The 107,330-nt window shown below is 59.4% G+C and carries 102 protein-coding genes, 1 tRNA gene, 1 other RNA gene and 1 riboswitch (1 of these 105 only partly in view); of the genes, 54 read left to right on the forward strand and 50 right to left on the reverse strand.

Going from position 1 to position 107,330, the window contains the following annotated elements; all coding sequences use genetic code 11:
* On the reverse strand, positions 1 to 1,377 hold the 5' portion of the coding sequence (locus D3P04_RS15170) for a hypothetical protein (RefSeq protein ID WP_119750359.1). Its footprint begins 1,638 nt before the window's first position; only the first 1,377 of its 3,015 coding nucleotides appear in the window; the start codon lies at positions 1,375 to 1,377; the stop codon falls past the left edge of the window.
* 191 nt (positions 1,378 to 1,568) lie between these two features.
* Between D3P04_RS15170 and D3P04_RS15175 the strand changes: the two genes are divergently transcribed.
* The gene (locus D3P04_RS15175; RefSeq protein WP_119750361.1) at positions 1,569 to 2,462 is read left to right on the forward strand and encodes an SIMPL domain-containing protein; all 894 of its coding nucleotides are present in this window, start codon (positions 1,569 to 1,571) and stop codon (positions 2,460 to 2,462) included.
* Between the two features lie 97 nt (positions 2,463 to 2,559).
* Here D3P04_RS15175 and D3P04_RS15180 read toward each other — a convergent pair whose 3' ends face one another.
* A complete protein-coding gene (locus D3P04_RS15180; protein ID WP_119750363.1) occupies positions 2,560 to 3,399 on the reverse strand; it encodes an AAA family ATPase in 840 nt (279 codons plus the stop codon).
* Positions 3,400 to 3,583: 184 nt separating this feature from the next.
* On the opposite strand from D3P04_RS15180, the gene dksA reads away from it, so the two are divergent.
* Positions 3,584 to 4,006: an RNA polymerase-binding protein DksA gene (gene dksA, locus D3P04_RS15185; RefSeq protein ID WP_119750365.1), complete on the forward strand. Its 423-nt coding sequence runs from the start codon at positions 3,584 to 3,586 to the stop codon at positions 4,004 to 4,006.
* A gap of 86 nt (positions 4,007 to 4,092) precedes the next feature.
* Complete coding sequence (locus D3P04_RS15190; protein ID WP_119750367.1) at positions 4,093 to 5,229, forward strand: FAD-dependent monooxygenase; 1,137 nt, start codon at positions 4,093 to 4,095, stop codon at positions 5,227 to 5,229.
* A gap of 261 nt (positions 5,230 to 5,490) precedes the next feature.
* Here the strand turns inward: D3P04_RS15190 and glmM are convergent, their stop codons facing one another.
* The 6 genes from glmM to D3P04_RS15220 form a co-directional block, all read right to left on the reverse strand.
* Positions 5,491 to 6,834, reverse strand: a complete 1,344-nt coding sequence (gene glmM / locus D3P04_RS15195) for a phosphoglucosamine mutase (RefSeq protein WP_119750369.1) — start codon at positions 6,832 to 6,834, stop codon at positions 5,491 to 5,493.
* Between the two features lie 2 nt (positions 6,835 to 6,836).
* On the reverse strand, positions 6,837 to 7,823 hold the full coding sequence (folP, locus tag D3P04_RS15200) for a dihydropteroate synthase (RefSeq protein WP_119750371.1): 987 nt from the start codon (positions 7,821 to 7,823) through the stop codon (positions 6,837 to 6,839).
* A gap of 5 nt (positions 7,824 to 7,828) precedes the next feature.
* Positions 7,829 to 8,641: a dihydroneopterin aldolase gene (locus tag D3P04_RS15205; RefSeq protein WP_232845026.1), complete on the reverse strand. Its 813-nt coding sequence runs from the start codon at positions 8,639 to 8,641 to the stop codon at positions 7,829 to 7,831.
* A gap of 45 nt (positions 8,642 to 8,686) precedes the next feature.
* Entirely contained in the window at positions 8,687 to 9,379 is a 693-nt protein-coding gene (locus tag D3P04_RS15210; protein ID WP_232845027.1) for a cell wall hydrolase, read from the reverse strand.
* A gap of 237 nt (positions 9,380 to 9,616) precedes the next feature.
* Positions 9,617 to 12,205, reverse strand: a complete 2,589-nt coding sequence (locus tag D3P04_RS15215) for a putative PEP-binding protein (RefSeq protein WP_119750373.1) — start codon at positions 12,203 to 12,205, stop codon at positions 9,617 to 9,619.
* A gap of 144 nt (positions 12,206 to 12,349) precedes the next feature.
* Complete coding sequence (locus D3P04_RS15220) at positions 12,350 to 13,552, reverse strand: phosphoglycerate kinase (RefSeq protein WP_119750375.1); 1,203 nt, start codon at positions 13,550 to 13,552, stop codon at positions 12,350 to 12,352.
* A gap of 162 nt (positions 13,553 to 13,714) precedes the next feature.
* On the opposite strand from D3P04_RS15220, the gene D3P04_RS15225 reads away from it, so the two are divergent.
* From D3P04_RS15225 to D3P04_RS15235, 3 genes are all read left to right on the forward strand, one after another.
* Positions 13,715 to 14,221, forward strand: a complete 507-nt coding sequence (locus D3P04_RS15225; protein ID WP_119750377.1) for a peptidylprolyl isomerase — start codon at positions 13,715 to 13,717, stop codon at positions 14,219 to 14,221.
* The gene (locus tag D3P04_RS15230; RefSeq protein ID WP_119750379.1) at positions 14,214 to 14,810 is read left to right on the forward strand and encodes a peptidylprolyl isomerase; all 597 of its coding nucleotides are present in this window, start codon (positions 14,214 to 14,216) and stop codon (positions 14,808 to 14,810) included. The genes D3P04_RS15225 and D3P04_RS15230 overlap by 8 nt, the downstream gene beginning before the upstream one ends.
* 172 nt (positions 14,811 to 14,982) lie before the next feature.
* Positions 14,983 to 15,906, forward strand: coding sequence for a class I fructose-bisphosphate aldolase (locus D3P04_RS15235; protein WP_119750381.1), 924 nt, complete (start codon positions 14,983 to 14,985; stop codon positions 15,904 to 15,906).
* A gap of 140 nt (positions 15,907 to 16,046) precedes the next feature.
* Here D3P04_RS15235 and D3P04_RS15240 read toward each other — a convergent pair whose 3' ends face one another.
* From D3P04_RS15240 to mdh, 11 genes are all read right to left on the reverse strand, one after another.
* The gene (locus D3P04_RS15240; protein ID WP_119750383.1) at positions 16,047 to 16,532 is read right to left on the reverse strand and encodes a lytic transglycosylase domain-containing protein; all 486 of its coding nucleotides are present in this window, start codon (positions 16,530 to 16,532) and stop codon (positions 16,047 to 16,049) included.
* Positions 16,525 to 17,919 (reverse strand): dihydrolipoyl dehydrogenase, encoded by a 1,395-nt coding sequence (gene lpdA, locus D3P04_RS15245; protein ID WP_119750385.1) that lies wholly within the window; start codon positions 17,917 to 17,919, stop codon positions 16,525 to 16,527. The genes D3P04_RS15240 and lpdA overlap by 8 nt, the downstream gene beginning before the upstream one ends.
* 173 nt (positions 17,920 to 18,092) lie before the next feature.
* Positions 18,093 to 18,350 (reverse strand): hypothetical protein, encoded by a 258-nt coding sequence (locus tag D3P04_RS15250; RefSeq protein ID WP_232845028.1) that lies wholly within the window; start codon positions 18,348 to 18,350, stop codon positions 18,093 to 18,095.
* Positions 18,351 to 18,354: 4 nt separating this feature from the next.
* Positions 18,355 to 18,825, reverse strand: a complete 471-nt coding sequence (locus D3P04_RS15255) for an EVE domain-containing protein (protein ID WP_119750389.1) — start codon at positions 18,823 to 18,825, stop codon at positions 18,355 to 18,357.
* Between the two features lie 48 nt (positions 18,826 to 18,873).
* Positions 18,874 to 20,412 carry a 2-oxoglutarate dehydrogenase complex dihydrolipoyllysine-residue succinyltransferase gene (gene odhB / locus D3P04_RS15260; protein WP_119750391.1) on the reverse strand — a complete coding sequence of 513 codons (1,539 nt, stop codon included), beginning with the start codon at positions 20,410 to 20,412 and terminating at the stop codon, positions 18,874 to 18,876.
* A gap of 4 nt (positions 20,413 to 20,416) precedes the next feature.
* Positions 20,417 to 23,383 carry a 2-oxoglutarate dehydrogenase E1 component gene (locus tag D3P04_RS15265; protein ID WP_119750393.1) on the reverse strand — a complete coding sequence of 989 codons (2,967 nt, stop codon included), beginning with the start codon at positions 23,381 to 23,383 and terminating at the stop codon, positions 20,417 to 20,419.
* Positions 23,384 to 23,414: 31 nt separating this feature from the next.
* Complete coding sequence (locus tag D3P04_RS15270) at positions 23,415 to 23,819, reverse strand: hypothetical protein (protein ID WP_147391948.1); 405 nt, start codon at positions 23,817 to 23,819, stop codon at positions 23,415 to 23,417.
* Positions 23,820 to 23,896: 77 nt separating this feature from the next.
* Positions 23,897 to 24,781 carry a succinate--CoA ligase subunit alpha gene (sucD, locus tag D3P04_RS15275; RefSeq protein ID WP_119750396.1) on the reverse strand — a complete coding sequence of 295 codons (885 nt, stop codon included), beginning with the start codon at positions 24,779 to 24,781 and terminating at the stop codon, positions 23,897 to 23,899.
* Between the two features lie 82 nt (positions 24,782 to 24,863).
* Positions 24,864 to 26,057, reverse strand: a complete 1,194-nt coding sequence (gene sucC, locus D3P04_RS15280; protein ID WP_119750397.1) for an ADP-forming succinate--CoA ligase subunit beta — start codon at positions 26,055 to 26,057, stop codon at positions 24,864 to 24,866.
* Positions 26,058 to 26,252: 195 nt separating this feature from the next.
* Positions 26,253 to 27,431 (reverse strand): hypothetical protein, encoded by a 1,179-nt coding sequence (locus tag D3P04_RS15285; RefSeq protein WP_119750399.1) that lies wholly within the window; start codon positions 27,429 to 27,431, stop codon positions 26,253 to 26,255.
* A gap of 70 nt (positions 27,432 to 27,501) precedes the next feature.
* The gene (gene mdh / locus D3P04_RS15290; protein WP_119750400.1) at positions 27,502 to 28,464 is read right to left on the reverse strand and encodes a malate dehydrogenase; all 963 of its coding nucleotides are present in this window, start codon (positions 28,462 to 28,464) and stop codon (positions 27,502 to 27,504) included.
* A 285-nt stretch (positions 28,465 to 28,749) separates the two neighbouring features.
* Here mdh and D3P04_RS15295 point away from each other — a divergent pair, with 285 nt between their 5' ends.
* The 11 genes from D3P04_RS15295 (at position 28,750) to D3P04_RS15345 (ending at position 36,620) form a co-directional block, all read left to right on the forward strand.
* Entirely contained in the window at positions 28,750 to 29,604 is an 855-nt protein-coding gene (locus D3P04_RS15295) for an HpcH/HpaI aldolase/citrate lyase family protein (RefSeq protein ID WP_119750555.1), read from the forward strand.
* A 42-nt stretch (positions 29,605 to 29,646) separates the two neighbouring features.
* Positions 29,647 to 30,195, forward strand: coding sequence for an NnrU family protein (locus D3P04_RS15300; protein WP_119750402.1), 549 nt, complete (start codon positions 29,647 to 29,649; stop codon positions 30,193 to 30,195).
* 1 nt (position 30,196) lies between these two features.
* Positions 30,197 to 30,403 carry a DUF1737 domain-containing protein gene (locus D3P04_RS15305; RefSeq protein ID WP_119750404.1) on the forward strand — a complete coding sequence of 69 codons (207 nt, stop codon included), beginning with the start codon at positions 30,197 to 30,199 and terminating at the stop codon, positions 30,401 to 30,403.
* Complete coding sequence (locus tag D3P04_RS15310; RefSeq protein WP_119750406.1) at positions 30,400 to 31,434, forward strand: MaoC family dehydratase; 1,035 nt, start codon at positions 30,400 to 30,402, stop codon at positions 31,432 to 31,434. The genes D3P04_RS15305 and D3P04_RS15310 overlap by 4 nt, the downstream gene beginning before the upstream one ends.
* Before the next feature lie 244 nt (positions 31,435 to 31,678).
* Positions 31,679 to 32,068 (forward strand): succinate dehydrogenase, cytochrome b556 subunit, encoded by a 390-nt coding sequence (sdhC, locus tag D3P04_RS15315; protein WP_119750408.1) that lies wholly within the window; start codon positions 31,679 to 31,681, stop codon positions 32,066 to 32,068.
* A gap of 11 nt (positions 32,069 to 32,079) precedes the next feature.
* Positions 32,080 to 32,466, forward strand: coding sequence for a succinate dehydrogenase, hydrophobic membrane anchor protein (locus D3P04_RS15320; protein WP_119750410.1), 387 nt, complete (start codon positions 32,080 to 32,082; stop codon positions 32,464 to 32,466).
* 8 nt (positions 32,467 to 32,474) lie between these two features.
* The gene (sdhA, locus tag D3P04_RS15325) at positions 32,475 to 34,277 is read left to right on the forward strand and encodes a succinate dehydrogenase flavoprotein subunit (protein WP_119750412.1); all 1,803 of its coding nucleotides are present in this window, start codon (positions 32,475 to 32,477) and stop codon (positions 34,275 to 34,277) included.
* Positions 34,277 to 34,642: a hypothetical protein gene (locus D3P04_RS15330; RefSeq protein WP_182912891.1), complete on the forward strand. Its 366-nt coding sequence runs from the start codon at positions 34,277 to 34,279 to the stop codon at positions 34,640 to 34,642. The genes sdhA and D3P04_RS15330 overlap by 1 nt, the downstream gene beginning before the upstream one ends.
* 98 nt (positions 34,643 to 34,740) lie before the next feature.
* Positions 34,741 to 34,965 (forward strand): hypothetical protein, encoded by a 225-nt coding sequence (locus D3P04_RS15335; protein ID WP_232845029.1) that lies wholly within the window; start codon positions 34,741 to 34,743, stop codon positions 34,963 to 34,965.
* Positions 34,966 to 34,970: 5 nt separating this feature from the next.
* Complete coding sequence (locus tag D3P04_RS15340; protein ID WP_119750416.1) at positions 34,971 to 35,828, forward strand: hypothetical protein; 858 nt, start codon at positions 34,971 to 34,973, stop codon at positions 35,826 to 35,828.
* Between the two features lie 12 nt (positions 35,829 to 35,840).
* On the forward strand, positions 35,841 to 36,620 hold the full coding sequence (locus D3P04_RS15345) for a succinate dehydrogenase iron-sulfur subunit (RefSeq protein ID WP_119750418.1): 780 nt from the start codon (positions 35,841 to 35,843) through the stop codon (positions 36,618 to 36,620).
* A 51-nt stretch (positions 36,621 to 36,671) separates the two neighbouring features.
* On the opposite strand, the gene D3P04_RS15350 is transcribed toward D3P04_RS15345, so the two are convergent.
* The 3 genes from D3P04_RS15350 to D3P04_RS15360 are packed head-to-tail and all read right to left on the reverse strand — an operon-like array spanning position 36,672 to position 38,913.
* Positions 36,672 to 37,310, reverse strand: a complete 639-nt coding sequence (locus D3P04_RS15350; protein ID WP_119750420.1) for a uracil-DNA glycosylase — start codon at positions 37,308 to 37,310, stop codon at positions 36,672 to 36,674.
* Complete coding sequence (gene trpD, locus D3P04_RS15355; RefSeq protein ID WP_119750422.1) at positions 37,307 to 38,326, reverse strand: anthranilate phosphoribosyltransferase; 1,020 nt, start codon at positions 38,324 to 38,326, stop codon at positions 37,307 to 37,309. The genes D3P04_RS15350 and trpD overlap by 4 nt, the downstream gene beginning before the upstream one ends.
* Complete coding sequence (locus D3P04_RS15360; RefSeq protein ID WP_119750424.1) at positions 38,323 to 38,913, reverse strand: anthranilate synthase component II; 591 nt, start codon at positions 38,911 to 38,913, stop codon at positions 38,323 to 38,325. The genes trpD and D3P04_RS15360 overlap by 4 nt, the downstream gene beginning before the upstream one ends.
* A 104-nt stretch (positions 38,914 to 39,017) precedes the next feature.
* Here D3P04_RS15360 and D3P04_RS15365 point away from each other — a divergent pair, with 104 nt between their 5' ends.
* The 4 genes from D3P04_RS15365 (at position 39,018) to trpE (ending at position 44,537) form a co-directional block, all read left to right on the forward strand.
* Positions 39,018 to 39,830, forward strand: coding sequence for a hypothetical protein (locus D3P04_RS15365; RefSeq protein ID WP_119750426.1), 813 nt, complete (start codon positions 39,018 to 39,020; stop codon positions 39,828 to 39,830).
* Position 39,831: 1 nt separating this feature from the next.
* Positions 39,832 to 41,007 (forward strand): aminotransferase, encoded by a 1,176-nt coding sequence (locus D3P04_RS15370; protein ID WP_119750428.1) that lies wholly within the window; start codon positions 39,832 to 39,834, stop codon positions 41,005 to 41,007.
* Between the two features lie 66 nt (positions 41,008 to 41,073).
* Complete coding sequence (locus D3P04_RS15375) at positions 41,074 to 43,032, forward strand: SurA N-terminal domain-containing protein (protein ID WP_232845030.1); 1,959 nt, start codon at positions 41,074 to 41,076, stop codon at positions 43,030 to 43,032.
* A complete protein-coding gene (gene trpE, locus D3P04_RS15380; RefSeq protein ID WP_119750430.1) occupies positions 43,032 to 44,537 on the forward strand; it encodes an anthranilate synthase component I in 1,506 nt (501 codons plus the stop codon). Before D3P04_RS15375 ends, trpE begins: the two co-directional genes overlap by 1 nt.
* Before the next feature lie 136 nt (positions 44,538 to 44,673).
* On the opposite strand, the gene D3P04_RS15385 is transcribed toward trpE, so the two are convergent.
* Both D3P04_RS15385 and gpt read right to left on the reverse strand, forming a co-directional pair.
* Complete coding sequence (locus D3P04_RS15385) at positions 44,674 to 45,519, reverse strand: PRC-barrel domain-containing protein (protein WP_147391949.1); 846 nt, start codon at positions 45,517 to 45,519, stop codon at positions 44,674 to 44,676.
* A 262-nt stretch (positions 45,520 to 45,781) separates the two neighbouring features.
* Positions 45,782 to 46,267, reverse strand: a complete 486-nt coding sequence (gpt, locus tag D3P04_RS15390; protein ID WP_119750433.1) for a xanthine phosphoribosyltransferase — start codon at positions 46,265 to 46,267, stop codon at positions 45,782 to 45,784.
* A gap of 183 nt (positions 46,268 to 46,450) precedes the next feature.
* Here gpt and D3P04_RS15395 point away from each other — a divergent pair, with 183 nt between their 5' ends.
* The 6 genes from D3P04_RS15395 (at position 46,451) to ftsY (ending at position 53,167) form a co-directional block, all read left to right on the forward strand.
* Positions 46,451 to 47,647 carry an RSP_2647 family RNA methyltransferase gene (locus tag D3P04_RS15395; protein WP_119750435.1) on the forward strand — a complete coding sequence of 399 codons (1,197 nt, stop codon included), beginning with the start codon at positions 46,451 to 46,453 and terminating at the stop codon, positions 47,645 to 47,647.
* Positions 47,644 to 48,183 (forward strand): RSP_2648 family PIN domain-containing protein, encoded by a 540-nt coding sequence (locus D3P04_RS15400; protein ID WP_119750437.1) that lies wholly within the window; start codon positions 47,644 to 47,646, stop codon positions 48,181 to 48,183. The genes D3P04_RS15395 and D3P04_RS15400 overlap by 4 nt, the downstream gene beginning before the upstream one ends.
* A 60-nt stretch (positions 48,184 to 48,243) precedes the next feature.
* Positions 48,244 to 49,695 carry a glucose-6-phosphate dehydrogenase gene (gene zwf / locus D3P04_RS15405; protein ID WP_119750439.1) on the forward strand — a complete coding sequence of 484 codons (1,452 nt, stop codon included), beginning with the start codon at positions 48,244 to 48,246 and terminating at the stop codon, positions 49,693 to 49,695.
* 2 nt (positions 49,696 to 49,697) lie between these two features.
* A complete protein-coding gene (gene pgl / locus D3P04_RS15410) occupies positions 49,698 to 50,369 on the forward strand; it encodes a 6-phosphogluconolactonase (RefSeq protein WP_119750559.1) in 672 nt (223 codons plus the stop codon).
* Positions 50,370 to 50,378: 9 nt separating this feature from the next.
* Entirely contained in the window at positions 50,379 to 51,989 is a 1,611-nt protein-coding gene (pgi, locus tag D3P04_RS15415) for a glucose-6-phosphate isomerase (RefSeq protein ID WP_119750441.1), read from the forward strand.
* 146 nt (positions 51,990 to 52,135) lie between these two features.
* Positions 52,136 to 53,167 (forward strand): signal recognition particle-docking protein FtsY, encoded by a 1,032-nt coding sequence (gene ftsY, locus D3P04_RS15420; protein WP_119750443.1) that lies wholly within the window; start codon positions 52,136 to 52,138, stop codon positions 53,165 to 53,167.
* Between the two features lie 82 nt (positions 53,168 to 53,249).
* Here the strand turns inward: ftsY and D3P04_RS15425 are convergent, their stop codons facing one another.
* From D3P04_RS15425 to D3P04_RS15440, 4 genes are all read right to left on the reverse strand, one after another.
* Complete coding sequence (locus D3P04_RS15425) at positions 53,250 to 54,374, reverse strand: TRAP transporter substrate-binding protein (RefSeq protein ID WP_119750561.1); 1,125 nt, start codon at positions 54,372 to 54,374, stop codon at positions 53,250 to 53,252.
* Between the two features lie 265 nt (positions 54,375 to 54,639).
* The gene (gene eno, locus D3P04_RS15430) at positions 54,640 to 55,914 is read right to left on the reverse strand and encodes a phosphopyruvate hydratase (RefSeq protein WP_119750445.1); all 1,275 of its coding nucleotides are present in this window, start codon (positions 55,912 to 55,914) and stop codon (positions 54,640 to 54,642) included.
* Between the two features lie 69 nt (positions 55,915 to 55,983).
* Entirely contained in the window at positions 55,984 to 56,664 is a 681-nt protein-coding gene (locus tag D3P04_RS15435; protein WP_119750447.1) for an endonuclease/exonuclease/phosphatase family protein, read from the reverse strand.
* 114 nt (positions 56,665 to 56,778) lie between these two features.
* Positions 56,779 to 58,182, reverse strand: coding sequence for a protein adenylyltransferase SelO (locus D3P04_RS15440; protein WP_119750449.1), 1,404 nt, complete (start codon positions 58,180 to 58,182; stop codon positions 56,779 to 56,781).
* A gap of 103 nt (positions 58,183 to 58,285) precedes the next feature.
* Between D3P04_RS15440 and obgE the strand changes: the two genes are divergently transcribed.
* From obgE to D3P04_RS15455, 3 genes are all read left to right on the forward strand, one after another.
* Entirely contained in the window at positions 58,286 to 59,317 is a 1,032-nt protein-coding gene (gene obgE, locus D3P04_RS15445) for a GTPase ObgE (protein ID WP_119750451.1), read from the forward strand.
* Positions 59,318 to 59,371: 54 nt separating this feature from the next.
* A complete protein-coding gene (gene proB, locus D3P04_RS15450; RefSeq protein ID WP_119750563.1) occupies positions 59,372 to 60,484 on the forward strand; it encodes a glutamate 5-kinase in 1,113 nt (370 codons plus the stop codon).
* Between the two features lie 93 nt (positions 60,485 to 60,577).
* Entirely contained in the window at positions 60,578 to 60,847 is a 270-nt protein-coding gene (locus tag D3P04_RS15455; protein ID WP_119750453.1) for a SelT/SelW/SelH family protein, read from the forward strand.
* A gap of 22 nt (positions 60,848 to 60,869) precedes the next feature.
* On the opposite strand, the gene D3P04_RS15460 is transcribed toward D3P04_RS15455, so the two are convergent.
* Together D3P04_RS15460 and pepN are read right to left on the reverse strand one after the other, a co-directional pair.
* Entirely contained in the window at positions 60,870 to 61,781 is a 912-nt protein-coding gene (locus D3P04_RS15460; protein WP_232845031.1) for a 1-acyl-sn-glycerol-3-phosphate acyltransferase, read from the reverse strand.
* Positions 61,782 to 61,823: 42 nt separating this feature from the next.
* Complete coding sequence (gene pepN / locus D3P04_RS15465) at positions 61,824 to 64,397, reverse strand: aminopeptidase N (protein WP_119750567.1); 2,574 nt, start codon at positions 64,395 to 64,397, stop codon at positions 61,824 to 61,826.
* 183 nt (positions 64,398 to 64,580) lie between these two features.
* Between pepN and D3P04_RS15470 the strand changes: the two genes are divergently transcribed.
* From D3P04_RS15470 to D3P04_RS15490, 5 genes are all read left to right on the forward strand, one after another.
* Entirely contained in the window at positions 64,581 to 65,300 is a 720-nt protein-coding gene (locus tag D3P04_RS15470) for a hypothetical protein (RefSeq protein WP_119750455.1), read from the forward strand.
* A 226-nt stretch (positions 65,301 to 65,526) separates the two neighbouring features.
* On the forward strand, positions 65,527 to 67,101 hold the full coding sequence (locus D3P04_RS15475; RefSeq protein ID WP_119750457.1) for a Re/Si-specific NAD(P)(+) transhydrogenase subunit alpha: 1,575 nt from the start codon (positions 65,527 to 65,529) through the stop codon (positions 67,099 to 67,101).
* Between the two features lie 10 nt (positions 67,102 to 67,111).
* Positions 67,112 to 68,557, forward strand: coding sequence for an NAD(P)(+) transhydrogenase (Re/Si-specific) subunit beta (locus D3P04_RS15480; RefSeq protein WP_119750459.1), 1,446 nt, complete (start codon positions 67,112 to 67,114; stop codon positions 68,555 to 68,557).
* A gap of 70 nt (positions 68,558 to 68,627) precedes the next feature.
* On the forward strand, positions 68,628 to 69,935 hold the full coding sequence (locus D3P04_RS15485; RefSeq protein WP_119750461.1) for a DUF3422 family protein: 1,308 nt from the start codon (positions 68,628 to 68,630) through the stop codon (positions 69,933 to 69,935).
* A gap of 143 nt (positions 69,936 to 70,078) precedes the next feature.
* Positions 70,079 to 70,423 carry an arsenate reductase family protein gene (locus tag D3P04_RS15490; protein ID WP_119750463.1) on the forward strand — a complete coding sequence of 115 codons (345 nt, stop codon included), beginning with the start codon at positions 70,079 to 70,081 and terminating at the stop codon, positions 70,421 to 70,423.
* 48 nt (positions 70,424 to 70,471) lie between these two features.
* On the opposite strand, the gene D3P04_RS15495 is transcribed toward D3P04_RS15490, so the two are convergent.
* The 3 genes from D3P04_RS15495 to D3P04_RS15505 form a co-directional block, all read right to left on the reverse strand.
* Positions 70,472 to 70,900: a TIGR01244 family sulfur transferase gene (locus D3P04_RS15495; protein WP_119750465.1), complete on the reverse strand. Its 429-nt coding sequence runs from the start codon at positions 70,898 to 70,900 to the stop codon at positions 70,472 to 70,474.
* A gap of 127 nt (positions 70,901 to 71,027) precedes the next feature.
* Positions 71,028 to 71,699 (reverse strand): phosphoglycolate phosphatase, encoded by a 672-nt coding sequence (gene gph, locus D3P04_RS15500; RefSeq protein ID WP_232845032.1) that lies wholly within the window; start codon positions 71,697 to 71,699, stop codon positions 71,028 to 71,030.
* A gap of 8 nt (positions 71,700 to 71,707) precedes the next feature.
* A complete protein-coding gene (locus D3P04_RS15505; protein WP_119750469.1) occupies positions 71,708 to 72,262 on the reverse strand; it encodes a thioredoxin family protein in 555 nt (184 codons plus the stop codon).
* 321 nt (positions 72,263 to 72,583) lie between these two features.
* Between D3P04_RS15505 and D3P04_RS15510 the strand changes: the two genes are divergently transcribed.
* From D3P04_RS15510 to D3P04_RS15540, 7 genes are all read left to right on the forward strand, one after another.
* Positions 72,584 to 72,934 carry a hypothetical protein gene (locus tag D3P04_RS15510; protein WP_147391950.1) on the forward strand — a complete coding sequence of 117 codons (351 nt, stop codon included), beginning with the start codon at positions 72,584 to 72,586 and terminating at the stop codon, positions 72,932 to 72,934.
* Between the two features lie 307 nt (positions 72,935 to 73,241).
* Positions 73,242 to 74,879, forward strand: a complete 1,638-nt coding sequence (locus D3P04_RS23420; protein ID WP_182912893.1) for a Hint domain-containing protein — start codon at positions 73,242 to 73,244, stop codon at positions 74,877 to 74,879.
* A gap of 440 nt (positions 74,880 to 75,319) precedes the next feature.
* Positions 75,320 to 75,562, forward strand: a complete 243-nt coding sequence (locus tag D3P04_RS15520) for a BolA/IbaG family iron-sulfur metabolism protein (protein ID WP_119750473.1) — start codon at positions 75,320 to 75,322, stop codon at positions 75,560 to 75,562.
* A 71-nt stretch (positions 75,563 to 75,633) separates the two neighbouring features.
* Entirely contained in the window at positions 75,634 to 75,996 is a 363-nt protein-coding gene (gene grxD, locus D3P04_RS15525) for a Grx4 family monothiol glutaredoxin (protein ID WP_119750571.1), read from the forward strand.
* A gap of 151 nt (positions 75,997 to 76,147) precedes the next feature.
* Complete coding sequence (locus tag D3P04_RS15530; protein WP_119750475.1) at positions 76,148 to 77,104, forward strand: TAXI family TRAP transporter solute-binding subunit; 957 nt, start codon at positions 76,148 to 76,150, stop codon at positions 77,102 to 77,104.
* Positions 77,105 to 77,177: 73 nt separating this feature from the next.
* On the forward strand, positions 77,178 to 79,265 hold the full coding sequence (locus D3P04_RS15535) for a TRAP transporter permease (RefSeq protein ID WP_119750477.1): 2,088 nt from the start codon (positions 77,178 to 77,180) through the stop codon (positions 79,263 to 79,265).
* Positions 79,262 to 79,621 carry a DUF1850 domain-containing protein gene (locus D3P04_RS15540; protein WP_220475360.1) on the forward strand — a complete coding sequence of 120 codons (360 nt, stop codon included), beginning with the start codon at positions 79,262 to 79,264 and terminating at the stop codon, positions 79,619 to 79,621. Before D3P04_RS15535 ends, D3P04_RS15540 begins: the two co-directional genes overlap by 4 nt.
* 87 nt (positions 79,622 to 79,708) lie before the next feature.
* Here D3P04_RS15540 and D3P04_RS15545 read toward each other — a convergent pair.
* Positions 79,709 to 79,785: transfer RNA gene (locus D3P04_RS15545), tRNA-His, on the reverse strand.
* Between the two features lie 103 nt (positions 79,786 to 79,888).
* On the opposite strand from D3P04_RS15545, the gene D3P04_RS15550 reads away from it, so the two are divergent.
* The gene (locus tag D3P04_RS15550) at positions 79,889 to 80,107 is read left to right on the forward strand and encodes a DUF6324 family protein (RefSeq protein ID WP_119750575.1); all 219 of its coding nucleotides are present in this window, start codon (positions 79,889 to 79,891) and stop codon (positions 80,105 to 80,107) included.
* Here the strand turns inward: D3P04_RS15550 and D3P04_RS15555 are convergent.
* On the reverse strand, positions 80,088 to 80,540 hold the full coding sequence (locus tag D3P04_RS15555) for an MmcB family DNA repair protein (protein WP_232845033.1): 453 nt from the start codon (positions 80,538 to 80,540) through the stop codon (positions 80,088 to 80,090). The two genes, D3P04_RS15550 and D3P04_RS15555, sit on opposite strands and share 20 nt — an antisense overlap.
* Before the next feature lie 120 nt (positions 80,541 to 80,660).
* Between D3P04_RS15555 and ssrS the strand changes: the two genes are divergently transcribed.
* Positions 80,661 to 80,818: non-coding RNA, 6S RNA (gene ssrS, locus D3P04_RS24015), on the forward strand.
* A gap of 86 nt (positions 80,819 to 80,904) precedes the next feature.
* Here ssrS and D3P04_RS15560 read toward each other — a convergent pair.
* The 6 genes from D3P04_RS15560 to D3P04_RS15585 all read right to left on the reverse strand — a co-directional run bounded on the left by D3P04_RS15560 (position 80,905) and on the right by D3P04_RS15585 (position 85,674).
* Positions 80,905 to 81,813, reverse strand: coding sequence for a DUF481 domain-containing protein (locus tag D3P04_RS15560; protein WP_119750481.1), 909 nt, complete (start codon positions 81,811 to 81,813; stop codon positions 80,905 to 80,907).
* A gap of 539 nt (positions 81,814 to 82,352) precedes the next feature.
* Entirely contained in the window at positions 82,353 to 82,847 is a 495-nt protein-coding gene (gene nusB / locus D3P04_RS15565) for a transcription antitermination factor NusB (RefSeq protein WP_119750483.1), read from the reverse strand.
* The gene (locus tag D3P04_RS15570) at positions 82,844 to 83,395 is read right to left on the reverse strand and encodes a 6,7-dimethyl-8-ribityllumazine synthase (RefSeq protein ID WP_119750485.1); all 552 of its coding nucleotides are present in this window, start codon (positions 83,393 to 83,395) and stop codon (positions 82,844 to 82,846) included. The genes nusB and D3P04_RS15570 overlap by 4 nt, the downstream gene beginning before the upstream one ends.
* A 5-nt stretch (positions 83,396 to 83,400) precedes the next feature.
* The gene (ribB, locus tag D3P04_RS15575) at positions 83,401 to 84,519 is read right to left on the reverse strand and encodes a 3,4-dihydroxy-2-butanone-4-phosphate synthase (protein ID WP_119750487.1); all 1,119 of its coding nucleotides are present in this window, start codon (positions 84,517 to 84,519) and stop codon (positions 83,401 to 83,403) included.
* Positions 84,509 to 85,078, reverse strand: a complete 570-nt coding sequence (locus tag D3P04_RS15580) for a hypothetical protein (RefSeq protein WP_119750489.1) — start codon at positions 85,076 to 85,078, stop codon at positions 84,509 to 84,511. The genes ribB and D3P04_RS15580 overlap by 11 nt, the downstream gene beginning before the upstream one ends.
* On the reverse strand, positions 85,075 to 85,674 hold the full coding sequence (locus tag D3P04_RS15585) for a riboflavin synthase (RefSeq protein ID WP_119750491.1): 600 nt from the start codon (positions 85,672 to 85,674) through the stop codon (positions 85,075 to 85,077). Before D3P04_RS15585 ends, D3P04_RS15580 begins: the two co-directional genes overlap by 4 nt.
* Before the next feature lie 204 nt (positions 85,675 to 85,878).
* Between D3P04_RS15585 and D3P04_RS15590 the strand changes: the two genes are divergently transcribed.
* The 3 genes from D3P04_RS15590 to D3P04_RS15600 all read left to right on the forward strand — a co-directional run bounded on the left by D3P04_RS15590 (position 85,879) and on the right by D3P04_RS15600 (position 90,482).
* On the forward strand, positions 85,879 to 87,231 hold the full coding sequence (locus tag D3P04_RS15590; protein ID WP_119750493.1) for a capsule biosynthesis protein: 1,353 nt from the start codon (positions 85,879 to 85,881) through the stop codon (positions 87,229 to 87,231).
* A gap of 125 nt (positions 87,232 to 87,356) precedes the next feature.
* Positions 87,357 to 88,466, forward strand: coding sequence for a polysaccharide biosynthesis/export family protein (locus D3P04_RS15595; protein WP_232845037.1), 1,110 nt, complete (start codon positions 87,357 to 87,359; stop codon positions 88,464 to 88,466).
* Positions 88,467 to 90,482, forward strand: a complete 2,016-nt coding sequence (locus tag D3P04_RS15600) for a capsular polysaccharide biosynthesis protein (protein ID WP_119750495.1) — start codon at positions 88,467 to 88,469, stop codon at positions 90,480 to 90,482.
* 8 nt (positions 90,483 to 90,490) lie between these two features.
* Here D3P04_RS15600 and ribD read toward each other — a convergent pair whose 3' ends face one another.
* The 7 genes from ribD to D3P04_RS15635 form a co-directional block, all read right to left on the reverse strand.
* Positions 90,491 to 91,468 carry a bifunctional diaminohydroxyphosphoribosylaminopyrimidine deaminase/5-amino-6-(5-phosphoribosylamino)uracil reductase RibD gene (ribD, locus tag D3P04_RS15605; protein ID WP_119750579.1) on the reverse strand — a complete coding sequence of 326 codons (978 nt, stop codon included), beginning with the start codon at positions 91,466 to 91,468 and terminating at the stop codon, positions 90,491 to 90,493.
* Positions 91,469 to 91,494: 26 nt separating this feature from the next.
* Complete coding sequence (nrdR, locus tag D3P04_RS15610) at positions 91,495 to 91,959, reverse strand: transcriptional regulator NrdR (RefSeq protein WP_119750497.1); 465 nt, start codon at positions 91,957 to 91,959, stop codon at positions 91,495 to 91,497.
* A gap of 162 nt (positions 91,960 to 92,121) precedes the next feature.
* Positions 92,122 to 92,544 (reverse strand): secondary thiamine-phosphate synthase enzyme YjbQ, encoded by a 423-nt coding sequence (locus tag D3P04_RS15615; RefSeq protein ID WP_119750499.1) that lies wholly within the window; start codon positions 92,542 to 92,544, stop codon positions 92,122 to 92,124.
* Positions 92,541 to 94,043, reverse strand: coding sequence for a DNA recombination protein RmuC (gene rmuC / locus D3P04_RS15620; RefSeq protein ID WP_232845034.1), 1,503 nt, complete (start codon positions 94,041 to 94,043; stop codon positions 92,541 to 92,543). The genes D3P04_RS15615 and rmuC overlap by 4 nt, the downstream gene beginning before the upstream one ends.
* A 125-nt stretch (positions 94,044 to 94,168) precedes the next feature.
* Positions 94,169 to 96,151, reverse strand: coding sequence for an RNA polymerase sigma factor RpoD (gene rpoD, locus D3P04_RS15625; protein WP_119750503.1), 1,983 nt, complete (start codon positions 96,149 to 96,151; stop codon positions 94,169 to 94,171).
* 145 nt (positions 96,152 to 96,296) lie between these two features.
* Positions 96,297 to 98,204: a DNA primase gene (gene dnaG / locus D3P04_RS15630; RefSeq protein ID WP_119750581.1), complete on the reverse strand. Its 1,908-nt coding sequence runs from the start codon at positions 98,202 to 98,204 to the stop codon at positions 96,297 to 96,299.
* A gap of 69 nt (positions 98,205 to 98,273) precedes the next feature.
* Entirely contained in the window at positions 98,274 to 98,870 is a 597-nt protein-coding gene (locus D3P04_RS15635) for a TetR/AcrR family transcriptional regulator (RefSeq protein WP_119750505.1), read from the reverse strand.
* Positions 98,871 to 98,955: 85 nt separating this feature from the next.
* On the opposite strand from D3P04_RS15635, the gene D3P04_RS15640 reads away from it, so the two are divergent.
* The 5 genes from D3P04_RS15640 (at position 98,956) to gluQRS (ending at position 103,579) form a co-directional block, all read left to right on the forward strand.
* Positions 98,956 to 99,219, forward strand: a complete 264-nt coding sequence (locus D3P04_RS15640) for a hypothetical protein (protein ID WP_119750507.1) — start codon at positions 98,956 to 98,958, stop codon at positions 99,217 to 99,219.
* A 56-nt stretch (positions 99,220 to 99,275) separates the two neighbouring features.
* The gene (locus D3P04_RS15645) at positions 99,276 to 100,442 is read left to right on the forward strand and encodes an alpha-hydroxy acid oxidase (RefSeq protein WP_119750509.1); all 1,167 of its coding nucleotides are present in this window, start codon (positions 99,276 to 99,278) and stop codon (positions 100,440 to 100,442) included.
* A gap of 196 nt (positions 100,443 to 100,638) precedes the next feature.
* Positions 100,639 to 101,289 carry a 50S ribosomal protein L25/general stress protein Ctc gene (locus D3P04_RS15650; RefSeq protein WP_119750511.1) on the forward strand — a complete coding sequence of 217 codons (651 nt, stop codon included), beginning with the start codon at positions 100,639 to 100,641 and terminating at the stop codon, positions 101,287 to 101,289.
* Positions 101,290 to 101,402: 113 nt separating this feature from the next.
* Positions 101,403 to 102,740 carry a methylenetetrahydrofolate--tRNA-(uracil(54)-C(5))-methyltransferase (FADH(2)-oxidizing) TrmFO gene (gene trmFO / locus D3P04_RS15655; protein WP_119750513.1) on the forward strand — a complete coding sequence of 446 codons (1,338 nt, stop codon included), beginning with the start codon at positions 101,403 to 101,405 and terminating at the stop codon, positions 102,738 to 102,740.
* Complete coding sequence (gene gluQRS, locus D3P04_RS15660) at positions 102,722 to 103,579, forward strand: tRNA glutamyl-Q(34) synthetase GluQRS (protein ID WP_119750514.1); 858 nt, start codon at positions 102,722 to 102,724, stop codon at positions 103,577 to 103,579. Before trmFO ends, gluQRS begins: the two co-directional genes overlap by 19 nt.
* A 9-nt stretch (positions 103,580 to 103,588) precedes the next feature.
* Here the strand turns inward: gluQRS and hisI are convergent, their stop codons facing one another.
* A complete protein-coding gene (gene hisI, locus D3P04_RS15665; protein ID WP_119750516.1) occupies positions 103,589 to 103,945 on the reverse strand; it encodes a phosphoribosyl-AMP cyclohydrolase in 357 nt (118 codons plus the stop codon).
* Between the two features lie 62 nt (positions 103,946 to 104,007).
* Between hisI and D3P04_RS15670 the strand changes: the two genes are divergently transcribed.
* Positions 104,008 to 104,451 (forward strand): iron-sulfur cluster assembly scaffold protein, encoded by a 444-nt coding sequence (locus tag D3P04_RS15670; protein ID WP_119750518.1) that lies wholly within the window; start codon positions 104,008 to 104,010, stop codon positions 104,449 to 104,451.
* Between the two features lie 290 nt (positions 104,452 to 104,741).
* Here D3P04_RS15670 and thiD read toward each other — a convergent pair whose 3' ends face one another.
* Positions 104,742 to 105,542: a bifunctional hydroxymethylpyrimidine kinase/phosphomethylpyrimidine kinase gene (thiD, locus tag D3P04_RS15675; RefSeq protein ID WP_119750583.1), complete on the reverse strand. Its 801-nt coding sequence runs from the start codon at positions 105,540 to 105,542 to the stop codon at positions 104,742 to 104,744.
* 39 nt (positions 105,543 to 105,581) lie between these two features.
* Positions 105,582 to 105,670, reverse strand: a riboswitch (TPP riboswitch).
* Positions 105,671 to 105,793: 123 nt separating this feature from the next.
* On the opposite strand from thiD, the gene gndA reads away from it, so the two are divergent.
* Positions 105,794 to 107,188 (forward strand): NADP-dependent phosphogluconate dehydrogenase, encoded by a 1,395-nt coding sequence (gene gndA / locus D3P04_RS15680; RefSeq protein ID WP_119750520.1) that lies wholly within the window; start codon positions 105,794 to 105,796, stop codon positions 107,186 to 107,188.
* Positions 107,189 to 107,330: the final 142 nt, after the last annotated feature.

Genomic DNA, 107,330 nt, shown 5'->3' on the forward strand with positions numbered 1-107,330 from the left:
CGGGGTACCCTGCATCGCTTCTGCAAGCGCAGCGGTCAGCGGATCGTCGGAGGTCGCAGCTGGATCCGCAGATTCTGGCGCAGTCTCTGAATCGGACAGGGCGGTATCGGCAGGGGTGATTTCCTGAATTGGAATATCTTCGCCTGAATCGACGGTATTCTGGCCGGCAAGGTCCTGCTGCGCAGAACCATTCAATCCGGGTTCATCTGCGCCCGGATCGGTTTCACCGCTATTCGTCGCCGTCTGTGCCGTCGGTTCGTCGGATCCTGCCAATGCGGGATCCGCCTGTGCCGGATCCGTTTGTGCCGGATCCGTTTGTGACGGCGTTCCGGCAACTTCATCCGGCTCGGGGCTGTTGCCACCGAAAATCAACAATGCGGCGACAAGAAGGACGAACAGAAACCCGCACATGATCGCCAGATTGCCGGGGGCGGCGCGCTGTAGTCGCGTCAATAACGCAATCGCTTTTCCAGCGGCTTCGGGCTCCGGCTTCGCTCTGCTGCTGCGAGCTTCGGCGGCTTTTTCGTGGAAGGCCTGCGCACGCGGCGAAAGTCCTGCGGCAAGCGGCGTTTCATGGCCTTCGCCATGCCGGATGACGACCGGTGCCGCCACGCGCGGCGGATCCTTCTTCGGCGCAGGCTGGGCGGGCTCCGGGACGGCCGATGGTTCCTCGGCCTCGATCTCGTCCGGCGAAGCGGATATCGGTACGGGAATCGGCTCGGCCGCCGGAACCGGAGCCGATACGGGAAAAGCGTAATGCGGTATGATCGCCGATATGACGGGATGGGTTTCTTCCGGCTCTGCGATTGCGATCCGGTCAGAGGTTATTCCTGAATTCCGAAGTTCGGGTTTGCTGAACGGAATTGCGTCATGTTCCTGCCGTGCAAGTTCCGAGACGCCGAAATCGGGATCACCTTCAAAACGGTCATCGCCCGGGCGGGCGACGAAACCGGATGGACGAAAGCCCTGAAGCCTTGCGAATTCTTCGGCCTCTTGCAGCGTTTTCCGCGCTACCGCGGCCACGCGCAGACTGTCGATTCTGCCATCCGCATCCGGACACCAGTCGAAGGCCAGATCATCGGCTTTGTAGGGGGTCATCCCTTCAAGCGCGCGCGCGATGGTCGCCGGGATGTCCGAACCGGGAGAGGTCGTCATCGTCGTGTACAGGATCTGATCGTCCGGGATCACCAGAACCGTATCCGGCTCGGAGGAATCCTGCGCCAAATCGCTGCGCAAGGCTCCAAGTTGACCCGCGATATTTCCACGGGCGAATTCGGCCTGACCCAGCGGTTGCCAATCCTGCCCCTCTCGTCGTTCCAGAAAGACCGCCTCCTGGGTGAAACTCATTGCGAACATGGGAACGGCGTGTTTGTTCATAGTATTTTTTCGTTGCTCGATTATCTTTATATGCCGCAGTTTTGCCGCGATCTGGTGTCACATTCCCATATCTACCCCAATTTGTAGTATGAGGGAAGCGGAACTGGCGGATCTGTGAACGCTTTTCGTTGGACCCGGCAGCGACAGATGCGTTACCCGGATATCGTGCATCAGAAGAAAAGGAAAATCGGATGACACAGTATTTTCGCGGCTCAGGCCGGACATTACTGGCATTGACCACAGGCATCGCGCTGGTGATTGCCGCCCCGGCGCTTGCATCGCCGCGTAACGACCCCGGCAAGAACATGAAAGGCGGCCCGCACGCCTGCATGCATCACGGGAAAAAAATGTCCCGGCTGGTCGTGTCGGGGCAGGGTGAGGCACGGGTTGCGCCCGATCTGGCGGAGATTCAGCTTGGCGTCACCTCGCAGGCTGAAAGCGCCGCCGAGGCGATGCAGAAAAATTCCGAACAGCAGGGTGCTGTGATCGATGCATTGAAAGATGCAGGAATCGAGGCCGCGAATATTCAGACGTCCGGACTTCAGCTGAATCCGCGGATGGAATATCCCGAGAATGGCGCTCCGACAATCAACGGTTACGAGGCCTCGAACATGGTGACGATCCGGGTTACGGATGTTTCCATGCTGGGCGAGGTTCTGGATTCCATCGTGGCGGCGGGCGCCAACCAGATCCAGGGAATCAACTTCCAGCGCGACGACGCGGAAGAAACCGGCGACGAAGCGCTTCGATCCGCTGTCGAGGACGCGCGCCGCAAGGCGGATGTCATGGCGGAAGCGGCGGGGATGCGTCTTGGTCCGGTGATTGCGCTGCGGGATATGCCGGCTGTCGGGGGACCCGAGCCGATGATGATGCGGGCCGAGGCTGCGAAAGGCGCGGCGACACCGATCGAGGCCGGGGAGCTTTCGCTTTCCGCGCAGGTGCAGGTCGAATATGCCCTGATCGGTGACAAGGGGTCCAAGGATTGCGTCCCGGGCTCCGCCGACAAGCCGGATCAGGCCGGTGAAGAGGCTCTGGAAAGCGACGTGCCGGACGATACATCGTCCGAATCACCGGAAACGAACTGAGCCCGATCTTCAGGTTGATTAGCTAATAAATGCGGGCCTTTTGATCAATGGGCCCGCATCGCGATGCGTCGAGGTGCGGAAATCTGGCCGGAACCGATTATCGCTGTCTGCGCGCCATGAAAGCGAGTTTCTCGAACAGGGTCACGTCCTGCTCGTTCTTGAGCAATGCGCCATGCAGTTTCGGCAGCGCTTCACCCGGATCCCGCCTGAGATCCTCGGGTGAAAGATCCTCGGCGAGAATCAGTTTGAGCCAATCGAGCAATTCGCTGGTCGAAGGCTTCTTCTTCAGGCCCGGCGCATCCCTCAATTCGAAGAATTGTGTCAGGGCCTCGTCCAGCAGGCGCGGTTTGATGCCCGGGTAATGCACATCCACGATGGCGCGAAGCGTTCCGGCATCGGGAAAGCGGATATAATGGAAGAAGCAGCGCCGCAGGAATGCGTCGGGCAATTCCTTCTCATTGTTCGAGGTAATGATGACCACCGGACGATGACGCGCTTCTATGGTCTGCGCGGTCTCGTAGACGTGAAATTCCATCCGGTCGAGTTCCTGCAGCAGATCGTTCGGAAACTCGATATCCGCCTTGTCGATCTCGTCGATCAGCAGGACGGTTTTCTGTTCTGCCTCGAATGCCTGCCATAATTTGCCTTTGCGGATGTAATTGGCGACATCATGCACGCGCTCGTCGCCAAGCTGGCTGTCGCGCAGCCGGCTGACGGCGTCATATTCATACAACCCCTGTTGTGCCTTGGTGGACGATTTCACATGCCATTCGATGATCGGCAGCCCCAGACTCCCGGCGACCTGACGGGCAAGTTCGGTCTTGCCGGTGCCCGGTTCGCCCTTGACCAGCAGCGGGCGTTCAAGCGTGACGGCAGCATTGACGGCAATGGCCAGTTCGGGCGGAGCGACATAGCGATCAGTCCCGGTGAATTTCATGCGCAGTTCTCCTTGCTCGAGAATGATCTGGGAAATTTCCCGATTGGGGCCGGGAAATCTTTGTCAGGATTTGATCATTCATGCAATTAGCGAATACTCGGCTAGTGACAACCTCCGCTTCATCGGTTAATGGGGCGCCGAAGGTGTAGGTTAACCGATCTCACCTTGCATCGCCGGAGGACCTATGAAAGCGCAGACCTTCCTTCCACAGGATTATCGCCCCGCCGAAGATGAACCGTTCATGAATGACCGGCAACTTGAATATTTCCGCCGGAAACTGGAAGCATGGAAGCAGGAATTACTCGAACAATCGGCCGAGACGCTGGAAGGATTGCAGGATAGCGCCCGCAGCGTGCCCGATCTTGCCGACCGTGCCAGCGAAGAGACTGATCGGGCATTGGAACTGCGCACCCGTGACCGACAGCGCAAGCTGGTCAGCAAGATCGATTCCGCACTGCGTCGGATCGAGACCGGAGAATACGGTTACTGCGAAGTCACCGGAGAGCCGATCAGCCTTAAGCGCCTTGACGCCCGTCCGATCGCCACCATGACCCTGGAGGCGCAGGAGCGTCATGAGCGGCGCGAGCGGGTGCATCGCGACGACTGAACGATGCCGCTTCCGTCACCGGGGAAACGGATGGCCGCTGCTGATTCCGCGTCGTTCCGGCGGTGCGTTCATGTAAATTATCTGTGATGAGCGGCGGGTTACGGAATCGTTTCGCAACCATCGTCGGGGCTGGGGTCGCGGGGCTCACCGCTGCCTTGGCTCTTGCCGGAAAAGGCGCCCGCGTCACCGTCCTTGAACGTGCCCCGGCCATTCGTGAACTGGGGGCAGGATTGCAGCTTTCTCCCAATGCGATGCGCGTTATCGACGCCTTGGGACTGGGGGAGGGGCTGCGGCGGATCTCTTTGCGCAACGAGGCCGTCCGCCTGCATGATGATCAGGGACGAGGCGTCGCAAAGCTTGATCTGCGCGGCCATCGGCCCGATGCGGATTTCCGCCTTATTCATCGCGCCAGCCTGATCGAATACCTGGCGGATGCTGCCCGTCGCGCCGGTGTCAGCATTGAATTGGGACAAGAGGTCAAGCACCCGCCCGAGGGCGATCTGATCATTGGCGCGGACGGGTTGCACAGCAATATCCGCGCGTTTCTGAACGGCCGCGAGGTACCGTTTTTCACCCATCAGACCGCATGGCGAGCCATCATTCGCCAGCCGGAAACCGCATTGGCCGAGGCGCAGGTTTATATGGGGGCGCACCGCCATCTTGTCAGTTATCCACTTCCGGGCGGGTTGCGGAATATCGTTGCCGTACAGGAACGGTATGATTGGCAGGAGGAAGGCTGGTCGCATCAGGATGACCCGGATCACCTGAGGGCCGCATTTGCGGATTTCGCTGCTCCGGTCCGGGACTGGCTTGCCGCGGTTGAACGGACCCATATCTGGGGATTGTTCCGTCACGAGGTTGCCCATGTCTGGCAGGATGGTCGTCTGGTGCTGATCGGCGATGCCGCTCATCCGACATTGCCGTTCATTGCGCAGGGCGCGGCGATGGCCATCGAGGATGCCTGGCTTCTTGCGGCCTGCCTTGATGCCGATCCCGATCAGGCGGCGGCACTGGCCGGATTTGAACAGCTGCGCAGGCCAAGGGTGACGCGTATTGTCAGGGCATCGAACCAGAATGCCCGCAATTATCACCTGACGGGCGTGAAACGGTTTGCCGCGCATCTGGCCCTGCGCGCGGCGGACCGGCTGACCCCGGGGCTGATGCTGTCCCGGTTCGACTGGCTTTACGATTTCGATCCGACCGGGGTGTTGCTGTCACGCTGAACGAGTGTCGGATATCGGAATGCGTGTTGCCTGGCTGGAAACGCAATCCTGCGTGACCCGCGACGGCCGGGGGCGCCGCCCGTCGCCGGCTGGTTCTCGAACCAGTGGCGCGACCCGCCGGCGCCCCCCGAGGTATTTACCACAAAGAAGAAGGGGGGAGGAGTTAGCAGCATGAAGGGAAATTCATATTTAAATACAATATTATTTCATGCATTCTCTATGTGGAATCCAGGATTGGGCTCGCAATCATAGTCGGAGCCGTTACGCTGCCGTTTCGACGGCCGCGACGATCTCATCGATGATCTCGTGCAGGAGAGCTTCGTCCTCTGCCTCGGCCATGACCCTGATCAGCGGCTCGGTTCCCGATTTTCGGATCAGCACGCGGCCTGAACTGCCCAGCCGTGCCTCGACCTCCGAAATGACCGAGCGTACCGCGGCCACGGCCAGCGGATCCGTGCCGGCGGCGTAACGGACGTTTTTCAGCATTTGCGGCACCGGATCGAATTGGGACACCAGCTGGCTGGCGGATTCGCCACTGTCGGACATGGCAGCCAGAAATTGCAGCCCCGCGATCAGCCCGTCGCCAGTGGTCGCGTAATCGGTCATGACGATATGCCCCGACTGCTCGCCCCCCAGATTATAGCCGCCTTCACGCATCCGTTCGACCACATAGCGATCGCCCACACGGGTGCGTTCAAGCCGCAGGCCAAGCCCGTCAAGATAGTGCTCCAGCCCCAGATTGGACATCACCGTCGCGACCAGGGCATGTCCTTTCAGACGGCCCTGCTGCGCCCAGCGCGAGGCCAGAAGCGCCATGATCTGATCGCCATCGGCCAGATTGCCTTTTTCGTCGATGATCTGCACCCGGTCCGCGTCGCCATCCAGCGTGATCCCCAGATCCGCGCCATGTTCGAGAACTGCCTTGGCGCAGGTTTCGGGATGGGTGCTTCCGACATTGTCATTGATGTTGAAGCCATTCGGCTCGACACCAAGCGGAATCACGTCGGCGCCCAGTTCCCACAGGACCTCGGGTGCGGCGCGATAGGCGGCGCCATGGGCGCAGTCAACGACCACTTTCAGGCCGTTCAGCCGCTGTCCGCCGGGAAAGGTCGTCTTTGCATATTCGACGTAACGCCCACGCCCGTCATCGATCCGCTTGGCGCGGCCGATATTCGCGGGCTGCGCGGGCGTGATCTCGCCCGAGACGATATTCTGAATTTCGTCTTCCGCGTGATCGGAGAGCTTGAAACCGTCCGGGCCAAAGAACTTGATGCCATTATCCTCGGCCGGATTATGGCTCGCCGAGATCATGATGCCCAGATCTGCCCGCATCGAGCGGGTGAGGTAGCCCACTGCAGGCGTCGGCACCGGCCCCAGAAGAAGGACATTCATCCCTGTCGAGGTCAGGCCGGCGGTCAGGGCGTTTTCCAGCATATATCCCGAAAGCCGTGTATCCTTGCCGATGACTACCCGATGCCCGTTGCGCCCGTCCCGTCGAAAGAACCTGCCTGCAGCCGCGCCAAGGCGCAGAGCCATTTCCGCGGTCATCGGGTGGGTATTGGCGCGCCCGCGCACACCATCGGTTCCGAACAGCTTTTCGCTCATGTCTATGCCTCTGTGTTTTGCCCTACCGCTTGCCACAGGCGCAGGCCCTGTGCAATCTCGGCGACGTCATGGACGCGGTGTATCTGAACCCCCTGCGCGATCGCGGCCAATGTCAGTGCCAATGTGCCCGGCATCCGGTCCGCCGGCCGTTCTGCCCCACCAATCACGCCAATGAAACGCTTGCGCGACAGGCCCAGCAATATCGGGCTGCCCAGACCGTGAAACAGCGAAATCCGTCTTAGCAGGGCAAGATTATGGTCCTGGGTCTTTCCAAAGCCGATCCCCGGATCGACGAAGATGCGGCTGCGCTTTATGCCCGCAGCTTCCGCCCGTGCCAATCTTGCGTCCAATGCATCATATACGTCCAGCAAGACATCGTCATATCTCGGATTGTCCTGCATGGTTTCAGGCTGGCCCTGCGCATGCATCAGGCAAACAGGACAGCCGCTTTCCGAGATCACGGAGGCAAGCGCGGGATCGAAATCGAATCCCGAGACATCATTGACCATCGACGCGCCGGCCCCGAGCGCGGCAGCGGCGACCCCGGATTTGCGCGTATCCACGGATATGGGGATTCGCGACGATAATTCCCGGATGGCAGGGGCGATACGTGCGATTTCATCTTCGACGGGGATTTCCTGCGCGCCGGGGCGAGTCGATTCTCCGCCGATATCAAGAATATCCGCACCTGCCGCGATCAGGGCATCACCCTGTCGAATCGGATCATAGCTGCCACCGTCCGAAAAGCTGTCCGGCGTCGCATTGACGATTCCCATCAGGCGCGGGCGGTCGAAACTCATCCCCATCATCGGCGGGCGGGCGGCGGTCAGCGTTTCAAGGATATCTGCGGGAACCCGGTCGCAAATTTCCGGAGCCCGGCCACGTTCAAGCCGTTCGAGCTGCGAGAAACCGACCGGACCTCCGGCCAAGGGCCAGCGCCCGCCGGTATTCAGGGGGATTGGACGATAATAGATGCGCCGCGTTTCCATGACGTTCAGACTTGCTGGCCCGACCCGGAAGCGCGGCGCAGCGGGACAGGGAAACCGGCAGGAGGTTCCGGCAGGGGCGTGTCGTCGGGCAAGGTCACCAGGACGGCTTCCGCGCCAAGCCGGTTGGCCAGCCAGCCCGCGAGATGCATGGGATCGGCCTCGATTTCCGGGATATCCGCCGCCAGCCTTGCCGGAGCCCAAACAACCGGGCGTGCGGATCTGATCGCGTCATCCAGTTCGGTTCGGCTTTCCGCGACCTCAAGCCCAAGCCGGCCTGACAGGGCCCAGGCCGCCTGATCCAATGCCAGCATGGCAATCCGCCGCCTGTTCTGGCCTTCGGGAAGGGGAAGGCCGGGCGCATCGGGGATCAGGATAACCGCGCCGTCCGGAAAATCGCCCGATCCTTTCCACAGCAGCACCGAAACCGGTAATTCTGCCTGCCCTGCGGTCATCCTGCCGACGGTTCGACAGATCGTGACGCCCAATGCGCCGGGAATGCGGTCAAGTTTTTCGACCGAAACTTCGATCCGGGCAGCACGGGGATGTGCCAGCACTTCGGCGGCGATCTTTTCGGCCAGAGTCTCGACAAGGTTGTAACGCTGATCGGCCAACGCGGCGGCGACCGCCTGGGTCAGCACGTCATAAGACAGAACGCTGTCCACCTGATCGTCGCGGCTTGTCGTCTGGTCGTGGAGTTCCACGGTGATATTGAAGCGCAGCCGCTGGGGCTCGCCCCGTTCGGACTGGAAGGCTCCGATATCGGCAAGAACGACATGGTCGCGAAGATGTATGCGGTCACAGGTTTCCATGACCGCCATTCACCCTAAATCCGCTCCCGGCGCAAGCCAGAGTTGCGTTTCGCGTCAGTTCGAGGCGATCCGTTGCTTGGGCGAATAGAAGATATGGCGACCGATCCTGGCTGTCTGGAAAAAGCGGTGGGACCAGTTCGGCCGGACCGATGTGCTGTGAAAATAGGTCGCGCCGTTGGTCAACCCGCGCGGCGAGCCGTCAAGCGCCTCTTCCGCGACGGCAAGAACGCGGCGATAAGTGCTTTTGTTGCGGATCGTTTTGCGGCCGCCGATCGTATAGCTGAATTGGCTGGGCTGATTCACGACATCGCAAACGCTCGACGGGAAGTTTTTGCTTTCGACGCGGTTCAGGATCACTTCCGCCACAGCGGCCTGACCGTCCCGGCCTTCGCCACGGGCTTCGAAATACAATGCTTCCGCGAGGCATTCCAGATCGGCAGAACTGTAGGACGGGCCGGGCGTCGGCGGATATATTTCTTCCGGCCCGCCCTCGATGGCGACAGGCTCGGCATCGGTATAAAGCAGCGGTCTGGGACGCGGCATATCCATCGGATTGGAAATACTGCCGAACGGATCCACCTCTGCTGTAAACAGCGAGGCGCGGGAAACCGAAGTCTTGATTCCGGAAACTGATTGCTCGGCCGAGAATAGCGAGGCATTTCCTTCAGAGGCAGCGACGGGCGCGGCGGGCAGGGCGACAGCAACAGTTACACAAACCCCCATAAGCCGTTGAAGCAGCTTTGGCATTGTTAGTCCTGAATTTTATTGGCCCGGTGGGTGGGCAGAACGGGCAAACGACCGAGAGCAGACGGCCATTCAAATCAGAAATTGAATAGGCTTTTGGTTGTTGACAAATCCATATCACATACCCGTTAACGCCAAATATCCGATGCTGCAGCGCGGAAGCGGCGGAAAATTGCTGGAAAATACGTGATAAACAGCTGGAATCAGCCATTCTTGGGTCAAAAAATGGCCGAATCGGAACTATTTTTGTGGCCCGGAGGCCCGAATCGATTCGAAATCAAACGAATCGGTTTGCTTCTTTGCCCGGGGACAGCGAATCGAGGCTTGCGCGGCGGCCAGCCGGGCGATCGGTACCCGGAATGAAGAGCAGGAGATGTAATCGAAACCGGCTTCGTGACAGAAAGCGATGGATTCCGGATTTCCGCCATGTTCGCCGCAGACGGCGACAGTGATATCGGGGCATTTGCGTCGGGCGCGCTCGGCGCCGATCAGCAGAAGCTCGCCCACGCCTTCCTGATCGAGAATGTGGAACGGGTCTTCGGAATAAACCTGCTGCTGAACGTAAATGCCCATGAAACGACCGGCATCGTCGCGGGACAGGCCATAGGTCATCTGGGTCAGATCATTGGTTCCAAAGGACAGAAAGGCCGAATGTGCGGCGATATCGCCGGCCCGCAGCGCAGCCCGGGGTGTCTCGACCATGACGCCCAGACGATAGGTAAAATTGGCGTGCCGGTCATTCCGGACCGCAGCGGCTACCGCATCGACGCGATTCTGGACCAGTTCGACCTCTCGCATTGCCGAGACAAGCGGGATCATGATCTCGGGAACGACGACGGCGCCCTTGCGGCTTGCGTCTATCGTTGCCTCGAATATGGCGCGCGCCTGCATTTCGTAGATCTCGGGAACGGCGATCCCAAGACGCACTCCGCGCATCCCCAACATCGGGTTGAATTCCGATAGTGCTTCGACCCGGCGGACCACGGTTGAAAGCGGCAGGTCAAGGGTTTCGGCCAGTTCTCGCAGCCCGGTGCGGTCATGCGGCAGAAATTCATGCAGCGGTGGATCGAACAGGCGAATGGTCACCGGAAGCCCCGCCATGATCTCGAAAAGATCGGTGAAATCCTTGCGCTGCATTGGCAGGATCCGATCAAGTGCAAGTTTCCGGTCTTCGGCGTTGTCGGCGAAGATCATCTCGCGCATTGCGTGCAGGCGCTCTGATTCGAAAAACATATGCTCGGTCCGGCATAGCCCGATGCCCCGCGCTTCGAATTTTCGGGCGGTGCGGGCATCCTCGGGCGTATCGGCATTGGCGCGCACATCCATGTCGCTGACCGCATCGGCCCATTCGAGCAACTGGTTGAACGCGTCGTCCAACGCGGGTTCGAGCATGGGAGGAGCCCCGGCCAGAACGTCACCCGAACTGCCATCAATGGTGATTTCATCGCCTTCGTTCAGGACAAGCCGGCCCACGGTCACGCTGCGATTGCGCAGATCGATATTCAAGCCCGAAGCACCAACGATACAGGGCAGGCCAAGCCCGCGCGCAAGCACGGCGGCATGGCTGGTCATGCCGCCCCGTTCTGTCAGCACAGCGACCGAGGCATGCATCCCCCGGATATCCTCTGGCAAAGTTTCGCGGCGAACCAGAACGCAGGGCTCTCCGCGCGCGGCGGAAGCTTGCGCGGCGGCGGCGGACAGCACGATCTTTCCGGTTGCCGCTCCCGGGCTGGCATTGATCCCCCGGATGATCACGTCGCGTTTGCCCCGTGGGTCGATCTGATGGTGCAGCAGGTCGGTCAAGGCGCGTGGTTCGACCCGCATCACAGCTTCTTCGCGGGGGATGACGCCATCACGGGCAAGCGCCACCGCGATCCGGACCGCGGCACGAGAGCTTCGGGGGACGCGCAGCGCGTCGATCAACGATATCTGCCCGTTCGTCACCATGAACTCGATCTGCATCTCTTCGCGCAGCCGTTCACGGGCAGCGACACCGAAACGGACCAGATCCGCGAAAATTTCCGGTGCGGTCTCTTCAAGTGATATGCCGCGTTCATCACGGGTCAGAAACAGCGTTTCGGCACCGGCTCCGACGGTTTCGCCATGTTTCTGACCACGAAACCGGCCCGTGACCCGAGGCTCGCCGGTGACGGAATCGGTGAACTGGATCGTGCCCGATCCGCATAATCCGGGCCCCAGTGCCAGCCGCATCTGCTGCACCACAAGTCCCAGAGGCGCGTCAGCAGGTGCGCCTTTGGCCTGCCGCAAAAGCCGTGCGGTCGGGCCGTCCCATGCGCGTGACATGGATCGCAGCACCCCGGCAAGCTGGCGTTCGGGCTCTTGCGGGAAGGATTCGTCCATTTCGTCGCGATAGTTCCGCAGAGCCTCGGCCAGCGCATTCTTGCCCGATTGCGAGAACATATCCGGATCGAGACGGGCGATATTGATGGCGTAGCTCTGCACGAAGGACAAATAGATCGCATCGGCATTGTCCTGACCGATCCGCTTGGCCAGCCGGTCATGTGTCGCATCGTTTATGCCGACATTCAGGACGGTTCCCGGCCCGCCCCATTCCGGGTTCATGGCCGAGGGCCGGACACTCACCAGCCCGTCTTCCTGCGCAAACAGCGTGTTCAGCGGATCGAGATCGACAGCTTGCCCCGAGGCGATCATCTGCACGACCGCATGGGGCAGGGCAAAGCTGGCAGGAACCGGCAACTCCATCCGGATCAGCCTTTGCAGGCATTTCGCGCGCCAGCCATGACGCGCGCGATCGATCTTTGCCGATGGCGTGATCCGGGTCAGAATTGTCGTGGTCCGTTTATCCATGGTAGCCGAAGATAGGCGGCAGGGCCGTCTTGCCGCAAGTGCGAAAAGCGGGCAGGAGCCCGTCTTGCATCATCCAGATGCTGAAATGCCGGAACGCAGGCGGCCCGGATGCAATCCGGCCCGCTATGCCTGTCGGAATAAGGCTTAGTTCGCAGCCGCGTAAAGCGCGGCGACGCCCGGCAGGTCCTTGCCTTCCATCCATTCCAAAAACGCGCCGCCTGCGGTCGAGATGAAGGTGAAATCCCCGGCGACGCCGGCCTGGTTCAATGCCGCCACTGTGTCACCGCCACCGGCGACGGAAACCAGCTTGCCCTCGCGCGTGGCCTCGGCAGCCGCCTGCGCCGCGGCGTTGGTCGCCCGATCGAAAGGCGCGATCTCGAAGGCTCCCAGCGGGCCATTCCAGACCAAGGTGCGGCACTTGGCGAAGATCTCGCGGATGGCGTTGACGGTTTCGGAGCCTGCATCAAGGATCATCGCATCCGCGGGGCATTGATCGACCGGCAGAACCTCGCTTTCGGCCCCGGCCTTGAATTCCCGTGCGACGACGATATCGGTGGGCAGATGGATCGTGCAGCCCCCTGACTCGGCTTTTTCCAGAATGGCGCGGGCAGTATCCGCCATGTCACGCTCGGCCAGCGATTTGCCAACCTCGACGCCTTTGGCGACAAGGAATGTATTGGCCATGCCACCGCCGATGATCAGGTGATCGACCTTCTCGATCAGGTTCATCAGCAGATCCAGCTTGGTCGAGACCTTGGCGCCCCCGACCACGGCGGCGACAGGACGCTGAGGATTGCCAAGCGCGGCGTCAAGCGCTTTGAGCTCGGCCTCCATCAGGCGTCCCGCTCCGGCCTCGAGAAGCCGTGCAAGCCCCTCGGTCGAGGCATGGGCCCGGTGCGAGGCCGAGAATGCGTCATTGATATAGGCCCCGCCCAGCGCGGCCAGCGATGCCGCGAAGATCTGGTCGTTCTTTTCCTCGCCTTCATGAAAGCGGGTATTCTCAAGCAGCGCGACATCGCCCGGCTCCAGCGCCGCGACGACCCGTTTCGCCGGCCCGCCGATACAATCCGTCGCGAAAGCCACATTCTGCCCCAAGGCCGCCTCAAGTGCCGGAACGATCTGTTTCAGGCTCATGCTTTCCACGGGCTTGCCCTTGGGGCGGCCGAAATGGGCCATCAGGACCGGAATGCCGCCTTTGGCCTGGATATCCTTGACGGTTGGGACGATCTTGTCGATTCGGGTGGTATCCGTGACCCGGCCCTGATCTACCGGCACATTCAGATCCACGCGGATCAGCACAGCTTTTCCGTTCAGATCCATATCGTCGATGGTTTTGAATTCGGCCATGTCGGGTCCTTTTCGCAGGCTGTGGGGCGTCATGGCGCTTGTCACGCATGATCGCGTTCGCGTCAACAGGTCCAAAGTCTGACAGGATTGTCAGTGAATGCCACGTTGCTCTCGGGCCGACATCCGCCTAGACCTAGATCCAGACAGCTAAAGGAGCACCCCATGGCCGATATCAAGGATCCCGAAAACACCATCATCATCGAGCTGAAGGACGGCCCCGTGGTGATCGAACTGCTGCCCGACGTGGCACCCAAGCATAGCGAGCGGATGAAGGAACTCGCGCGCGCCGGCAAATACGACAATGTCGCGTTTCACCGGGTGATCGACGGTTTCATGGCGCAGACCGGCGATGTTCAGCATGCGAATATGGAAAACGACTGGAATCCCGGCCGCGCGGGCACCGGCGGTTCGGACCTGCCGGATCTGCCGGCGGAATTCTCGAAGCTGCCGCATGATCGCGGGACTCTGGGTGCGGCGCGTTCTGCCAATCCCAACAGCGCCAACAGCCAGTTTTTCATCAATTTCGGCGACAATCATTTCCTGAACGGTCAATACACGGTCTATGGCCGGGTGATCGAGGGCATGGAGCATGTCGACAAGATCACCCGCGGCGAGCCGCCTGCGCAACCCGACCGCATGATTTCGGTGAAGGTGGCTGCCGATGCGTGAGTTCCTGCTTGTTCCCGCCGCGCTTGCCTTGATGGCAGGCGGAGCCATGGCCGAGGGATTGCCCGGCGTCAGCGACGGCCCGGGGCCGAATATGGTGATTACGGTCGCCGCCGCGGATGGCACCGAGAAAGGCACCATCACGCTGGATCTGTATGAGGACAAGGCTCCGAACCATGTCGCGCGGCTGATCGAACTGGCCGAGTCCGGGGCCTATGACGGGGTGGTGTTTCATCGCGTCATCGATGGTTTCATGGCCCAGACCGGCGATGTCGAATTCGGCAAGCAGGACGGCGACACCGCGCGTGCGGGGATGGGGGGATCGGATTTGCCCGACCTCAAGGCCGAATTCGGTGACGTGTCCTTCCAGCAGGGAACCGTGGGCATGGCGCGTTCGCAGAATCCTGACAGCGCCAATAGCCAGTTCTTCATAGATCTTGCCCCGGCGACCTTCCTTGATGGCGAATATACCGCTGTAGGTCAGCTGGTCGATGGCTGGGATGTGCTGAACGATATCAAAAAAGGCGATCCCGATGCGAATGGGGCTGTGGATGATCCCGATTACATGCTGAGCATCACGATCGAAAAATAACCGGGAAAGACGTAGGCCGGAGGTTTTTTCCGGCCGTCGTCGCGGCCTGTCCGGCGGGAAACTGGCCGTTTTCCGCCCGCCGGAATGGATCGAAAAACTGTTAGCGAAAACAAGATTGTCAGTGCTGCTCTGCATGTTATGCAGCCCGCAATCAGGATAGGAGCATTTGATAATGATGACCGATACGGTGCGTCGCATTCTCGCGAATTACGAAGGGGAAACTCCGGGCGTGAAGGCGCAGCTTGCGCGTATGCTGATGACCGGCAAGCTCGCAGGAACCGGCAAGATGATCATTCTTCCGGTTGATCAGGGCTTCGAGCACGGACCGGCCCGGTCATTCGCACCTAATCCGGGCGGATATGATCCGCATTACCATTATCAGCTTGCGATCGATGCGGGGCTGAACGCCTTTGCCGCGCCGCTGGGCATGATTGAAGCTGGGGCCGACACGTTCGCGGGCCAGATTCCGACCATTCTCAAGGTCAACAGCGCCAACAGCCTGATGTCGGATACCGCGGGCAAGAATCAGGCCCTGACGGCAAGCGTGGATGACGCGCTTCGGCTTGGCTGCGCGGCGATCGGTTTCACGATCTATCCGGGCTCGGACATGGCGCTGGATATGTTCGAGGAAATCAAGGAAATGCGCCGGGAGGCCGCCGCCAAGGGCGTGGCGACCGTGATCTGGTCCTATCCGCGCGGCGAGGCGATCTCGAAGGATGGCGAGACGGCAATCGATATCGCGGCCTATGCGGCGCAGATGGCCGCGTTGCTGGGGGCGCATATCATCAAGATCAAGCTGTCCACCGATCATCTGGAACTGGGCGAGGCCAAAAAGGTCTATGAAGCGCAGAAGATCGATATCTCGACCCAGGCCAAGCGGGTTGAGCATTGCATGCAATCGGCCTTTGCCGGTCGCCGGATCGTCGTCTTCTCGGGCGGGGCCGCAAAAGGGGCCGATGCAGTTTACGACGATGCCAAGGCCATTCGCGACGGCGGCGGCAACGGATCGATCATCGGCCGCAACAGCTTCCAGAGATCGCGCGAGGACGCGCTGGATATGCTGCAGAAGCTGGTCGATATCTACAAGGGTGCCTGAGACGGCGACCTGGCTGTGCCGTCCTTCTCGGCGCGGCAGCGCTTATGCCTGACGGCACGAAATAAGGGGGCGCTCGCGCCCCCTCTTGCATTTTCGGCGCAATTTTCAGCCCCGAGGTTGTTTCGTGAAGAAGCTGCGCTTCAGCTGCGCAAACCGGTTTCTTCCAGAAGTCCCTTGCGCTTGGCCTCGTAATAATAGCCGCGCGCATACCACATGACGGCCTTGTCGTGATTGCCATTGGCGACCAGATAGGCGCCGCGCAGGTATTTTACCGCATATTTCAGATTGGTATCGGCATCGAGAAGCCCACTGGCCGGGCCGCGATAACCCATCGTGCGTGCCGTTTGGGGCAGGATCTGCATTAGCCCGTAATAGGGGCCGTTGCGGGCTTCGGGGCGATGCCGGGATTCGCGGATGATGACGCGGTGAACCAGTGACGGAGGCACCCGGTAATGCGCCGCCCAATAATTGATGCGCGAGCGGAGATAGGGCGTTTCATTGGGGTAAAGCCCCGAATGATCGCGCGTTTCGGTTTTGCGCCTCGCATTGCCTCCACAACCCGCCAATGCGAGACCGGCAAGGATCACGCCACGCCGGCCTATGCGCCGATAGGGCGCATCAGACATGAATTGCTCCGTCACCACAGGCCAGAGCGGCTTCGCGAACCGCTTCGGAGGTTGTCGGATGGGCATGGCAGGTCAATGCGATATCTTCCGCCGAGGCGCCGAATTCCATGGCAACGCAGATTTCGTGAATCATCTCTCCGGCATTCGGGCCGATGATATGGCAACCCAGAATGCGATCGGTTTCGGCATCCGCGATCAGCTTCACGAAACCTTCGGGCTGCATCATCGCCTTGGCCCGGGCATTGCCCATGAAGGGGAATTTGCCGATCTTGATCTTGCGCCCGGTTTCCTTCGCCGCTTCCTCGGTCAGGCCGACATTGGCCACTTCGGGCGTGGTGTAGATTACGCCGGGGATGACGTCGTAATTCACATGACCATGTTTGCCCGCGATGATTTCAGCGACCGCCATGCCCTCATCCTCGGCCTTATGGGCCAGCATCGGGCCGGGAACGCAATCGCCAATGGCATAGATGCCTTTGACATTGGTTGTCCAATGCTCATCGATCTTGACGAAACCGCGATCGGTCAACTCGACACCCAGATTGTCCAGTCCCAGCCCTTCGATATGCGGGCGGCGGCCGGTGGCGACAAGGACGCAATCGGCCTCCAGTGCATGTTCGCTGTCGTCCTTTTTCAACGCATAGGTGAGCCGGGTCTTGCCCTTGACTGCTTCGGCCCCTTTGACCGCAGCGCCGAGGATGAATTTGAGCCCCTGTTTGGACAGGATTTTCTGGAATTGCTTCTGCACTTCGCCATCCATACCGGGTGTGATGACATCGAGATATTCGACCACCGTCACCTCGGCGCCAAGCCGGGCATAGACCGAGCCAAGCTCAAGCCCGATCACGCCAGCGCCGATCACCACCATGGATTTCGGGATCTTGGGGAGCGACAAGGCGCCGGTCGAATCGACGATAAGCCCTGCATCGTTATCGACCTCGACCCCTTTCAGAGGCGCGGGGCTGGAGCCGGTCGCAATGACGATATTCTTCGCGTCATGCACCGTATCTCCGACCTTGACGCGGCCAGCCGACTCGATGCTGGCCCAGCCCTTCAGCCAGTCGATCTTGTTCTTCTTGAACAGGAATTCGATCCCCTTGGTATTGGTGCTGACCGTCTCGGATTTGTAGCCCTGCATCTTCGCCCAGTCGACTTTGATCCTGGAGCCGGTAAGGCCCATCTTGTCGAAATTCTCATGACTCTCATGCAGCATATGGCTTGCATGCAGCAACGCTTTCGAAGGAATGCAGCCAACATTCAGGCAGGTGCCGCCAAGTGCCTCACGCCCCTCGACACAGGCGACCTTGAGTCCCAGTTGAGCGGCGCGAATCGCGCAGACATAACCGCCGGGACCGGCACCGATTACGATCAGATCATAGGTGGACATGGCACACTCCTTTTATCATTCGGGTCGGGCGGGTCCCTGACCGTATAAATTCGGGGCACCGCATCAATCCGGTGCCTTCACTATCATCGGCCGGGTCGCCGCACATCCGAATGATCGCGCGCTCGGCAATTGGTGGCTTCGGCGACCGGCTGGCATATGCCGCAAATATTCGTTTACGCCGTCTCGACAAAGTGGAAATCCGTGGCCATGACGCCTGCCTGACTGTTGAACACATCTGCAGCGCCGTTCAGATAGGCACGCGCCGCCGCGGCATCGGCGACGTCGTATAAAGCCCATATATTCGAGTCGTCTTCCCGCCATAATTGCAGCACCGAGAGGCTGTTATGCCCGCGATCCTCTGCATCCGCATCGAACGCGGACTTGAACCTGTCGTAACCGGAACTGATCCGGTAATGCGCAAGCAATTGCATGATGTCATTCTCCTGTCATGGCAACGCGGATGACATGTCGGTCCGCATCCGTAATCTCGAACAGACCTCGCCGTGTCAGCATTCCCCAGTTTCCCCGCATGAAATCCAGTTTTTCGCTGAGATCGGAGATCTGGACGTCCTTGGCTTTCATCCAGTCGATATCACGACGAAAAGCCGTTTTTCCGGTCTCCATCGGAACCTGATAGGGCTCGGCATCGGCGACGCGGCCGATTGCAGTGAATTTCTTGAGCGGTTTTCTGTCGGACAAGGTGGCACGCGGTGAATAGAAAATCAGCCAATCGCCGGGATTGAAACGCAGGAGGGGCCCCAGCTTACCCTGTTCCATCATGACAAAACCGCCGCTGACGCCCTGACGGACATCGTCACGACTGACAACGCCGATCCAGTTCCGAATCTGTTCGGGTTGAACCAGTGCGGCCTGTTTTGGGGTGGCGTCTGTCGTCGTTTCCGTCATGAAAACCTCTGCGCCGGGACGGCTATCCCGCCCCGGTCCTTTCGCGTTCTAGAGATCCATCAGCAGTCTGCGCGGATCCTCCAATGCTTCCTTGACCCGGACAAGGAAGGTTACCGCACCCTTGCCGTCAACGATCCGGTGGTCATAGGACAGCGCGAGATACATCATCGGGCGGATCACGATCTCGCCGCCGACAACCATTGGACGCTCCTGAATCTTGTGCATTCCCAAAATACCCGATTGCGGCGGATTCAGGATGGGCGAGGACATCAGCGAACCATAAACACCGCCGTTCGAGATCGTGAAGGTGCCGCCCTGCATCTCGGCCATGGACAGCTTGCCATCGCGGGCTTTGACGCCCAACGCGCCGATTTCCTTCTCGATCTCGGCAAAGCTTTTCTGGTCGGCGTCGCGCAGGACAGGAACCACCAGCCCCGACGGTGTGCCAACCGCCACGCCCATATTGACGTAATTCTTGTACACCACCTCGGTGCCGTCGATCTCGGCGTTGACTTCGGGCACTTCCTTAAGTGCGTGGCAGCAGGCCTTGGTGAAAAAGGACATGAAGCCCAGTTTGACCTTGTGCTTCTTTTCGAACGCTTCCTTGTATTCGTTGCGAAGCTGCATGATGCCGGACATATCGGCTTCGTTATAGGTGGTCAGCATCGCGGCGGTATTCTGCGCGTCTTTCAGGCGGCGCGCGATCGTCTGGCGCAGACGGGTCATCTTGACCCGTTCCTCGCGGGCGGCGTCCTGTGCCGGACGTGCTGCTGCCGGAGCCGCTGCTGCGGCAGCGGTGGATGCACCCGCGACATCCTGTTTCATGACCCGGCCATCACGACCCGAACCCTGAACCTGATCCCGGCTGATGCCCTTTTCGGCCATCGCCTTTTTGGCCGCCGGAGCATCTTCGACATCCTTGCCCGAGTCAGCCGTGCCGCCGGTGCTGGTTGCGTCTGCAGGGGCAGGGGCTGGGGCGGCGCCGGGCTTGACCGCACCGCCTGCACCTTCGGTAATCACCGCCAGCTTGGCCTTTGCGTCGACAACTGTCCCTTCGGGTGCGAGGATCTCGGCCAGAACGCCGGCAGAGGGGGCGGGAACTTCGACCGAAACCTTGTCGGTTTCGAGCTCGCACAGCATTTCATCCGCCGCGACACTGTCGCCGACCTGTTTGAACCAGGTGGCGACGGTGGCCTCGCTGACGCTTTCGCCCAGTGCGGGCACCATGACATCGATTGCGGCACCGCCTCCGGCAGGTGTTGCATCCGGCGCGTCGGTATCGGTTTTTGCCGTATCGGCCTTTGCCGCCTGCGGCTTGGGCGCATCGGCTTTCGGAGAATCACCGGCTGCCCCTTCGGTGATCTGCGCCAGCAAGGCGTCGGGGCTGACGGTCGTACCCTCTGCCGCGACGATTTCCGACAGAACACCTGCGGCAGGGCTTGGCACCTCGACCGTCACCTTGTCGGTTTCCAATTCGCACAGCATTTCATCGACCGCGACGGTGTCGCCGGGCTTCTTGAACCAGGTGGCGATGGTTGCCTCGGTGACGGATTCTCCCAATGCGGGGACGCGAACTTCGGTGGTCATCGGATTATCCTTCGATATTGAGCGCTTCGTTCACCAGCGCTTCTTGTTCAGCTTTGTGGCGCGAGGCAAGCCCGGTTGCGGGCGAGGCGGCTGCATTGCGTCCGACGTAACGGGCACGGTTGTGCTTGGCTCCCAGACGCTCAAGCACCCATTCGATGTAAGGCTCGATGAAGGACCAGCCGCCCTGGTTCTTGGGCTCTTCCTGACACCAGACCATCTCGGCCTGTTTGAAACGACCCAGTTCCTTGACCACCGCCTGCGCGGGGAAAGGATAGAACTGTTCAAGCCGCAGCAGGTAGACATCCGTAATCCCCGCCTCGTCCCGTGCCTTGAGCAGATCGTAATAGACCTTGCCCGAGCAAAGGACGACGCGGCGGATCTTGTCATCCGCAGCAAGTGAGGTCGGAGAATTGCCGCGTTCCGCGTCGTCCCAGAGAACACGGTGGAAGGTCGAGCCGGTCTGGAACTCCTCGGCCTTGCTGATCGCCAGCGGATGGCGCAGCAGCGATTTTGGCGTCATCAGCACCAGCGGCTTCCGGAAATCGCGATGGATCTGGCGGCGCAGGATGTGGAAGTAATTGGCCGGGGTCGTGCAATTGGCGACGATCCAGTTGTCTTCGGCGCACATTTGCAGAAAACGCTCAAGCCGGGCAGAGCTGTGCTCGGGGCCCTGACCTTCGAAACCATGCGGCAACAGCATCACAAGGCCGGACATCCGCAGCCATTTCTTCTCGCCCGATGAAATGAACTGGTCGAACATGATCTGCGCACCGTTGGCAAAATCGCCGAACTGCGCTTCCCACAGGACCAACGCATTCGGTTCGGCCAGCGAATAACCATATTCAAAGCCCAGAACCGCATATTCCGACAACATCGAGTCGATGACTTCGTAACTGGCCTGACCTTTCTCGATATGGTTCAGCGGGTAGTAACGCTCTTCGGCCGTTTGGTCGATGATGGCCGAATGACGCTGGCTGAACGTTCCCCGCGAACTGTCCTGACCCGACAGCCGCACGGCATGCCCTTCGGTCAGCAGTGAACCGAATGCCAGTGCCTCGCCGGTCGCCCAATCGAAACCCTCGCCGGTTGCGAACATCTTCTTCTTGGATTCCAGCAGCCTGCCGACGGTCTTGTGCAGGTTTATCTTGTCGGGGATCGTGGTCAGTGCCTTGCCGATCCGGGTCATCAGCTCGGGTGCGATACCTGTCTGGCCGGGGACATACTCGGCCCCCTCCCGCTCCATGCCGGACCATTTGCCGTCCAGCCAGTCGGCCTTGTTCGGCTTGTAATTCTTGCCGATTTCGAACTCTTCGTTCAAATGAGCCTGGAAGGTGGCCTTCATATCGTCGATTTCGCCTTCGGGGATCAACCCGTCAGCCACCAGCCGCTCGGTATAAAGCTGCAAGGTCGTCTTGTGAGACTTGATCTTGGTATACATGGCCGGGTTGGTGAACATGGGCTCATCGCCCTCGTTATGGCCAAAGCGGCGATAGCAGATGATGTCGATTACCACGTCCTTGTGGAACTTCTGCCGGAACTCGGTCGCCACGCGCGCGGCATGAACCACGGCTTCGGGATCGTCGCCATTCACATGGAAGATCGGCGCTTCGACCATCATCGCGATATCGGTGGGATAGGGCGATGTGCGGCTGAAATGCGGAGCGGTCGTGAAGCCGATCTGGTTGTTCACCACGATATGCATGGTGCCACCGGTCTTGTGTCCGCGAATGCCCGAAAGTTGCAGGCATTCCGCGACCACGCCCTGACCTGCGAATGCCGCATCGCCATGCAGCAGGATCGGCAGAACCGCCGTCCGGTCTGGCCCGTCCGAAAGTTGATCGCTTTTCGCCCGAGCCTTGCCCAGAACAACCGGGTTCACCGCTTCCAGATGGCTGGGATTGGCCGTCAGCGACAGGTGCACCTTGTTGCCATCGAATTCACGATCCGCGGAGGCGCCTAGATGGTATTTCACATCGCCCGAACCGTCCACCGCCTCGGGTTTGAAGCTGCCGCCCTGAAATTCGTGGAAGATCGCACGGAACGGTTTGCTTAGCACATTGGCCAGCACCGACAGGCGGCCACGGTGAGGCATGCCGATCACGATCTCTTTCACGCCAAGCGCACCGCCGCGTTTGATGATCTGTTCCATCGCCGGGATAAGCGTTTCACCGCCATCCAGACCGAAGCGCTTGGTGCCCATATATTTGACATGAAGGAATTTCTCGAAACCTTCGGCCTCGACAAGCTTGTTCAGGATGGCGCGGCGGCCGACCTTTGTGAACTGGATTTCCTTGCCGTAGCCCTCGATCCGCTCTTTCAGCCAGGCGGCTTCCTCCGGGTCGGAAATATGCATGTATTGCAGTGCGAATGTTCCGCAATAGGTGCGTTTCATCAGCTCGGCGATCTGGCGGATCGATGCGACTTCAAGGCCCAGCACGTTGTCGATGAAGATCGGCCGGTCAAGATCGGCGGGACCGAAACCATAGGTCGCCGCTTTCAATTCACCATGATCGGGAATGTCGCGCAGGCCCAAAGGATCCAGATCGGCATGCAGATGGCCGCGAATCCGATAGGCGCGGATCAGCATGAGCGCGCGGATGGAATCCAGCACCGCTTGCCGCATTTGCGCGGCCGAAAGATCGATGCCCTTCTCGGCGGCTTTCTGGGCGATCTTCTTTGCGGCCGCATCGGCTTCGGGCTTGCTCGCCTCGGGCCATTCGCCGGTCAGAGCCGAGATATTCTCATCCGCGGCGGCAGGGGGCCAATCCGTCCGCGCCCAGGACGCGCCCTTTGCCTCGCGCAGGGCGTCGTCCTGCGGGTCGCCAAGCGCCTGAAAGAAAGCGCCCCAGGCTTGATCCACCGCTGCGGGATCCCTGGCCCACTGGCCGTAAAGCTGTTCCATATAGGCCGCGTTATGGCCCTGAAGAAACGAGGAATCGTGAAAATCTGAGTTTTTGGGCTGATCGGTCATGGCTTATCCCCGGTTCAGGGCTGGGAGGGTTTCAGACACAGTAGATATCGATGATTGCGGCGCCGTAATCGGCATAGGGGTCGATGCGGGGAATATTCTCGATCCGCTGGACCGAACGGCTTTCCAGATCGCAAAGCGCCCGCGCAGCAGCCTGGCCGGCAGAGGCAGGCGCGCGGGCGGGATGGTAAATCAGCCGCCAGCCATAATCCCGGCGGGCGACGGTTCGGACGGATTCCGGGGGCAGGGTGCTTGCCTCGTGCAGATTGGTTCTGGCTGGGATGCCGCCCGGAAGAATCAGCTCTTCCGATTTGCCGGCGCCACAAGCGGATAGCGCCAGTACCGTGGCGAATGACAGCGGCGCGATGGAACAGGAGCAGCTTCCAGCCCGCATTGCGGCGGAACTGATTGGCTGGGCATTTGCATCCTGTTCTTCCACGTCGTCCCCTCGCGCGGTACTTACGCCCCGTCCCCCATACTTAAGTCGAGGGAAGGGGCTGTCAATTCATCAACGCGTTAGCGTCCAATGGCCTTCAGCACCGCCTCGCCCAGTCCTGCCGGACTGTCGGCAACCACGACGCCGGCCTTCTTCATGGCTTCGATCTTGGATTCGGCATCGCCTTTGCCGCCCGAAACGATGGCGCCGGCATGGCCCATGCGGCGCCCCGGAGGCGCAGTACGTCCGGCAATGAAACCGGCGACCGGCTTCCATTTACCCTTCTTCTTCTGATCGGCCAGAAACTCGGCGGCTTCTTCCTCGGCAGAACCACCGATTTCGCCGATCATGATGATCGACTCGGTTTCGGGATCGTCAAGGAACATGGCCAGCACGTCGATATGCTCCAGCCCCTTGATCGGGTCACCGCCGATTCCCACGGCGCTCGACTGACCCAGACCGACATCAGAGGTTTGCTTGACGGCCTCATAGGTCAGGGTGCCGGAACGGGATACGACCCCGACCGAGCCCCGTTTGAAGATATTACCGGGCATGATGCCGATCTTGCATTCATCGGGCGTCATGATGCCGGGGCAGTTCGGGCCGATCAGAAGGGATTTACTGCCTTGAAGCGCGCGCTTGACCCGCAGCATATCCAGAACGGGAATGCCCTCGGTGATGGCCACGATCAGCGGGACTTCCGCGTCGATCGCCTCAAGGATCGAGTCGGCGGCAAAGGGCGGGGGGACATAGATCGCGGAAGCATTCGCCCCGGTCTCGGCAACGGCTTCATGCACCGAATTGAAAACGGGCAGGTCCAGATGTTCGGTTCCACCCTTGCCGGGTGTCACGCCGCCGACCATCCGGGTGCCATAGGCAATCGCCTGTTCGGTATGGAATGTCCCCTGCGAGCCGGTCAGGCCCTGGCAGATGACTTTGGTGTTCTTGTCTACGAGAATGGCCATGTTTGGCTCCTGCGATTCAAGGTTACTGCGAGATCGTTTTTGGGTGTCATGGGTAAGGTGGCGTATTGCGACGCACCGGTTTCTATCCCTTCACCGCCTTCACGATCTTTTCAGCTCCATCCTTCAGATCATCTGCAGAGGTGACATTCAGCCCGCTTTCGCTGATGATCTGCTTGCCCTTGTCGACATTCGTTCCCTCCAGCCGCACGACCAGCGGAACCTGCAACCCGACCTCTTTCACCGCAGCCACGATACCTTCGGCGATGATGTCGCAACGCATGATGCCGCCGAAGATATTCACCAGAATGCCTTTGACGTTCGGATCCGAGGTGATGATCTTGAAAGCTTCGGTCACCTTCTCCTTGGTTGCGCCGCCGCCAACATCAAGGAAATTTGCAGGCTCGGCCCCGTAAAGCTTGATGATATCCATCGTCGCCATGGCCAGACCTGCGCCATTCACCATGCACCCAATCTCGCCATCAAGGGCGATATAGTTCAGGTCAAATTTCGAAGCGGCGAGTTCCTTGGGGTCTTCCTCGGTCTCGTCGCGCAGGGCCAGAATATCGGATTGGCGATACAGGGCGTTGTTGTCAAAACCCATCTTGGCGTCAAGGCATTTCAGATTGCCGTCGGTCGTGACGATCAGCGGATTGATCTCAAGCATCTCCATGTCCTTTTCGATGAACATGCGATAGAGATTGCGGATCAACGCGACGCATTGCTTGACCTGTGCGCCTTTCAGGCCAAGGGCGAAGGCCACGCGGCGGCCATGGAAATCCGACAGGCCCGATGCAGGATCCACGCTGAAACTGACGATCTTTTCCGGGGTCTTGACCGCCACTTCCTCGATATCCATGCCGCCTTCGGTCGAGGCGACGAAGCTGATGCGCGAAGTGCCGCGATCGACCAGCAAAGCAAGATACAATTCACGTTCGATATCAGAACCATCTTCGATATAGATACGGTTGACCTGCTTTCCCGCTGGGCCGGTCTGATGCGTGACCAGGGTGCGGCCCAGCATCTGGCGGGTCAGTTCTTCGGCCTCGGTAACCGATTTCGCAAGACGGACGCCGCCTTTTTCGCCGGCCTCCGCCTCTTTGAAGCTGCCTTTGCCGCGGCCACCCGCATGGATCTGTGCTTTCACGACCCAAAGGGGGCCATCCAGTTCCCCCGCCGCGGATTTCGCTTCGTCCGCCTTCACGACCACGCGGCCGTCACTAACCGGCGCGCCGTATTGGCGCAGCAACGCCTTGGCCTGATATTCATGTATATTCATTGCGACCCCCTTGTCGGTTCAGCAGAGTTGCCGCGAGTCTTGGCACAGCTTTCCTGCCGGATGAACCGTTTTTCTGGGAAAAATGGGTAAAACTGCATATATCATCGCTTTTGTGATCACCGGTTGAATGCGTGTGATCACAAATTTCGAAGATGCATCTTACCAGCAGGCCCGCGGTTCGAGCCGGCGGGGCAATCAGTTGAAAAGAACCATGTACAGCCCGGCGCGCCCGCTGAACATTTCCGTGAAATCTTCCCAGGATCCGCGATCCACCATCTGGCCCGAGCGCGTATAGGGCAGGGCGGCGCTGCCCTGAATCCAGGAAACCAGATCCACCGGTTTCGGATCGTCAATCCACCTTTGCAGATCGATCCCGTAACCGGGCGCAAACCGCCAGAACGGGATGAGCCTTTCACCCCGCAGCACCAGCTCGGCATCGTCCAGCACCGCCAGCCATGCCTGACCGGCGCCCTTGGGAATATCAAAACCAAGCGCGGCCTGCTGATTGTCATTCGGGATCCATTCGCGGGAATTATCGGTCTCTTCGGCGGCCTTGGCCCAGAAATTCCGGTTGGCTTCAATCATCTGGACAAGATGTTGTTGCGCTTCCCTGATTTTCGCCTTGTCGGGCTGATTGCGCAGGGTGTGAATCGCCACAGCGACCATGTCCACGATCGGGCCAAGCTCCATGGCGTCGGTCGGCATGTACTCACCGGCTCCATCGCCCGAGGGCGTCGAGAACTGCTGATGCAATGCCTCGGCCAGTTCGATATTCTGTCCCAGTGCCGGCTCGGGATCGAATGCCAGCAGCAGGGTGCATACAGCTTCGATCAGATGTGTATAAGCACGCAGCCATTCGCTATCCGCCGCATCGAAGCGAACCTCGCCGTCGACACCCTCGGGCATGGGGATCATCACGAGTTCAAGCAGACCTTCGGACGGGCCGCGATCGCCACTCCCGTCGACATCGAACCATAAATCCGGCAGGCGAAGGACAAGGGCGCCCTCTTCCTCCGGGAGTACGTCGCGGGTCGAGCGCATCGCGTTGACGATCTCATCCGCAATCCGGTTCAGGAAATCCGGCTGCATCGGTTCGGGCGACGGGTTCGGTGGCTCCAACTCCGTGCCCAACACCGGAGCAGGGAAGATCGGAGAGGTCGCACCGATCCGCCAGCGTTCCTGATAGGCTTTTTCGATCCCCGCCAGAAATCGTACCGCGGCAAGCGCCATGTTCCGATCCGCCGATGCAGGTGTGGATTCAAGTTCCTCCATGGCGGCCGCCAGACCTTGTTCGGCGATCAGGCCGCTGGTCGTCGTATCATCCGCAAAGGCGGGCATGGCAGATAGCAATAATACGGCAAGGATGCGGCGCATGACATGATCTCGTAAATGAAAACGGCACGCCGATCGTGGCGTGCCGTTCCGAATTGCGCAAGGCCGGGCGTTATGCCAGCGAGCTGTCGATACCCTTGCAGGCGTCAACCAGGCCTTTGACCGCATCGACAGATTTGTCGAACATGACCTGCTCGTCCTTGTCCAGCTTGATGTCGATGACTTTCTCGATGCCATTCGCGCCGATCACGGTCGGCACGCCGACATAAAGCCCCTTGAGCCCGAATGCGCCGTCGACATATGCCGCGCAAGGCAGAACCCGTTTCTGATCCTTCAGATAGGCCTCGGCCATCTCGATCCCTGCCGTGGCGGGAGCATAGAAGGCGCTGCCGGTTTTCAGCAGGCCGACAATCTCGGCGCCGCCGTCGCGGGTCCGCTGAATGATGGCGTCCAGTTTTTCCTGCGTGGTCCAACCCATCTTGACCAGATCGGGCAGAGGGATGCCGGCAACGGTCGAGTAACGGGCAAGCGGAACCATCGTGTCGCCATGACCGCCCAGAACGAAAGCACTGACATCGCGCATCGAGACGCCGAATTCCAGCGACAGGAAGTGACGGAAACGCGCCGAGTCCAGAACGCCCGCCATACCGCAGACCTTATTGTGAGGCAGGCCGCTGAATTGGCGCAGCGCCCAGACCATCGCGTCCAGCGGATTGGTGATGCAGATGACGAAAGCGTCCGGGGCATGGGCCTTGATTCCTTCGCCCACGGCTTTCATGACCTTGAGGTTGATACCCAGAAGATCGTCACGGCTCATGCCCGGCTTGCGCGGAACGCCTGCCGTCACGATGCAGACATCCGCACCGGCGATATCGGCATAGTCATTGGTGCCCTTCAGATTGGCATCAAATCCTTCGGCGGGGCCGGATTCCGCGATGTCCAGCGCTTTGCCTTGGGGCGCCCCTTCGGCAATATCGAACAGGACGACATCGCCCAGTTCCTTCATGGCAGCCAGATGTGCCAATGTGCCGCCGATCTGTCCCGCACCGATAAGTGCGATTTTGGGTCGGGCCATGATTAACCTCCGATATGGTGGGTGAATATTGCCGGGTGGTTAGAACCTCCCGCAGCGAATCGCAAGCCTTACACAGCGCGATGCGGCGATGGCTTGCCTTTACCGGGCGATAATATCGATATGTTGACTTTTGATTAAGATGAGGAGTTTGTTCCGGAATCCCGGCATGCCTTGCGGCTGTTCCGGCGGGTATCCGCCCGGCAATGCCGCATCGCAGCGAAAAATTTCTTGCCATTTGTGACGCCTCGGGGCAGTTTCGCGCAAGAAAATTGCCCGGAGAATTTTATGGCTCGTGCTTACCGTTCCGTTCTTTACATGCCTGCGGCGAATCCCCGGGCGATGGAGAAAGCGCAGCAATTGCCCGCTGACGCGATCATCTTCGATCTTGAGGATGCCGTCGCGCCTGCTGCGAAAATCGCTGCCAGAGAGCAGGTGGTCACTGCGCTTGAGACGAATGATTACGGTTCTCGCCTGCTGATTTTGCGCATTAACGGGCTGGATACGGAATGGGGATCCGAGGATCTGCGGCTTTGCGCCGGGCCGCTGGCGGGAAAGATCCATGCGGTGCTGATTCCCAAGGTCAACGGAACCGCAGATCTGGATCGGGTGGCGGATATTATTCCCGAAACGCCGCTTTGGGCGATGATGGAAACGCCTCTGGGCATGTTGAACGCCTCCGAGATCGCGACGCATCCGCGACTGGAAGGGATGGTCATGGGCACCAATGATCTGGCGAAGGAAATCGGCAGCCGTTTCCGCGCCGACCGCTTGCCGATGCTGGCCGGGCTGGGGCTTTGCCTGCTGGCGGCGAAGGCACATGATCGGATTATTCTGGACGGTGTGTTCAATGCCATTCAGGATGAAGACGGGCTTCGCTTCGAATGCGAGCAGGGCCGCGATATGGGTTTCGACGGCAAGACCTTGATCCATCCTGCCCAACTGGCCATCGCAAATGATTCATTTGCCCCGACAGCCGAGGAAATCGATCTTGCCCGCCGCCAGATCGAAGGATTCGAGCAGGCTTTGACCGAAGGCAAGGCCGTGGCCGTCGTTGATGGCAAGATCGTCGAGAACCTGCATGTCGAAACCGCCCGCAAGACGCTTGACCGCGCCGAGGCGATTGCAGCCATGGCGGGATGATGACAACGTGAATGGGATTTACATCCAGCGAAAGGAAGCCAGATGCTGATCCTGATTCTTGGCGTGGCCCTATTCTGGGGCGCACATCTGTTCCGACGCCTCGCCCCCGAACAGCGAACCGCCATGGGCAAAAGGGGCAGGGGGCTGATCGCCGGCCTGCTATTTCTGTCGGTGATCCTGATGGTCTGGGGCTACAAGCTTGCGGACGGGCCCTATTGGTGGGGCCGCAGTGCGGCATTGGTGGGGATCAACAACCTGATGGTTCTGGTCGCCTTCTACCTGTTTGCCGCAGCGGGCATGAAAACACGCGTCACCGCATATATACGACACCCGCAACTTGTCGGATTCTCGCTTTGGGCGGCGGCGCATTTGCTCGTGAATGGTGATTTGCCGTCTTTCATCCTGTTCGGCGGGCTGCTGCTTTGGGCGCTTGCTGAAATCGTGGTCATCAACCGCGCCTCGGCATGGGTGCCCAATACCGGCCCCTTTCCGGTTCGCAAGGAAATCATGGCCGTTATCGGTGCGATCGTCGTGATGGCCGTCGTCGCGATCATTCACGGCTGGATCGGACCCCAGCCCTATGGAGGTTGATATGAGCAGGATTTACCGCTTGCTGACCGAAGACGATACGTCGGCTTTTTGCCACAAGGTCAGTGCGGCTTTGGCCAGGGGCTGGCAATTGCATGGCAGCCCTTCGATCTCTTTCGATGCAGGGCGGGGCGTGATGCGCTGCGCTCAGGCCGTCACCAAGGAAATCGAGGCCGAATATCACCCCGAAATGAAACTGGGACAGCAATGACAAAGACAAATCCGGGCCGTTTTTTCGAAGATTACCAACTTGGTCAGGTGATCCGCCATGCCGTTCCGCGCACGGTCTCGGGCGGCGAGCGGGCGCTGTATCATGCGCTTTATCCGGCGCGGCATGCGCTTGCCTCTTCGGATGAATTCGCACGCATCTGCGGGCTTTCCGCTGCGCCGCTTGACGACCTGATCACCTTTCACATCGTTTTCGGCAAGACGGTCCCGGATATCAGTCTGAATGCCATCGCCAATCTGGGTTATGCAGAGGGGCGCTGGCTGCGGCCCGTCTGGCCAGGCGATACGATCCGCTCGGAATCCGAGGTGATCGGGCTGAAACAGAACTCGAACGGCAAATCTGGCGTGGTCTGGGTGCGCACACGCGGGCTGAACCAATCGGGCGAGGCGGTGCTGGAATATGTCCGCTGGGTGATGGTGCGCAAGCGCGACATTGCCGCACCGGCCCCCGAGACAGTGGTGCCAAAGCTTTCGAACGCCGTCGAGCCTGCCGGTCTGGTCGTTCCGGACGGGTTGGATTTCACCAGATACGATTTTGATCTTGCCGGAGAAAATCACAGATATGCTGATTATGAAATCGGCGAGAAGATCGATCATGTCGATGGTGTGACCATCGAAGAGGCCGAGCATATGCTGGCCACCCGCCTGTGGCAGAATACGGCCAAGGTTCATTTCGACGCGACCAATCGCGAGGACGGCAAAAGGCTGATCTATGGTGGCCATGTGATCAGCATGGCGCGCACGCTGAGTTTCAACGGGTTGGCGAATGCGCAGATGGTGATCGCGTTGAACGGGGGCGCCCATGCCAATCCCTGTTTCGCGGGGGATACGGTTCGTGCGTGGTCCGAGGTTCTGGACAAATCCGAAACATCCGCACCGGGCGTCGGTGCGGTCCAGCTGCGGCTTGTGGCGACCAAGGGCGACAGCGGCAGTTTCGCCCTGAGGGGGGAAGACGGGAAGTATCTGCCCGAGGTGCTGCTGGATCTGGATTACTGGGTCCTGATGCCGCGCTGAGTCGCCGGCTTTGCTTCTATCCGATGGATATGCTGACAGAATAACTTGGGAAGCAATGTTGTGATCACACAACGGCAATGCGTGATCACAAAGCGCAAATTCCGTTAAAATTAGGACCAAGGGCTGGCATATGCAGGTGACAGATGGCAAGAAAGACGCCAGACACATTGCCAATTGCCAGCCCGAGCGGCCAGCCAAGCGCCTGCGGCGGGACTAGTTCGAACCGACAGAGGAGGCCCGTATCATGGCCGATGTGAACCGAGGTAACAGGCCGCTATCTCCGCATCTTCAGGTCTACAGACTGCCGATCATGGCGGTGACCTCGATTCTGACGCGGGTGACCGGGCATGCATTGGTTGCCGGTATCCTGCTTCTGGTCTGGTGGCTGGTCGCCGCCATCAGCGGAGAGGGCGCCTTTGCGGTGGCGAACTGGGTCATGACGTCCTGGCTGGGCTTTCTGATCATGCTCGGGTCGGTCTGGGCGCTATGGTATCACACGCTCGCCGGTATCCGGCATCTGTTCTATGACGCGGGTCACCTGCTTGAACTCGACATGGCCCGGAAAGCGTCTTGGGCGATTGTCATCGGGTCGGGCGTGCTGACTCTGTTAACCCTGTTGATTTTCTTCATTTAAGGAGGGAGAGGATGCGTTACATCACCCCCCGCAAGGCCGCCATGGGGTTGGGATCGGCCCATTCCGGCACCTCTGATCATTGGGCCATGACAGTCAGTGCATGGGCGCTGCTTATCCTGACCCCGCTGTTCCTGATCACCGTCGGTTCGGCACTTGGCCTGCCGCGCGATGAAGTGATCGCGCATTTCGGGCGTCCGTGGCCGGGTATTATCACGGCGCTGTTCATCGTGGTGGGGATGGTCCATTTCATAAAAGGTACCCGCATCATGATCGACGATTATTTCCAGCATGCCGCGCGCAAGGCGGCGATCATCTTTTCCGTGATCTTCGGCTGGGCCGTCATCGCGGCGGCCATCTTTGCCCTTGCGAAGATGGCGCTTGTCTCGATCGGGAACTGAGGGAAATCATGGCTGCATACGAAACTCAGACGCATGAATATGACGTGGTCGTGGTTGGCGCGGGTGGCGCCGGGTTGCGCGCGACGCTTGGCATGGCCGAACAGGGGCTGCGCACGGCCTGTGTGACCAAGGTTTTCCCGACCCGCTCGCATACGGTTGCCGCGCAGGGTGGTATCGCCGCCTCATTGTCCAATATGGGACCGGACAACTGGCAGTGGCATATGTATGACACGGTCAAGGGCAGTGACTGGCTGGGCGATACCGACGCGATGGAATATCTTGCGCGGGAAGCCCCGAAGGCGGTTTACGAACTCGACCATTACGGCGTGCCGTTCTCGCGCACCGAGGAAGGCAAGATCTATCAACGCCCCTTTGGTGGTCACACGACCGAATTCGGCGAAGGCCCTCCGGTACAGCGCACCTGCGCCGCCGCCGATCGCACCGGCCACGCCATCCTGCACACGCTTTACGGCCAGTCGCTGAAACACAATGCCGAGTTTTTCATCGAATATTTCGCGCTTGATCTGATCATCACCGATGGTCGTTGCACCGGCGTGATCTGCTGGAAACTGGATGATGGCACGATCCATGTTTTCAATGCCAAGATGGTGGTGCTGGCGACGGGCGGGTATGGCCGCGCCTATTTCAGTGCGACATCCGCGCATACCTGCACCGGCGACGGTGGCGGAATGGTGGCACGGGCCGGGCTGCCTTTGCAGGATATGGAGTTCGTACAGTTCCATCCGACCGGCATCTATGGCTCGGGCTGCCTGATCACCGAAGGCGCAAGGGGCGAGGGCGGTTACCTGACCAATAGCGAGGGCGAGCGCTTCATGGAGCGTTACGCGCCCACCTATAAGGATCTGGCATCGCGCGATGTCGTCAGCCGTTGCATGACGCTGGAGATTCGCGAGGGCCGTGGCGTTGGAGACCAGAAAGATCATATCTTCCTGAACCTGATGCATCTGCCACCTGAAACCCTGGCCGAACGGCTGCCCGGCATCAGCGAATCGGCAAAGATTTTCGCCGGTGTCGATCTGACCCGCGCGCCGATCCCGGTTCTGCCGACCGTGCATTATAATATGGGGGGCGTTCCCACCAATTACTGGGGCGAGGTTCTGAACCCGACCGAATCCGACCCGGATGCGATCTTCCCCGGCCTGATGGCGGTGGGCGAAGCGGGATGCGCCTCGGTGCATGGCGCGAACCGGCTTGGCTCGAACTCGCTGATCGATCTGGTTGTGTTCGGCCGCGCCGCCGCGATCCGCGCCGGACAGGTGGTCGACCGGGAATCGGCAATCCCGGCGACAAATGACGAACAGGCGGACAGGGCGCTTGACCGCTTTGACGCGATCCGCAACGCGTCTGGCGCGGTGCCGACCGCCGCCCTGCGCGATGAGATGCAGCGGACCATGCAGGCCGATGCCGCGGTGTTCCGCACCGACAAGACGCTTGCCGAAGGCGTTGAAAAGATGACTGGAATCGCCGCCAAGCTCGACGATCTGAATGTCACTGACCGGGGCCTGATCTGGAACACGGATCTGATGGAAACGCTTGAACTGACCAATCTGATGCCGAATGCGCTTGCCACGATCCACGGGGCCGAGGCGCGCAAGGAAAGCCGTGGCGCCCATGCGCATGAGGATTATCCCGAGCGGGATGACGCCAATTGGCGCAAGCATTCTCTTGCATGGGTCGATGGAAACAAGGTTAAACTAGCATATCGCCCCGTCCATCTGGAGCCTTTGACCAAGGAAGAGGAAGGCGGGATCAACCTGAAAAAGATTGCTCCAAAGAAAAGGGTTTACTGATGCGTTTCATGTCTTTTACCGGAATTGGTGTTGCTGCGCTTGTCCTTGCTGGCTGTGCGGTAACGACTCCGATGCCTGGAACCACCCCGACCTCCCCCGCAACTCCGACGACGCCCACCACGCTTGATGCCGCCTCGCGGCAGATTGCGCGTAACGTCATCAATTCCGAGATGGAGAAACGCCTGCCCGGCGCTAATGTGGCGCCCTATACCGATTGCGTCATCAATAACGCGACCACCGCCGAGTTGATCGATATTGCACAGGCCTCGCGTGCCGGGGCTGGTGGAACGGCAAACAGCGTTGCGTCGATCGTATCGCGTCCCGAGACCACACAATGTATCTCGAGCGCGGCGCAAACGGCCTGATGATACCGGGGCGACACGCATGCGGATTGATGCTCCTGCTTGCCGCAGGGCTGTCCGCATGCGGCCCCGTTCCCGTCGAACAGGCAGAGAGAAGCTGCATGCGTTCCGCCGAACTTGCCAGCCGGCCACGCGGTGAAGTTGCGATTGGCGCCATCGGCGGCGGAGGCGGGGGAACCCGTGCCCTTGGCCGTGTCGAGCTGGAGGTTTCGTCGGATTATATAATGGGCCGTGACCCTTCGGATGTGTTCAACCGTTGTGTATCGCGCAAATCTGGCCAACTTCCGACACGATCACTGGCCGATCAGCCGGGTTGGCGCGGATAGGAAATATGACAAAACTACGGAAAGCGACAGGGCCAGTCACCGGCAAGCGCCGACTGATCGTGCATTGCGGCGTTCAGAAAACCGGCAGCACATCGATTCAGCGGTATCTGATGCAGAATGCAGATTTACTCGCCAACGATCTGATCGTGCGCACCCCCACCGAGGGATCTCCGATGCGACCGCTGGGCCGTGCGGCAATTGATTTCAGCTTTCATCCCGATTCAAGTGATTCCAGGCAGACATTGAAGATTGCGCTGGATGATGTGCTTGAGACATTGCCCGCGGATTCCCGGCCGGTCTTGCTCAGCCATGAAAATCTTGCCGGCGCGATGCCCGGAAATGGCGGTGAAACACGGCTTTTTCCAGCCTTGCCCTCGATACTCGCCATTGTCAAAGAGCATGCCACGGAATTCGACGTCGATTTCGTTTACTATACACGCCGCATGTCAGCCTGGAAGCCAAGCGTCTGGGCACAGGCGGTGCGGACGGATGGCTATACCCGGACAGAGAAGGAATTCATGGCCGAAACCGCTGATCTGCCCGGATGGAAAGATCTGTCGGTCAGGCTGATTGAGTCAGTTGGTGCCGATTGCCTGTCCCGCTTCAAGCTGGAGGATGAAAGCGATCCCCTTCGTCTCGGCCTGCAATTGCTTCACCATGCGGGCTTGAGCGATGACAGGTTGAATGCGTTGCAACCTTTGCATGCCCCCTCTATGTCGCGCCTGAATGAATCCGCGACTGAATTCATACGGCATATCAACATGCTGAATATAAATCCTCATGCTCGACGGAAGGTCATCAACCTGATCGCGAACGAGCAGCATCTGTTCAATTCTGACCACCGGTCCGAAGGCACTCTTTGAAAGGAGCAACCCATGGTCCAGTTCACCCTGCCCAAGAACAGCCAGATCCGTGTCGGCAAGACCTGGCCCCGCCCCGAAGGTGCAACGAATGTGAAGAAGTTCCAGATTTACCGCTGGGATCCCGACACCGGAGAGAATCCGCGACTGGATACCTATTTCGTCGATCTGGACAAATGCGGGCCGATGGTGCTGGACGCTCTGATCAAGATCAAGAACGAGATCGATCCGACCCTGTCTTTCCGGCGCTCTTGCCGGGAAGGAATTTGCGGTTCCTGCGCGATGACGATCGGCGGCGGCAATCATCTTGCCTGCATCTATGGCATCGATGAAATCAAGGGCGATATCGCGATCTATCCGATGCCGCATATGCCGGTGGTCAAGGATCTGATCCCCGATCTCACGCATTTCTATGCGCAGCATGCCAGTGTGAATCCCTATCTGATCACCAAATCGCCCACGCCGGGGAAAGAATGGAAACAATCCATCGAAGATCGCAAGAAACTGGATGGGCTGTATGAATGCATCCTGTGCGCCTCATGCTCGACCGCATGTCCGAGCTATTGGTGGAATGGCGATCGCTATCTGGGGCCGGCCGCCTTGCTGCATGCCTATCGCTGGATCATCGATTCCCGCGATGAAGCAACGGGCGAACGGCTGGATGAGCTTGAGGATCCGTTCAAGCTGTATCGCTGCCACACGATCATGAACTGCACGAATACCTGCCCCAAGGGGCTGAACCCGGCCAAAGCCATCGCGTCGATCAAGCATATGATGGTCGATCGCATGATCTGAGTGGTGGCATTCCCAACGCCTCGTTCGGGAATTACCGTGGACGAAAATCCGCTAACCGGCCCAGTCGACGGGCCGGTTTCCCTGTTTGATCAGCCAGTCATTTATGCGGCTGAAGGGATGGCTGCCGAAGAAACCGCGGCGGGCAGAAAGCGGCGAGGGATGCGCCGTGGAGATAGTCAAATCCTGATCCCGGGGCAGATCGCCAACTGCCTTTTGCGCGTGCCCTCCCCATAACAGGAACGCAATCGCGGCATGGCCTTGCGCCTCGATAATGGCCTGTCGCGCCAGTTTCTGCCAGCCCCACCGGGAATGGGCGCCCGCCGATCCGTCAGGAACAGAGAGTGACGTATTCAACAGCAGAACGCCCTGCCGCGCCCAGTGCGTCAGATCTCCGTTCGCAGGCATGCGGCCAATATCATCCTGCATTTCAGCGAAGATATTCCGCAGAGAGCGAGGCAGGGGGATATCCGGCGCAACCGAAAAGGCAAGCCCGTTGGCATGACCCGGGGTGGGATAGGGGTCCTGTCCAAGGATCACCACCCGCACCTGTTCAGGGCGCAGGATCTCCAATGCCGCGAATAGACGCTCTGGCCCCGGCAGCCAGTCATCCATATGTGCAAGCCGATCACGAATGCCCGGCCATTCCTGCGTGAAAAAGGGCAGATGGGCCCAGGCGGAAGGTGGTTTCACGCTTCGGGCGGGCCGGTGATTTCGGCCAGACGGGTCAATCGTGCTTTCGCCGCGCCGCTGTCAATGGACTGGGCGGCAAGCGATGCCCCCTCGGCCAGATCATGCGCCTTGCCTACGATCAGCAGCGCCGCAGCGGCATTCAGCAGCACCGCGTCACGATAGGCGTTTGCCTCGCCATTCAGCAGGGCGCGGAAGGCGGCCGCGTTATCGGCAGGTTCTCCGCCTAGGATCTCTTCGAACGGATGACGCGAAAGCCCGGCATCCTCGGGCGTGATGGTGAACTCGGTGACTTCACCGTTTTTCAATTGTGCGACATGGGTTTCGCCTGCGATGCTGATTTCATCGGTGCCGTCGCTGCCATGCACCAGCCAGGCCATATCCGAACCAAGATCGCGAAGCACCTCGGCCATCGGGCGCAACCATGTGGTACTGAACGCGCCGGTCAACTGATAGCGGACAGATGCGGGATTGGTCAGCGGACCCAGCAGGTTGAATATCGTTCGCGTGCCCAGTTCCGCGCGCGGCGGCCCCACATGCCGCATCGCGGGATGATGCGTGGTTGCCATCATGAAACAGATCCCTGCCTGATCTAGTGCCCGTTGCGCGGTAGCCGGACCGCCCATGACATTGATCCCCATATGGGTCAGGGCATCCGCGGCGCCGGATTTCGAGGACAGATTGCGATTGCCATGTTTGGCGACAGGCACGCCCGCACCCGCGACGACGAAAGCGGTTGCGGTCGAGATGTTCAGCGTGCCTTTGCCGTCGCCGCCGGTGCCGACGATGTCGATTGCCCCTTGCGGCGCATGGACCCGGTTCATCCGCGCACGCATGGCGCGTGATGCCGCGGCGATTTCCTTGACGGTTTCGCCCCGGACCCGCAGCGCCATCAGCAACCCGCCGATCTGGGCCGGGGTGGCGTCGCCGTCGAATAATGCGGAAAAGGCGGCCTCGGCTTCGGGGCCGGTCAGGGGACGCGTGGCGGCGATGCCGATCAGAGGGCGGATATCGGTCATGCGGCTTTTTTTCCGGGACGGCAGCGGGCAAGGAAGTTCCAGATCATTTCATGGCCATGTTCCGAGGCGATCGATTCCGGGTGGAACTGCACGCCTTCAATGGGCAAATCCTCGTGAACCAGCCCCATGATCGTGCCGTCATCCGAGGTTGCGGTGACGCGCAGGCAGTTGGGCAGGCTGTCAGGCTCGACCGTCAACGAGTGATAGCGGGTCGCTTTCAGCGGCGAGGGAAGATCGCGGAACACGCCGGTACCGTCATGGTTGATATCGTCCACCTTGCCATGCAGGATACGGTTCGCGCGCACAACCTTACCCCCGAACGCTTCGCCGATGGCCTGATGGCCAAGACAGACGCCGAAAAGCGGTATTTGTCGTTCGGCCGCGGCGCGGATCAGATCGATGCAGATTCCCGCCTGCCCCGGATCGCATGGGCCAGGAGAGATCACGATACCGTCAGGGTTCATCGTCAAAGCCTCTGGCACGTCAAGCGCGTCATTGCGCCGGACAGTGACCTCAGCCCCGGATTCGCCCAGATAATGCACGAGGTTCCAGGTGAAGCTATCGTAATTGTCGATCAGAAGGATCATAGTCTTGCCTTGGCTTCAGAGCGGTTTCCCCCCGCATCGGGGTCCGTTATAGATGTGCCGATATGCGTCGGAGGGTCAAGCCCGGCAGGAGGATGAAAAGGCGAATGGCAGGCGGATTCTGGAAAGGTTTGCTGCATGGTGCGGTCGTCAGCGTGGTCGGGCTGGGGGCTTTGTCGCTGCTGACCCCTGTGACCCATAAGGACGAAGCCCCGGAATCTGACGCGGGCAGGGGTGCCGGACTATCCGAATCGGCTCCGAGTCCTGCCCGGCAGAACCCGGAAGCGGAAATCGAGGCAGTGGCGCCCGATGACGAAACCGGTGACGTAAGCGAAACTGAAGAACAACCGGATTCCGTTTCCGTAGATCAGGCAGATGCCCCTGATGAAGGGGATGACGGCGGCGCGCCCCGGGCGGCGACGGTGGAGTTGCCTTCCGGTTCGGAATTCGGGCGCGGTAGTGATGCGGCGCCGCAAACGCCTGCGGCTCTGCCGCCACATGCGCGCCGGGGTCGTCCGTCGCCACTTGCAGCAACGGCACCTGCAGACGAACCTGCAACGGCTCGCGAACTTCCCGCCGATTTGCAACCCGATGCGGGGACACCGGCGCAGTCTGAATTGCCTGAACCCGAAGCCGCGCCGGAATTCGGTTTGCCGGAAGCGCAAACCGCCCCATCCGGAGGAGAAGCCCCGGGCCTTGCCGGGCTGGAAGCACCGGACAGCTTGCCCGAAACCGCGCCGCCGCAACTGGCAGAACCGCAGATCGAAGAGCAGGATGGGCCTGCCGATCAGGATCAGTCTTCCGATATGGCCGGGCAGGATGCGGGGCAGGAAAATGCGACGCCTGTTCTGCCCGCGCCATCGCTGGATCTGTCGACGCCGCCGGACCTGTCGGAGCTTCGCGCTTTGGAACGGGATTAGGATGGAACCGATCAACCCGCATCTCCGCGCGACATTCGCACCACCGGTCATGCAGGCGCGCCGCTGGCTGACGGGTGTTACCTTTCCTGCGAACCGCCCGCTGATCAATGTAAGTCAGGCTGCCCCGGTAGAGCCTCCGCCCAAGGGTCTGCGCGCGGCGATTGCCGATGCCGCATTGAATGAGACAGCAGCGCATCTTTACGGGCCGGTCTTGGGCAATCCCGAATTGCGGGATGCGATAGCGATGGAATTTTCACGCAGCTATGGCGGCGCGGTCAGGACTGGTCAGGTGGCGATTACGCAGGGTTGCAATCAGGCGTTCTGCGCTGCGATCAATTCGCTGGCGCGAACCGGGGACGAGGTGATCCTGCCGGTGCCGTGGTACTTCAACCACAAGATGTGGCTGGACATGCAGGGAATCAGCGTGCGCCCGTTATCCTGCGAGCCGGATATGCTGCCTGATCCTGCCGCCGCGGAAAGGCTGATCGGCCCGAAGAGCCGGGCCATCGTTCTGGTGACACCGAATAATCCATCGGGCGCGGAATATCCGGCCACGCTGGTCGGGAAGTTTTACGAACTTGCGAAACGGCACGGGCTGGCCCTGATTCTGGACGAAACCTATCGCGATTTCGACAGCCGCAGCGGCGCACCTCATGACCTGCTGACCCGGCCCGGATGGGACGAGACGGTGATCCAACTCTATTCTTTTTCCAAGGCTTATCGACTGACCGGGCATCGCGTGGGCGCCGTGATCACCTCGGCGGAACGCTTGAACGAGATCGAGAAGTTTCTGGATACGGTTGCAATCTCAACCTCGCAGCTAGGCCAGATCGGTGCATTATGGGGAATGCGAAATCTTGGAGATTGGCTGGCGCAGGAGCGGATCGAGATCCTTGATCGCAGAAATGCAACCAAGCAGGCGATCCTTGGCTTGCACGGCTGGAAGTTGAAATCCGCGGGGGCGTATTTTGCCTGGGTCGAACATCCCTATGCGGAATCTTCGGCTGATCTGGCGCCGCGCATGGTGGCCGAACTTGGCGTTCTGGCATTACCGGGAACGATGTTCATGCCGGAAGCGGACCCCCTTGGCGCACGGCATTTTCGTCTTGCCTTCGCCAATATCGGCGGGGCCGGAATAGCCGAGCTTGCAGCAAGGCTTGAAAACTTCACCCCCTGAAGGCTTGTGGCCGGGGCATGCGCGTCATAAAGACGGCATGATACGACCTACAGGGAAAGCTGCCGCATGACGAACCTGCGCACCAAGGGAAAATCGACCATCGTCTGGATTCTGATGGGCCTTCTGATTCTCGGATTGGGCGGTTTCGGCGTCACCAGCTTTACCAGCGGCTCGAGCGATATCGGCTCGGTCGGAAAAACCAAGGTCGATGGGGAAGACTATGCACGCGCGATGCGTTCGGAACTGAACAGCTATTCGCAACAGGCCGGAGAGCGGCTGACCATGGAGCAGGCGCAGGCGATGGGTTTGCAGCAATCCGTCCAATCGCAATTATTCACCGCCGCCGCGTTACAGGAAGAGGCGCGCCGCATCGGTGTTTCGGTCGGGGATCAGCGTGTCGTGCAAAGCATCAGCGATGCTCCGGCCTTTCAGGGGCCGAATGGCAGTTTCGATCGCACCGCCTATTCACAGATCCTTGCCCGCGAAGGTCTGACCGAACCCGAGTTCGAACAGAAAATCCGCGAGGACGAGGCGCGAATGCTGCTTCACCGCGCCGTCAGCGCTGGTGTTGCCTCGCCCGCCACCATGGTCGAGCAGACCGTGGAATGGCTTTTGCAGACCCGGGATATCAGTTGGTACGAAATCACCGAGGCGGAACTGACCATGCCTGTTTCCGAACCGGATGAAGAAACCTTGAAAGCATGGCACAGTGCAAATGCCGAACGGTTTACCGCGCCGGAAAAGCGCAAGCTCAGCTATGTCTGGCTGACGCCGGAAATGCTGGTGGACGAGGTCGATCTGGACGAACAGGCGCTGCGTGACGCTTATGAGGAACGGATCAATCAATATCGCCAGCCCGAGCGCAGGATGGTTGGACGACTTGTTTTTCCATCGGCGGAAGATGCGCAATCCGCCAAGGACAGGCTGGATGCCGGCGAATTGTCCTTTGACGATCTGGTCGCGGAACGTGGTCTGACACTGGAGGATATCGATCTGGGTGAAGTGACCCGAAACGATATGGGGCAGGCGGGTGATGCGGTTTTTGCAATGGAGCAACCCGGTGTGATCGGCCCACTTCAGACGGATCTGGGAGCGGCGCTGTTTTCGATGAACGGAATTTTGGAAGCGGTCGATGTTTCCTTCGAGGAGGCGAAAGAGGAACTGGGCAGCGAAGCGGCCGTGGATCGTGCCGCGCGCATGATCGAGAGCCAGATGAGTGAATACGAGGATATGCTTGCCAGCGGCGCAACATTGGAAGATGTCGCCGAGGAAACGCCGATGGAGTTCGGAACGCTGGATTGGTCCTCTGACATGGAACCGGAAGAACAAAGCATCGCGGGCTATAATTCTTTCCGGGACATCGCCGAAGCAATCGGCGAGGACGAGTTTCCCGCAATTGAACGGCTGGAGGATGGAGGCATCTTCGCGCTGCGTCTGGACGAGATTACACCGCCGACATTGATCCCATTCGAGGAAATCCGCGACCGGGTCGCCGAGGATTGGCGGCGCGAGGAACTCAAGCGTTTGTTGCTGGCGCGTGCGGAGGAAGTTCGCCTTGGGGCCGTCGCACTGAACAATATCGTTGATCGGAACGCGGAAAATGGGGACGATATCCCTGCGGCAGAAACCCCTGCGGATGAACCCGCATCACCAGAGCAGGCCGAACCAGAGATCGAGCCGGTGGGTACGCCTTTGGATTGGACATCGCAAACCGGGCTGACGCGTGATGGCTGGATCGAGGGATTGCCACATGAGATCGTTTCCCAGGCATTCAGCATTGCCAAGCCCGGCGATATCGAGATTGCTGATGCGGGCGGCAGGGTGTTCCTGTTCCGGCTGGACGAGATAGGTGCGGCAGATCAGAAAAGTGAAGAGGCAACGCGCATCGCGGAATCGGTAAAGCAGCGTATTTCCCAATCGTTGCAGAACGATATTTTCAGTTATTATACCCAAGCCGTACAAAGAAATGCCGGGATCAGCGTGAATCAAGCGGCGATCGATGCCATCAACGCGCAGGTTCAGTGATGGATATGGCCCCCGATTTTGCGGAGTTTGAAGCCGGCTGGGCCAATGGGCGTAACCAGCTTGTCACGATCCGCCTCGCGGCAGATCTGGATACCCCGGTCAGCCTGATGCTGAAACTCGCCGAAGCCGCACCAATGAGCTTCATGCTTGAATCCGTGACCGGAGGCGAGGTTCGCGGGCGTTACTCGATCGTCGGCATGAAGCCGGATTTGATCTGGGAATGTCGCAACGGTCAGGCGCGGATCAATCGGCAGGCGCGTTTCTCGGACGAATATCTGCCCGATAATCGGCCTGCGCTGGACAGTCTGCGCGCCTTGATCGCGGAAAGCCGGTTGGAGCATATGCCCGAAGGGGTGCCCGCGGCAGCGGCGGGGCTGTTCGGCTATCTTGGTTACGACATGATCCGGCTGGTCGAGCATCTGCCAGATGTGAATCCCGATCCGCTGGATTTGCCCGATGCGATGCTGATGCGTCCCTCGGTGGTGGCAGTTCTGGATGGGGTCAAAGGCGAGGTCACTCTTTGCGCCCCGGCATGGCATGTTCCCGGTGAAAATGCACGCGCCGCTTATGCCCGTGCCGCCGAGCGGGTGATGGATGCGCTGCGCGCGCTTGACCGCCAACCTTCCGAGCCGCGCGCTTTGGGCCATGACGCCGAGATCGGCGAGCCGGTTTCCAATTTTGCCAAGCCCGATTATCTGGCGGCGGTAGAACGGGCGCGGGAATATATCCGCGCTGGCGATATCTTTCAGGTCGTTCCGTCGCAGCGCTGGCGGATGGATTTTCCCTTGCCGCCTTTTGCCTTGTACCGCAGCCTGCGGCGCACCAACCCGTCGCCCTTCATGTTCTTTTTGAACATGGGCGGTTTCCAGATCATCGGGGCGAGTCCGGAAATCCTTGTCCGTCTGCGCGACGGCGAGGTAACGATCCGCCCGATCGCCGGAACCCGTCCGCGCGGCGCGGATGAAACCGAGGATCGCGCGCTCGAAGCCGATTTGCTTAGCGATCAGAAGGAATTGGCAGAACATCTGATGCTGCTGGATCTGGGACGCAACGATGTCGGCCGGGTGGCCAGAACGGGAACGGTGCGCCCGACAGAGCAATTCGTGATCGAACGCTACAGCCATGTGATGCATATCGTCTCGAATGTCGTGGGTGAATTGCGTGACGGCGAGGATGCCCTGTCTGCTTTGCTGGCAGGGCTACCGGCGGGGACCGTATCAGGGGCGCCCAAGGTTCGCGCGATGGAGATCATCGATGAGCTGGAGCCCGAGAAACGGGGCGTCTATGGCGGTTCGGTCGGTTATTTTGCGGGGAATGGCGAAATGGATATGTGCATTGCGCTGCGGACTGGCCTGGTCAAAGACGGTGCATTGTATATTCAGGCAGGTGGTGGTGTCGTTTATGATAGCGACCCCGAAGCCGAATTCCAGGAAACGGTCAACAAAAGCAAAGCATTGCAACGTGCCGCCGAAGGTGCGGCGCGTTTCGTTCGGGGGAATACCTGAGCTGGCCTCGGCAAGCGTGGTTAATTCATGGGTTACCTGATCTTGCAGGCGAGAAATTACAGATAAATATCTATAATTTATATGCAAAAGGCGGCCCATATGGGCCGCCTTCCGTCTGCTTGATGTGCGATTTCCGTCAGTTGGTCGCCGGAGTTTCGCCTTCGGCAGGTGCCGCGTCATCCGTGGGCTCGGTTTCGGGCATGGCGGAGTCGCTCTCCATGTCGTCGGCGGGCGCCGCGGCGTCATCGGCAGGTTCCTCCATCGCGCCGTCATCCGGGGCAGCAGCGTCATCCGGCGCGGTGGCATTATCCGCCGGTGCGTCGGTAGCCGCATCGTCGGCGGGTGCCTCCATCGTCGTGTCATCCGCAGGTGCATCCATAGTGTCGCCTGCTGCCGGATCTGCTGCGGGTTCCTCGGAAACTGCGCCCGGATCCGCCGGTGCCGCTGCGGGATCTGCCGCAGGATCAGCTGCCGGATCTCCGGCCATGCCGCCCTCGGCGCCTGCATCCGGTGCAGGGGCCTGCTCGCGGAACACATAGGCCGGCGCGACATTGGCTTCTTCCTTGGTCAGATCACTGGTGATCTCTCGCGCATCGGCATTTATCGTAAGCTGTTCCCACGGAACGGCGATCTGCTTTTGGCCGATCCCAAGAAAGCCCCCAACCCCGATGATTGCGGCGATCATCTGACCGGATTCACCATCGACAATCAGGTCGTTGATGCTGCCGATATCTGACCCGTCCGGCGAGGTCACCGTGGCATCCGTAACCCAATCCAGACGCAACTCGTTAGAAGCTTGTTCCTGCACCACCTTGCCGCTTTCGGCGACTTCAGCCTTGAGAGCCTCTTCTTCAGCCGCGGCGGCTTCAGCTTCAGCGGCGGCGGCATCGGCGCCGGGATCGGCGGGTGCCGTGTCCTGGGCGAAGGCCGGAGTCAAAGCCAGGGGCAGTATGATTGCGGTCGTCATAAGAAACTTTTGCACGTCATTTCTCCTTTCTACCCAACGCGTTGCGCCATAACATTCGGGCGGCGCGTTTCGAGAAACCAATGATCTGTGCCCGGTTACAGTTCCGGTTTGCGCGACCTGTCGGCAATAATCCGCTTATTTTTGAAGTGAGAGATTTCGACTGAAAAAATGAAAGAATAAATTACTTTTTTATTTACAACTTGTTACAGAAGCTATTTCGCGATGCGCCGCGGCAGGCCAACTGCAGGCTGCAGTCAGTTAGCCCGCCATTCCGGTTTCAGTCCTCACCGCGATAGGGTTGCACATATTGCAGCGCCATATCCCAGGGAAAGAAGATCCAGGTGTCCTGACTGACCTCGGTTACATAGGTCTGCACAACGCCTTTGCCCTTGGGCTTGGCGTATACCGTGCCGAAATGCGCCTTTGGATACATCTCGCGGACAAGTTCCAGCGTGCGGCCGGAATCGACCAGATCGTCGATGACCAATATGCCGTCGCCATCGCCCATCAGCTCTTTGTCGGGATGTTTCAGGACCTGAATCCCGCCCTGCTCCTGCCTGAGATAAGATTTGACGCTAATGGTGTCGATGGTGCGGATATCCAGTTCCCGCGCCACGATCATGGCCGGAACCAGCCCGCCACGGGTCACAGCCACAACGGCGCGCCAATCCGTTCCGTCAAGCCGCCAGGCAAGGGCGCGTGCGTCGCGGTGCAACTGATCCCAACTCACGTGGAAACCCTTTTCGTGGGGCAAACGGTCCATTCTTGTTCTCCTTGATTGTCGCCGGTTCCGGTCTGTGCATCTTTACGGGTTCCGGATAAACCGGATTCGTACCGTATAATATCCTTGCGACGTGAAAGGCAAAGCTATCTGCCATATGGCACCCGGGCCGTCTTGTGCGCATCGCGGCATCGTGCCAGACCGTCTACGAAAGGATGTTATGCCATGAGCGAATTGCCCGTCCTCCGCCTGCGCCCGAAATCGAAGCCGCAGGCGATCCGTCACGGTTTTCCCTGGGTCTTCGCCGATGAGGCGGTGCTGGACCGGCGTACGCGGAACCTGGAGCCGGGCGGCTTTGCCGTGCTGGAGGATGCCGAGCGGCGGCCAATGGCGTTGGTAACAGTGAATCCGCATTCGAAAATCGTGGCGCGGGTTATGGATGCCGATCCTGCCGCGCAGATCGATGGAGATTGGTTGCGGGCGCGCCTGCGCCGGGCATTGCAGATGCGGGAACGGCTTTACGACGCCCCGTTCTACCGGCTGATCCATGCCGAGGCTGACGGGCTTCCCGGGTTGATCGTGGATAGATTCGGGGATGCGGCCGTCATGCAGCCCAATGCGGCATGGGCGGATAGGATGGCGACGGATTTGGCCGATGCCATCGCTGATATTGCAGGCGTTACCTCGGTGATCCTGAACGGGCAGGGGCGGGCCCGGACACTGGAAGGGCTGGAAGAGCGGATGGAGATTTTACTGGGTATGGCCCCCGACGCTCCTGTTCCGGTCAGGATGAACGGCGCGACTTATCTGGCGGACCTGATGGGCGGCCAGAAGACCGGATTATTTTATGATCAGCGTCCGAACCAGGCCTTTGCGCAGAAACTGGCGCAGGGCGCAGAAGTACTGGACGTGTTCAGTCATGTCGGCGGATTTGGACTGGCGGCTTTGGCTGCGGGCGCGGCGCGGGCCACTTGTATCGATGGCAGCGCGACGGCATTGGAACTGGCCGTGGGCGGCGCCGGGCTGATGGATATGGGTGACCGGTTGGAGATCATGCAATCGGATGCTTTCAAAGCCATGGAACAGATGGCCGAAGAGGGACGCCGCTTCGATCTGGTGGTCTGCGATCCCCCGGCATTCGCACCCTCGAAATCGGCGTTGGACGCCGGGCTGCGGGCCTATGAGCGGGTAGCGAAGCTGGCCGCGCCTTTGGTGGCCCCGGGTGGTTATCTGGTTCTGTGCAGTTGCAGCCATGCTGCCGATCTGACCCAGTTCCGTAATGTCAGTGCCCGGGGTATCGGCCGTGGCGGGCGGCGCGCCGTGTTGATCCATGCCGGGCAAGCGGGACCCGATCACCCGATTTTGCCGCAATTGGCCGAGACCGGTTACCTGAAGGCGCTGTTTTTCCGGCTGGACGGATGAAAGCCGTTCTGGACGCGAATGTCCTGTTCCCGACGATTCTGCGCGAGATCCTGATCGATCTTGGCGGGCTGGACCTGTATCAGCCGCTATGGTCCGAACGGATACTTGCGGAATGGCGGCATGCGGCTGCCCGGCTGGGTGCCGAGCAAGAACAGATCGCCGGGGCCGAGATCGCATTGCTGCAATTCCGTTTTCCTGAATCCGCGATGCCGGATGACGGGAGCCGCGTCATTGATCTCGACCTGCCCGATCCCGCCGATCGGCATGTGATCGAGGCCGCGCTGGCAGGCGGGGCGTCCCTGATCGTGACGGCCAATCTGCGGGATTTTCCCCGCAGAATGATGGAACGGCTTGACTTACGGGCGATTCACCCCGACGCGTTCCTGCTGGATCTGCATAGCGCCGATCCAGCCGCGGTTGCCTTGACCGTTCAGTCCGTGCGCGACAAGGCCGCAAAAATGGGTGGAGATATGACGATTGCAGAAATGCTTAAACGCAGCCGTTTACCGCGATTGAGTCGCGCTCTGAAAGGTTGAAAAACATTGCTGTTATCGCTAACAAGAGATATGGCATCTGCCGGTGACAAGGAGGATAGCATGGTTTCGCGCGTCATTCCGGTCGAGGATTTTGACCTCGTGATTTTCGGTGCTACCGGTGATCTGTCGCATCGCAAGATATTTCCGGGCCTGTTCCGCCGCTTTGTAGCGGGCCAGATACCCGAAACGTCACGGATTATCGGTGCGGCGAGAACCCGGCAGGACGACAAGGCCTTCCGCAATGAGATCGCCGGGGCGATTGTCGAATTCACAGGGGTGAAGAAAACTGATCCGAACCTGACGAAATTCCTGGAATTGCTGGGTTATACGGCTATCGATGCCAAGGGCACAGACGGTTGGAACGAACTCAAATCCCGGATGCGCAAAGGTGCGATCCACGCCTTTTACTTCTCGGTCGCGCCTTCTTTGTTCGGTGATCTGGCCGAACGGTTGCATAGCCACAAGATCGCCGATGAAGGTAGCCGGATCGTCGTGGAAAAACCCTTTGGTCGCGATCTCGAGTCGGCGCGCGCGTTGAACGCGATGCTGGCCCAGCATTTCAGCGAGCAGCAGATTTATCGCATCGATCATTATCTGGGCAAGGAAACGGTGCAGAACCTGATGGTCGTGCGTTTCGCCAATATCCTGTTCGAGCCGCTTTGGAACGCGCAATTCATCGACCATGTTCAGATCACCGTTGCCGAGACGGTGGGCGTCAGCGGGCGCGGGGCCTATTACGACAAATCGGGCGCGATGCGGGACATGGTGCAGAACCACATGATGCAGCTTCTTTGCCTGATCGCGATGGAACCGCCATATCACTTCGATCCCGATGCCGTGCGGGATGAGAAACTGAAGGTCATCCGGGCGCTGGAGCCGGTGGAACCGGATGATATCGTTCGCGGGCAATATCAGGCGGATGAGGATTCGTCGGGCTATCTTGAGGATGCGGAAGATCCCGAATCCCGTACCGAAAGCTATGTCGCGATGAAGGTAAAGATTTCGAACTGGAGATGGCAGGGCACGCCTTTCTATCTGCGCACCGGCAAGAAACTGCGCGCGCGCACCAGCGAAATCGCAATCACTTTCAAGGAGCCGCCGCATTCGATCTTTGACATGTCCAGCGGGCCGAAAGCCAATGAACTGGTGATCCGGTTGCAACCGAATGATGGCATGAATCTCAAGGTCATGATAAAGGAACCCGGACCGGGCGGGATGCGCCTGGTGCAGGTGCCGCTGGACATGACCTTCGCAGAGGCTCTTGGACCGGAGGGGGGCGATATGCCCGATGCTTACGAGCGATTGATCATGGATGTGATCCGTGGCGACCAAACCCTGTTCATGCGCGGCGACGAGGTCGAGGCCGCATGGGCATGGACCGACCCGATCATAGAGGCATGGGACGACAGCAAAGCGCGCCCCGAACCCTATGATGCGGGTTCAAGCGGACCCGAGGAATCCCTGCGCCTTCTGCATCGCGATAACCGAAGATGGAGGGAGATTCGCGCATGAGCATGGATTTCAAGGAATATCCCGACCGCGAGATGCTTGCGTTGTCATTGGCCGATCGGCTGGCCTCCCAGCTTGGGCAGCATCTGCGCAATAGCGAAACAGCCACGCTTTGCGTGCCGGGCGGCACCTCGCCCATTCAGGTTTTCGAGACGCTTAGCGGCACCGATCTGGACTGGGATCGGGTGACGGTTTTTCTGGGCGATGAGCGTTGGGTGGATGGCGAGCATAAACGCTCGAACGGGCGCCTGCTGCGGCGGTATCTGCTGAAGGACAAGGCGGCGGCGGCGAATTACATCGATCTCTATACCGGCGATCCGCAACCCGATGACGCTATCGGGGCGCTTGGTGAAACTCTTGCTCCGCATCTGCCGATCACCGTGGCGCTGCTGGGCATGGGGAACGATATGCATACGGCCAGCATGTTTCCCGGAGCGGACCGGCTGACCGAGGCATTGGCGAATGACGCGCCGTCATTGCTGCCGATCCGCTCGGAAGGCGCGGAAGAGCCGCGTATCACCCTGACCCGGCCGGTCCTGTCGAACGCATTTCATATTCATGTGTTGATCATGGGGCCGGAAAAACGAGAGGCTCTTGAGCGTGCGCAGAAACTCGATCCCGCCGAGGCACCGATCAGGGCCTTTCTGGATCAGGCCACGGTGCATTGGGCGGAATAAGAGGTAGACATGCAGGACATCTGGAACCGGCTGAAATCCCATCGCAGGAATCAGGGAACGACGCGTATTCCCGACCTGTTCACTGCCGATCCTGATCGCGCGACGAATTTTTGTACCAAAGCGGATGGGCTGGTTTTCGACTGGTCCAAGACCATGATCGATGCGCAGGCGCGCGATCTGCTGCTGGAACTGACCGCAAGCGCCGGAATCGAGGCGCGGCGCGAGGCGATGTTCACGGGCCGGAAGATCAACGAGACTGAGGGCAGGGCCGTCCTGCACAGCGCCTTGCGCAATCTTGATGGCAGCGTGCAGGTAGACGGTCAGGATGTGATGCCCGCTCTGCGCGATACCCATGCCCGGATGCAGGCTTTTGCCCGTGATGTCCGCTCGGGCTCTTTCAAGGGACAGGGCGGCAGGATCACGGATATCGTGAATATCGGCATAGGGGGGTCGGATCTCGGGCCCTATATGGCGACCCTTGCGCTTGCGCCTTATCATGACGGGCCGTGGACGCATTTCGTCAGCAATGTGGACGGCGCAGATATCCACGATACGCTGAAAGGGCTGGATCCGGAAACGACACTGGTGATCGTCGCCTCGAAGACGTTCACCACGATCGAAACGATGACCAATGCCCGTACTGCGCGGGATTGGATGGCGCGTACCGTCGCCGATCCGGCGGCGCAATTCGTCGCGCTCTCCTCGGCCGTGGACAAGACGGCGGAATTCGGGATCGATGAAACCCGCGTTTTCGGTTTCGAGGATTGGGTCGGCGGGCGCTATTCCGTCTGGGGTCCGATCGGCCTGTCATTGATGCTGGCCATCGGACCAGAGAGGTTCGATGAATTTCTGGCCGGTGGCGCGGCAATGGATGCGCATTTCCGATCTGCTCCGCTTGCGCAGAACCTGCCGGTTCTGCTGGCACTTGTCGGGATCTGGCATCATCAGATCTGCGGCTATCCGACCCGGGCCGTGCTGCCCTATGACAACCGCCTGCTGCGGCTGCCTGCCTATCTGCAACAGCTCGAGATGGAATCGAATGGCAAAGGCGTGGCCATGGACGGCAACGATCTGACCATGCCATCCGGCCCCGTGGTCTGGGGCGAACCGGGAACCAATGGTCAGCATGCGTTCTATCAACTGATCCACCAGGGGACGTCGACGGTGCCCTGCGAGTTCATTCTTGCCGCGCGCGGACATGAGGATGAACTGGCCCATCACCATATCCTGCTTGCGGCAAATTGTCTTGCGCAATCCGAGGCACTCATGCGCGGTCGCAACCTGGATGAGGCGCGCGCCCTGATGGCCGCCAAAGGGCTGGAGGGTCCAGAACTGGAGCGTCAGGCCCGGCATCGCGTCTTTCCCGGAAATCGCCCGTCGACCACGCTGCTGATCGGGCAATTGACGCCTTATACGCTTGGCCAGATCGTGGTGCTGTATGAGCATCGGGTTTTTGTCGAGGGCGTTATTCTGGGAATCAACAGTTTTGATCAATGGGGCGTCGAGCTGGGCAAGGAACTGGCGTTGCGGGTAGAGCCTTTGCTGAAAGGCGAGCCCGCGCCGGGGCATGATGCTTCGACCGAACATCTGGCCGGGCTGTTCCGTGAGATGCGCGGCTGAAGGGGGGCCGCCCCCAATCCCATACGGAATTTCCCCCAAGGATATTTTCGTGAAGAAGAAGCGGTCGAGGAGTGTCTTCCCGTCGGCACGGCCTTTTCGAGGGCGATGCAAAGGACTAGGGTCGGGCGGACGGAAAGGATGCGGATATGTCGTTTTTCTCGAAACTGCGCGAGCGGCTGACCCGCTCTTCCTCGAAAATCGGCGAGGGCCTGGATGATATCGTCGGGGAGGGTGCGCCCGGGGACCCGGAGCACGAAGAAGACCGGCAGGTGGAACCCGCTCCGGCAACGCCGCCGACAGGATTGGTGGGGCGGCTCTTTAACCGGCCGGAAGCGCAGGCGGCGGAGCCCCGCCGGGCGCTTGACGACGAGATGCTGGAAGAGCTCGAGGATATGCTGGTTCAGACCGATCTTGGCGTTGAAACCGCCATGCGGATCAGCGCCAATATCGCCGAGGGTCGGATGGGGCGCCGCATGTCTTCGACCGAACTTAAGGAATTGCTGGCCGCCGAAATCACCCGGATCATGACGCCGGTCGCCCGTCCGCTGCCGCTATATTCGAAGAAACCGCAGGTGGTGCTGGTGGTCGGTGTGAACGGCGCGGGAAAAACCACGACCATCGGCAAGCTTGCCAGCCAGTTCAAGGCAGCGGGAAAATCCGTGGTGATTGCCGCCGGAGACACATTCCGCGCGGCGGCGGTTGAACAATTGCAGATCTGGGGAGAACGTGCGGGGGTGCCCGTCATGGTCGCGGCACAGGGCTCGGATCCGGCCAGTCTTGCATTTGACGCGATGACGAAGGCCGAAGCCGACGGCGCGGATTTGCTGATGATCGACACGGCGGGGCGATTGCAGAACCGTCAGGATCTGATGGAGGAACTGGCCAAGATCGTTCGGGTGATCCGCAAGAAAGATCCGGATGCGCCGCATAATACCCTGCTGGTGCTGGATGCGACGACGGGGCAGAACGCCATCAATCAGGTCGAGACCTTCCGGAAGCTTGCCGATGTTTCGGGTCTGGTGATGACCAAGCTGGATGGAACCGCGCGGGGCGGGGTTCTGGTCGCGCTTGCGGATCGTTTCGGGCTGCCGATCCACGCGATTGGTGTCGGCGAACAAATCGAGGATCTGGATGCATTCGAACCGGAAGAATTCGCCCGCGCTTTAGTAGGGCTGTAATCCTTCGATATTGCGCTATCTGTTGGCGTGACCAAGAAAAAGGGCCATCGCGGCGGCCCTTTTGTCTATGGTTATCGCGGTATTACTGCTCGCCGCCCGGCTTCAGCTTGCCGTTGCGCTGCTGTACCATCATGAAGGTGTCGAAATTATATTCGGCTGTCTGCGCATAGAGATACCATTCGTCGCGGAATGGCAGCATCGCCTCATATTGCTTCTTGAACCATTCATTCTCTTCGGAAAGTTCGGCATAGACCTCGTTGGAGGCTTCGAATGCGGCGGCCATGATCTCTTCCGAGAAGGGCCGGAGCTGGGCGCCGGAACCGACCAGTTCCCTGAGCGCGGTCGGGTTCTTGATGTCGTATTCCGCCAGCATGTTCTGATCGACGGCCTGACAGCAAGTCCGCAAGAGCGATTTATAATTCTCGGGCAGTTCCTCGAATTTCGCCTTGTTGAAGAAGAAACTGACGGTCGGTCCGCCTTCCCAGAAACCGGGATAATAATAATAGGGCGCGACCTTCTGGAAGCCCAGCTTGCCGTCATCATAGGGGCCGACCCATTCGGCAGCGTCGATCGTACCCTTTTCAAGTGCGGGATACACATCACCGCCGGCAACCTGCTGGGGCACCACGCCCAGCTTTTCCACGACGCGGCCGGCCAGGCCCGCAATCCGCATCTTCAGGCCTTTCATATCTTCCAGCGTCTTGATTTCCTTGCGATACCATCCACCCATCTGCACACCGGTATTGCCGCCGGGGAAAGAGACGAGGCTGTATTGTTCAAGGAATTCGTTGTAATTCTCGATTCCGCCGCCATGATAATTATAGGCTGCCTTGGCACGGGCACTGAAGGTAAAGGGCAGATCGGCACCGCAAGCGAAGGCCGGATCCTTGCCCCAGTTGTAATAGCCCACCGAATGCGCCGATTCGACGGTGCCGTCGGTCGCCGCGTTAATCGAGTCGAGCCCGGGGACGATCTCGCCCGCGGCAAAAACCTGAATCTTGAACTTGCCGTCCGTCGCCTCGTTCAGCCGTTTCGACAATTCATCGCCGCCACCATAGATGGTGTCCAGCGATTTCGGGAAGGACGACGCCATGCGCCAGTTGATCGACGGTGATTCCTGCGCGATGGCGGGAGCGGCCAGTGCCGTTCCGGCTGCCGCCGCCGCACCACCTACGGATGCGCGCGCCAGGAAAGAGCGGCGGTCCAGATTGCTGGTTTTTTTCATAAACTCTCCTCCGAGTTGGGCGGTCGGGTGTCTGCCCCGGTTTCGCCGCTTTCTTACTGTGCGCAGTTTAACCAGTGGGTGACGGCTGTCGAGGGGGATTGCGGCATGGTCGCGCGAAAAACACATGGTTTTGCGCGGTGTTTATACACCGGTTTCCTGTGCCCGGATATTTGGCCGATATGCCGGCCAAGGAGGCCGTGGCAGGAGGGTAGAGCACCCTCCCGGTTGATTCTGACCCGAGCGAAGCTTAGCGCAGGACCGATTTGCCCGCGTAAACCGCCGCCGCGCCAAGCATCTCTTCGATACGGATCAGCTGGTTGTATTTGGCCAGCCGGTCCGAGCGGGACAGCGATCCGGTCTTGATCTGACCGCAATTCGTGGCAACCGCGAGATCGGCAATCGTGGCATCCTCGGTCTCGCCCGAGCGGTGGCTCATGACGCTGGTATAGCGGGCACGGTCTGCCATGCGCACGGCGTCCAGCGTTTCTGACAAGGTACCGATCTGATTGACCTTGACCAGCAGGCTGTTGCCGCAGCCCTTCTGAATGCCCTCTGCAAGGCGGACTGGGTTGGTGACGAATAGATCGTCGCCCACAAGCTGCACAGTTGCGCCCAGCCTGTCGGTCAGCAACTTCCAGCCTTCCCAGTCATCCTCGGCGCAGCCGTCTTCGATGGACAGGATCGGATAATCGGCGCAAAGCGCGGCCAGATAGTCGACATTCTCTTCCGGCGACAGCGATTTGCCTTCGCCCTTCATTTCGTATTTTCCGCCGGTGAAATATTCAGTCGAGGCGCAATCAAGCGCCAGCATGATATCGTCGCCGGGTCTGTAACCTGCCTTTTCGATGGATTTCAAAATGAAGTCCAGCGCATCGCGAGAGCTTGACAGGTTCGGAGCGAACCCGCCCTCGTCGCCGATTCCGGTCGACTGGCCTGCCGCCGAAAGTTCCTTTTTCAGCGTGTGGAAGACTTCCGAACCCATGCGCACGGCCTCGCGGATATTCCGCGCACTGATCGGCATGATCATGAATTCCTGAATATCGATCGGATTGTCGGCATGTTCGCCGCCATTGATGATATTCATCATCGGCACGGGCAGAATATGCGCGGCTGTTCCACCGACATAACGGTAAAGCGGCTGTGCGCAGCTTTCTGCAGCGGCTTTTGCCACCGCCAGCGAGACGCCAAGAATGGCGTTCGCGCCAAGACGGCCCTTGTTCGCCGTGCCGTCGGTCTCGATCATCAATGCATCGATGGCCCGCTGCTCGGTCGCATCCTCGCCCACCAGCATCTCGGCAATTTCGCCATTCACAGCGGCGACGGCCTCCAGCATGCCCTTGCCCAGATAGCGCGACCTGTCACCATCGCGCCGCTCGACCGCTTCATGCGCGCCGGTCGAAGCGCCGGAAGGCACGGCGGCGCGACCCAGCGAGCCGTCTTCAAGCGTCACATCGACCTCGACGGTCGGATTGCCGCGGCTATCGAGAATTTCACGGGCGAAAATATCGAAGATGGCGGTCATGAGGAGTCTCCGTTGATCAGCGTTGACGTCTACATAACCGCCAGAGCGCCCGGCTGAAAGCAACAATTGTCATGGCAGCTGGATGTCGATCCAGATCGGCAGGTGGTCCGAGGCTTCGGGCGCATATTTTTCCGAGAAGACCCCGCTATCCTTGACCTCAATTCCCGGGGTAACGGCAAACCGGTCGAGTTTAAGGCGTGGCAGGGGGGCAGGGTATGACGGACCCGGAGCGAGAATCCGGAAATCCTCGATCGGCTCGAATCCCCGGTCATCGCGCCATTCGTTGAAATCGCCCATCATGACGGCATGTTCCGACGGGAGCCGTCTCAGCTTTTCCGAGATCCTCGCAAGCTGCGCCCTGCGGGACGATCGGGCAAGGCCCAGATGCAGCCCCACCACGGTAAATCCGGGCAGACGCAGCGCAATCGCGCCGCGCGGTTCAAGCCCCGGCAAAGGAAGGCGGCGCAGCGTGGCAGCCCGGGCAAGTTCCGGTCGCATCAGGATGGTTTGACCATGCCAGCCCAGCGAATTTCCGCCCGTCCCGTTGAAATCTGCCGGAATCAATCCGGTTTCCCGTTCGATCATCGCGCGGGGCAGGGCCTCGGGCCGGGTGCCAAGGCGGAAATCGGCTTCTTGCAAGGCGATGATATCCGGGGCGAGGTCGCGGATGACCGCAAGATTGCGCTCGGGCGCATGCGGTCCGGTCAGGCCGCGGCATTTGTGAAGATTGTAACTGGCCAGTCTTAACACGTGTCGGCCTTCTCTGTACTTAATACTGATTTATCTCGCAAAAGGATTAAAGAGAACCTTGCATGGCGATACACGACCAATTCTTCCGCCCGTATCGCGCCAATCGCCGCTGCATCAGGTTCCGCAAAAGGTTTGCCTGACGGCCTCGTCCGGTTTTGGGGGCAGGGCAAACGCGTCCCATTCGGAACGGGTTTCGCGGGGATGGGTGACCGCATCGCACAGCGTTTCGAACGGTGCCCGATCACTTGCCACGGCTGCGGCAATTGCCTGTTCGATCCGATGATTTCGCGGGATTCGTGCCGGATTGGCCCGAGCCATGAGATCCGGATCCGGGCGGCACGAACGCCAGCCGCTGACCCATTCGTCAAATGCCGCCGGCTCGGTGAATTCATCACGTGCGGAATTATCGGAAAGGCCATGAAAGACCCTTGTGAAATCCGCCTTCTGCCTGGCCATGATGGTCAACAGCCGCTCCGCCAGTTCGCGGTCCTTTTCTTCCGGGTCGGCAAGACCCAGTTTTGCGCCGAATTCACGTAACCACGCGTCTTGATACAATGGTGCGAAGCGGTGAACGGACTGCGTCGCGGCTTCGATGGCCTTGTCGCGATCTCCCATCAGGGGAATCAGGCAGGTGGCGAGCTGCGCAAGATTCCAGACCGCGATCTGCGGCTGGTTCGCCCATGCATAACGCCCCATCTGATCTATCGATGAAAACACCGTGTTAGGATGATAGATATCCATAAAAGCGCACGGGCCGTAATCAATCGTTTCGCCTGAAATCGCCATGTTGTCAGTGTTCATCACGCCATGAATGAACCCCAGCGCCATCCATTTTGCGATCGTTTCCGCCTGCCGCCCGACCACCTGATCCAACAATTCCAGCGGTCCCGAGACCTGCGGGTAATGCCGTTTGATAACGTGATCGGTCAAGGCGCTCAGGGCGCTTTCGTTCCCGCGCACAGCGAAATACTGGAACGTGCCCACGCGGATATGACTGGACGCTACCCGTGTCAGAACCGCGCCCGGCAAACCATCCTCACGCCAGACCGTCTCGCCGGTCGTCACCGCGGCAAGGGCGCGAGTGGTCGGTATATCCATGGCCGCCATGAACTCGCTGACGATATATTCGCGCAGCACCGGCCCCAGCCACGCCCGGCCATCGCCCATTCGCGAGAACGGGGTCTTGCCGCTGCCCTTCAATTGAAGATCGAACCGCGCGCCGTCCGGGGCCACCACCTCGCCCAGCAATACGGCACGGCCGTCACCAAGCTGCGGCACGAAGCCTCCGAACTGATGCCCGGCATAGGCCTGGGCGATAGGTTCCGCCCCTTCCGGCAGGGAGTTCCCGGCCAGCATTGCAATTCCATCCGGACTGCGCAGCCATGTGGCATCAAGCCCCAATCGCTCTGCCAGCTTTTCATTAAGCGCCATAAGTGCCGGTTCCGGCACCGGTGTGGGGTTGATCCGTGCGAAGAAGCCTTGAGGCAGCCGCGCGTAGCTGTTGTCGAAATGAATCATTCGGGTCTCCTGTTCCCTAAAGATAAGAAGCCCGGCCGGATTTGCTATCCCTTGCGTGAGACCGCCCATCCGCGTATCGCGGAGTTGAAAAGGAGCAGCGCCGATGAAATTCCTCGATCTCGCCAAAGTCTATATCCGCTCGGGTGGCGGCGGTGCGGGCTGCGTGTCGTTCCGGCGCGAGAAATATGTCGAGTTCGGCGGTCCCGATGGCGGCGATGGCGGTAAGGGCGGCGATGTCTGGGCCGAAGCGGTCCCGGGGCTGAACACGCTGATCGATTTCCGCTATCAGCAGCATTTCTTCGCCAAATCGGGCCAGCACGGCATGGGTAGCCAGATGACCGGCAAGGGCGGAACCGACGCTGTGCTGAAGGTGCCGGTCGGAACCGAGATCCTTGACGAGGATGAGGAAACGGTCATCGCCGATCTCACCGAGCCGGGGCAACGCGTGCTTCTGGCGCGTGGCGGTAATGGCGGCTGGGGAAATCTGCATTTCAAATCCTCGACCAATCGTGCGCCGCGAAATGCCAATCCCGGGCAGCCGGGTGTCGAACGCACCATCTGGCTGCGGCTCAAGCTGATCGCGGATGCGGGGCTTGTCGGGTTGCCAAATGCGGGAAAATCGACATTCCTTGCAGCGGTCTCGAATGCCAGGCCCAAGATTGCCGATTATCCGTTTACGACCCTGCATCCCAATCTGGGCGTCGTCGGGGTGGATAACCGAGAATTCGTGATGGCCGATATTCCCGGCCTGATCGAAGGCGCAAGCGAGGGCAGGGGGATCGGCGACCGCTTCCTTGGCCATATCGAGCGCTGCGCGATTCTGCTGCATCTGGTCGATGGCACCTCTGAAGATGTCGCCGGGGATGCCCGTACCGTGCTGACCGAGCTGGGCTCTTATTCTCCGGTCCTGATGGCAAAGCCGCGGATTACCGCCTTGAACAAGATCGATGCACTGGACGAGGAAACGATTGCCACGCGCCGGACCGAGCTTGAAACCGAGACCGGGGAGGTGGTTTATCTGATGTCAGGCGTGGCCAGGCAAGGCGTGACCGAGGTGCTGCGGGCGCTATGGGCCGAGATCGGACCGACACATGCGCCGGCTGACGACGCGGATGAAGGACCGTGGCGGCCTTAGTGTCCTGAGGTATTTGAACAAAGAAGAAGTCGGATGCGCGAGAATACCCGGAAAATGGGCGGTGAGGCCCCTGCATTGGCAGATGCCCGCCGTCTGGTTGTCAAGATCGGTTCGGCCCTGCTTGTCGGTCCCAACGGATTGGCCGGCGAGTGGTTGCGCGGTCTTTGCGACGATGTGGCCATATGGCGGCAGCGCGGTTGCGACGTCGTTCTTGTTTCGTCCGGCTCAATTGCGCTTGGCCGCCGCGTGCTTGGTCTGCCCGCTGGCGCATTGTCGCTTGAACAGGCGCAGGCGGCGGCGGCGGTGGGGCAGATCCGTCTTGCCCGCGCCTATGAAGAAGCATTGGCGCCGCATGGCGTCACGACGGCGCAGATCCTTCTGACGCTCGAAGACAGCGCCGAACGCCGGCGCTATCTGAACAGCCGGGCGACGATGCAGACGCTTCTGTCTCTGGGCGTCGTTCCGATCGTCAATGAAAACGACACCATCGCCACGGATGAGATCCGTTATGGCGATAATGACCGGCTTGCCGCGCAGATCGCGGTAACCTGCGGCGCCGATCAGTTGTTGCTTCTGTCGGATGTGGATGGGCTTTATACAGCCAACCCCAAGACCGATCCCGATGCCCGTCACCTGCCTGTCATCGAGCACCTGACCCCCGAGATCGAGGCGATGGGCGGCGACCCGGTCTCGGGCTTGTCCAAGGGCGGCATGAAAACGAAATTGCTGGCAGCCCGCACCGCTATCGCCGGGGGTTGTGCAATGGTGATCGCCGAAGGCTCGGTCTTGCGTCCCCTGTCCGCAGTGGCGGGCGGGGCGCGGGCAAGCTGGTTTCTGCCGGATGATGACCCCCAAACAGCCCGAAAACGCTGGATCGCGGCGATGAAGCCGAAAGGCGCGGTGACGATCGATCAGGGGGCGGTGAACGCATTGCGGGGAGGCAAGTCGCTGCTGCCCGCGGGCGTCCGGTCTGTTTCGGGTGCATTCGGGCGCGGTGATCCGGTGACGATCTTCGGCCCCTCCGGTGAAACGCTCGCGACCGGATTGACGCGCTATACCGCCGATGAAACGCGCCGGATCAAGGGACATCATTCAGCCGAGATCGAGGCGATATTGGGTTATCCGGGCCGCGCGGCATTGATTCATCGTGACGACATGGCACTTTGACAGCCCATCAGAAGCCCTGATATTTAATCTCTTGGCATCCGTTACAAACCAACACGGCAAGATCCTGTGCATTCACCATTCCCGAGGGCGGCAATGAGACATCTGACCATTACATATTGCACCGGCTGCAATTGGCTGCTGAGGGCCGGATGGTATGCTCAGGAATGTCTTTCGACCTTCGGCACGGCATTGCAGGTGACTTTGGTTCCCGACGATAGCGGCGGGGTGTTTCACATCATGCTGGACGGAGAATTGCTGTGGGAACGGAAAAGGGATGGCGGTTTTCCCGATATCCGGACCTTCAAGCAACGTATCCGGGATGTCATCGAACCAGAGCGGTCTCTGGGCCATCTGGACGAATGACCCGCCGGCCTGACTGATTTTCTCAGGCCACTTTCTGCCGTGGCCGCACCAGCCTGCCACGCCCCCTTTCATGCATCAGACGGGCTGCATCCGGTCCCGGGGCGGGCAGGGACAGAACCGCGTCACGCATGACGGCGATCGCTTCGTCGCTGGCTCGGGGCAGGGCGGCGGGATCAAGCGGTTTGCCGATCGTGACCCGATAAGGCTGGCCGACCTTGTTCAGCACCTCGTTGAACAAGGTCACGTCGCGCAGGGTCGGATGGATCGCATCCAGCAGATAGAACAGCAATGAATTGCGCGCACGGATATTCATCGGAATAACGGGAACGTCGAATTTGCGGGCAATCATGGCGGCGCTGGCCATCCAGGGACGTTCGTGAAGTGTTATCCCGCGCCGCTTCGCCAGCCGGCCCGAAGGGAAGATCAGCCCTATTCGGCCGGCCTCCAGAGCGCGGCGGGTGTAATCCATTGTCGCCTTGGTCTTGGCATGGCTGCGTTTGTCCACCCGCCATTCGACCGGCGCAATCAGATCCTCGGTCTGGGGCAGCACCCGGATCATGTCATGATTGGCGTAAATGAAAAGATCATCGCGCAGCGGGGTTATCAACGCATGCATGACGATGCCATCGGCGATCCCCGTCGGGTGGTTGGACACGATCAGGGCAGGCCCCGTCGCGGGCAGGTTCTCCATCCCTTCGACCTGAACATCGCGCGCAATCAACTGGGTCATTCTGCGCATGATCTCGGGGGTTGGCAGGTCGCGGAATTCCGCGCCCAGCTCGATGGTACGGGGGTATTGCAACAGGCGCATCATGGCCTGTCTGGCGATCCGGTGATGCAGCTTCCGGGAAAAAAGCCACGGTGCCCGCTCGGCGATCAGCGGATCAAGGCGGGCCTGCATTTCGACCCTCGCATGAAGATTTTGTTCACTCATCTCAGTTATTTTGCCCCGAGGGATCGATATCCACAAGCCAAGTTATTTACCGGCGGCAATCATCCGCGTGACCATCTCGCGGAGGTTCCTGCTGATCCCTTTCATCGCGGCCATCCGTTCCAGCGCCGCTAGCGCCCTTTTGCGGCGATTTTCGTCATAGCGCGGCCATGTTTCGAAAGCCGTGGACATCCGCGCCGCGATTTGCGGGTTGATCGGGTCCATTTTCATCAGCCATTCGGCAAGGAAATCGTAACCCTTGCCGTCGGCAGCGTGAAAGCCCGCATGGTTCGCGGCCAGCCCGCCCAGAAGCGCACGGAAGCGATTGGGGTTCTTCCAGTCGAAATCGCGACGCTCGGAGAGCTGCCGGGCAATCGCAATGGCATCGGCAGGAGGAGCCGCCATCGGCTGTACGGTAAACCATTTATCCATCACCAGCCGGTTATCCTTGAACTGGTCATGCAATGCGGAAAGCGCCACACCGCCGCGACCTCGCCGGACGAGGCAGATCAGTGCCGCCATTCTTTCGGTCATATTGCTGGTGATACCGAACAGAACCTCGGCGCGCTCTCCGCCGTCGATTCGGGTCAGCAGCCCAAGCGCGGAAATGCGTAGCGCCCGCCGGGCGGCGGAGTCGGCATCGGGCGAATAGGGTCCCGGCACCACCATCTGATCGTAGATCGCAGACAGGAGATTCGCATGAGTCTCGGCCATGCGGCGCGCCAGCCGGTTGCGAGCGTCGTGAATGGCATCGGGATCCGGGATAGCCCCCGCGGCGTAAAGGCGGGTGGCAATCTCTTCTTCGCCGGGCAGGTTCAGGCACAGGGCGCGGAAGGCGGGATCCGCATCCTCATCCGTCGCAAGCTGGCCAATGGCGCCGATATAATCCGCGCCGCCCTCTTGTCCCTGGGACAATGCGGTCAGGGCATGAAGCGCCAGTTCGCGCCCGGCCTCCCATCGCGCAAAGGGATCGGTATCATGGGCCAGCAGGAAGGCCCGGGTCGCGTCATCGATGTTCCGTTCGAGAATCACCGGGGCCGAAAAGCCGCGCAGGGCCGATACAACCGGGCGCGCGCCGAGGCCGTCGAAGCTGAATTCCTGCTTTGCCTCTGACATTTCGAGCATCCGGGTCGGCTCGATCTCGTCGCCATTCGGGCCGATCAGGCCGACGGCGATTGGAATGACGCGCGGGGGTTTGTCATTCTGCCCCGGTGTCGGCGGAGTATGCTGAGTGAAATGCAGGGTAAGGCGGCCGTTCTCCCAGGTTTCGCGCATGGTGAGGCGCGGCGTGCCCGCATCCGTATACCAGCGCTTGAATTGCGTCAGATCTCGCCCTGTCGCGTCTTCGAAGACCTTCAGCCAATCTTCGATCGTCGCCGCCTCGCCGTCATGACGCTTGAAATAAAGATCGAGTGCGCGGGCATAGCCGTCATCGCCGACCAGCCGTTTCAGCATCCCGATCACCTCTGCGCCCTTTTCATAGACGGTCGCGGTATAGAAATTGTTGATTTCCTCGTATTCCTCGGGCCGGACGGGATGGGCAAGCGGCCCCTGATCCTCGCGGAACTGGCGCGCGCGAAGGGCCTGCACATCGCCGATTCTCTTGACGGATGCGCTGCGCATATCGCTGGTGAACTGCTGGTCGCGGAAGACCGTCAGCCCCTCCTTGAGGCAAAGCTGGAACCAGTCGCGGCAGGTGATGCGATTGCCGGTCCAGTTGTGGAAATATTCATGGGCGATGACGCTTTCGATCCGTTCGTAATCCGCATCCGTCGCGGTTTCGGGAGAGGCGAGCACCAGCTTGGAGTTGAAGATATTCAGCCCCTTGTTTTCCATCGCGCCCATGTTGAAATCATCCACGGCAACGATGTTGAAAACATCAAGGTCATATTCACGCCGATAGACATCCTCATCCCATTTCATCGACTTGATCAGCGATTCCATGGCGAATCCGGCACGATCCTCATCTCCGGGACGAACCCAGACATTCAGGGCGACATCACGGCCTGACGCGGTTGTGAACCGATCCTCGATCGCCACCAGATCGCCGGCGACAAGCGCAAAAAGATAAGCAGGTTTGGGCCAGGGGTCGTGCCACTCGGCCAGTCCCTCCTCCTGTCGGACCGGGTTGCCATTCGACAGCAGAACAGGCTGATCGGAATGGATCGTGACCTGGAAAGGCGCCATCACATCCGGACGGTCGGGATAAAAGGTGATATGCCGGAATCCTTCCGCCTCGCATTGGGTGCAGAACATTCCGTTCGAGATATACAGGCCCTCGAAGGCCGTATTGGCAGAGGGGTTGATCTCGACCTCGGTGGCGAGGGTGAACTGTCCGTCGGGCAGGGCCGCGGCCGCTATGACAAGGCGCTCATCGTCGCGTGTGACCTGATCGGCGGCAGGTTCGCGGCCGTCGATGGTCAGCGAGATCAGGTGCAGATTCTTGCCGCCATCCAGCAGGAGATCCTCTGACCCGTTGCGTGGTCTGAATGTCAAATCCGCCCTGACGCGAGTCGCATCGGGCGCAAGAGTGAACTCGAGCCGGGTCTGTTCGAGGATGAAGGGATAGGGGCGATAATCGGCAAGAAATTGCCTATCCGGCGAGTCTGTTCGAGTCATATTCATTACTCCGCCTCAAAAAAGTGCCATTGTTCAGGGAACTGTGCACCTGTCAAAGTGTTAATCGTCTGTGAACCAGGCCGCAAGCCGGGCATCGCTGGTTGTCGTTTGACAGTTGGACAGCGCTGACGGACAGGTTGGCACACAGACAGGGTGTTAAAGAATTATTTAAGGAGGGCAGCAATGACCTATGATCCGAACGATCCTAACCGTAAGAACGTCGAAGGCGATCCGGCGGCACCGAAAGAAACTTATGTCGAACCGGTCGAGCGCAAATCTTCGCCGCTTCCACTGATCATCGGCGTGCTTGTTGCACTGGCCGTTGCCTGGTTTGTCCTTCAGAAATTCACTGGAAGTGATGAAGTCACAACCGAAGGCGACAGCGCAACCGTCAGCACGACGGAAGAGCCCGCAGCCGGGGGCGCAGATAGCGAATCCACCGAAGCCGAGGGCGAAGCTGACAATGCTGCGTCGGAAGCCGAAGCCGCAGCCGATGACGCTGCCGCAGCGACTGAAGATGCTGCCGAAGCAACCGAAGATGCTGCAAGCGACGCAGGTGCAGCAGCAGAAGACGCCGCGAGTGACGCCACTGATGCAGCAGACGATGCTGCCGGGGCAACGGAAGACGCTGCCAGCGATGCTGCTGACGCGACAGAAGACGCCGCAAGCGATGCGACAGAAGCCGGCGAAGATGCTGCCACCTCTACCGAGGAAGGCGCGGCAGCCACGACCGATTCGGCCGGTGATGCATTGCAGGATGCGGGCGACGCTGCGGCTGATGCCGCTTCGGATGCCGCTGACGCCGTCGAAGGTGCCGCTGAAGATGCTACCGATGCATTGCAGGATGCCATGCCGGGCAGTGACGAACCCGCGACCGAGTCGACAACGACTCCAAGCAACTGATCTTTGGATCAAAGCAGCCAACCATCAGGCCGCCCGTCATCGGGCGGCCTTTTTCATGCGCGAAGAGAGGTCGTGAGGGTTGCAATGACACCGCAGGCAATAACATTGCGCTACGCCGCGTGTCGTTTCATATCGTCATATGGTCCTTTCGGACCCTTGTGAAAGATTATTGCGCAATGCTATGCATGCGCAAACTCGAACGCATAGAATGGGGGGCCTAAACGCCATGAAGATTGGCGCTTTGAAGGAGAACTATGAGGGTGAAGCGCGGGTGGCGGTGACACCGGCTTCGGCTGCACATCTCCAAAAGCTTGGACATGAGGTTTTTGTCGAATCCGGTGCGGGCGCTCGTGCCGGTTTCTCGAATGAGGATTATGAGAAAGCCGGGGTCACCGTCGCGCGAACAGCGGCAGAGGTGATCGGAGCGGTCGATATCGTAGCCAAGGTGCGCCAGCCTTCCGATGGCGAGATCGGGCAGATGCGCGAGGGACAGACGCTGATCTCGTTCTTCTATCCGGCGCAAAGTCCGGAATTGCTGGAGAAAGCCAAAGAGCAGGGCATTACCGCCATTGCCATGGACATGGTGCCGCGCATCAGCCGCGCGCAGAAGATGGACGCATTGTCCTCGATGGCGAATATTGCCGGCTACCGCTCGGTGATCGAGGCGGCGAATAATTTCGGACGCTTCTTTACCGGACAGGTGACAGCAGCAGGCAAAGTGCCTCCTGCGAAAATTCTGGTTGTCGGGGCAGGGGTCGCAGGTCTTGCCGCAATCGGTACCGCCACCAGTCTGGGTGCGCAGGTTCACGCATTCGACGTGCGCCCTGAAGTGGCCGAACAGATCGAATCCATGGGCGCGGAATTCGTATATCTGGATTTCGAGGAACAGGCACAGGACGGTTCCGCGACGGGTGGCTATGCCGCACCGTCAAGCCCCGAATTCCGCGAGAAACAGCTGGAGAAATTCCGCGAGCTTGCGCCTCAGATGGATGTCGTCATCACCACGGCGCTGATTCCGGGCCGCGACGCGCCGGTTCTGTGGACGAAGGACATGGTCGAGGCGATGAAGCCCGGCTCTGTCATCGTCGACCTTGCCGCCGAAAAGGGCGGCAATTGCGAACTGACTATCCCTGACGAGCGGATCGTGACGGAAAACGGTGTGATCATCGTTGGATATACGGATTTCGCCAGCCGCATGGGTGCGCAGGCATCCGAACTTTATGGTAATAATATCAGGCATTTCATGACCGATCTTACACCAAGCAAGGATGGTGTGGTCGTACATGACATGGAGGATGACGTGATCCGCGGCGCGACCGTGACGCATGATCACGACATCACCTTCCCGCCGCCCCCCCCCAAGATCGCGGCGATTGCGGCGCAGAAGCCCAAGGAAAAGCCGAAGCAGCTGACACCCGAGGAAAAACGGGCGCAGGAAATTGCCGCATTCAAGGCGGAAACCAGATCGCAGGTTGGCTTGCTGGCCGGGGGCGGCATTCTGCTGCTGCTGATCGGGTTTCTGGCGCCGGCCAGTTTCATGGCGCATTTCATCGTCTTTGTTCTGGCCTGTTTCGTGGGCTTCAAAGTGATCTGGAATGTCGCGCATTCGCTGCACACGCCGCTGATGGCGATCACCAACGCGATTTCCTCGATCATCATCCTGGGCGCATTGATGCAGATCGGATCGGGTTCGGCATGGGTTTTGATCCTCGCGACGCTGGCCGTGCTGATGGCCGGGATCAATATCTTCGGTGGCTTCCTCGTCACCCGGCGCATGCTCGCCATGTTCCAGAAATCGTAAGGAGGGGATGATGGAGTACGGATTCACCACCGCCGCATATGTGGTTGCCGCGATCCTGTTCATCCTGTCTCTGGGCGGGCTGTCGGGTCAGGAAAGCGCGAAACGTGCCATCTGGTATGGTATCGTCGGGATGGGGCTGGCCGTCGTCGCTACATTGTTCGGCCCCGGGGCAGGCAACTGGCTTCTGTCGGTTATAATGATCGCCATCGGCGGCGCGATCGGCTGGGTCGTCGCCAAGCGCGTCCAGATGACCGAAATGCCGCAACTGGTTGCCGCGATGCACTCTCTGGTCGGTCTGGCGGCCGTGTTCGTGGGTTTCAACGCGCAGATCGAGAATGGCCGCGTTGCCGCCGCGAAAGCCGCAGGCGATGCCGTCGAGAAGTTCACCGGCTTTGCCGCCATTCTGGCGCATAAGACCCCGGCGGAACTGACGATGCTGCAGATCGAAGTGTTTCTTGGCGTCTTCATCGGTGCGGTAACCTTCACCGGCTCGGTAGTGGCGTTCGGAAAGCTTGCGGGCAAGATCGACGGCAAGCCGAAGAAACTGCCTGGCGGGCATATGCTGAATGCCGGCGCGCTGGCGCTGTCGCTGCTGTTCGGGCTGCTTTACCTGACCGGCGTCGGCCCGGGGATGTTCTGGCTGATCCTGATCATGCTGCTGGCCTTCTTCATCGGCTGGCATCTGATCATGGGGATCGGTGGGGCCGATATGCCGGTCGTCGTCTCGATGCTGAACAGTTATTCGGGTTGGGCCGCCGCCGCCATCGGCTTTACACTCAGCAATGACCTGCTGATCGTGACGGGCGCTCTGGTCGGCTCCTCGGGGGCGATCCTCAGCTATATCATGTGCAAGGCGATGAACCGTAATTTCGTCAGCGTGATCCTTGGTGGATTCGGTGGTGAACAAGGGCCCGCGGCGGAGATCGAGGGCGAACAGATCGCCATCGACGCCGACGGCGTGGCCGCCGCCCTGAACGAGGCCGACAGCGTGATCATCGTTCCCGGTTACGGCATGGCGGTGGCGCAGGCACAAGGCGCGGTCAGCGAGTTGACCCGCAAGCTGCGGGCGGCGGGGAAAGAGGTGCGCTTTGCCATCCATCCGGTTGCGGGCCGCCTGCCGGGGCATATGAACGTGCTGCTGGCCGAGGCCAAGGTGCCTTACGATATCGTTCTGGAAATGGATGAGATCAACGAGGATTTCCCCTCGACCGACGTGGTGATCGTCATCGGCTCCAATGACATCGTGAATCCGGCCGCGCAGGAAGACCCGAACAGCCCCATCGCCGGCATGCCGGTACTGGAGGTCTGGAAGGCCAAGCAGGTCTTCGTGTCGAAGCGGGGGCAGGGCACCGGCTATTCCGGCATCGAGAACCCGCTGTTCTTCAAGGAGAACACAAGGATGTTCTATGGTGATGCCAAAGACTCGGTGAACAAGCTGTTGCCGATGGTCGAGTGACCATTCCTGAGGGCGGGGGATTTTCCCCGCCCTTTCACGATGTTTTCACATCTGGGCTAGGAGGCGGCCCGTGAGTTCCGACACTGATCATCCGCAGCGATATGCTTTGGTGAACGAGCTTCATGCCCGGCCTTCCCCGCGATTAAAGGCGCCGGCGACCTGTGCTTTCGTCGCCTTCAAGGAGCCCCGCGACGCAGCCAATCGCGACAGGTCACGGGATGTCGCCCATCTGACCGAGCTGACCGAGCGACATGGCGGACAACGCCCCGATCCCCAGGACAGCCATTATCAGGGCAAGCTGGGGCGATATGATCTGAAATGGGAAAGCCATACCGAGTTCGTCACCTGCATGGCGATGACTCCGGGCCTGCCCATCCGGCCATTCGATCCAAGTGCCGGGGCAATATTTTCGCAGGAATGGCAGGATAATGCGCCGGGCAAGCGAATCGCGGCGATGCTGGTGCAAATCGACATTCTGCCCGAAGATCCTCAGGACGCATTGAACCGGATCGGCGACTGGTTCGCGCGCGACGGGCTGACCGCTGTGTGGGTGCTGGACGAAATGGCGGTGATCGCGGGTGATTTTCGTATCGATTCGAATGGCTGGATGCGTTTCGCGATATTCGTGCGCCCGGAACTGGGCGAGGGACGGATCGGCAGGATCCTGCACAGGCTGGTCGAACTGGAAACCTATCGCGCGATCTCCATGCTTGGGCTGGATCGAGCGCGGCTCCTGAGCCGCCGCTTGAACGAATTGGAGCCGCGCCTTTCGGCCATCGTCGAAGGCATGTCCGATGAAAACCGGTCCGCCGAAAACGTCTTGCAGGAATTGCTGACCGTATCCGCCGAGCTGGAATCCCAGGCGGTGCAGCATTCGTTCCGTTTCGGCGCGACCACCGCCTATGAGGCGATCGTCATGGACCGGATCAATGCCTTGCGTGAAACCCGGCTGTATGGGCGGCAGATGTTGACGGAATTCATGCGCCGCCGCTACAAGCCCGCCATGCGCACGGTGAAATCCGCCGAAGAGCGGCTGCGAAGCATGATCGAAAGGTCCAATCGCGCAGGTGAATTGTTGCGCACGCGTGTCGATGTCGAACGGTCTGCTCAAAACCAGCTTTTGCTGGAACGGATGGATCGCCGCGCCGATCTGCAATTGCGCCTGCAACATACGGTCGAGGGTCTGTCGGTCGTCGCCATCAGCTATTATGCGGTGGGGTTGTTATCCTATGCGCTATATCCGCTTGCAGCCCGCATCGGTGTCGACAAGGCTTATCTCATCGCGGCATTGACCCCGATTGCCGTTCTGACCGTCTGGTGGGGCATGTGGCGTATCAAGCGCCGCCTGCATCAGACTCATGACCGGAATGATTTGTGAGTTGCGCCGCTGCCCCGGTACAAGATAAATCCGGCAAGGATCGAAAAGGATAATGTCATGAGACTTCTTGCCGTCATTACCGCTTTGCTGGCCCTGTCCGCCTGCGGTGTCCCACTTGTTCCACTTGTTTAAGTGAGGATCTCATGCCGAAGAATTTGACGCTTTACGGACTTGCCCATTGCTCGACCTGTCAGAAGGCGCAGGCAGCGCTTGAAGAACATGGCTGGACCGTGGATTTCCGCGATGTTCAGAAAGAGCCTCTGTCCAAGGCTGAACGCAGCAGCATGTCAGCCGAATGGGGCGAGAAGATCATCAACCGCGCCAGCCTGACATGGCGCGGCATGTCCGAGGAAGAACGTCGCGCCGATCCCGTCACGATGATGGGCGAGAAACCCAGCGTGATGAAGCGCCCGGCCATCGCAGCGGGGGAACAGCGTCTGCTGGGCTGGACCGCCAATGTCAAACGCGCGTTGGACGTCCCGGCATGACCCCGGAGTGATGCTGCGGGGTCGATCTTCGGGCGCCGGCAGGCGCGCCTAATTCCTGCGGTTCGCCAGCGAGGCCAGAAGCGGGCGAAGGGTCGACAGGTCATATCCCGCCTTGGCCGCCGTTTCGAGAATCTCGCTTTCCGGTCGTTTTCCGGCCTGTGTCAATGCCCACAGCACCGTGCAGCGGTTGCCCGAGCGGCAATAAGCAATGACCGGGGCCTGTCCGGCGGTAGCGCCGGCAAATTCCGAGATCAGGGCAGGGGTGATCTGCCCGGGATGGAATGGCATGTAATAATAGGCCATTCCTGCGGAATTAGCGGCGGCGGCCATGACCTCATGATCGATATCGGCTTCGATCTCGTCATCGGGACGGTTATTGATCAGCACCCGGAATCCGGCCGCGGCAAGCTGAGGAATATCCTCGGGCAGAATCTGGGGCGAGACGGCAAGGTCAGGGCTAAGCTGACGCAGATCCATGACGGAGCCTTTCGGTTGCGCGGTTACGTCATGGGATTGCCGTTTTTTTCAAGCCGATGTCAAGCATGCTGTCGGCTCAATTCGCGGTGACAGAGGATATTGACACCAGTCGGGCCAATCGCCCGGATCATGCCACGGATTTTGCAGATTCGATCAGGGCCGGAAGCGCAGTGAAATCGTCAAATTCGGCCGCGTGAGGAAGTTCTGCTATCGGTGTTTGCCGATAGCCGCGGCTGAAAATCATGAAGGGTACCGGCACCGCCGCCGCGCAATGCGCATCGAATTCGCTGTCGCCGACATAAATCGCCTGAGGGTTTGCAGGATGCGCGCCGAGGCCTGCCAAAACCGCGCGAAGCGGCGCCGGATCGGGCTTTTTTTCAGGCAGGGAGTCGCCGCCGATGATTTCCCCAAACAGGTCGCGAATGCCGAAATGGTCCAGAATGGCTTTCGTTGGCTGTAGCGGCTTGTTGGTGCAGATCCCCAGAGGGTGCCCTCTGCCGGCAAGAATTTCCAATGTTTCCTTGACATTAGGGAATAGCCGGGTCAATGCTGTTGCCGTATGGTAACGGGCCATGAAGGCCGAAACCATATCGGGCATTCGGGCCGGATCGGTATTTGTGGCGCGGGTGACCTTCTGCCACAATACTTCGACTCCGCCGCCAATGAAGCTGCGCACCTGATCCAGCGTCAGCGGCGAAACATGGAATTCGCGCAGCACGGTATTGACGCAGGCATGAATATCCGGCGCGCTGTCAATCAGGGTGCCGTCAAGGTCGAAGGCTATGGGGCAGGGGGTCATACAAACATTCATACTGTTCTCCACTTGATCGAGCATCCCATCGAAGGTATTTGATCTTTCGGGCCTTTTCCGGTTTCGGCTATCTGCATCATGGCCTCGAACAATTCGCGACGGGCATCCGGCGCCGTGGCCTCGCGGCGCGAGGCGTCAAGCCGCCCGCGATATTGCAGCTTGCCATGCGCGTTATATCCGAAAAAATCCGGTGTGCATTCTGCTCCATAGGCCCGCGCGACCTGTTGAGTTTCATCATAAAGATACGGAAAGGTAAATCCGTGCTTCTCGGCCTCGGTCTTCATCTGTTCTGGGCCGTCCTGCGGATATTCCGCGACATCATTGGCAGAGATGGCGACGACGCCGATACCGGCCTGCTGCAATTCACCGGCATCGCGCACGATGCGGTTGATGATCGATTGAACATAAGGACAATGATTGCAAATGAACATGACCAGCGTGCCCTTGGGACCGGCGATATCGCCAAGGCTGTAATCCTGGCCATCAGTGCCGGACAAGGTAAAGTCGTGCCATGGTGCGCCAAAATCGCAAACGGGGGGTGTAACTGCCATCTAGGCCTCCTTACATCTTCGAGCTGAATCTTTCCGAACTTGGCCGTAAGGGCAAGATACGCAAAGGTCGCAGCATATTAATGAAAGCCGAATTCGCGCAGGATCCTGGACGATATCGCGCAGATGGTGCCCAGTGATGAGCATTTCAATCTCAACAGTAATGTTCCATAATACTGATTATATGGAAATTAACTATAACCACAATGCTAAAATATCCTACATTGGCAAAGCAGGAATGTCACACTCCCCCAAGTGGAGTCTGAGTCCCCGCCAGATGCATCGGCTCATGACACGATACCGGAGCTCCGGGCCGCCGGCCTGGTGCATCGGGCACGCGGCTGGCGGCACAATAATGTCGAGCCCGATCGGCTGCGCCAGATCCTGTGCCGCCACGATGAACGCCTGGTGTCCAGGCAATTGGCCATGTCCTACGAGAAGAAGCGGATCATTCTCGAACCCAATGAGCTGAGCCCCGGCGCCGCCGGGAAATATGTCGATCTCTGTGAATTTGCCGATGAATCGCTCAAGATCGCGAAGGATGGTATCCCCCTGCCCTATACCATGTTCGACAAGGAACCGCGGGTGACCCATGCGGCAATAACCGAGAACAAGCGGCTCGGCGGCAATTGCCGCCAGCAGAATGACCGCAAGGAGTCCACACCGGGCAATTGAGCGCTGCATGTTGACGCCATGTCATTCTCGTTTCCATCCGCATGCCTGCCATAGCGCCGAGGTGATTTCCAAAGCAAGAGCGGCCCCAAATATAAGAAATCGCAAGAATTCAGCAGAATTGAAAGATGGACCGGCAAGCCCAATCACGCTACCGTGATTGAGATATGAATCCAATGCGGCCGTGTAGTTCTGACAGATGCTCAGCGGGAGCGTCATCAGTTGGCTGGATAATAGCAGGCGGGGATATTCCGGTCAGAAACTCGGAAGAACCGGCATATTTTGTCACGGAAAAGCAAGGAACGGCCAGATGGTTCAAGCAGTCAAGCTCCCTGTGGATTCGTCGGTAGATGGCACCACACTCGCGGAGACAATTTTCGGCCAGGGTGTGAGCGTCATCTCGGCAACCTATAGCGGAGATCCGGAATCGAAGGGAATTTACACAAATGGAGATGCCACGTCACCGGGAGTTTTGCCCGCAGATAGCGGGATCATCTTGTCGACTGGATATGTGAACTCTTTCACGCATGAAACCGGTTCAGGCGAAGCGAACCGGACGGATGACTACGGCAATAACATGAACGGGGTCGACGGAGATCCCAGGCTCGATCAGATCGCCAATGTCAGCGAGGGAACATTCGATGGCTCCATCTTGCAGGCCACGTTTGTTCCCACCGGATCAACACTTACCATGCAGCTTACCTTCTCATCGGATGAATATCACGGCGGTTACAACGATGCCGTCGGCATCTATGTAAACGGTGTCCGTGCGGAACTGCCGATTGGAGATGGTGACGTTTCGATACAGAATATCGCCCCGGGCGGTTCCAATGATAACCTATATGTCGACAATGCCGCGAGCCAGTTCAACACTGAAATGGACGGCTTCACCGTCTCTCTCTCTGTCAAGGCACCGGTCAATCCGGGGGTGGAGAACGAAATATGGATCGGGATCGCAGATGCCCGTGACATTGGCCATGATTCCAACCTTCTTATCGCGGCGGACAGCGTTCAGACGGATGTGATCGCCCAAAGTGACACAGGGACAATGGCTATCGGGGGGCGCGAGGTTGTTGATGTCCTTGCGAATGACATCAGCAGCCTGACCCCATCCTTGACGGTAACTCAGATCAATAGTCAGGACGTCGCGCCGGGAGACAGCGTTACATTGATTTCTGGAACGGTGGTCACGCTGAACGCCGACGGCACGCTTTCCTTTGATGCCTCCTCGGAGGCCCGGCAGGAAGTAATCACATACACGGTTGACGACGGTGCGGGAACCACAGATGTCGGCTTCGTTCAGGTGGATGTCATTACCTGCTTCACGCGTGGGACGCTTATCGAGACCGATTGCGGACTTGTCACGATCGAGGCGCTGCAGCCCGGGAATATGGTTTTCACGAAGGATGACGGTTATCAGTCGATCCGCTGGATCGGCTCTACCAAGCTATGCAAACGGCAATTGGCTTTCGCTCCGAATTTGCGGCCCATCCGCATCAAGGCGGGGGCATTGAGTGAAAACATACCCTTTCAAGATCTGCTGGTTTCACCCCAACATCGGGTTTTGGTAAGATCAAAAATCGCACAGCGCATGTTCGATGCCCCTGAGGTCCTTGTTGCGGCCAAGCAGCTCTTGCAGTTGGATGGTATCGATGTTGCGGCAGATGTAGAGACGGTGGAATATTTTCATATGCTATTTGACCGGCATGAAGTTGTATTTTCGAACGGTGCGGAAACGGAATCTCTTTACACTGGTGCCCAAGCACTGATGTCTGTGGGAGAAGCTGCTCGTGACGAAATCTTCTCCTTATTTCCTGAACTTCTTCATGCAGGTTACCAGCCGATCCCGGCACGCCCTATCGTTTCGGGTCAAATGAGCCGCAAACTGGTGGCGCGTCACCTGAAGAATAATCAGGCATTGGTGCGGAATAATATGATAGCCGATTGACCATGTGCGAACCCGGATAACCGCAATCGCCCGTCCCGCTGCTCGACCCACACCGATCGCGTCGATATGGCGCCCTGTTGGTTCAGCCATTTCCGCCGAACCTGCCGAACGATGCGAGGGCGAACATCCAGACCGTGCGCTTGCAGCGAACGGCTCCTTTGTGGGCCTCAAATTGAAGCGCTTGCTCCTGTGTCAATTCATCTTTGAAGAAAGCTTCCCAGACCTTAACGGGGGGCGCAAAGACTGGTCATGGCTGCGATAGAGGATGTCGCCGCCCTGCAAGGCAGCCGGCACTGCTGGTCTGCAGTGACGTTTCTGTTTTGCGACGCATGCGACAATCACGATATCAGCACGGACAGTCTGCCATGGGTCGGGTAGCCGCCCTTGCGGCTTATCGGGCCTTCCCCTACATCTGTTAGCAACGACAGAAGGAACTTCAGATGGCGATGGAAGCTCACGAAATCGAAAAGCTCATCAGAGTCGCATTCCCGGACGCGCAGATCACGGTTACCGATCTTGCAGGAGACGGAAATCATTATGCGGCCGAGGTGGTCGATGAAAGTTTCCGCGGCAAGAACCGGGTTCAACAACAGCGTGCGGTTTATGCCGCCTTGCAAGGAAAAATGGATGGTCCGGCGGGCGAATTGCATGCGCTTGCCCTGACGACCAAGGCACCGGAATAGTGCATGCCCCTGCCCCGGCATTCAGGCGGCAGACGGGAAATTCTGAGAATTATGATCAAAAGGACAGCGCAATGAGCGATGTGAAAACACAAATCCAGGAGACGATCGACGCGAATGAGGTCGTGCTCTTCATGAAAGGTACCAAGGAAATGCCGCAATGCGGATTTTCCAGCCGGATCGCCGGTGTGCTGAACTATATGGGTGTCAGCTATCGGGATGTAAACGTGCTTGCGGATGACGGAATTCGCCAGGGAATCAAGGAATTTTCGGATTGGCCCACAATTCCGCAACTTTATGTCAAGGGTGAATTCGTCGGTGGTTGCGATATCGTCACCGAGATGACCCTGTCGGGCGAGTTGGACCAGCTTTTCGATCAGAAAAATGTTGGCTACGACAAGGAAGCCGCCGACAAAATTCGCGAGGCGAATGCCTGATCCGGCATGTCGCAACCGACAGTATCGATGTTGACGGCCGCATTGCGGATGTGGTTTTTCACTATTGCAAAATTGGCCAAAAAGCAGTCTCTGAAGTAAAACTTTCCTCGGCAGACTGCCGATGGTCATATGGTTATAAGGGAGGAACATCATGATAATTCATAAAAACATCCTTGCCTGCACGGCGGCGCTGGCACTTGGTGCCGCGCCATTGACGGCAGCGGCGCAAGATTTCATCAATATTCTGACCGGCGGGACATCCGGCGTCTATTATCCGGTCGGCGGCGCGATGTCGAAGATTTATACGGACGGAATTCCCGACGCCAAGACCCAGGTGCAAGCGACCAAGGCAAGCGTGGAGAATCTGAATCTGCTTCAGCAAGGCAAGGGTGAGATCGGGTTTGCGCTTGGCGATTCCGTGAAATTCGCGGTAGAAGGAGATGCCGAAGCTGGCTTTCCTCAACCCCTTGATAAATTGCGTGGAATCTCGGCGATTTACCCGAATTATATCCAGATCGTCGCAACCAAGGATTCCGGCATCGAGACGCTGGAAGATCTGAAAGGCAAGGCATTGTCGGTCGGTGCCCCTAAATCCGGAACCGAGCTTAACGCGCGGGCAATTCTGGAAGCCGCCGGCATGAGCTATGACGATCTGGGCAAGGTCGAGTATCTTCCCTTTGCGGAATCGGTCGAGCTCATGAAGAACCGTCAGCTTGACGCGACGCTGCAATCCGCTGGCCTTGGGGTTGCCTCGCTCAAGGATCTTTCGACTGCGGTCGATATCAAAGTGGTTGCCGTACCGGCTGAAATCGCCGAGAAACTTGGCGCGCCCTATATTGCCGAAACCATCCCCGCCGAAACCTATGACGGCCAGACAGAGGATGTCGCGACGGTTGCCGTGATCAATTATCTGGTGACCTCCAGCGATGTCAGCGATGATCTGGCCTATCAGATGACCAAATTGCTTTACGATAATCTGGACACTTTGAAAGCGTCACATGCGGCAACCGCCGGCATGGACGTTCAGAACGCGTTGCAGGGCATGCCTGCTCCCCTCCATCCCGGCGCGCAGCGCTATTACGATGAGGTCGGCGTAAAGGCCGAATAGGCACGGGAAGGTCAGAGCCGGGTTTACTCGGCTCTTTTCTTCATTCGATTCCGATTTCTTCAGGACAGTGGCCATGACCGAAACGATCATCACCGCCCCTGCTGGTCAGGCCGGCGATTCTGGCATTCACGATCCGCTTGAACTGGGCTTTCCTGCAGGGCTGCAGGGCCGGCTCCTGTATTGGATCGCGGTTGCGTTCTCACTTTATCAGATCGCCATCGCCGCACATATCGTCAATCTGTCCAGTCAGGTGCAGCGCGCCTTGCATCTGGGCTTCCTGTTGCTTCTGTGCTTTCCACTGCTTGCCCTGCTGAATAACCGGGGCAAGGCGGGAATTACGCTGTCATGGATCGCAGCCGCGCTTGGTGTTGTTGCTGCAGGCTATCAATGGATCGAATATGTGCCGCTGATGATGCGATCCGGAGCGATCAACCAGGTCGATATCGTGATCGGTATCATTATCCTGATCACGGTATTCGCCGCGGCCTGGGTCGTGATGGGGCCGGCCCTGCCGATCGTGTCCGGGGTATTCCTGATTTATGCGTTGTTCGGACAATATTTCCCGGGCCCCCTCGCGACCCGAGGCTATGATCTTGCTCAGGTCATGGAGCAGATGAGCTTCGGGACCGAAGGGATATATGGCACCCCGCTTTATGTCTCGGCGACCTATATTTTCCTGTTCATCCTGTTTGGCTCATTTCTGGAAAAAGCCGGTATGATCAAGCTGTTCACCGATGTTTCGCTTGGTCTGGTCGGGCATCGGCAAGGTGGGGCGGCGAAAGTGTCCGTTGTCAGTTCGGGCCTCATGGGCACGATATCGGGTTCTGGCGTGGCCAATGTCGTTACCACCGGACAGTTCACCATTCCGCTGATGAAAAGCTTCGGCTATCGCGCGGCTTTCGCGGGCGGAGTCGAATCGACCGCGTCGATGGGTGGGCAGATCATGCCTCCGGTCATGGGTGCCGTCGCCTTCATCATGGCCGAAACCCTGGGCATCGCCTATGTCGAGGTCGTGCGGGCCGCGATTATTCCCGCGATACTCTATTTCGCCTCGGCCTTCTGGATGGTGCATCTTGAAGCCGGACGCACGAATTTGCGCGGCATGCTTGAATCCGAGCTTCCCTCGGCTCTCAACGCATTGCGCGAAGGCTGGTATCTGATCCTGCCCCTGGCGGTTCTGGTTTATCTGCTGTTCTCGGGTTATACGCCACTATTTGCCGGCACTGTGGGCCTTGCCCTGACCATGATGCTGATCCTGGGAGCATCGGCTGCGCTTGGGCTGCCCTCGCAAGTGATGAAAATCATATTCTGGATCGGGCTGGGCCTGATCGCCTCGAGCTTCATGAAATTCGGCAATAACGCCTTGTGGTTCGGAATCACGGTGCTGCTGATCTGGAATGTGATCAGTCAGGGCGGGCGCGGAACCATCCGGCAGGTTATCGACAGCCTCGCCGACGGCGCCAAGACAGCCCTGCCCGTTGGTATCGCATGCGCTTTGGTTGGCGTGATCATCGGCACCATGACCCTGACCGGCGCGGCGAATACGTTTGGCCTTTATATTGTCTCGGTCGGCAAGGGCAGCCTGTTTCTGTCACTGGTTCTGACGATGGTCACCTGCCTGATACTGGGCATGGGTATTCCCACCATTCCCAATTATATCATCACCTCGACAATCGCGGCCCCTGCCCTGTTGGAACTGGGGGTTCCACTGATTGTCAGCCATATGTTCGTATTCTATTTCGGCATCATGGCCGACCTGACCCCGCCGGTGGCTTTGGCCTGCTTTGCCGCAGCACCGATCGCCAGGGAAAAGGGTCTCAAAATCAGTTTCGAAGCCTTGAAGATCGCGGCCGCGGGTTTCGTCATACCTTTTATGGCTGTCTATACTCCGGCCCTTATGCTGCAAAATGGCGGTCCGCTTACCGATGCCATCGGCTTTTTGCCGGCAGTCGCCTATATCGTCGCCAAATGCGTGCTTGTCATCGGACTTTGGGGGCTTGCAGTCATCGGCTGGCTTGATCGGCACCTTACCATATGGGAGCGCCTATTGGCTACCTCCGCGGCATTCCTTCTGATTGCGGCATATCCGATAGCCGATGCCATGGGCTTCGTGCTGACCGCGCTATTCGTGTTCATCTGGAAACGAAAGCTGCTGGCTTGACGGGCTGCCTTCTGGCCGGGGCGACGATGATTGCATTGAGCAGTGCGGATTTTCGGCTGGAATGGACTCATTCGGTTGAACGGCAGGCATGGCGTGAATATTGGCGGATAGAGGAAACCGGCCTGCTTCTGACCCAAGCCGCGGTCAAAGGATCCGGTGCTGGTATGGAGCCGGGCGAAAACGCGGTCAAGCAGGGTGACTGGTGGGTCTGGCGGCCGGATTTGCCGGTTCAAACCGAACTGATCCTTGCCGCCAGCGGAAAAACCGGCGATGGGTGGCATATTTGCGACAGTGAAACCTGCCATGAGATCGGCATGGATGCGGGCGCACCGATCGTAGTTCGCCCCTGTCCGTAATCGCTGTTTCATCAGATCGCGCCTGAAAGACTTCGGACCTGTATGGAATGTGATGAATCCGAGACCACTCAACCAATTGGTTAATGGTGGTACCGCCTCCCCGGCTTGAACGGGGGACCTCTGGATCCACAATCCAGCGCTCTAACCAACTGAGCTAAGGCGGCCCGAAGCCGTTCTCTACCCCTGCTCTGCGAAGGATTCAAGCCCGTCTTGCCCGGAATCTCGTATCGGGATAGAGAAAAACTTCCGAAGAAAAGGGGCAGCAAGGTGAGCATCAACAGCCAAAGTGAAATAGCGGCAAATCTTCAGGTCGGGCCGACCGATCAAGGAATGGTGCGTATTTATATCGAGGCCGAAGGCGTGGATCTGCCGCTGGATTTCGATGCCGACGAAGCGACGGAAATTGCGGAAGAACTGCTCGCGGCCGCCGAAACGGTCCGCAGGACAGGATCGCAGAAGGGCGCGCCTAAAAAACCGCGCCGCTGAATGCCTGCGGGTCGAGACCGGCCTGCAGACGAATGGCGGCGGCCCGCGCGAAGCTACGTGTGATCCTGCTTCGCCTGGCCCCTGCCAGTCGCGTTTCGGGGGGCATGCGCAGAATTTCCGCGCCATGCGCATCCGCCAGAATTAGGCCATGCTCCACGGGCAGTAATTCCTGTGGAAACGCGCTGTCGACGGCCCAGAAATAGCGATCGCACCACTCCAGATAGCCGTGCCATTTACGGTCACAGGAAAAATCGGTGCGAGAACTCTTGCACTCGACAATCCATATATCCCCACCCGGAGCAAGGCTGATCACATCGACACGCAGACCGCGTATCGGCGTGAACTCCGTCAGGATCGCATGATCCATCATGCGTAACAGCCGCCCGACGCCCCGCGCGAGTTTCTGACCTGCCGTGCCGGGAATATGTGGCATATTCGAAATCATCACCCCAGACTAGAACAAAATGGAAACGTCTTGCAAGCCGCCCTGCCCAAAAAGCCGGGCTGAAGTGACTTGAAAGCGGCGCGGTTTCAACCTATCTGCGGATCTGGCGGGTTTCTGCTCTTCCCGCGAGCGGCCATTTTTCCACTGGCCTATAATTTTTCCGAGGGAGCTGGCTCTGTCGAGGCTCTGGTCTTGTTATCTGGCGCCCACCTGATTGTTCAGGCTTTCGGGAAATCTCGCGCTGCCGCGGTTGCTGCGGTTCCCGCCACTTACCGAATTCCCGAAACGAAAAAAGAAGGACGGGTCCTGGACCCGCCCTTCTCAGAGAGACTACTGATCAGAGGGAACGAGATCAGAAGCCGTAAACGACCGCGACACCCAAGGTATTGTCGGTGCGGATGGCCCGCTCGGACTGGTACTCCGTGGTGTAGCTAATACGGGTCGCTAGCTGATCCGACATCTTGAAGTTGACGCCGAATTCGTTGGCCAGGACTTCACCACCTTCATCCGAGCTAAGAAGGTCGGTATCGTTGGTGATGAAGATCATGTCGTTGAAGCGGTGATAGACACGCGAAGACGCGATGTAACCGAGTTCGGTTTCCGAGCCTTCGTTGTTCAGGTGCTGCGCACCCGTCAGAGTGTAGCGAACACCCAGACCCGCTTGCACGCGCCACGTGGTCGTATCAGTGTTGATCACACGGTAACCCGGACCGAAGCCAAGGAAGCCGTCACGGCGCAGGTCGTCATCTTCCTCAGTATCGCGCAGGTTCTCGTCAGCGTTGTCGAGACCGTCTACGAGACCGTCAATTTTGAAGCGACCCAATGCGAAGGCGTAGAAGCGGTCATTGAAGTAGTACTGTGCGTCATAGATGACGGCGACTTCTTCCTTGTCCTTGTTGCCCGCGTCATCTTCGCCGAATTCGATCGACAGACCGATGCTTTGAGCGAAAGGCGCCCGGTTGTGCTGAATACGACCGGCCAGCGCGAAGTCCTGGTTTTCGACATTACCGGTACGGCCCGTATAGGCCAGCGACATGTTCCCGAACAGGCCCTGACGGCGATCCGACGGACCAAAGCGGTCTGCATCAGCCGAACGATCGAAGTCATCTTCGACAGCATCTTCGATATCGGTGATGTTGTCGTCGACCCCTGAAACGCCAGTCACATTCGCACCGGTCGCGATTTCGGTCTGTGCGAATGCCGGAATCGACAGCGCCGTCAGGATCGCGGTCGCACCGCTAAGAAGGACAATCTTTTTCATCGCGAAATCCTCATGTGGTTTCAAATTCCTGACCCCATACGGCGCCAGTGCATCTCTGCTGAAGATGGGATATACTGATGGTGCCGGTGTTCAAAGACCTTGGAAGAAACTCACAAACTATCACAGTCGTGAACAAAATGTGACCGTCAGAGAGGGCAGCGAAATAATGCCGACATATATCTGTGATGCAACGTTTCACATGAATGTGAGTTTGAGTAATAAATTCTCGTATATACGACGTATATTAAAGTTAATTAAACAAAACCGTTTATTTTAATTTATTAAACTTTCTGCAACATTTCCGTGACTGCCTATTTTTTAATCACTCTAGCGGCAAAATTTAACGCAAAAAACTGTTGCGCAATCGACACTCGAAGGGTGTCTTAGGGCAAATAGGTAAAGCATATATGACTGCGGGGCTGACATGGTGAGCCACGATCTTCCCCGCGACACGACTCACCCGGGTGAACATACTCCGAAACATGCCGGATAATCAGGGATGCACCGGCAGTTCCTGTCGATGACGGGACGGAAAGTCCTTATTTTTTCCGGATCTCGCTGACCGGTCCTCCTGTGAAGGCGTCCGGGCGCAAATCTCGCGCAACATGATCAAGCACCGCATTGACGAATTTGGCCTCCCGTCCGTCGGGAAAGAACGCTTCCGCAAGACGCACATATTCGCTGATCACCACTTTCGGAGGCGTTTTCGGAACCACGAGTTCCGCGCCGGCAGCGCGGAAAAGGGCTCGAAGAACCGGATCGATCCGATTGATCGGCCATTTCTCGACAAGTCCGCGGTCGGTTGCCTGATCGATCTTGAATTGCCATGTCACCGCATCATCGATGATCCGCGAAAACAACCCGTCATCGGCTTCGGGATGCTCGCCCTCATCGTCGCTCACGCCGATGCGGAAATCCCTGAATTCCCCCATCACGCGATCTGCCGGCTGTCCGGCGGATTCCATCTGAAACAGCGCCTGCACGGCATAAAGGCGGGCGGCACTGCTCAATGCGCGCTTGTCAGGCCTGGTCATTTCCGTGTCGATCCTTCCAACTCTCCTGCCAGACGTATCACGTCCGTATCGCCGCCCGGCCGCCCCTTGTCACCCTGCTTGCGCCATTTGCGGGACAAGGCGACCAGATGCAGTGCGGCTGCTGCCGCTCCGCCGCCCTTGTTCTGTCCGGCCGGATCCGCCCGGACCTCGGCCTGCTCCATATTCTCGACCGTCAGAATACCGTTACCGATCGCCAACCCCTGCAATCCCAACAAGGTCAGCCCACGGGAACTATCGTTGCAGACTGTCTCGTAATGGGTCGTCTCCCCCCGGATCACGCATCCAAGCGCGACATATCCGTCATAATTCGCCTGACGTCCGGCCATGCCGAAGGCCGTCGGGATCTCAAGCGCACCGGGGACCTCGATCAGATCGACCACGGCCCCTGCCCGTTCGGCCGTCGCGCGTGCTCCGGCAATCAGACCGTCGGCAATCACCCTGTAATAAGGAGCAACGACGATAAGCAGCCTGGCGGGCGCGTCGAAAACCGGCAGGTCAAGCTGATAATGTTGGGTATTCGAAGCCATATGCGTCAATCCTCCGGGATGGGACGGGTGGAATGGATCGAAAGCCCATAGGCGTCAAGCCCCACCACTTTTACCGGCGCCGAATTGGTCAGCAGGACGAGTTCCGTAAGCCCGAGACTCGAAAGGATCTGAGCGCCCAGACCATATTGGCGAAGCGTATGCGGCCCTGTCTCGCCCGGCTCAGGCAGGCTGTTACCCAGATCGCGGATCAGCACGATGACGCCTCGCCCCTCGGCGGCAATGGCGCGCATGGCGGCGGGCAGACTTCCTGCATCCTCACGCGTGATGCCGAGCACGTCATATAAGGGATCAAGCGCATGCATCCTGACCAGAACCGGTTCGGATCCGGTCAGATCGCCTTTGGTCAAAACGATATGCTCGGCGCCTTGCCTTTCATCGGCGAAGACACGCATCATCCAGTCACCCCCATGAATGGATTGGACCATGCGCTGTTCCCGTTCAGAGATCAGATTGTCGTTGCGGCGACGATACCGGATCAGATCGCTGATGGTGCCGATCTTCAATCCGTGCCGTTGCGCGAAAGCGACCAAATCCGGAAGGCGGGCCATGCTGCCGTCCTCGTTCATGATCTCGCAGATCACGCCCGAAGGGTTCAGCCCCGCAAGGCGCGAGATATCCACAGCCGCTTCCGTATGCCCGGCGCGGACCAGAACCCCACCATTCCGCGCCCGCAGGGGAAAGACATGGCCCGGCGTGGCGATATCCGCAGCCCCCTTGGACGGATCGATGGCGACGGCGACGGTACGGGCGCGGTCATGTGCGCTGATTCCGGTGGTCACGCCTTCACGGGCCTCGATGGACATGGTGAAGGCGGTCTCATGCCGAGAGGAATTCCTGGGGCTCATCAGCGTAAGCCCCAGGGCGTCAATCCGCTCGCCCGGCAGGGAAAGACAGATCAGCCCGCGCCCATAGGTCGCCATGAAGTTTATCGCGTCGGGTGTGGCCATCTGCGCGGGGATGACCAGATCCCCCTCATTTTCTCGATCCTCGTGATCGACAAGAATGAACATGCGTCCGTTCCGCGCATCCTCGATGATTTCCTCGATCGGCGATATCGCGTCCGAAAACTCGTTTTCGACGGGACCGGGCTGTTCATACTGCATGGTTCTCTCCGGTGAAATAATGCGTGCCGGTAATGAACCCGGCCAAACCACCCGCGGCCATCAGTTCCCGCTCGTGATCCGTTTCCCCGATCATCAGAACGGCATTTCCGGGCAGCCCCTGTGCATGCAGCCATGCCTTCGCCTCGTTGCGCATTGCAGCCCATTGACTGCCGAAAACAGGCAATGGCCGCGCGGACACTGCCTCGATCCGCTGCCCCAGGGCACGCGCATCCAGTCCGGGGCCAACGCCGAGATGGCGATCCAGCGGCAAGATGTCCAGTTTCTCGGCCCTGCCCCGATCCAATGGCTGCCCGTCGCGGAATACGCCAAGCGCGTTTGACGAAAACAGAAAGGCAACCAGATCGCGGCCAGTCGTCGCGCGCACCCCGGCATAGGTCCTGTAATCGAGGCCCAGAGATTGCGCGCGCCGCACCCGCGTTCGCACGACCTCGACCGGCAGAACCGGAAGCAGATCCGCGCGTGCCCGTCGCCAGCAATGCGTACGCCATGAGGTCGAAGCAACGGATGGCCCGCCGTTATGCCCGATCCCGGCGGTCATGCCTGATCCGCCTCGGCCAGCCGGGCCACATATCGGGCCAATGTGTCGATTTCGAGATTCACGGCGTCGCCCAGCGTGATATCTCGCCAGTTGGTCACCTGCCGCGTATGGGGAATCAGGTTCACACCAAAGCGGTTTCCCTCGACATCATTCACGGTCAACGAGGTGCCGTTAAGTGCGACCGAGCCTTTCGGAGCGATGAAGCGAGCAAGATTTTCGGGGGCGGAAAAGGTCACCCGTGTGCTGTCGCCCTCGTCCCTGATATCGTCGATCAGGGCGACCCCGTCGATATGGCCGCTGACGATATGGCCCCCCAACTCGTCACCGACCTTCAATGCACGTTCGAGATTCAGCCGCTGACCGGTTGCCCAGCCATTCTTTCCGATATTCGTTTTCGAGATCGTCTCGGCCGAGATATCCACGTCGAACCAGTCATCGCCCTTGGCGATCACCGTCAGACAAACACCGTCACAGGCGATCGAGGCACCGATATCGACATGTTCCATATCATAGCTGCAACCGATCCGCGCCCGCATATCACCACGCAGTTCGACCTGTCTGACATCGCCGATATCGGTGATAATGCCGGTAAACATCCGTCTCTCCTGACTCTTGCCTATAGTGCAACTAGGATATTGAAATCACCCGCGCAAGATCACCTTAAGGGCGTGATGGCGGCAAAGCTTCGCACATATCTCGGCAGGTTGCCAGTTTTTGCTGGCAATGTCGTCGCCGTCGTGCCATATCGCCCGCGGTTAGAACGTAATACTTTCTTTGCAGTCATTTCTTCCGGAGGCAGGATGTTTCACGCGAATCTGCCGAAATCCCAGTCTGGCGATGCGAACCAGAACAAACGCCCGTTGCCGGATGATACAGCGCCTCGCAGTTTCCTGTTGCTTCAGGGACCGCATGGGCCTTTTTTCGACAGGCTGGGGCGACTGCTGCGCGCCTCGGGCGCGAATGTCTGGCGTTGCGGGTTCAATGCGGGGGATGAATATTTCTGGTCCGACAAGCCAAGCTTCATCCGGCATGACGGCTCGCTGAATGAATGGCCCGAGCATCTTGAGCGGATCCTGACGGAAAAGAAGATCACCGATATCGTGCTTTATGGCGATGTCCGCCCGGTCCACGCGATCGCACGCGAACGGGCCGAGGAATTGGGGCTGCGTATCCACGTCTTCGAGGAAGGCTATCTGCGCCCCTATTGGGTCAGCTATGAACGCCACGGCTCGAACGGCAATTCAAAATTGATGCAGATTCCACTTGCCGAGATGCGAACCGCCCTCCGCGATACCCGGAATGAAATCCGCCGCCCACCTGCACATTGGGGCGATATGCGGCACCATAAATTCTATGGGGCATTTTATCATTTTCTGGTCCTGGTCGCCAATCGCTCCTATCGCCATTATCGCAGCCACCGGACGATTTCGGTGATGCGGGAATTCCGGTTGAACCTCCGGCGGTTTCTGCTTGCTCCGGCACATAACATCGCGACATCACTGCAATGGCGCAGATTCCGTCGCGCAGGCTGGCCCTATTCGCTTGTTCTGATGCAGCTGGAGCATGACTCGAATTTCCTTGGCCATTCGCCTTTCGAAAGCAACGCCGATTTTGTCGAGAAAGCCGTGGCAGAGTTCGCTCGCAGCGCGCCCCGGCATCATCATCTGGTGTTCAAGGCCCATCCTCTGGAGGATGGGCGCGCGCGAAACAGAACGGCGATCCGCAATGCTGCGATCAAAAACGGCGTTTCCGAGCGTGTACATTATCTGCGCGGCGGCAAACTGGCGACGTTGCTGTCGCAGGCCTGTTCGATCGTTACGGTCAATTCGACCGCCGCGCAGCAGGCACTTTGGCGTAACCTGCCGGTTATTTCCCTTGGCCGGGCGATCTATAACAAGCCCGGTCTGGTCTCGGATCAAACGCTTGAACAATTCTTCATGCAACCCGATCCGCCGGATCCGAATGCTTATCGGATTTTGCGGGATTACCTGCTTCAGACCAGCCAGGTTCCGGGCGGCTTCTATTCGGAACGTTCCCGGGCTCATGCATTGCGCATCGTCAGCGATCTGATTCTTGCGCCGGATGATCCATATGAAACGCTGGCCACTGGCCGGTTTCTGGTTCGGCAACAAATAACCGATATGGACAATTAGACCCAAGTTATTGTGGGCATGAACCAAATTTAACAATACTATGTCAGACACAGCGCCAGTAAGGCGTGACTAGAATAATAACAGGAGCTCAAGAGGTGACAGGACACTCTTTACGCAACCCCGCGATGCGTGTCGTGATGATCGCAGCGCTCGCCTTGCTTACGGCCTGCGGCCTGCCGCGATCTGGCCCGAGCAAGAAAGAGATATATTCCGGCGCGGTCGAGCATGGCGGGAATGCAGCGATTATATATGTCAATGAACATGTGACACGCACCGCGAATTTCAGCCCGAGCTACGGGTTCTCGCAAAGTTTCCGAAATTCCAGTGCGATCGGCGCGGATGAAATTCGTCCGGGCGATGTACTGGGACTCTCGATTTGGGAAAATGTGGATGACGGGCTGCTGACCTCGCTCGGCACCAGTTCGACGCAGCTTCAGGAAATTCAGGTCGATAGCGGGGGATACATCTTCGTTCCCTATGCAGGCCGGATTCAGGCTTCCGGAAACACCCCGGACGAGCTTCGCCAGATCATAACCGAGAAACTCAGCGACCAGACACCGGATCCGCAGGTTACCGTTGCCCGGGTGGCGGGCGATGGCGCAACCGTTTCGGTAATGGGGAAAGTCGTCAGCCAGGGCGTCTTCCCGATCGAGCGTCCGACCAGGACCTTGTCCGCCATGCTCGCAAAGGCCGGCGGCGTCGCGATCGAACCTGAAATCTCGGTCATCACGGTCAAGCGCGGCAGTGAAACCGGCAAGGTCTGGCTGACCGATCTGTATTCGTCCCCCACGAATGATATCGCCCTGCGTCCCGGAGATATCATCCTTGTGGAAGAGGATCAGCGCAGCTTCACCGCACTAGGCGCTTTGGGTGGACAGACCCGCGTGCCGTTGGGCAACGAGATGATCAGCGCGGTCGAGGCGATTGCCATGGTCGGCGGTCTCAGCTCGAATCTTGCGGATCCGACCGGTGTCTTCATCATGCGGGATGAACCGCCATCCGTCGCGTCCAAGGTTCTGGGAAAACAGGTGAATGGAACTCAGCGTATCGCCTATGTTCTGGACCTGACACGGCCGAACGGGTTGTTCCTGGCACGTGATTTCCTGATCCGTGACGAAGACACGGTCTATGTGACCGAAGCGCCCTATGTTCAGTGGCAGAAAACCATCGGTGCGATTACTGGCGGGCTCAACTCGGCCAATACGGTGTCGAACCTCACCGACGGCAATAACTGAATGCAGCCAGCTTCTGGACAACAGGCCGCCGGGGCAAGTTCCCGGCGGCTTTTCGTCTATAATGGCGGTTTCTGGTTCAAGCCACGGCTTAAACGGATACTGGCGCTTGCAGGATGGCAAATATCGACAGGCTTGCCGTCACCGGACGAATATGTCGGAATCTGGGGCGCGAGCCCGACCGCCTGGCGCGGCCGCAAGATTGCCGCGAAACGAAAAGCCCATCTCATCACGGTTGAGGATGCATTCCTGCGCTCGGTCCTGCCGGGACGCACGCGGCATCATCTGGCGCGGCGCGGCGCGATCGGCCTGCTGATCGATCCGCATGGCCTGCATTTTGACCCGACCCGGCCATCACTGATCGAAAAGCTGGTTCCCTCGGCCAAGGCCGGCGAATTGGCCGATGCCGCGATGGAAGGGATCGAACGCCTTCGGCACGCAGATCTGTCAAAATATAATGCGTTCCGCCCGGATGCATCTCCGCCGCCATCCGGATACGTCCTTGTGATCGACCAGACACGTGGCGACGCGTCGCTGATGGGCGCGGGGCGGGAAAGGTTTCTTGAGATGCTTCAGGCTGCCCGGGATGAAAATCCCGGTGCCCGGATCGTGTTGCGCTCGCATCCCGAGACCTCGTCCGGTCTTCGTCCCGGACATCTGACTGCGGAAGACCTGCGATCTGGTGAAGAGTTCTGTGATGCACCGGTTTCCCCCTGGAAACTTGTCGAGAATGCCGATGCGGTTTACGCGGTCAGCTCGCAACTCGGCTATGAGGCGTTGTTGTCAGGGCATCGTCCAAAATTGTTCGGGCAGCCTTTCTATGCGGGCTGGGGGCTTAGCGACGACCGCAATCCTTTACCGCCCGGCCGCAGAACCCCCGCGACGCGCGAAGCACTGTTCGCAGCCAGCCATCTGCTAGCCCCGATCTGGTATGATCCATGCCGTGACAGTCAGACGGATTTCAACGGTGCGGTCGATCAGCTCGAAGCCGAAACCCGGGCATTCCGGCAAGACCGGGACGGCCATCTTGCCTATGGCATGAGGCTATGGAAACGGCGCGGCATCGCGCGCGCCTTCAACAATGGCAAAGGGGTGCGTTTTATCGGAGAACCCACCGCGCAAGTGACCCTTGTCTGGGCGGGCAAAGCCGACCGGGTGCCGCAGGCGATCCGTGTCGAGGATGGTTTTTTGCGCTCTCGCGGATTGGGCGCGGCCCTTGTTCCGGCGTTGTCGCTGGTGGCGGATGATCTGGGGATTTATTACGATCCGACCCGTGAAAGCCGCTTGGAGCGGCTGATCAGCCAAGGCGCGACCCCCACGCAGGAAAAGCGCGCCCATGCGTTGATCGACAGGATTCGCGCCGCCGGGCTGTCCAAATATAATCTGAGCGGTTCGGCGATTTCTTTTCCACGTCCGCAGAATCGAAAAGTCATCCTTGTTCCCGGCCAGGTCGAGGATGATGCGTCGATCCGGCTGGGCTCTGGCCTGGAGAAATCCAATCTCGGTCTGTTAAAACGGGTGCGCGCGGAAAATCCTCGGGCCTTTCTCGTCTATAAGCCGCATCCGGATGTCGAAGCCGGGCTTCGTCCCGGCGCAATTGCCCTGCCCGACCTGTCGCAGCTTGCTGACCACATCGCCTATAACGGCGACCCCGTGACCTTGCTTGGTCAGGTCGATGAGGTCTGGACCATGACCTCGACACTGGGCTTCGAGGCCTTGCTCCGGGAGGTTCCGGTCACGGTGCTTGGCGTGCCCTTCTATGCGGGATGGGGGCTGACGCGCGATCTGGGACCGGTTCCGCCGCGAAGGCAGGGACGTCCAAGCCTTGCCGCTTTGGCCCATGCCTGCCTGATCAGCTATCCGCGCTATCAGGATCCTGTTTCCGGTCTGCCCTGCCCGGTTGAAGTCGCGGTCGACCGTCTGCTGGAGGCGCAATCGACCCAAGGCGGCCCCGGTCTTAGGGTTCTGGCCAAGATACAGGGCGCATTGTCCGGACATTCATGGATATGGCGGCGGTAAACCCGGTCTTAGTCACGTCTCCAGCGATGAAACAAATCACCCCCTATCCGGCGGGATTCCACCAGTTGAAAGCGTGGCCCGTCGGCAAGCCGCATCAACTCCAATGCACCGATCGCAGGTAAACCTTCTGCACCGATGGCAAGACCGGCGGTATAACCGACGATCTGATCCACCAGACCGCCACGCAACAGGCTTGCCGCCAACTGCCCGCCACCCTCGCAAAAGACGCGGGTTATGCCACGACCGGCGATATCTTTCATCATCTCGTCAGCAGTACCGGAAATATGCCACAACGGCCCGAAATTCGGTCCTTCACGCGGTAAATCCGGAATTTCCGTTGCCGATGCGATGATGCGCACCGGCTGCTGTACCGCACCCATGCCCCGAACATTCAGCGATGGCCGGTCAGCCCGCGCCGTGGCCCCGCCGACCATGATCGCGTCGTGTTTCATTCGCAGCCCATGCACGTGGCGGCGGGCCTCGGCACCAGTAATCCACTGGCTTTCGCCATCAGCGGTCGCGATGCGTCCATCGAAACTTGCGGCAAGTTTCAGAGTCAGGAAAGGCCGGCCCTCGGTGATGCGAAGCAGGAAACCTGCCTGTATCATTCGCGCCTCTGTCGCCCGGACAGATTCGGTGACCTCTATGCCGGCATCTCGAAGGATCGCATGACCGCGTCCCGCAACGCGCGGGTCGGGATCGGTCAGGGCCGTCACGACGCGGGTAATTCCCGCCCTGACCAATGCCTCCGCGCATGGCGCCGTTCGGCCATGATGGGCGCAGGGTTCCAGCGTTACATAGGCTGCCGCGCCCCGCGCACGACTCCCCGCTTGTGACAGCGCGACAATCTCGGCATGGGGTCGCCCGCCGGGCTGGGTCCAGCCTCGTCCCACCACCCTGCCCTTGTTGACGAGAATGCAGCCGACGGCGGGATTTGGCCAGACATTCCCAAGCCCGCGTTCCGCAAGACGCAAGGCATGCGCCATATGCAGATCATCGTCGGGTTGCGGTTTCACTCGCTTAAGGCGTCCGGGCGCAGTTCCGATACGAATTTATCGAAATCATCCGCGTCCTGGAAATTCTTGTAAACGCTTGCGAAGCGGACATAGGCAACATTGTCGATCCGCGACAAGGCTTCCATGACGATTTCCCCGATCATTTTCGACGGAATATCGGTTTCACCGCTGCTTTCCAGCCGCCGCACGATGCCCGAGATCATCTGCTCGACCCGTTCTGGCTCGACCGGGCGTTTCTGCATTGCGATTCGGATCGACCGCGCCAGCTTGTCACGATCGAAATCCTCGCGCCGGCCATTGGTCTTGACGACGACCAGATCCCTAAGCTGCACACGTTCATAGGTCGTGAAGCGCCCGCTACAGGCCGGGCAGAACCGCCTGCGCCTGATGGCAACATGATCCTCTGCCGGGCGCGAATCCTTGACCTGCGTATCGACATTTCCGCAAAACGGACAGCGCATATGATGGTTCCCTCGACCCCAGATTCACATCCACTATAGGGATGGCCGCAGGAATTGGGTAGCATTATCCACAGGCTACAAGATGCAGCTTCACGTAACTGTGACACGAATGCCGCGTTCCGGATTTAAATTGCGCTTGTCGATGGAGATGTATTCCATGAATCAGCTTGGCTGAAATATTGCCGCAATTTGACGGCAATGCGGGGCATCCCGATGCTCGACCAGATATATCCCCTGCCATTGCCCCAGCATCATCCGCCCTTGCTGAACCGGAATTTGCAGACTGACCGGAAGAATTGCGGCCTTCAGATGGGCGGGCATATCATCCGGCCCTTCATAACGATGCGTGATCCAGCCCATCGAGGGATCGTCGGCAGGCGGTGCAATCCTGTTCAGCCATGCCAACAGGTCACGCTGAACATCAGGATCCGCGTTTTCCTGTATCAGTAAAGAGCAGGATGTGTGCCGGATCATCAAAGTCAGGACCCCGTCGCCGACAGCCATCTCATCCAGCCACGATTGCAGATCATTCGTGAATTCATGGCAGACGGGGCCGTTCGTCCTGATGGAAAGGAGCCTGTTCATCCGCCTGCCCCATTATCCGTCCCGTCATCCGGATCACGCGATTCCAGCATTGCGGTATCATCGCGGTCATGATCGAGCCCGATCTTCTTCTGGGTGCGGGCGCCAAGTTCGCGCAGCATTTCGACCTGGCGGATGACATTTCCGGGGCCGCGTGTCAGGCGATCCAGGGCCTGGCCATGAGCGCGACCGGCCTGATCCAGCGCTTTTCCAACCGTTTCCATCGATTCCACGAAACCGGCAACCTTGTCGTAAAGCTGCCCCGCGCGGCTGGCGATTTCCATTGCATTGCTTTCTCGCCGTTCGACGGCCCAGATATGCTCCACCGTCCGCAGGGTCAGCATGAGTGTGGTCGGCGTGGTCAGCCCGACACCGCGTTCCATCGCGTAACCCGCCAGTCCGGGATCGCTGCGCAATGCTTCAGAAAATGCGCCTTCTATCGGGATGAACATCAGCACGTAATCCACCGACTGATCATCCATCCGATGATAGCCTTTCTCCCCCAAAGTCGCGATATGGGTGCGGATCGCCGCAACATGGCGGCGGAGCGCGGCCTGCGCCTGGGCCGGATCCTCGTTATTCACGGCCTGTTCGTAATCGTTCAGTGAGACTTTGCTGTCGATCACCATGACCTTCTGTCGCGGCATCCTGACCACGACATCCGGTCGCCAGAGCTTTCCATCATCATCGCGCCAGCTTGACTGGATTTCGTAATGGGTACCTGCCTCTAGCCCGGATTCTTCAAGAATACGCTCAAGGATCATTTCACCCCAGGCGCCCTGACGCTGTTTTTCACCCTTGAGGGCGCGGGTCAGGTTCACCGCCTCGCGCGAGATTTCTTCGGATCGTTTATGCAGCGACGCGATTTGTTCACGCAGTCTTGCACCTTCTTCATCCAGAACTTTGTTTCTGCTTTGTAATTCCGTCTGAAATCGATGCACCTGATCGCGAAATGGTGTCAGGACAGAGCTTAGTTGTTCGGTCTGCGCCTTCTGCATGTCCTGCCCTTGAACACGTAGGGTTTCCGCTGCCAATAGTTTGAATTGCCCGGTCATTTCCTCGCGCAATTCGCGCAGTGTCTTGATTTCCCGTGCAGCAGATTCACGGTCCTTGTCGGCGATCAGCCGGGCTTCGGCCAGTTCCGTCCTGATATTGGACAGATCCTGCCGCGACTGATGCAAAGCATCGGTCAGGCCGTCCCGCTCTTCGGATAATTCCGCCAGCCGGGATTCCTGCCCCGCCAACCTGACATCCTGCTGACCGCTGCGCAGTTCCAATCCGTGGCATCGGTCATTCAGTTCCGATCGCTCCCGCTCCAACTCAGCAATGCGTTCGCCGTCCTGTCGTGCCGATTGCCGAAACCCGGCGGCGTCGCGTCGCCAGCGAGACGCAAAAACCACAAGCACAAACAAGGCGATAAGTGTCACCGCAAGCAATATCTGCAATCGTTCCGGATCGCTGAACCAAAGGCCAATCCGGGTATCCAGAACTTGCGGCATCATTCCTCCTGCCTGTGAAACCGGGGGCAGTGTTCACTTTTTGTGCCAATCGCGCAACCCGAAGATTGCATAAAATTGAAACGGCCGGGAGCATCGTCCCGGCCGCCATAACATCACGATACGATCCGTTACTGGTCGAGGAACGATCGCAATTTACGGCTGCGCGACGGATGTTTCAGCTTGCGCAGCGCTTTGGCTTCGATCTGGCGAATCCGTTCGCGGGTCACGCTGAATTGCTGCCCCACCTCTTCAAGCGTATGGTCGGTATTCATGCCGATCCCGAAACGCATGCGCAGAACACGCTCTTCGCGGGGGGTCAGGCTGGCCAGAACCCGTGTCGTGGTTTCCTTCAGGTTTTCCTGAATCGCGGAATCCAGCGGCAGAACGGCATTCTTGTCTTCAATGAAATCGCCAAGCTGGCTGTCTTCCTCGTCGCCGATGGGGGTTTCGAGGCTGATCGGCTCCTTGGCGATCTTCATCACCTTGCGGACCTTTTCCAGCGGCATCTGCAGCTTTTCAGCCAGTTCTTCCGGTGTCGGTTCGCGGCCGATTTCATGCAGCATCTGACGACCGGTGCGGACCAGCTTGTTGATCGTTTCGATCATATGCACCGGGATGCGGATCGTCCGAGCCTGATCGGCGATGGAGCGGGTGATCGCCTGCCGGATCCACCATGTCGCATAGGTCGAGAACTTGTAGCCGCGACGATATTCGAACTTGTCCACCGCCTTCATCAGGCCGATATTACCTTCCTGAATGAGATCAAGGAATTGCAGCCCCCGGTTGGTGTATTTCTTGGCGATCGAGATCACCAGACGCAGATTGGCCTCGACCATCTCTTTCTTGGCGATCCGCGCTTCTTTCTCGCCGCGCTGGACCTGGCTGACGATGCGGCGGAATTCCTGGATATCCACGCCGACATATTGCCCGACCTCGGCCATATCGTTGCGCAGCTTCTCGATCTTGTCCTGCGAACGCTCGAACAGTGCCTGCCAGCCCCGGCCGGCATTCTGGAACATCCGTTCGACCCAGGTCGGATCCAGTTCCGAGCCGCGATAGGCGTCGATAAACTCGCGCCGGTTGATCCGCGCGGCATCGGCCAGTTTGACCATGCTGCTGTCAATGGCGACGATACGGCGGTTGATACCGTAAAGCTGATCGACCAGCGCCTCGATACGGTTGTTATGCAGGTGAAGCGAGTTGACCAGAGTCACAATCTCGCTGCGCAATTTCTGATAGCCGGTTTCGGCCGCCGCCGAGAAACTGTTATCCTCGTTCAGCGTTGCGGACATGCGCTGGTCCTGCATGGCGGACAATTGCTCGTAATCACGGGCGATCGCCTCCAAGGTCTCCAGAACCTTGGGCTTGAGACTGGCTTCCATTGCTGCGAGTGACAGGTTGGCACCGTCATCATCATCGTCCCCGTCATCATCGACGATGGGATTGCCGTCAGCGTCCAGTTCCTCCTGCTGCTTTTTTTCCGGCGGGGAAGCCGCACCGTTGACCTGGCCAAGAACCACTTCGTCCTCGCCATCCTCGTCATCCATCGACTGGCCGAATGTGGTTTCAAGGTCGATCACGTCGCGCAGAAGGATCTCTTCCTCGAGAAGCTCATCCCGCCACATCGTGATGGCCTTGAAGGTCAGCGGGCTTTCACAAAGGCCCGCGATCATCGTATTGCGGCCAGCCTCGATGCGTTTTGCAATCGCGATCTCGCCCTCGCGCGACAGCAGTTCGACCGATCCCATCTCGCGCAGATACATGCGCACCGGGTCATCGGTCCGGTCAAGTTTCTCGGTCTCGGTCTGGGCGACGGCCACTTCCCGCGATCCCGAGCCGACAGGAACGACTGCGCCGCCTTCGGCCTCATCCGCCGATTCCTCGTCTTCGATGATATTGATGCCCATTTCCGAAAGCATCGACATCACGTCTTCGATCTGTTCGCTGCTGACCTGTTCGGGCGGAAGAACCGTGTTCAGCTGATCGTAAGTGATATAGCCACGCTCGCGCGCTTCGGCGATCATCTTCTTGACGGCCGCCTGACTCATATCCAGTGAATGGGCGTTATCGTCCTTGTCTGCCTTGTCTGTTTCTTCGTCCTTGGCGGCCATCCATGGTTCCTTTTCAGGGCGGTCCTTCGCGGGAGGCCCGCGAATCGGGGATAAGAATCGGTTACTTTTATCGCGCTTGCGCCCCGAATCATAGGCGGGGCCGGCAATGATTCGCCAAACCGATTCGACTGATTCGGCGTCCGGGTCAACGGCGGGGCGGTTTGCGCCAGATCTCCTCGTTCACGAACTGCTCCAACTGAGCCGATAAAGCGCCGCGATCTTCGTCCAGATCGCTTGAATCCTCCAATTCGGGGCGCTCGGCGCGATGCCGGGCGCGGGTGATCTGCTGCATGCGCCATGTCAGGCCCTCATCCGCCTCGCCCTGGATTTCGGCTTCGGCACGGGCCAGTTCGGCGCCTGCGGCACGCTGAGCCTCCAACCGGTCGAAAAGGTTGTTCAGAATCGCCAAGACATTCTCGGCATCCTGACTTTCGATCAGATGGGGGGTGAGGCCCAGATGGGAATCGGCACGCAGCGTTTCAAGGGCACGACGCCCCGCATCGCTGTCATCACCCGTCAGCAAATCATGCAGCAGCGCGGCACGTTCGGAATCCCGGGGCAAAAGCCGCTCCAGCCGCTGTTCGATCACCGGTTGAAGCTCTGCCCGCAGAGCGCAGATCAGCAGGCAGGCCCCTTCCAGAAGCGAATCCGCGGCGCGCGGATCATCATCGGGAATCACCGGGGCAACCGCACGGATTGCGCCACCCGGACGCCCTGACGACGCGCGACCATCCCTGAACCGTTTGCCGGATTTCCCGCGCTGCCAATCGCTGCCAAAGAGTTCCCGGCGCTTGCGACGGATTTCGTCGCTGTAATGCTGACGGGTCAGTTCATCGGGAATGCGGGCAATCGCCTCTTGCAGGCGGCGATCCAGTGCGGCCTTGCGCTCAGGGCTGTCGAACCGATGGCTTTCGGTTTCGCGATTCCATAGCAGGTCAACCAAGGGCCGGGCCTGATCCAGCAATGCCTTCATGGCACCGGATCCGGAGGATTTAAGCAGATCATCCGGATCCTGCCCCGCCGGAAGCACGACGAAACGTAACGCCTGCCCCGGACCGGTCAGCGGCAGAGCCAGATCGATCAGCCGGTTCGCGGCACGCTGTCCGGCTGCATCGCCGTCAAGTGCGATGACCGGTTCGGGACTGACACGCCACATCAGCCGCAACTGATCTTCGGTGATTGCGGTGCCAAGCGGCGCGACGGCCCCTGCAAATCCGGCCTGCGCCAGTGCAATCACATCCATATAGCCTTCGGCGACGATCAGCGGCTGCCCCTTTGAGACCGCCACCCGGGCCGGGCCGACATTGTAAAGATTGCGGCCCTTGTCAAAAAGCGGGTTCTCGGGACTGTTGAGATATTTCGCCCTCGCATCGGGGTCCATCGCCCTGCCGCCAAAGCCAATGCAGCGGTCGCGCCCATCCCGGATCGGGAAGATGATCCTGCCACGAAAACGGGAATAACTTGCGCCGCCATCGTCGGGTTTTGCGCCGATTCCCGCCTCGATGATGGCGTTCTCGTCAAAGCCCTTTTCGCGCAAGGCCGCGATCAGGGCGGTGCGGCTGTCAGGAGCATAGCCGATCTCGAACCGGTCCCGAGCGGCCTGATCCAATCCCCGGCGCGCCAGATAATCGCGCGCCTCGGTAGCCGCGGCAGTCTGAAGCTGCAGGCGGAACCAGCGGCAGGCGGCCTCGGTCACCTCCAGCAATTTGCTGCGGCGGTCGCTGCGCTGTCGTTCGCCCGGATCCTGTTCGGGCATGGCCATCCCGGCCTCGGCGGCCAGAACCTTGACCGCTTCGATGAATTCCAGCCCATCCGCTTCGCGCAGGAAGGTCAGGGCATCGCCCTTGGCATGACAGCCAAAGCAGTAATAGAAGCCTTTCTGATCGTCGCAGTGGAAGCTGGCGGATTTTTCCTGATGAAAGGGGCATGGCGCCCACCAGTCCCCGCGCGCCTGATTAGACTTGCGTTGATCCCAGATCACCTTCGGCCCGATCACGCGGCTGATCGGGACACGGGTCCGAAGTTCGTCAAGGTAACCGGGAGGCAGACTCATACCGTTGATTATCGTGCCGACGGCATATATCGGCAAGCGACGCTGTGCGAAAATTTCCGGTGAGGCCTGTCAGCCGTCATTTTCAGCCCTGACAGCGCCCTGCGCCAGCCGCCAATAGATGTCTCCGATCCGTTCCCGATCAAGCCGCCCGCCCTCGCGATACCAATTGGTGACGCCGGTCAGCATTGCAATCAGGGCCATCGTCGCAAGCCGCGAATCGTCGATCTTCATGACCCCTGCCCCCACCCCGTCCCGCAGAATGGCCTCCAAGGCGTCTTCGTAACGACCGCGCAATTCTGCAATCCTCGCGTGATTCTCGGGATCGAGATTCCGCAGTTCCATATAGGACAGAAACACCGCGTCCGAGCGGTCGAGACTGAAATCGATATGAAAGCGCACGAATTTCTCAAGCCGGTCAAGCGGCATCCCGGCCGGATCGTCCTGCCATGCCGCCAGCAATTCCAGCATATGCTCTTCCAGCAGTTCGAACAGAAGCGTCTGTTTGTCCTTGGTATAGGCATAAAGCGCGCCTGCCTGCACGCCCACTTCCGCCGCGATCTGCCGCATCGACACCGCCGCATATCCCTGCCGCGCAAAAAGGCGGCGGGCCTGTTCGCGGATGAGTGGTCCGGTAATGTCTGCGCGGGAACCTTGGGTGCGGGCCATGCTTCCGTCATACGGCGAAGATCGTGATTGTAAAAGCTTTGATCCAGCCATTGTGGAGGCTCACTCACAGACATAAGCTGCCTGCATGACACGCTTTGCCAGATACGCGCTTTGCGCCACGCTGCCCCTGTTGTCGGCTTGCAGCGGGCAATCCGGGGATTACCCTTCGCTTCTGCCCATGGACCAGTTGCTGGCCGAACCGGAACTGCCCGCTGCCGGTATTGATCCTGCAGCCGCAAGAGGCACGGCACGGACCCGGGCCGATGATCTCAGAGCCCGGGCCGATGCCCTGCGCGGGCCGGTGATCGAACCGGATCTGAGACGCAGGATCAAGGAAACCGAAGGTTGATTGCGTGAAGGAACAAAGGTTGGTAAAGAAAATTTACCAGCCATCCGGAGTATCCCATGCCCGTCATCACATCTATCGAGGATCTCAAGACCCTGCACCGGTCCCGTACGCCTCGCATGTTTTACGATTACGCCGAATCCGGAAGCTATACCGAACAAACCTTCCGCGAGAACACCAGCGATTTCGCGCGTATCCGTCTGCGTCAGAAAGTGGCTGTGGACATGTCGAACCGCAGCACTACGTCGGATATGATCGGATTGCCGGTTTCGATGCCGGTCGGGCTTGCGCCAGTCGGGTTAACCGGAATGCAGCATGCCGATGGCGAAATTCTGGCCGCGAAAGCTGCCGAGAAATTCGGCGTCCCCTTCACCCTGTCAACCATGTCGATCTGCTCGATCGAGGACGTCGCCGCGCATGTGACCAAGCCCTTCATGTTCCAGCTTTACGTGATGAAGGATCAGGAATTCCTGGAGAATGTCATCGAACGCGCCAAAGCTGCGGGCTGTTCCGCAATGGTGCTGACGCTGGATCTGCAAATCCTTGGGCAACGGCACAAGGATCTGAAAAACGGCTTGTCCGCGCCTCCGAAACTGACCCTGCCCACCATGCTGAACCTTGCCACGAAATGGCGCTGGTGCATGGCGATGGCGCAGACCAAACGCCGCACATTCGGCAATATCGTCGGCCATGCGAAGGGCGTGGGTGATATAAGTTCACTGCAAAGCTGGACCGCCGAGCAATTCGATGACCGGCTGGACTGGGAAAAGGTCGCGAAAATCCGCGATATGTGGGGCGGCAAGCTGATCCTGAAGGGTATTCTGGATCCCGAGGACGCCCGGATCGCCGCCGATTTCGGCGCCGATGCGATCGTGGTGTCCAATCATGGCGGGCGGCAGCTGGATGGCGCCTTGTCGTCGATCAGGATGCTGCCGCATATCGTCCAGGCTGTGGGCGATCAGGTCGAGATCCATATGGATAGCGGGATCCGCAGCGGTCAGGATGTGCTGAAAGCGCTTGCGCTTGGTGCACATGGCACATGGATCGGTCGGGCCTTCATCCACGGGCTGGGCGCCATGGGCGAGGCCGGAGTGACCAAGGCGCTTGAGGTCATCCGCAGCGAGCTCGACACGACCATGGCACTTTGCGGCGAACGCGATGTGCGGAATATCGGTGGTCATAACGTCATGCTACCCGACGGATTCCTGAGTGAATACGGGCCGTGACCAGCGGCGCGCCCGCCCCTGTTTGAACGGCCCCCGGAAAATGCAGCGACCGGTACATGCATCGTCATAATCCAGTGACGGCGATTGCTTTACATATTTCCCCTTCACAACCTGTCCATCCTGCGCTATAGGCCCCACCTTGCTGTCATGCACCCTTGGAGGATGACAGCGTCAACACTTGTTAAGGATGAAAACAATGGCCAAAGAGATCCCGGATCTGGTGGCCGAGGCACGCGCGGGGACAGGCAAGGGGGCCGCCCGCCAGATTCGCCGCGAAGGCAAGGTGCCCGGCATCGTATATGGTGACAACAAGGACCCGCTTCCTGTCGCCTTCAATTTCAACGAGCTGCTGACCAAGCTGCGAGCAGGACGTTTCCTCTCCCGGCTGTGGAACCTGAAAGTCGAAGGACAAGAGGACGTTCGCGTCATCTGCCGTGACGTTCAGAAGGATGTGGTCAAGGATCTGCCGATCCATGTCGACTTCATGCGTCTGCGCCGTACGTCGAAAGTGAACCTGTTCATTCCGGTCGAGTTCGTCGGCCATGACGATTGCCCCGGCCTGCGCAAGGGCGGTACGATCGTGACGGTACGCTCGGAGGTCGAGCTGATCGTGACTGCCGGCGACATTCCCGAGCAGATCACCGTTGACCTGTCCGGCCTGCAAATCGGCGATGGTGTGCATATCGAAGACGTCAAACTGCCCGCCGGAACCAAGCCGACCATCGACCGTAATTTCGTGATCGCCAATATCGCGGCACCGTCGGCCCTGAAATCTTCGGATGACGATGAGTCGGATGAAGCTGACGCACCCAAGGAAGAAGCCGCCGAAGCGGCTGCCGAGGAATAATCGCCTTTCCATCATGGAATGGTTCGGGGCGGTGCCGTCAGGCGCCGCCCTTTCCTTTTCCTGCCAGTGCTGATAGCCAGCCCCTCTGTCGAACATAGCCCAACGAGGACCGTATGGAGCCCGTCAATATCATCGGCGCAGGTCTTGCCGGTTCCGAGGCCGCTTGGCAGATCGCCCGTGCGGGCGTGCCGGTCATCCTGCATGAAATGCGCCCCAAGGTCGCGACCTTCGCGCATAAAACCGGTGACTGCGCCGAGATGGTCTGCTCGAACTCCTTCCGGTCTGATGACGATGTCATGAATGCCGTAGGCCAATTGCATTGGGAAATGCGGGCGGCAGGCGGCTTGATCATGGCCATGGCCGATCGTCACAAATTGCCTGCGGGCGGAGCCCTTGCTGTGGATCGCGAGGCATTTTCCCAAGCCGTTACCGCCACATTGCGGAATGAGCCGCTGATCGGGTTTCGTCCGGCCGAGGTCACTGAACTTCCCGATACGGGCAACTGGATCATCGCCACCGGACCCTTGACATCGGACCGGCTGGCCGCGTCGATCCGCGCGGTCACAGGCACCGAATCCCTGGCGTTTTTCGATGCGATTGCCCCTATTGTCCATGCCGACACGATCGACATGAGCATCGCCTGGGAGCAAAGCCGCTACGACAAGGGCGAAACCGAGGAAGAGCGCCGCGCCTATATCAATTGCCCGATGACGCGCGATCAGTATGAAGCTTTCATCGATGCTCTTCTTGCGGCCGAAAAGGCCGAATTTCACGAAGGCGAAATGGCCGGTTATTTCGACGGCTGTCTGCCCATCGAAGTCATGGCCGAGCGTGGTCGTGAAACCCTGCGTCACGGTCCGATGAAGCCGATTGGCCTGACCAACGCTCATAAACCGGACGAAAAAGCTTATGCCGTCGTTCAGCTGCGACGCGACAATGCATTGGGAACGCTGTATAATATAGTCGGATTCCAGACCAAGATGAAACATGGCGCCCAGACACAGGTTTTCCGGATGATTCCCGGGCTGGAAAATGCCGGTTTCGCTCGTCTTGGCGGCATTCACCGCAACAGCTTCCTGAACTCGCCCACCCTGCTGGATGATCGCATGCGCCTGCGGTCGCGCCCGAATCTGCGTTTCGCCGGACAGGTCACCGGGGTCGAGGGATATGTCGAAAGCGCCGCCATGGGGCTTCTGGCCGGGCGCATGGCAGCGGCGCAGGCAAAAGGAAATGACCTGCCGCCCCCCGCCTTTACCACCGGAATGGGGGCATTGGTGAATCACATCACTGGCGGAGCAGATGCGAAAACCTTTCAGCCCATGAACGTGAATTTCGGTCTGTTTCCTCCGCTTGAGGAGATGCGGGGCGGGCGCAGAGGACGCAAGGAGCGCTATCCCGCCTATACCGCACGCGCCAAAGAGGATTTCAGATCATGGCTGGCGGTGCAGTAAGGCGCACGCGCTTTGCCCCGTCTCCGACCGGGCTGCTGCATCTGGGGCACGCCTATGCGGCCTGTATCGCCGCGCGTTCGGCCAGTCCGGGCGAATTTCTTCTTCGGATCGAAGATATCGACCGAGACCGGTGCAAGCCCAAATTCGAGACCACGATCTATGAGGATCTCGACTGGCTGGGACTGAACTGGCAGCACCCGGTCCTGAAGCAATCCGATCGGATGGCGGCTTATGGCAAGGCTCTGAAGCGGCTGGATTCCCTATGCTATCCCTGCCGCTGCCGTCGTGGTGATATCCGGGCGGCACTGTCTGCCCCACAAGAGCATGCATTGCCTGCCGGTCCCGACGGTCTGATCTATCCGGGAACCTGTCGCGGCAGGTCGATGGCCGGGATTGGGTCGGAAGATGTCATTCGTCTTGATGTGGCGCGCGCCTTTGATGCGCTTGGCCTCGACCGGCTGACATTCCGCGACGAGGCGATCATGCCCGGCCACGATCACAATCTGAGCCGGGAAGAGTTCCTGAATGGCATTGGTGATGTGATTCTATCGCGTCGAAGCATGGGTACATCTTATCATCTTGCGGTCGTGGTCGATGACGCGATGCAGCGGATAAATGTCATTACACGCGGAAAGGACTTGTTTGATTCCACATGGATACATGTTCTTCTTCAGAAATTACTCGATTATCCGACGCCGCTTTATCACCATCACCGGCTGATCCGCGACAGCCACGGCAGACGGCTTGCCAAGCGGGACGATGCGCGGGCAATCCGCCATTACCGGGAAGAAGGCTTAACGTCTGACGACATCCGTCTCATGATCGGGCTGACACCATGACGCGCCGGCTCATATCATCGGTTTCATGATCTCGGTTTCTGCGCCTTCCCGGATGGCGGTGTAGAAGCAACTGCGGCGGTTGGTATGGCAAGCTGGGCCAGTCTGGCGAACCAGCACCAGCAGACAGTCGCGATCGCAATCGACCCGAAGTTCAACCAACTCTTGCACGTGACCCGAGCTTTCCCCCTTGACCCAGAAGGATTTCCGCGAACGTGACCAATAGGTGACGCGCCCGGTCTGCAAAGTCTGTGCGACGGCCTCGGCATTCATCCAGGCCATCATCAGCACGTCATGGCTTTCGGCATCCTGCGCAATTGCCGGAATCAGACCATTCACGTCATATTTAAGGCTGGCCGGATCGAACATCGGGTTTCCTTTCGTTATCGGGACACCTATCTAGGACGGATGGAACGCGCGGAAAAGGACCGATGGGCGACAGCGATGTGATGCAGCTATATTCGCGCCGGATTCTGGCGTTGACGACGGAAATTCCGCATCAGGGCCGCCTGGCTGCGCCTCATGGCAGCGCCATGCGCCGGTCGCCGCATTGCGGATCATCAGTGACCGTCGATGTAACGATGAAGGACGGCCGCGTCGCGGAATTTGCACAGGAAGTCCGGGCCTGCGCCCTGGGACAAGCCTCGGCATCCGTGCTGGGCAAGGCGGTGATCGGTCAGACCCGCGACCGTCTTGAAACCGCACGCGATCAGTTGCGGGCAATGCTGAAGCAGGATGCCGCGCCTCCCACGGAACCATTCGAGGAGCTTGAAGCTTTGCTGCCCGCACGGGAATACCCCAATCGTCACGCCTCGATCCTGCTGGCATGGGAGGCGGTGCTGGCTGCAATTGACGAGGTGCAAGCAAAAGCCTGACCGGCCCAATCGCGAAGCATCAAGAAAAAACCGGCCCACAAGGGGCCGGTCAAGTTACGCGTGACAGGGAGACAGTGACGGCGCACAGGCGAAGGCGCCGGCTTACACGCGGGGCAGAGAAATCAGGCCTGCAGGATGGCGGGTAACCAAAGAATGACAACTGTGGTCACGGATAGCGCGGCGACACCCAACAGATCGGAAGCGAATTCGCGATTCATGGCAACAACTCCTTCGTGTTGCCGTTTTGTTCTCATATTGCGGCATCGATGTAAAGAACTTTTCGAGAACATTCAGGAATTTCGGAACTTCCAGAAATGATCGAGGGGGCCGTGCCCCTGCCCTACACATAGCCGATCGGCACCCGCTATCGCATTGGAAACGTATGATTTTGCGGATCTGACAGCCTGTTCTGCATCTTCAGACAGGACCAGTGCGGTCGCTAGCGCCGAAGACAGACTGCAGCCGGTACCATGACTGTTCCGGGTCGCATGACGGGGGCCTTCCAGCCAAATCCCCCGATTCGCGCTCATCAGCAAGTCGGGCGAATCACACCCGCCAAGATGCCCCCCTTTCAGCAGCACCAACCCGGAACCAAGCTCAAGCAACGCCGCGGCCTGTTCCTCCATCTGTGCGCGATCCTGTGCCTCGGGGCAGCTCAGAAGATCCGCGGCTTCCGGCAGATTCGGCGTAATCACCGTAGCGCGTGGGATCAGATGGTCGCGCAGCGCCGCCACCGCCTGTGCGGCAAGCAGGCGATCCCCGCTTTTCGCCACCATCACGGGGTCCAGCACAATGGGACAGGCGCAGCCGTCCAGAGCCTGCGCAACCGCCGCGATCACCGCCGCGTCGCCAAGCATTCCGATTTTCACCGCATCCACGCGAATATCCTCGAAAACCGCCTGAATCTGCGCGGTGATAAAGGCGGGCGGCACCATGTGAATACCGCTGACGCCACATGTATTCTGTGCCGTCAACCCGGTAAGCGCCGCCATGCCATAGCCGCCATTCGCTGAAATCGCCTTGAGATCGGCCTGTATCCCCGCTCCGCCAGAGGGATCGGAACCCGCAATAGACAGAATATTCGGTATCATTTCGCCTCCCGCGGCGCGGCGCGCGCGGCATGGGATTTCCATGACAGCAACGCGACTTCCTACGCCGGCATGATCCGGTTCAGGTTCAAAGGGTTCATCTCAGCCCAGGGGCGCCCCCGTCACAGGCTCAGGAAAACAGAACTCGACGACCTGCACAAGTCCCGCCGGATTCCCGGCATTCAAGCCGGGGCGTGACTCTGCCGGGCACAAGCTCTAACCAGTATCCAAAAGTTGTAGGGAAAGGCGAGGCAATGGCAGACGCAGAGATCGGATTGATCGGGCTTGGCACCATGGGATCGGCGCTTGCGCTGAATATCGCGGAGAAGGGCTTTCCGGTCGCAGTCTTCAACCGCACCGCACAGGTTACGCGCGATTTTCATCGGGAATCCGGCGAACTCGCTTCGCGGGTGATCCCGACCGAGAGCCTTGAAGATCTGGTCGCCGCCATCAAACCGCCCCGCGCGATCATCCTGATGGTGCCTGCGGGCGATCCGGTCGATCAGCAGATCAAGGCGCTTGCACCGCTGCTGGCGCCAGAGGATCTGGTGATCGATGCCGGGAACGCGAATTTTCACGACACGAATCGCCGGGCGAATGCGAAATTGCCCGTCCGCTTCCTGGGCATGGGCGTTTCGGGAGGCGAGGACGGCGCGCGTCACGGCCCTTCGATCATGGGCGGCGGCAATCGGGCGGATTGGGACCGGATCTCACCGATCCTGACAGCTATTGCCGCCAAGGCCGAGGATGGCACGCCCTGCGCCACATGGATGGGCGAACAGGGTGCAGGGCATTTCGTCAAGGCAGTGCATAACGGCATCGAATATGCCGATATGCAGATGATCGCCGAGATTTACGGGTTGATGCGCGACGGCATGTCCCTGCCCGCTTTGCGCATCGCCGAAATATTCGAGGGCTGGAACGAAGGCCCGCTGCAATCCTACCTGATCGAGATTTCGGGCAAGGTCGCCCGCGCCTCTGACCCGCATGGCGGCCAGCCGATGCTGGACGTGATTCTGGATCGTGCCGGTCAGAAAGGCACAGGACGCTGGACCGCGATCGAAGCGCAGCATCTTGCGGCGCCCATCCCGGTGATAGAGGCCGCCGTCATGGCGCGAAACATCTCTGCCCGGCTGGATGAGCGGAAAGAAATTCAGGATCGCTTCGGCCCGGCCCCGCAGCCATGTATCATCGAGGAACCGATACTGGAACGCGCCCTGATCGCAGGCAAGATTCTGTGCTATGCGCAGGGATTTGCAATGATCTCGGCCGCATCCGAGAAATTCGGCTGGTCTCTGCCATTGCCGGAAATCGCCCGTGTCTGGCGCGCAGGCTGCATCATTCGCTCATCCATGCTCAACGACATGGCCGAGGCCCTGACCGAACATCCCGACCGCAATCTGATCATGGCTCCGGCCTTTGCGACGCGATTGGAAGACAGCCTGCCCGCCTTGCGGCAGGTCGTGGTCGAGGCGACCCGGCAGGGCCATCCTCTTCCCGCCCTGGCACAGGGTTTGATCTGGTTCGACATGATGCGCACCGGTCGCGGTACCGCAAACATGATTCAGGCGCAGCGCGATTTCTTCGGCGCGCATGGTTTCGAACGCCTCGATGGCCGCAACGAGCCGCATGGTCCCTGGGGAAGCTAGGAAGCAAAGTCTGGTCACGGATGGAGTGCGATGACGGCGTTTGGCATCCGCTCCATGCAATCCGCAATCACTCTGTTACCTGCCGGATCCGACCGTTTTACCCTCTTTCTTCTTTGCCCAAATATCTCGGGGGTCCGGGGGC

Origin of the sequence: Paracoccus onubensis (genome assembly GCF_003591515.1) — a bacterium.
Lineage (GTDB): Bacteria > Pseudomonadota > Alphaproteobacteria > Rhodobacterales > Rhodobacteraceae > Paracoccus > Paracoccus onubensis.

Excerpts from the sequence above, each read along its gene's own strand:
- D3P04_RS15175 (WP_119750361.1), top strand. The coding sequence starts at position 1,569 with ATGACACAGTATTTTCGCGGCTCAGGCCGGACATTACTGGCATTGACC.
- D3P04_RS15180 (WP_119750363.1), bottom strand. The coding sequence starts at position 3,399 with ATGAAATTCACCGGGACTGATCGCTATGTCGCTCCGCCCGAACTGGCC.
- dksA (WP_119750365.1), top strand. The coding sequence starts at position 3,584 with ATGAAAGCGCAGACCTTCCTTCCACAGGATTATCGCCCCGCCGAAGAT.
- D3P04_RS15190 (WP_119750367.1), top strand. The coding sequence starts at position 4,093 with ATGAGCGGCGGGTTACGGAATCGTTTCGCAACCATCGTCGGGGCTGGG.
- glmM (WP_119750369.1), bottom strand. The coding sequence starts at position 6,834 with ATGAGCGAAAAGCTGTTCGGAACCGATGGTGTGCGCGGGCGCGCCAAT.
- folP (WP_119750371.1), bottom strand. The coding sequence starts at position 7,823 with ATGGAAACGCGGCGCATCTATTATCGTCCAATCCCCCTGAATACCGGC.
- D3P04_RS15205 (WP_232845026.1), bottom strand. The coding sequence starts at position 8,641 with ATGGCGGTCATGGAAACCTGTGACCGCATACATCTTCGCGACCATGTC.
- D3P04_RS15210 (WP_232845027.1), bottom strand. The coding sequence starts at position 9,379 with ATGCCAAAGCTGCTTCAACGGCTTATGGGGGTTTGTGTAACTGTTGCT.
- D3P04_RS15215 (WP_119750373.1), bottom strand. The coding sequence starts at position 12,205 with ATGGATAAACGGACCACGACAATTCTGACCCGGATCACGCCATCGGCA.
- D3P04_RS15220 (WP_119750375.1), bottom strand. The coding sequence starts at position 13,552 with ATGGCCGAATTCAAAACCATCGACGATATGGATCTGAACGGAAAAGCT.
- D3P04_RS15225 (WP_119750377.1), top strand. The coding sequence starts at position 13,715 with ATGGCCGATATCAAGGATCCCGAAAACACCATCATCATCGAGCTGAAG.
- D3P04_RS15230 (WP_119750379.1), top strand. The coding sequence starts at position 14,214 with ATGCGTGAGTTCCTGCTTGTTCCCGCCGCGCTTGCCTTGATGGCAGGC.
- D3P04_RS15235 (WP_119750381.1), top strand. The coding sequence starts at position 14,983 with ATGATGACCGATACGGTGCGTCGCATTCTCGCGAATTACGAAGGGGAA.
- D3P04_RS15240 (WP_119750383.1), bottom strand. The coding sequence starts at position 16,532 with ATGTCTGATGCGCCCTATCGGCGCATAGGCCGGCGTGGCGTGATCCTT.
- lpdA (WP_119750385.1), bottom strand. The coding sequence starts at position 17,919 with ATGTCCACCTATGATCTGATCGTAATCGGTGCCGGTCCCGGCGGTTAT.
- D3P04_RS15250 (WP_232845028.1), bottom strand. The coding sequence starts at position 18,350 with ATGCAATTGCTTGCGCATTACCGGATCAGTTCCGGTTACGACAGGTTC.
- D3P04_RS15255 (WP_119750389.1), bottom strand. The coding sequence starts at position 18,825 with ATGACGGAAACGACGACAGACGCCACCCCAAAACAGGCCGCACTGGTT.
- odhB (WP_119750391.1), bottom strand. The coding sequence starts at position 20,412 with ATGACCACCGAAGTTCGCGTCCCCGCATTGGGAGAATCCGTCACCGAG.
- D3P04_RS15265 (WP_119750393.1), bottom strand. The coding sequence starts at position 23,383 with ATGACCGATCAGCCCAAAAACTCAGATTTTCACGATTCCTCGTTTCTT.
- sucD (WP_119750396.1), bottom strand. The coding sequence starts at position 24,781 with ATGGCCATTCTCGTAGACAAGAACACCAAAGTCATCTGCCAGGGCCTG.
- sucC (WP_119750397.1), bottom strand. The coding sequence starts at position 26,057 with ATGAATATACATGAATATCAGGCCAAGGCGTTGCTGCGCCAATACGGC.
- D3P04_RS15285 (WP_119750399.1), bottom strand. The coding sequence starts at position 27,431 with ATGCGCCGCATCCTTGCCGTATTATTGCTATCTGCCATGCCCGCCTTT.
- mdh (WP_119750400.1), bottom strand. The coding sequence starts at position 28,464 with ATGGCCCGACCCAAAATCGCACTTATCGGTGCGGGACAGATCGGCGGC.
- D3P04_RS15295 (WP_119750555.1), top strand. The coding sequence starts at position 28,750 with ATGGCTCGTGCTTACCGTTCCGTTCTTTACATGCCTGCGGCGAATCCC.
- D3P04_RS15300 (WP_119750402.1), top strand. The coding sequence starts at position 29,647 with ATGCTGATCCTGATTCTTGGCGTGGCCCTATTCTGGGGCGCACATCTG.
- D3P04_RS15305 (WP_119750404.1), top strand. The coding sequence starts at position 30,197 with ATGAGCAGGATTTACCGCTTGCTGACCGAAGACGATACGTCGGCTTTT.
- D3P04_RS15310 (WP_119750406.1), top strand. The coding sequence starts at position 30,400 with ATGACAAAGACAAATCCGGGCCGTTTTTTCGAAGATTACCAACTTGGT.
- sdhC (WP_119750408.1), top strand. The coding sequence starts at position 31,679 with ATGGCCGATGTGAACCGAGGTAACAGGCCGCTATCTCCGCATCTTCAG.
- D3P04_RS15320 (WP_119750410.1), top strand. The coding sequence starts at position 32,080 with ATGCGTTACATCACCCCCCGCAAGGCCGCCATGGGGTTGGGATCGGCC.
- sdhA (WP_119750412.1), top strand. The coding sequence starts at position 32,475 with ATGGCTGCATACGAAACTCAGACGCATGAATATGACGTGGTCGTGGTT.
- D3P04_RS15330 (WP_182912891.1), top strand. The coding sequence starts at position 34,277 with ATGCGTTTCATGTCTTTTACCGGAATTGGTGTTGCTGCGCTTGTCCTT.
- D3P04_RS15335 (WP_232845029.1), top strand. The coding sequence starts at position 34,741 with ATGCGTTCCGCCGAACTTGCCAGCCGGCCACGCGGTGAAGTTGCGATT.
- D3P04_RS15340 (WP_119750416.1), top strand. The coding sequence starts at position 34,971 with ATGACAAAACTACGGAAAGCGACAGGGCCAGTCACCGGCAAGCGCCGA.
- D3P04_RS15345 (WP_119750418.1), top strand. The coding sequence starts at position 35,841 with ATGGTCCAGTTCACCCTGCCCAAGAACAGCCAGATCCGTGTCGGCAAG.
- trpD (WP_119750422.1), bottom strand. The coding sequence starts at position 38,326 with ATGACCGATATCCGCCCTCTGATCGGCATCGCCGCCACGCGTCCCCTG.
- D3P04_RS15360 (WP_119750424.1), bottom strand. The coding sequence starts at position 38,913 with ATGATCCTTCTGATCGACAATTACGATAGCTTCACCTGGAACCTCGTG.
- D3P04_RS15365 (WP_119750426.1), top strand. The coding sequence starts at position 39,018 with ATGGCAGGCGGATTCTGGAAAGGTTTGCTGCATGGTGCGGTCGTCAGC.
- D3P04_RS15370 (WP_119750428.1), top strand. The coding sequence starts at position 39,832 with ATGGAACCGATCAACCCGCATCTCCGCGCGACATTCGCACCACCGGTC.
- D3P04_RS15375 (WP_232845030.1), top strand. The coding sequence starts at position 41,074 with ATGACGAACCTGCGCACCAAGGGAAAATCGACCATCGTCTGGATTCTG.
- trpE (WP_119750430.1), top strand. The coding sequence starts at position 43,032 with ATGGATATGGCCCCCGATTTTGCGGAGTTTGAAGCCGGCTGGGCCAAT.
- gpt (WP_119750433.1), bottom strand. The coding sequence starts at position 46,267 with ATGGACCGTTTGCCCCACGAAAAGGGTTTCCACGTGAGTTGGGATCAG.
- D3P04_RS15395 (WP_119750435.1), top strand. The coding sequence starts at position 46,451 with ATGAGCGAATTGCCCGTCCTCCGCCTGCGCCCGAAATCGAAGCCGCAG.
- D3P04_RS15400 (WP_119750437.1), top strand. The coding sequence starts at position 47,644 with ATGAAAGCCGTTCTGGACGCGAATGTCCTGTTCCCGACGATTCTGCGC.
- zwf (WP_119750439.1), top strand. The coding sequence starts at position 48,244 with ATGGTTTCGCGCGTCATTCCGGTCGAGGATTTTGACCTCGTGATTTTC.
- pgl (WP_119750559.1), top strand. The coding sequence starts at position 49,698 with ATGGATTTCAAGGAATATCCCGACCGCGAGATGCTTGCGTTGTCATTG.
- pgi (WP_119750441.1), top strand. The coding sequence starts at position 50,379 with ATGCAGGACATCTGGAACCGGCTGAAATCCCATCGCAGGAATCAGGGA.
- ftsY (WP_119750443.1), top strand. The coding sequence starts at position 52,136 with ATGTCGTTTTTCTCGAAACTGCGCGAGCGGCTGACCCGCTCTTCCTCG.
- eno (WP_119750445.1), bottom strand. The coding sequence starts at position 55,914 with ATGACCGCCATCTTCGATATTTTCGCCCGTGAAATTCTCGATAGCCGC.
- D3P04_RS15440 (WP_119750449.1), bottom strand. The coding sequence starts at position 58,182 with ATGATTCATTTCGACAACAGCTACGCGCGGCTGCCTCAAGGCTTCTTC.
- obgE (WP_119750451.1), top strand. The coding sequence starts at position 58,286 with ATGAAATTCCTCGATCTCGCCAAAGTCTATATCCGCTCGGGTGGCGGC.
- proB (WP_119750563.1), top strand. The coding sequence starts at position 59,372 with ATGGGCGGTGAGGCCCCTGCATTGGCAGATGCCCGCCGTCTGGTTGTC.
- D3P04_RS15455 (WP_119750453.1), top strand. The coding sequence starts at position 60,578 with ATGAGACATCTGACCATTACATATTGCACCGGCTGCAATTGGCTGCTG.
- D3P04_RS15460 (WP_232845031.1), bottom strand. The coding sequence starts at position 61,781 with ATGAGTGAACAAAATCTTCATGCGAGGGTCGAAATGCAGGCCCGCCTT.
- pepN (WP_119750567.1), bottom strand. The coding sequence starts at position 64,397 with ATGACTCGAACAGACTCGCCGGATAGGCAATTTCTTGCCGATTATCGC.
- D3P04_RS15470 (WP_119750455.1), top strand. The coding sequence starts at position 64,581 with ATGACCTATGATCCGAACGATCCTAACCGTAAGAACGTCGAAGGCGAT.
- D3P04_RS15475 (WP_119750457.1), top strand. The coding sequence starts at position 65,527 with ATGAAGATTGGCGCTTTGAAGGAGAACTATGAGGGTGAAGCGCGGGTG.
- D3P04_RS15480 (WP_119750459.1), top strand. The coding sequence starts at position 67,112 with ATGGAGTACGGATTCACCACCGCCGCATATGTGGTTGCCGCGATCCTG.
- D3P04_RS15490 (WP_119750463.1), top strand. The coding sequence starts at position 70,079 with ATGCCGAAGAATTTGACGCTTTACGGACTTGCCCATTGCTCGACCTGT.
- D3P04_RS15495 (WP_119750465.1), bottom strand. The coding sequence starts at position 70,900 with ATGGATCTGCGTCAGCTTAGCCCTGACCTTGCCGTCTCGCCCCAGATT.
- gph (WP_232845032.1), bottom strand. The coding sequence starts at position 71,699 with ATGACCCCCTGCCCCATAGCCTTCGACCTTGACGGCACCCTGATTGAC.
- D3P04_RS15505 (WP_119750469.1), bottom strand. The coding sequence starts at position 72,262 with ATGGCAGTTACACCCCCCGTTTGCGATTTTGGCGCACCATGGCACGAC.
- D3P04_RS23420 (WP_182912893.1), top strand. The coding sequence starts at position 73,242 with ATGGTTCAAGCAGTCAAGCTCCCTGTGGATTCGTCGGTAGATGGCACC.
- D3P04_RS15520 (WP_119750473.1), top strand. The coding sequence starts at position 75,320 with ATGGCGATGGAAGCTCACGAAATCGAAAAGCTCATCAGAGTCGCATTC.
- grxD (WP_119750571.1), top strand. The coding sequence starts at position 75,634 with ATGAGCGATGTGAAAACACAAATCCAGGAGACGATCGACGCGAATGAG.
- D3P04_RS15530 (WP_119750475.1), top strand. The coding sequence starts at position 76,148 with ATGATAATTCATAAAAACATCCTTGCCTGCACGGCGGCGCTGGCACTT.
- D3P04_RS15535 (WP_119750477.1), top strand. The coding sequence starts at position 77,178 with ATGACCGAAACGATCATCACCGCCCCTGCTGGTCAGGCCGGCGATTCT.
- D3P04_RS15555 (WP_232845033.1), bottom strand. The coding sequence starts at position 80,540 with ATGCCACATATTCCCGGCACGGCAGGTCAGAAACTCGCGCGGGGCGTC.
- D3P04_RS15560 (WP_119750481.1), bottom strand. The coding sequence starts at position 81,813 with ATGAAAAAGATTGTCCTTCTTAGCGGTGCGACCGCGATCCTGACGGCG.
- nusB (WP_119750483.1), bottom strand. The coding sequence starts at position 82,847 with ATGACCAGGCCTGACAAGCGCGCATTGAGCAGTGCCGCCCGCCTTTAT.
- D3P04_RS15570 (WP_119750485.1), bottom strand. The coding sequence starts at position 83,395 with ATGGCTTCGAATACCCAACATTATCAGCTTGACCTGCCGGTTTTCGAC.
- ribB (WP_119750487.1), bottom strand. The coding sequence starts at position 84,519 with ATGCAGTATGAACAGCCCGGTCCCGTCGAAAACGAGTTTTCGGACGCG.
- D3P04_RS15580 (WP_119750489.1), bottom strand. The coding sequence starts at position 85,078 with ATGACCGCCGGGATCGGGCATAACGGCGGGCCATCCGTTGCTTCGACC.
- D3P04_RS15585 (WP_119750491.1), bottom strand. The coding sequence starts at position 85,674 with ATGTTTACCGGCATTATCACCGATATCGGCGATGTCAGACAGGTCGAA.
- D3P04_RS15590 (WP_119750493.1), top strand. The coding sequence starts at position 85,879 with ATGTTTCACGCGAATCTGCCGAAATCCCAGTCTGGCGATGCGAACCAG.
- D3P04_RS15595 (WP_232845037.1), top strand. The coding sequence starts at position 87,357 with ATGCGTGTCGTGATGATCGCAGCGCTCGCCTTGCTTACGGCCTGCGGC.
- D3P04_RS15600 (WP_119750495.1), top strand. The coding sequence starts at position 88,467 with ATGCAGCCAGCTTCTGGACAACAGGCCGCCGGGGCAAGTTCCCGGCGG.
- ribD (WP_119750579.1), bottom strand. The coding sequence starts at position 91,468 with ATGGCGCATGCCTTGCGTCTTGCGGAACGCGGGCTTGGGAATGTCTGG.
- nrdR (WP_119750497.1), bottom strand. The coding sequence starts at position 91,959 with ATGCGCTGTCCGTTTTGCGGAAATGTCGATACGCAGGTCAAGGATTCG.
- D3P04_RS15615 (WP_119750499.1), bottom strand. The coding sequence starts at position 92,544 with ATGAACAGGCTCCTTTCCATCAGGACGAACGGCCCCGTCTGCCATGAA.
- rmuC (WP_232845034.1), bottom strand. The coding sequence starts at position 94,043 with ATGATGCCGCAAGTTCTGGATACCCGGATTGGCCTTTGGTTCAGCGAT.
- rpoD (WP_119750503.1), bottom strand. The coding sequence starts at position 96,151 with ATGGCCGCCAAGGACGAAGAAACAGACAAGGCAGACAAGGACGATAAC.
- dnaG (WP_119750581.1), bottom strand. The coding sequence starts at position 98,204 with ATGAGTCTGCCTCCCGGTTACCTTGACGAACTTCGGACCCGTGTCCCG.
- D3P04_RS15635 (WP_119750505.1), bottom strand. The coding sequence starts at position 98,870 with ATGGCCCGCACCCAAGGTTCCCGCGCAGACATTACCGGACCACTCATC.
- D3P04_RS15640 (WP_119750507.1), top strand. The coding sequence starts at position 98,956 with ATGACACGCTTTGCCAGATACGCGCTTTGCGCCACGCTGCCCCTGTTG.
- D3P04_RS15645 (WP_119750509.1), top strand. The coding sequence starts at position 99,276 with ATGCCCGTCATCACATCTATCGAGGATCTCAAGACCCTGCACCGGTCC.
- D3P04_RS15650 (WP_119750511.1), top strand. The coding sequence starts at position 100,639 with ATGGCCAAAGAGATCCCGGATCTGGTGGCCGAGGCACGCGCGGGGACA.
- trmFO (WP_119750513.1), top strand. The coding sequence starts at position 101,403 with ATGGAGCCCGTCAATATCATCGGCGCAGGTCTTGCCGGTTCCGAGGCC.
- gluQRS (WP_119750514.1), top strand. The coding sequence starts at position 102,722 with ATGGCTGGCGGTGCAGTAAGGCGCACGCGCTTTGCCCCGTCTCCGACC.
- hisI (WP_119750516.1), bottom strand. The coding sequence starts at position 103,945 with ATGTTCGATCCGGCCAGCCTTAAATATGACGTGAATGGTCTGATTCCG.
- D3P04_RS15670 (WP_119750518.1), top strand. The coding sequence starts at position 104,008 with ATGGGCGACAGCGATGTGATGCAGCTATATTCGCGCCGGATTCTGGCG.
- thiD (WP_119750583.1), bottom strand. The coding sequence starts at position 105,542 with ATGATACCGAATATTCTGTCTATTGCGGGTTCCGATCCCTCTGGCGGA.
- gndA (WP_119750520.1), top strand. The coding sequence starts at position 105,794 with ATGGCAGACGCAGAGATCGGATTGATCGGGCTTGGCACCATGGGATCG.